This window comes from Hungatella hominis (assembly GCF_014288005.1).
Taxonomy (GTDB): Bacteria; Bacillota; Clostridia; order Lachnospirales; family Lachnospiraceae; genus Hungatella; species Hungatella effluvii.
Genome location: NZ_JACOPB010000015.1, coordinates 1 through 115,343, shown reverse-complemented (window position 1 = coordinate 115,343; position 115,343 = coordinate 1). Strand labels below are relative to the sequence as shown.

The 115,343-nt window shown below is 49.4% G+C and carries 106 protein-coding genes, 5 tRNA genes and 1 riboswitch (1 of these 112 running past the window's edge); of the genes, 5 read left to right on the top strand and 106 right to left on the bottom strand.

Features of this window, described 5'->3' with window-relative positions; translation table 11 throughout:
• The 52 genes from H8S75_RS24600 to H8S75_RS24345 form a co-directional block, all read right to left on the bottom strand.
• Nucleotides 1-974 carry the 5' portion of a flagellin N-terminal helical domain-containing protein gene (locus H8S75_RS24600; RefSeq protein ID WP_187023790.1) on the bottom strand. 535 nt of this gene lie to the left of the window's left edge, so only the first 974 of its 1,509 coding nucleotides appear in the window; it begins with the start codon at nucleotides 972-974; its stop codon lies off the left edge, out of view.
• Nucleotides 975-1,177: 203 nt separating this feature from the next.
• Nucleotides 1,178-2,095: a M15 family metallopeptidase gene (locus H8S75_RS24595; protein ID WP_187023789.1), complete on the bottom strand. Its 918-nt coding sequence runs from the start codon at nucleotides 2,093-2,095 to the stop codon at nucleotides 1,178-1,180.
• Nucleotides 2,096-2,209: 114 nt separating this feature from the next.
• Entirely contained in the window at nucleotides 2,210-2,860 is a 651-nt protein-coding gene (locus H8S75_RS24590) for a flagellar brake protein (RefSeq protein WP_110325994.1), read from the bottom strand.
• A 63-nt stretch (nucleotides 2,861-2,923) separates the two neighbouring features.
• A complete protein-coding gene (locus H8S75_RS24585) occupies nucleotides 2,924-3,310 on the bottom strand; it encodes an EscU/YscU/HrcU family type III secretion system export apparatus switch protein (protein WP_187023788.1) in 387 nt (128 codons plus the stop codon).
• Nucleotides 3,297-4,814, bottom strand: a complete 1,518-nt coding sequence (locus H8S75_RS24580) for an antitoxin (RefSeq protein ID WP_187023787.1) — start codon at nucleotides 4,812-4,814, stop codon at nucleotides 3,297-3,299. The genes H8S75_RS24585 and H8S75_RS24580 overlap by 14 nt, the downstream gene beginning before the upstream one ends.
• Complete coding sequence (locus tag H8S75_RS24575; RefSeq protein ID WP_187023786.1) at nucleotides 4,814-6,589, bottom strand: flagellar assembly protein A; 1,776 nt, start codon at nucleotides 6,587-6,589, stop codon at nucleotides 4,814-4,816. The genes H8S75_RS24580 and H8S75_RS24575 overlap by 1 nt, the downstream gene beginning before the upstream one ends.
• A 38-nt stretch (nucleotides 6,590-6,627) precedes the next feature.
• Entirely contained in the window at nucleotides 6,628-7,407 is a 780-nt protein-coding gene (locus tag H8S75_RS24570; RefSeq protein WP_187023785.1) for a flagellar hook-basal body protein, read from the bottom strand.
• Between the two features lie 13 nt (nucleotides 7,408-7,420).
• Nucleotides 7,421-8,161: a flagellar hook-basal body protein gene (locus H8S75_RS24565; protein WP_187023784.1), complete on the bottom strand. Its 741-nt coding sequence runs from the start codon at nucleotides 8,159-8,161 to the stop codon at nucleotides 7,421-7,423.
• Nucleotides 8,162-8,169: 8 nt separating this feature from the next.
• Nucleotides 8,170-8,946 carry a sigma-70 family RNA polymerase sigma factor gene (locus H8S75_RS24560; protein ID WP_187023783.1) on the bottom strand — a complete coding sequence of 259 codons (777 nt, stop codon included), beginning with the start codon at nucleotides 8,944-8,946 and terminating at the stop codon, nucleotides 8,170-8,172.
• 6 nt (nucleotides 8,947-8,952) lie between these two features.
• Nucleotides 8,953-11,007, bottom strand: a complete 2,055-nt coding sequence (flhA, locus tag H8S75_RS24555) for a flagellar biosynthesis protein FlhA (protein ID WP_055659100.1) — start codon at nucleotides 11,005-11,007, stop codon at nucleotides 8,953-8,955.
• 2 nt (nucleotides 11,008-11,009) lie between these two features.
• Complete coding sequence (fliN, locus tag H8S75_RS24550; protein ID WP_187023782.1) at nucleotides 11,010-12,074, bottom strand: flagellar motor switch protein FliN; 1,065 nt, start codon at nucleotides 12,072-12,074, stop codon at nucleotides 11,010-11,012.
• 15 nt (nucleotides 12,075-12,089) lie between these two features.
• Nucleotides 12,090-12,947 (bottom strand): motility protein A, encoded by an 858-nt coding sequence (locus tag H8S75_RS24545; protein WP_187023781.1) that lies wholly within the window; start codon nucleotides 12,945-12,947, stop codon nucleotides 12,090-12,092.
• A 48-nt stretch (nucleotides 12,948-12,995) separates the two neighbouring features.
• A complete protein-coding gene (locus H8S75_RS24540) occupies nucleotides 12,996-13,202 on the bottom strand; it encodes a flagellar FlbD family protein (protein ID WP_002605108.1) in 207 nt (68 codons plus the stop codon).
• Nucleotides 13,203-13,217: 15 nt separating this feature from the next.
• Nucleotides 13,218-15,212 carry a flagellar hook-basal body complex protein gene (locus tag H8S75_RS24535; protein ID WP_187023780.1) on the bottom strand — a complete coding sequence of 665 codons (1,995 nt, stop codon included), beginning with the start codon at nucleotides 15,210-15,212 and terminating at the stop codon, nucleotides 13,218-13,220.
• A gap of 72 nt (nucleotides 15,213-15,284) precedes the next feature.
• Nucleotides 15,285-15,683 (bottom strand): TIGR02530 family flagellar biosynthesis protein, encoded by a 399-nt coding sequence (locus H8S75_RS24530; protein WP_110326013.1) that lies wholly within the window; start codon nucleotides 15,681-15,683, stop codon nucleotides 15,285-15,287.
• Between the two features lie 27 nt (nucleotides 15,684-15,710).
• Nucleotides 15,711-16,328 (bottom strand): flagellar hook assembly protein FlgD, encoded by a 618-nt coding sequence (locus H8S75_RS24525; RefSeq protein WP_187023779.1) that lies wholly within the window; start codon nucleotides 16,326-16,328, stop codon nucleotides 15,711-15,713.
• An 84-nt stretch (nucleotides 16,329-16,412) separates the two neighbouring features.
• Nucleotides 16,413-17,855: a flagellar hook-length control protein FliK gene (locus H8S75_RS24520; RefSeq protein WP_187023778.1), complete on the bottom strand. Its 1,443-nt coding sequence runs from the start codon at nucleotides 17,853-17,855 to the stop codon at nucleotides 16,413-16,415.
• Between the two features lie 33 nt (nucleotides 17,856-17,888).
• Nucleotides 17,889-18,341 carry a flagellar FliJ family protein gene (locus H8S75_RS24515; RefSeq protein ID WP_187023777.1) on the bottom strand — a complete coding sequence of 151 codons (453 nt, stop codon included), beginning with the start codon at nucleotides 18,339-18,341 and terminating at the stop codon, nucleotides 17,889-17,891.
• 10 nt (nucleotides 18,342-18,351) lie between these two features.
• Entirely contained in the window at nucleotides 18,352-19,653 is a 1,302-nt protein-coding gene (locus H8S75_RS24510; protein ID WP_187023776.1) for a FliI/YscN family ATPase, read from the bottom strand.
• A 20-nt stretch (nucleotides 19,654-19,673) separates the two neighbouring features.
• Entirely contained in the window at nucleotides 19,674-20,462 is a 789-nt protein-coding gene (locus H8S75_RS24505) for a FliH/SctL family protein (protein WP_187023775.1), read from the bottom strand.
• Nucleotides 20,446-21,453: a flagellar motor switch protein FliG gene (gene fliG, locus H8S75_RS24500; protein WP_187023774.1), complete on the bottom strand. Its 1,008-nt coding sequence runs from the start codon at nucleotides 21,451-21,453 to the stop codon at nucleotides 20,446-20,448. Before fliG ends, H8S75_RS24505 begins: the two co-directional genes overlap by 17 nt.
• Before the next feature lies 1 nt (nucleotide 21,454).
• A complete protein-coding gene (gene fliF / locus H8S75_RS24495) occupies nucleotides 21,455-23,074 on the bottom strand; it encodes a flagellar basal-body MS-ring/collar protein FliF (RefSeq protein ID WP_187023773.1) in 1,620 nt (539 codons plus the stop codon).
• A 29-nt stretch (nucleotides 23,075-23,103) separates the two neighbouring features.
• Nucleotides 23,104-23,412, bottom strand: coding sequence for a flagellar hook-basal body complex protein FliE (fliE, locus tag H8S75_RS24490; RefSeq protein ID WP_187023772.1), 309 nt, complete (start codon nucleotides 23,410-23,412; stop codon nucleotides 23,104-23,106).
• Between the two features lie 297 nt (nucleotides 23,413-23,709).
• Nucleotides 23,710-24,912, bottom strand: a complete 1,203-nt coding sequence (locus H8S75_RS24485) for a PspC-like choline-binding domain-containing protein (protein ID WP_187023771.1) — start codon at nucleotides 24,910-24,912, stop codon at nucleotides 23,710-23,712.
• An 18-nt stretch (nucleotides 24,913-24,930) separates the two neighbouring features.
• Nucleotides 24,931-26,160, bottom strand: a complete 1,230-nt coding sequence (locus H8S75_RS24480; RefSeq protein ID WP_187023770.1) for an N-acetylmuramoyl-L-alanine amidase family protein — start codon at nucleotides 26,158-26,160, stop codon at nucleotides 24,931-24,933.
• Between the two features lie 81 nt (nucleotides 26,161-26,241).
• A complete protein-coding gene (locus tag H8S75_RS24475; RefSeq protein ID WP_187023769.1) occupies nucleotides 26,242-27,438 on the bottom strand; it encodes a C40 family peptidase in 1,197 nt (398 codons plus the stop codon).
• A 195-nt stretch (nucleotides 27,439-27,633) separates the two neighbouring features.
• Nucleotides 27,634-28,032, bottom strand: coding sequence for an ATP synthase F1 subunit epsilon (gene atpC / locus H8S75_RS24470; RefSeq protein WP_187023768.1), 399 nt, complete (start codon nucleotides 28,030-28,032; stop codon nucleotides 27,634-27,636).
• 11 nt (nucleotides 28,033-28,043) lie between these two features.
• Nucleotides 28,044-29,435, bottom strand: coding sequence for a F0F1 ATP synthase subunit beta (gene atpD, locus H8S75_RS24465; protein ID WP_055659131.1), 1,392 nt, complete (start codon nucleotides 29,433-29,435; stop codon nucleotides 28,044-28,046).
• A 64-nt stretch (nucleotides 29,436-29,499) separates the two neighbouring features.
• A complete protein-coding gene (atpG, locus tag H8S75_RS24460; protein WP_002605124.1) occupies nucleotides 29,500-30,354 on the bottom strand; it encodes an ATP synthase F1 subunit gamma in 855 nt (284 codons plus the stop codon).
• Nucleotides 30,355-30,370: 16 nt separating this feature from the next.
• Nucleotides 30,371-31,873: a F0F1 ATP synthase subunit alpha gene (gene atpA / locus H8S75_RS24455; RefSeq protein WP_117633036.1), complete on the bottom strand. Its 1,503-nt coding sequence runs from the start codon at nucleotides 31,871-31,873 to the stop codon at nucleotides 30,371-30,373.
• 34 nt (nucleotides 31,874-31,907) lie between these two features.
• On the bottom strand, nucleotides 31,908-32,456 hold the full coding sequence (gene atpH / locus H8S75_RS24450) for an ATP synthase F1 subunit delta (RefSeq protein ID WP_002605126.1): 549 nt from the start codon (nucleotides 32,454-32,456) through the stop codon (nucleotides 31,908-31,910).
• Nucleotides 32,444-32,959, bottom strand: coding sequence for a F0F1 ATP synthase subunit B (gene atpF, locus H8S75_RS24445; RefSeq protein WP_002605127.1), 516 nt, complete (start codon nucleotides 32,957-32,959; stop codon nucleotides 32,444-32,446). Before atpF ends, atpH begins: the two co-directional genes overlap by 13 nt.
• A gap of 43 nt (nucleotides 32,960-33,002) precedes the next feature.
• Complete coding sequence (gene atpE, locus H8S75_RS24440; RefSeq protein WP_002605128.1) at nucleotides 33,003-33,260, bottom strand: ATP synthase F0 subunit C; 258 nt, start codon at nucleotides 33,258-33,260, stop codon at nucleotides 33,003-33,005.
• 71 nt (nucleotides 33,261-33,331) lie between these two features.
• The gene (atpB, locus tag H8S75_RS24435) at nucleotides 33,332-34,033 is read right to left on the bottom strand and encodes a F0F1 ATP synthase subunit A (protein ID WP_055659136.1); all 702 of its coding nucleotides are present in this window, start codon (nucleotides 34,031-34,033) and stop codon (nucleotides 33,332-33,334) included.
• Nucleotides 34,034-34,084: 51 nt separating this feature from the next.
• Nucleotides 34,085-34,486, bottom strand: coding sequence for an ATP synthase subunit I (locus tag H8S75_RS24430; RefSeq protein ID WP_002605130.1), 402 nt, complete (start codon nucleotides 34,484-34,486; stop codon nucleotides 34,085-34,087).
• 20 nt (nucleotides 34,487-34,506) lie between these two features.
• Entirely contained in the window at nucleotides 34,507-34,842 is a 336-nt protein-coding gene (locus H8S75_RS24425; RefSeq protein WP_055659138.1) for an AtpZ/AtpI family protein, read from the bottom strand.
• A gap of 223 nt (nucleotides 34,843-35,065) precedes the next feature.
• Nucleotides 35,066-36,043, bottom strand: a complete 978-nt coding sequence (locus H8S75_RS24420; RefSeq protein WP_187023767.1) for a hypothetical protein — start codon at nucleotides 36,041-36,043, stop codon at nucleotides 35,066-35,068.
• The gene (locus tag H8S75_RS24415) at nucleotides 36,043-37,431 is read right to left on the bottom strand and encodes a radical SAM protein (RefSeq protein WP_187023766.1); all 1,389 of its coding nucleotides are present in this window, start codon (nucleotides 37,429-37,431) and stop codon (nucleotides 36,043-36,045) included. Before H8S75_RS24415 ends, H8S75_RS24420 begins: the two co-directional genes overlap by 1 nt.
• 200 nt (nucleotides 37,432-37,631) lie before the next feature.
• Nucleotides 37,632-37,952, bottom strand: coding sequence for a thioredoxin (trxA, locus tag H8S75_RS24410; RefSeq protein WP_002605134.1), 321 nt, complete (start codon nucleotides 37,950-37,952; stop codon nucleotides 37,632-37,634).
• Nucleotides 37,953-37,966: 14 nt separating this feature from the next.
• Entirely contained in the window at nucleotides 37,967-39,370 is a 1,404-nt protein-coding gene (locus H8S75_RS24405) for a redoxin family protein (RefSeq protein WP_187023765.1), read from the bottom strand.
• 406 nt (nucleotides 39,371-39,776) lie between these two features.
• Nucleotides 39,777-39,995 carry a helix-turn-helix domain-containing protein gene (locus H8S75_RS24400; protein ID WP_025530931.1) on the bottom strand — a complete coding sequence of 73 codons (219 nt, stop codon included), beginning with the start codon at nucleotides 39,993-39,995 and terminating at the stop codon, nucleotides 39,777-39,779.
• Between the two features lie 10 nt (nucleotides 39,996-40,005).
• Complete coding sequence (locus H8S75_RS24395; protein WP_187023764.1) at nucleotides 40,006-40,452, bottom strand: DUF2975 domain-containing protein; 447 nt, start codon at nucleotides 40,450-40,452, stop codon at nucleotides 40,006-40,008.
• A gap of 160 nt (nucleotides 40,453-40,612) precedes the next feature.
• Nucleotides 40,613-41,683, bottom strand: coding sequence for a MupG family TIM beta-alpha barrel fold protein (locus H8S75_RS24390; RefSeq protein WP_187023763.1), 1,071 nt, complete (start codon nucleotides 41,681-41,683; stop codon nucleotides 40,613-40,615).
• A gap of 4 nt (nucleotides 41,684-41,687) precedes the next feature.
• The gene (locus tag H8S75_RS24385) at nucleotides 41,688-43,127 is read right to left on the bottom strand and encodes a PTS transporter subunit EIIC (protein WP_055659146.1); all 1,440 of its coding nucleotides are present in this window, start codon (nucleotides 43,125-43,127) and stop codon (nucleotides 41,688-41,690) included.
• Between the two features lie 53 nt (nucleotides 43,128-43,180).
• Nucleotides 43,181-44,071: an N-acetylmuramic acid 6-phosphate etherase gene (murQ, locus tag H8S75_RS24380; protein ID WP_187023762.1), complete on the bottom strand. Its 891-nt coding sequence runs from the start codon at nucleotides 44,069-44,071 to the stop codon at nucleotides 43,181-43,183.
• A gap of 1 nt (nucleotide 44,072) precedes the next feature.
• Nucleotides 44,073-44,930, bottom strand: a complete 858-nt coding sequence (locus H8S75_RS24375) for a MurR/RpiR family transcriptional regulator (RefSeq protein WP_055659149.1) — start codon at nucleotides 44,928-44,930, stop codon at nucleotides 44,073-44,075.
• Between the two features lie 282 nt (nucleotides 44,931-45,212).
• Nucleotides 45,213-45,284: transfer RNA gene (locus H8S75_RS24370), tRNA-Gly, on the bottom strand.
• An 82-nt stretch (nucleotides 45,285-45,366) separates the two neighbouring features.
• A tRNA-Gly gene (locus tag H8S75_RS24365) sits at nucleotides 45,367-45,437 on the bottom strand.
• Nucleotides 45,438-45,482: 45 nt separating this feature from the next.
• Nucleotides 45,483-45,555: transfer RNA gene (locus tag H8S75_RS24360), tRNA-Phe, on the bottom strand.
• Nucleotides 45,556-45,703: 148 nt separating this feature from the next.
• Nucleotides 45,704-47,551, bottom strand: coding sequence for a putative bifunctional diguanylate cyclase/phosphodiesterase (locus H8S75_RS24355; RefSeq protein ID WP_187023761.1), 1,848 nt, complete (start codon nucleotides 47,549-47,551; stop codon nucleotides 45,704-45,706).
• Nucleotides 47,552-47,575: 24 nt separating this feature from the next.
• On the bottom strand, nucleotides 47,576-48,493 hold the full coding sequence (locus H8S75_RS24350) for a DUF1848 domain-containing protein (RefSeq protein ID WP_187023760.1): 918 nt from the start codon (nucleotides 48,491-48,493) through the stop codon (nucleotides 47,576-47,578).
• 42 nt (nucleotides 48,494-48,535) lie between these two features.
• The gene (locus H8S75_RS24345; protein WP_187023759.1) at nucleotides 48,536-48,967 is read right to left on the bottom strand and encodes a hypothetical protein; all 432 of its coding nucleotides are present in this window, start codon (nucleotides 48,965-48,967) and stop codon (nucleotides 48,536-48,538) included.
• A 196-nt stretch (nucleotides 48,968-49,163) separates the two neighbouring features.
• On the opposite strand from H8S75_RS24345, the gene H8S75_RS24340 reads away from it, so the two are divergent.
• Complete coding sequence (locus tag H8S75_RS24340) at nucleotides 49,164-49,556, top strand: desulfoferrodoxin family protein (protein ID WP_055659154.1); 393 nt, start codon at nucleotides 49,164-49,166, stop codon at nucleotides 49,554-49,556.
• A gap of 44 nt (nucleotides 49,557-49,600) precedes the next feature.
• Here H8S75_RS24340 and H8S75_RS24335 read toward each other — a convergent pair whose 3' ends face one another.
• Nucleotides 49,601-51,136, bottom strand: coding sequence for a sensor domain-containing diguanylate cyclase/phosphohydrolase (locus tag H8S75_RS24335; RefSeq protein WP_187023758.1), 1,536 nt, complete (start codon nucleotides 51,134-51,136; stop codon nucleotides 49,601-49,603).
• Nucleotides 51,137-51,382: 246 nt separating this feature from the next.
• On the opposite strand from H8S75_RS24335, the gene H8S75_RS24330 reads away from it, so the two are divergent.
• On the top strand, nucleotides 51,383-52,855 hold the full coding sequence (locus tag H8S75_RS24330; RefSeq protein WP_187023757.1) for a GntR family transcriptional regulator: 1,473 nt from the start codon (nucleotides 51,383-51,385) through the stop codon (nucleotides 52,853-52,855).
• Nucleotides 52,856-52,978: 123 nt separating this feature from the next.
• On the opposite strand, the gene H8S75_RS24325 is transcribed toward H8S75_RS24330, so the two are convergent.
• The 31 genes from H8S75_RS24325 to H8S75_RS24175 all read right to left on the bottom strand — a co-directional run bounded on the left by H8S75_RS24325 (nucleotide 52,979) and on the right by H8S75_RS24175 (nucleotide 83,121).
• Nucleotides 52,979-54,421 (bottom strand): MGH1-like glycoside hydrolase domain-containing protein, encoded by a 1,443-nt coding sequence (locus H8S75_RS24325; protein WP_187023756.1) that lies wholly within the window; start codon nucleotides 54,419-54,421, stop codon nucleotides 52,979-52,981.
• Nucleotides 54,422-54,480: 59 nt separating this feature from the next.
• Nucleotides 54,481-55,323, bottom strand: coding sequence for a carbohydrate ABC transporter permease (locus H8S75_RS24320; RefSeq protein ID WP_055659165.1), 843 nt, complete (start codon nucleotides 55,321-55,323; stop codon nucleotides 54,481-54,483).
• Nucleotides 55,324-55,340: 17 nt separating this feature from the next.
• Nucleotides 55,341-56,246, bottom strand: a complete 906-nt coding sequence (locus H8S75_RS24315) for a carbohydrate ABC transporter permease (protein WP_187023755.1) — start codon at nucleotides 56,244-56,246, stop codon at nucleotides 55,341-55,343.
• A 307-nt stretch (nucleotides 56,247-56,553) separates the two neighbouring features.
• A complete protein-coding gene (locus H8S75_RS24310; protein ID WP_187023754.1) occupies nucleotides 56,554-57,888 on the bottom strand; it encodes an ABC transporter substrate-binding protein in 1,335 nt (444 codons plus the stop codon).
• A 167-nt stretch (nucleotides 57,889-58,055) separates the two neighbouring features.
• Nucleotides 58,056-58,937, bottom strand: a complete 882-nt coding sequence (locus tag H8S75_RS24305; protein WP_187023753.1) for a helix-turn-helix domain-containing protein — start codon at nucleotides 58,935-58,937, stop codon at nucleotides 58,056-58,058.
• Complete coding sequence (locus H8S75_RS24300) at nucleotides 58,934-59,815, bottom strand: glycoside hydrolase family 43 protein (RefSeq protein WP_110326067.1); 882 nt, start codon at nucleotides 59,813-59,815, stop codon at nucleotides 58,934-58,936. The genes H8S75_RS24305 and H8S75_RS24300 overlap by 4 nt, the downstream gene beginning before the upstream one ends.
• A gap of 146 nt (nucleotides 59,816-59,961) precedes the next feature.
• Entirely contained in the window at nucleotides 59,962-60,918 is a 957-nt protein-coding gene (locus tag H8S75_RS24295; RefSeq protein WP_187023752.1) for a D-2-hydroxyacid dehydrogenase, read from the bottom strand.
• Nucleotides 60,915-61,643, bottom strand: a complete 729-nt coding sequence (locus tag H8S75_RS24290; RefSeq protein WP_187023751.1) for an enoyl-CoA hydratase/isomerase family protein — start codon at nucleotides 61,641-61,643, stop codon at nucleotides 60,915-60,917. Before H8S75_RS24290 ends, H8S75_RS24295 begins: the two co-directional genes overlap by 4 nt.
• An 11-nt stretch (nucleotides 61,644-61,654) precedes the next feature.
• Entirely contained in the window at nucleotides 61,655-62,611 is a 957-nt protein-coding gene (locus H8S75_RS24285) for a sugar phosphate isomerase/epimerase family protein (RefSeq protein WP_187023750.1), read from the bottom strand.
• A 31-nt stretch (nucleotides 62,612-62,642) separates the two neighbouring features.
• Nucleotides 62,643-63,920, bottom strand: coding sequence for a hypothetical protein (locus H8S75_RS24280; RefSeq protein ID WP_187023749.1), 1,278 nt, complete (start codon nucleotides 63,918-63,920; stop codon nucleotides 62,643-62,645).
• Between the two features lie 13 nt (nucleotides 63,921-63,933).
• Entirely contained in the window at nucleotides 63,934-64,404 is a 471-nt protein-coding gene (locus H8S75_RS24275) for a D-lyxose/D-mannose family sugar isomerase (protein ID WP_187023748.1), read from the bottom strand.
• Between the two features lie 97 nt (nucleotides 64,405-64,501).
• A complete protein-coding gene (locus tag H8S75_RS24270) occupies nucleotides 64,502-65,440 on the bottom strand; it encodes a transketolase family protein (RefSeq protein ID WP_187023747.1) in 939 nt (312 codons plus the stop codon).
• The gene (locus tag H8S75_RS24265) at nucleotides 65,433-66,269 is read right to left on the bottom strand and encodes a transketolase (RefSeq protein ID WP_187023746.1); all 837 of its coding nucleotides are present in this window, start codon (nucleotides 66,267-66,269) and stop codon (nucleotides 65,433-65,435) included. The genes H8S75_RS24270 and H8S75_RS24265 overlap by 8 nt, the downstream gene beginning before the upstream one ends.
• 110 nt (nucleotides 66,270-66,379) lie before the next feature.
• Entirely contained in the window at nucleotides 66,380-67,084 is a 705-nt protein-coding gene (locus H8S75_RS24260) for a FadR/GntR family transcriptional regulator (protein ID WP_167437758.1), read from the bottom strand.
• Between the two features lie 97 nt (nucleotides 67,085-67,181).
• Nucleotides 67,182-68,021 (bottom strand): carbohydrate ABC transporter permease, encoded by an 840-nt coding sequence (locus H8S75_RS32845; RefSeq protein ID WP_117624523.1) that lies wholly within the window; start codon nucleotides 68,019-68,021, stop codon nucleotides 67,182-67,184.
• Entirely contained in the window at nucleotides 68,018-68,974 is a 957-nt protein-coding gene (locus H8S75_RS24250; RefSeq protein ID WP_187023745.1) for a carbohydrate ABC transporter permease, read from the bottom strand. Before H8S75_RS24250 ends, H8S75_RS32845 begins: the two co-directional genes overlap by 4 nt.
• 63 nt (nucleotides 68,975-69,037) lie before the next feature.
• Nucleotides 69,038-70,486 carry an ABC transporter substrate-binding protein gene (locus tag H8S75_RS24245; protein WP_187023744.1) on the bottom strand — a complete coding sequence of 483 codons (1,449 nt, stop codon included), beginning with the start codon at nucleotides 70,484-70,486 and terminating at the stop codon, nucleotides 69,038-69,040.
• Between the two features lie 657 nt (nucleotides 70,487-71,143).
• A tRNA-Leu gene (locus H8S75_RS24240) sits at nucleotides 71,144-71,229 on the bottom strand.
• 3 nt (nucleotides 71,230-71,232) lie between these two features.
• Nucleotides 71,233-71,314 (bottom strand) — tRNA-Tyr (locus H8S75_RS24235).
• A gap of 181 nt (nucleotides 71,315-71,495) precedes the next feature.
• Nucleotides 71,496-73,559, bottom strand: a complete 2,064-nt coding sequence (locus H8S75_RS24230; protein WP_187023743.1) for a glycoside hydrolase family 13 protein — start codon at nucleotides 73,557-73,559, stop codon at nucleotides 71,496-71,498.
• Nucleotides 73,560-74,001: 442 nt separating this feature from the next.
• Nucleotides 74,002-75,822, bottom strand: coding sequence for an ATP-dependent zinc metalloprotease FtsH (gene ftsH, locus H8S75_RS24225; protein ID WP_187023742.1), 1,821 nt, complete (start codon nucleotides 75,820-75,822; stop codon nucleotides 74,002-74,004).
• A gap of 12 nt (nucleotides 75,823-75,834) precedes the next feature.
• Complete coding sequence (gene hpt / locus H8S75_RS24220; RefSeq protein ID WP_055659174.1) at nucleotides 75,835-76,362, bottom strand: hypoxanthine phosphoribosyltransferase; 528 nt, start codon at nucleotides 76,360-76,362, stop codon at nucleotides 75,835-75,837.
• A complete protein-coding gene (gene tilS / locus H8S75_RS24215; protein WP_187023741.1) occupies nucleotides 76,355-77,743 on the bottom strand; it encodes a tRNA lysidine(34) synthetase TilS in 1,389 nt (462 codons plus the stop codon). Before tilS ends, hpt begins: the two co-directional genes overlap by 8 nt.
• A 242-nt stretch (nucleotides 77,744-77,985) precedes the next feature.
• Nucleotides 77,986-79,398, bottom strand: coding sequence for a SpoIIE family protein phosphatase (locus H8S75_RS24210; protein WP_055659177.1), 1,413 nt, complete (start codon nucleotides 79,396-79,398; stop codon nucleotides 77,986-77,988).
• Between the two features lie 116 nt (nucleotides 79,399-79,514).
• Nucleotides 79,515-79,838 (bottom strand): septum formation initiator, encoded by a 324-nt coding sequence (locus H8S75_RS24205; protein ID WP_055659179.1) that lies wholly within the window; start codon nucleotides 79,836-79,838, stop codon nucleotides 79,515-79,517.
• Nucleotides 79,839-79,858: 20 nt separating this feature from the next.
• The gene (gene yabQ / locus H8S75_RS24200) at nucleotides 79,859-80,221 is read right to left on the bottom strand and encodes a spore cortex biosynthesis protein YabQ (RefSeq protein ID WP_187023740.1); all 363 of its coding nucleotides are present in this window, start codon (nucleotides 80,219-80,221) and stop codon (nucleotides 79,859-79,861) included.
• Nucleotides 80,222-80,239: 18 nt separating this feature from the next.
• Nucleotides 80,240-80,524: a sporulation protein YabP gene (yabP, locus tag H8S75_RS24195; RefSeq protein ID WP_187023739.1), complete on the bottom strand. Its 285-nt coding sequence runs from the start codon at nucleotides 80,522-80,524 to the stop codon at nucleotides 80,240-80,242.
• Nucleotides 80,525-80,584: 60 nt separating this feature from the next.
• Nucleotides 80,585-80,824 (bottom strand): RNA-binding S4 domain-containing protein, encoded by a 240-nt coding sequence (locus tag H8S75_RS24190; RefSeq protein WP_002605178.1) that lies wholly within the window; start codon nucleotides 80,822-80,824, stop codon nucleotides 80,585-80,587.
• Between the two features lie 3 nt (nucleotides 80,825-80,827).
• Nucleotides 80,828-81,103, bottom strand: a complete 276-nt coding sequence (locus H8S75_RS24185) for an HU family DNA-binding protein (protein ID WP_002605179.1) — start codon at nucleotides 81,101-81,103, stop codon at nucleotides 80,828-80,830.
• A gap of 170 nt (nucleotides 81,104-81,273) precedes the next feature.
• A complete protein-coding gene (locus H8S75_RS24180; RefSeq protein WP_187023738.1) occupies nucleotides 81,274-81,654 on the bottom strand; it encodes a MazG family protein in 381 nt (126 codons plus the stop codon).
• Nucleotides 81,655-81,828: 174 nt separating this feature from the next.
• Nucleotides 81,829-83,121: an O-acetylhomoserine aminocarboxypropyltransferase/cysteine synthase family protein gene (locus tag H8S75_RS24175; RefSeq protein WP_187023737.1), complete on the bottom strand. Its 1,293-nt coding sequence runs from the start codon at nucleotides 83,119-83,121 to the stop codon at nucleotides 81,829-81,831.
• Nucleotides 83,122-83,374: 253 nt separating this feature from the next.
• Between H8S75_RS24175 and H8S75_RS24170 the strand changes: the two genes are divergently transcribed.
• Nucleotides 83,375-84,358 (top strand): ComEC/Rec2 family competence protein, encoded by a 984-nt coding sequence (locus tag H8S75_RS24170; RefSeq protein ID WP_187023736.1) that lies wholly within the window; start codon nucleotides 83,375-83,377, stop codon nucleotides 84,356-84,358.
• Nucleotides 84,359-84,409: 51 nt separating this feature from the next.
• Here the strand turns inward: H8S75_RS24170 and H8S75_RS24165 are convergent, their stop codons facing one another.
• The 10 genes from H8S75_RS24165 to H8S75_RS24120 all read right to left on the bottom strand — a co-directional run bounded on the left by H8S75_RS24165 (nucleotide 84,410) and on the right by H8S75_RS24120 (nucleotide 95,438).
• Nucleotides 84,410-84,553 (bottom strand): hypothetical protein, encoded by a 144-nt coding sequence (locus tag H8S75_RS24165; protein WP_002605186.1) that lies wholly within the window; start codon nucleotides 84,551-84,553, stop codon nucleotides 84,410-84,412.
• A 29-nt stretch (nucleotides 84,554-84,582) separates the two neighbouring features.
• On the bottom strand, nucleotides 84,583-85,131 hold the full coding sequence (spoVT, locus tag H8S75_RS24160) for a stage V sporulation protein T (RefSeq protein WP_002605187.1): 549 nt from the start codon (nucleotides 85,129-85,131) through the stop codon (nucleotides 84,583-84,585).
• Nucleotides 85,132-85,424: 293 nt separating this feature from the next.
• Entirely contained in the window at nucleotides 85,425-86,498 is a 1,074-nt protein-coding gene (locus tag H8S75_RS24155; RefSeq protein ID WP_187023735.1) for a lactonase family protein, read from the bottom strand.
• 191 nt (nucleotides 86,499-86,689) lie between these two features.
• Nucleotides 86,690-86,875, bottom strand: coding sequence for a hypothetical protein (locus H8S75_RS24150; protein WP_002605189.1), 186 nt, complete (start codon nucleotides 86,873-86,875; stop codon nucleotides 86,690-86,692).
• 149 nt (nucleotides 86,876-87,024) lie between these two features.
• A complete protein-coding gene (gene mfd / locus H8S75_RS24145; RefSeq protein WP_187023734.1) occupies nucleotides 87,025-90,561 on the bottom strand; it encodes a transcription-repair coupling factor in 3,537 nt (1,178 codons plus the stop codon).
• A complete protein-coding gene (gene pth / locus H8S75_RS24140; protein ID WP_187023733.1) occupies nucleotides 90,558-91,136 on the bottom strand; it encodes an aminoacyl-tRNA hydrolase in 579 nt (192 codons plus the stop codon). The genes mfd and pth overlap by 4 nt, the downstream gene beginning before the upstream one ends.
• Before the next feature lie 299 nt (nucleotides 91,137-91,435).
• Nucleotides 91,436-92,122, bottom strand: a complete 687-nt coding sequence (locus H8S75_RS24135) for a DUF554 domain-containing protein (protein WP_187023732.1) — start codon at nucleotides 92,120-92,122, stop codon at nucleotides 91,436-91,438.
• 25 nt (nucleotides 92,123-92,147) lie between these two features.
• Nucleotides 92,148-93,314, bottom strand: a complete 1,167-nt coding sequence (locus H8S75_RS24130; RefSeq protein ID WP_187023731.1) for a M20 metallopeptidase family protein — start codon at nucleotides 93,312-93,314, stop codon at nucleotides 92,148-92,150.
• Nucleotides 93,307-94,524, bottom strand: a complete 1,218-nt coding sequence (locus H8S75_RS24125; RefSeq protein WP_187023730.1) for an MFS transporter — start codon at nucleotides 94,522-94,524, stop codon at nucleotides 93,307-93,309. The genes H8S75_RS24130 and H8S75_RS24125 overlap by 8 nt, the downstream gene beginning before the upstream one ends.
• A 95-nt stretch (nucleotides 94,525-94,619) precedes the next feature.
• On the bottom strand, nucleotides 94,620-95,438 hold the full coding sequence (locus H8S75_RS24120; RefSeq protein WP_187023729.1) for a MerR family transcriptional regulator: 819 nt from the start codon (nucleotides 95,436-95,438) through the stop codon (nucleotides 94,620-94,622).
• A 192-nt stretch (nucleotides 95,439-95,630) separates the two neighbouring features.
• Nucleotides 95,631-95,726: riboswitch (purine riboswitch) on the top strand.
• Between the two features lie 21 nt (nucleotides 95,727-95,747).
• Here H8S75_RS24120 and H8S75_RS24115 point away from each other — a divergent pair.
• On the top strand, nucleotides 95,748-97,160 hold the full coding sequence (locus tag H8S75_RS24115) for an NAD(P)/FAD-dependent oxidoreductase (protein WP_187023728.1): 1,413 nt from the start codon (nucleotides 95,748-95,750) through the stop codon (nucleotides 97,158-97,160).
• A gap of 127 nt (nucleotides 97,161-97,287) precedes the next feature.
• Here the strand turns inward: H8S75_RS24115 and H8S75_RS24110 are convergent, their stop codons facing one another.
• Nucleotides 97,288-98,802 carry a glycoside hydrolase family 43 protein gene (locus tag H8S75_RS24110; RefSeq protein WP_187023727.1) on the bottom strand — a complete coding sequence of 505 codons (1,515 nt, stop codon included), beginning with the start codon at nucleotides 98,800-98,802 and terminating at the stop codon, nucleotides 97,288-97,290.
• Between the two features lie 313 nt (nucleotides 98,803-99,115).
• Between H8S75_RS24110 and H8S75_RS24105 the strand changes: the two genes are divergently transcribed.
• Complete coding sequence (locus tag H8S75_RS24105; protein WP_243270440.1) at nucleotides 99,116-100,936, top strand: hypothetical protein; 1,821 nt, start codon at nucleotides 99,116-99,118, stop codon at nucleotides 100,934-100,936.
• A 66-nt stretch (nucleotides 100,937-101,002) separates the two neighbouring features.
• Here H8S75_RS24105 and H8S75_RS24100 read toward each other — a convergent pair whose 3' ends face one another.
• From H8S75_RS24100 to H8S75_RS24050, 11 genes are all read right to left on the bottom strand, one after another.
• The gene (locus H8S75_RS24100) at nucleotides 101,003-101,878 is read right to left on the bottom strand and encodes a DMT family transporter (protein WP_187023726.1); all 876 of its coding nucleotides are present in this window, start codon (nucleotides 101,876-101,878) and stop codon (nucleotides 101,003-101,005) included.
• A 196-nt stretch (nucleotides 101,879-102,074) separates the two neighbouring features.
• A complete protein-coding gene (locus tag H8S75_RS24095; protein WP_187023725.1) occupies nucleotides 102,075-102,872 on the bottom strand; it encodes an HAD hydrolase family protein in 798 nt (265 codons plus the stop codon).
• The gene (locus H8S75_RS24090) at nucleotides 102,869-103,453 is read right to left on the bottom strand and encodes a xanthine phosphoribosyltransferase (protein ID WP_187023724.1); all 585 of its coding nucleotides are present in this window, start codon (nucleotides 103,451-103,453) and stop codon (nucleotides 102,869-102,871) included. Before H8S75_RS24090 ends, H8S75_RS24095 begins: the two co-directional genes overlap by 4 nt.
• 28 nt (nucleotides 103,454-103,481) lie before the next feature.
• A complete protein-coding gene (gene tig / locus H8S75_RS24085) occupies nucleotides 103,482-104,600 on the bottom strand; it encodes a trigger factor (RefSeq protein WP_187023723.1) in 1,119 nt (372 codons plus the stop codon).
• Nucleotides 104,601-104,748: 148 nt separating this feature from the next.
• The gene (locus tag H8S75_RS24080; protein ID WP_187023722.1) at nucleotides 104,749-106,149 is read right to left on the bottom strand and encodes an aminopeptidase; all 1,401 of its coding nucleotides are present in this window, start codon (nucleotides 106,147-106,149) and stop codon (nucleotides 104,749-104,751) included.
• A gap of 86 nt (nucleotides 106,150-106,235) precedes the next feature.
• Nucleotides 106,236-106,685 (bottom strand): D-aminoacyl-tRNA deacylase, encoded by a 450-nt coding sequence (gene dtd, locus H8S75_RS24075; RefSeq protein ID WP_187023721.1) that lies wholly within the window; start codon nucleotides 106,683-106,685, stop codon nucleotides 106,236-106,238.
• A gap of 43 nt (nucleotides 106,686-106,728) precedes the next feature.
• The gene (locus tag H8S75_RS24070) at nucleotides 106,729-108,531 is read right to left on the bottom strand and encodes a glycerophosphodiester phosphodiesterase (protein WP_187023720.1); all 1,803 of its coding nucleotides are present in this window, start codon (nucleotides 108,529-108,531) and stop codon (nucleotides 106,729-106,731) included.
• Nucleotides 108,532-108,667: 136 nt separating this feature from the next.
• The gene (locus H8S75_RS24065) at nucleotides 108,668-109,360 is read right to left on the bottom strand and encodes a GTP pyrophosphokinase (protein ID WP_187023817.1); all 693 of its coding nucleotides are present in this window, start codon (nucleotides 109,358-109,360) and stop codon (nucleotides 108,668-108,670) included.
• A gap of 131 nt (nucleotides 109,361-109,491) precedes the next feature.
• Nucleotides 109,492-110,571 carry a S1 RNA-binding domain-containing protein gene (locus H8S75_RS24060; RefSeq protein WP_187023719.1) on the bottom strand — a complete coding sequence of 360 codons (1,080 nt, stop codon included), beginning with the start codon at nucleotides 110,569-110,571 and terminating at the stop codon, nucleotides 109,492-109,494.
• Between the two features lie 190 nt (nucleotides 110,572-110,761).
• A complete protein-coding gene (locus tag H8S75_RS24055; RefSeq protein ID WP_117633697.1) occupies nucleotides 110,762-112,126 on the bottom strand; it encodes an MATE family efflux transporter in 1,365 nt (454 codons plus the stop codon).
• A 222-nt stretch (nucleotides 112,127-112,348) separates the two neighbouring features.
• Nucleotides 112,349-115,343: doubled motif LPXTG anchor domain-containing protein (locus H8S75_RS24050; RefSeq protein ID WP_187023718.1), on the bottom strand; the 2,995-nt coding region annotated here is incomplete at its 5' end.

Here is a 115,343-nt window from a genome sequence, read left to right as displayed (position 1 = left end):
GATAACATTTTGTTAATTTCACTTGCAGAATATGATTTAGATGCATCAAGATTAAGTTTTACATCACCGTTTGCAGCAGCCGTAGCTCCCACTGGATCGCCGGCAGTATTCGTAACTGCCAAAACACTGTTATTAACTCCCGCTTTCGTAGCTGTAAGAACAATACCACTTCCGGCAGTTTTATCCACAGATGTTGCAAGTGATGCTTTTGCTGAAGTCTGGCTTGTAATACTTGCCTTCAATGCGGAGTCACCTGTCATAGTAATATCGTTATCAAGCGAAATTTTTAAATCTTTTCCGCTTTCTGGCGCCGCAACTTTTGCTAATGCTGCATTAATATCTTCCTGTGTAATTTTATCACCATTAGCTGCATCAATAGTTAATGTTAAGTTTCCATCTGCCCCCCAACCTGCTACCACGCTCTTAGTACCAGTACTGGCTACAGACCCAATTGTAACTTTTACACCTTCTCCGCCAGAAATAGTCCAGCCGAAGTTACTTAAACTATCAGCAGCTGTAAAGTTCTGGTGAGCACCTGTGGTCCCAACACCCATCGTACCATCCAACAACTTTATTCCATTAAAGTCAGTACCATCAGCAATACGGTTAATCTCATCTTTTAATGCGGAAATCTCATCCTGCAAAGCTTTCCTGTCAACATCATCAGTATATGTACCATTTGCCGACTTAGTAGCCAGTTCTGTCATACGATTCAACATAGAATGAACTTCCTGTAATCCACCTTCTGCTGTCTGAACTAAAGAAATAGCATCCTGAGAGTTATCACTTGCTGCTTCCAATCCCTTAATCTGTGCTCTCATCTTCTCAGAGATTGCCAGACCTGCTGCATCATCACCTGCACGGTTAATTCTGTAACCGGAAGATAACTTTTCCAATGATCTTGCTACTGCGCTGTTGTTTACACCCAACTGTCTGTTGGAATTGAGTGCCATAATGTTGTGCTGAATCCTCATAATATTACCTCCATGTAATTTTATATTGGGACTTCCCTGTCCCTCATAATAAATAAGTATCTCCAATGTCGGACGGGCCCTGTCTGACACCGGACCGAGCTTCTAAAACATACCATCTTTTCCACTCTGTAATATATATCGGACGATTTTACCTTTCCCTTCATCGTAAAAGTGCACAAAAATCAATTTGATTTTTGTGCACTCTATCCATAAAGGCTCTCTTCAATATAAAATTCTTCCAGTGAAAGATTATGCTCCTTCAAATACCGAGCCACATCAATTCCCACATATCGGAAATGCCACGGTTCATATTTAATCCCTGTTATTTCTTCTTTTCCCTCATCATATCGCAGAGTAAACCCATAATCCTGCGCGTGTTCCCGAAGCCATTTTCCTTCCGGAGTCTTCTCAAATGCCCGTTCCAACTGGTGATAGGACCGGGTATAGAAGTCAACTGCCAACCCGAGACAGTGTTCTCCTGATCCGGGTATTGACAGGGTCTGGCGTGCCAGCGTATACGATTCTTCCTTCGAACGGCCCTTTTTCACATAAGCGGAAACTTTCCTGTTAAACAGCTTCTCCTGTTTATCCAGCGTCCGGTAACCAGAACATACCACGGGTGACAGGCCTTCTGCCTTCATGGCCTCTAACATATTCATCAGCGGTTCATAAATCCTTTCATCTACCTTCTGATCCGTTCCCGGCACATCTCTCAGTGTTACCGCATAATCCTCCGGAACCGGGTATTCAGCATTAGTCAGGATCAGACACCACATATCTTCCGGTTTAATTACCAATTCTTCCTGCCGTTCCATTTCATAATCTGCCGATTTCACAGATTCCTCTATCTCGTTACCTCTGGTACCATCTTCCCTGATATCATTTCTTACAGCATTATCTCCGGTAACAACCTCTTCAGGACGCGCCGCCAGCATTTTATCACCATCAACCACCGCTGCTTCAACCACAATTTCTGTGCTCTTTTTCGCCTCCGCTGCCTTCCGCTCCTGCACAGTAAAATGCGCAGAAATATACAGAAGCATAAAAATCAGTAAAAATGTATATATCATAACCCGCCGGTTTCTAACCACCTTCCGGTCCTCCGGCTTCTTCTTTCCCATCTATTACGCTTCCTCCTGCCTGCCAGACTAACGCCCATTTATCATAGCCGCCACACCTTTTTAACAGGTCCGTAATCAGCCAGCCCTATCGTTTCCCGCACTGCGTCCTATTATCTACCGAATCCGTCTCAACTGATCACTCTGCCGTTTCAAAATATACCGGTAAAGCAAATCCTCCTGCTTCGTGGCCATCTCCATAAACTCACAGCCATACCCAAATTCCCCATCCGGACGGTCCACGCTTCTGCGCACCTCACAGGTAAAGAGCATAGAGTCACCCATGGCAGGTATCACAATATTAAAACGGTCATTCACCTTAAACGCCTCCCGGCTGCGGAACATGAGCCCGCCCAGGCTGATGTCCACCAGATGTACTTTTAAACCGTTATAGTCTGTGGATTCCTCTTCCATATCAAGGATATCATCCCCTCGCATGCAGTTATAGATGACACCCGTGTCCCTGGTACTGATACGGAAATACTCCCGGCGCTCATCATTTGTCGCCTCGTTCAAATCGATCACACGGGCCAGCTTTGGAGATGATAAATAAACACGCCCAATCAGCACTTTAAAACCGATCTGTGTGTTATAAATCTCGATCTTGACCAGTAGATTATACGGTATGGAAGGAAGTTCATTTCTCGAACTGCCGATATCAATAAAATTCTTTCCAATCCGGTGCATGACCCCCATGGTGATTAAATCATTGTTTTTGGCCTTTATCACACAGGAAGATCCAACATATCCGTCTGACAAATCAACCATGTCGCGTACCCCCGTTTTTCTGTCATCTCATTCTTATCGTTACCATTCAGTTTCTCTATTGCACTATTTTGCAGGTTCCTCTTTTTTCTTTCCAGAGGCCAGATTTCTTCGGATCCTTCCGCCCGCTGCGTTCTCTTTGCCGCGAGCCGGCGTAGCCGCTGCGGCTGCGGCCGCTTCCACTCCCCGGATTGACGCCGAGGTTTCGATCAGCTTGCAGTAAATAGCCGCCACCACCTCGTACAACTCCACCGGTATGTTACTCCCAACCTCCAGCATGCAGAGAAGTGAAGCAGCGCTGTCGTCCTTGAATACCGGAATCCCCTTTTTCTCTGCAATATCTATGATATGCTCTGCCACGGTTCCATAGCCAGAGGCGATGACAACCGGGGAAGCGTCTTCTTCCGCGTTATATTTTAAGGCAACCGCCTTGTTTTTCTTATATTTTGACATCGACGCCTGTCCTCCTGTACGGAAGATTTTTAAATACATCCATCAGTGAACGCACATGGTCCAGTCCGCTGACTTCCACTTCCGCCGCATGGTATCCATACTCCTCCATAATCTTTCTGAAATCAGGCGTAAGCCGCCCAAACACGGCTGCGTATGATTCCGGACAGTACAGATAAAACTCCATCTCCCTGCCGGCCACCTGAAATTCCGCCTCCATCTGGCCGATTCCCGGAATATCGAAAGTGATCAGCACATGGACGTGGTCTTCTCCATCGCGCTCCTGCCCGCTGCCGCCTTCATCTTTTGGATCGATCCAAAGTTCTGAAAATGCCTTCATCCCCTGGTATTCCACTGGTATGACAAAATGAAGCAGCGGCGTATAGTTGCATGGTGAAGACAGAAGGCTTGTGATAATTTTCTCGATCTTCTCACCGTTTAAGCTGTTCATGGGAGTCTCCCTGTCCTGCTTCCTGATGATCTCCGCCAACGTATCCATGATTCGGGAACGGTTCTCCCGGTATTCCGGGCTGCCAAACTGGTTTACATAATCTCTAATAAGGCTTTTCAGCTGGTCCTTGTCCTCCCGGCTGTTTACATGAATCAGGAGATTCAGTAACGCCTCCTGCAAATAGGACTCATTATCCTGATACCGAGACATATTATAGAGAAGATTCGGTATCATCCGTTCCGTCTGAGGGGAGAATAAAACGCTGTTCTCCAACTCCTTCAGAGCATCTAAAATATCCGCTTTGACTGCTTCCCATTCCGTCAGACTATTTTCTTTCTCTGAACCACGTCCATCCACGCCGCTGCTCTGCCACAATCCGCCGGCCTGCCGCGCCCCGGCCTCGCCAGTCTCACTGCCTTCCATATCCCCTTGTCCTCCGGCCCCCTCGATCATGGCGCGGACCCGGTCCGACAGCATTCCAAAAATCCCGGATAAATTCCGGCTTCCCGCCAGCTGACTGGATAAGTACTCCAGGCTGTTGGCCACGGAATCGAGAACATCATTTCTCGACACGCTTCCATTTACCGCCTTCAGGAAATCGGCCATCTCCAGCCGCAGTTCCGGCTTTTCATACAACAGGTTTCTCAGGAAATCGAACAGCGGTCCCTTAAACAGCGTGGACGCATATTCCTGATCCACCAGTTCTCCAACGATATCATCGGGGTTGATGAGCAGCGAATGAAACAGCTGTCTGATTTCCTGCGTCATGGTGTTGTTGTTCACTGGAAGGAGGCTGATAATCTCCTCCAGCATATAGATATTCTTTAAATAGTTGACAGTCACAGCCGGATCCTTCAAAAGGTTCATGAGCGTCGCCGCCCCGGCCTCCTTCTGGAACACGTTGTGCTGGCCCAGCAGTGCACTTCCCGACGGGTTCTTCGTGATATGCCGGATTTCCTGCATATCGAATGGCACGGATGGGTCTTTCTGCGCCCTGTCGGGCTGAATGATATTCTTGTTAATCACAGGGGACGTCACCCGTAAAATATCTGCCATTACCTGATTCCTTTCCTGATTTCTCCGTCAAGATAATAGAAGGAACAGCTCTCTTCCCGCTTTACAATGGTCATCTTACAGTCCCCGATATTGATCACGGTTCCCGGATGGACCTCGGCCGCTGTCAGCCGGCATTTACCCACCTCACGAAGCTGGCGTGACAGATCGGCCGCCTGCGTCTTTAACCGTTTCTCCTTTAGATTGTGGATCGGCGCCTCTAACTTGAGCTTTGCCAGGCGCTCCTTCTGCCTCGGTGTAATGCTGCCATCCTTCAGCTTTCCGTTCAGGTAGCTGATGTCCTTAGCCGTCTCCGCCTGTTTTCTGGAGACAGCCACCAGATCAACGCTGATCTTCTCCACTTCCTCCATCAGCTGCGGCGTTACGCCCAGCGTTACTATTGTGGATACATGGCTGGAAGCTCCCACAGTCTTCACATTCATGCAGTTATGAACCGCACAGCTTCCGGCTATAAATGCCCCCCGTTTTCCAATCAGAGTCAGATCATGGCCACAGGATACTTCCGAGCTGATGATATACTCAGCCTGAATATTGTGCTGCGCATAAATGGTACAATCCTCCAGGAACTTAGCAGTAATGTCCGCTCCAGCTTCCAAAACGCCGCTCTTCATTCCCCGCATCCCCTTATGGAGTAAGATACTTCCGCCCGCCTGCAGAACCGCGCCTTCCACGATTCCCATGACCGTGATGTCACCCTTAGCCTTAACGGTATATCCTTCAAAGACGTCACCGTGAATGGTGACACTCCCTGTAAAATCAATATTTCCTATGGAATTATCTACATTTCCCGGCACGACGAAGACATTTTCCACCTGAAACCTGCCGTTGCGAAAGGTTAAGTTGCCTTCGCAGGCGGTCAGGAGCTTATCGCGCTCCTGGGAGTAGACAACATTTTTTCCCTGTGGAATCGGGGGCATGGTACCATTCTTCCCCCTGACCGGCTGTCCGAAGACATCCATTCCATCCTGCGGCTCGGTGGGCATGGTCAGTTCGCAGACCAGTTCCCCCTTCTGCACATTATGGATCAGGTTCATGCTCTTAAAATCGATGCCGCCGTTTCCTTTTGAAGCATACTTTATTTTCGCTTCACGGGGAAAATAGTCCTTAATGCGGCCGTCATTTCCATCAATCGCCGGGGTTCCCCTGGCTATGAGAAACATCTGGCGGTATAATTTTTCTGCCGCTATGGTGTTTACCTTTTCTACGTCGATTCCGTGTATGATTCGGTGTGCTTCCAGCTCCTGTTCGATCTGTTCCCGGGTAATATCGCTGCCGCCGCCTGAAGGTTCTATAAGCATCAGAGACACCGCCATTCGGTCGTCTGACACCGTCAGCTCGACACCTGCGTCCCGATATTCTTCCTCGCCGGAAGCTTTCCGGCTCTCAGCCGTACTCTCATTTTCCAGATTACTACGGCTCATTCTGCCGCCCTGGCTGCCAGAGCTTCCATAGTTTGAACCGATGTAATCCGAACCACCAGAATCCTTTACGCCCAAACCATCTGCTTCCGCCTCTGTGCCTGCCGTATACTCTGTCTCCTCAGAGCCGTTTTCGCCTGTCAGTTCTCTTTCCAGCCGTTCTCTTCGCGTTCGTTCGGCATCATTCCAGTCTTCGACTGTCTCTATGCGCTGATCTCTGCTCTCCGTCATTTTACTGTCTTCGGTCTGGGGCCGAACTTCGCGCTCGTTCTGTTCATCTTCCCCGCCATTGTCGAGGAATTTAGAAAACATGCTAAAAATCAGGCTCTTATCGCTCATGGGATTCCCCCTTTTTATGTAGATACTTCAAGTTTCGATTAGCGGAGATTGTTGATCATTTCCTCCATCTGATCCGCCGCGCTGACAATCCGGCTGTTTAACTGGAATGCCCTCTGGGCCTGGAGCAGATTAATCATTTCCGTGGGGACATATGTACTGGAAAGCTCCAGTGTACCGCTTAACAGACGGCTTCCCGCCTCATTCTCGTCCATGTCATCTATCGGGACCCATTCTCCGGAAACGGCGCCTGTCCCGTATAAGTTCTTTCCCACTGGAATCAGTCCATCCGGATTCTCACACGTATATAAGCCGATCACCTCGCTGAGCCCGCTTAAATTCAGCTCATTGGTAGACTGCTTCTTTCCGTTGCTGCCCTCCACCGTCTTGTATTCCAGCTCGATGCGGTCTCCATCACGACTGAGCACGTAATGGCCGTCCCGTGTCGTTAGATAGTTTCCTTCATCTGTGGCCGATATCTGAAACGACCCGTCTCTTGTATAATATGGCTCCTCCGCGTCTTCATCCTCGGATTCCACCGCAAAATACGCTTTTCCGAGAATGGCAAAATCCAGATCCCGCTCCGTTTTTTCGAAGATTCCCTGCTCAAACACGGTCTCCGCACCGTTGGTTTTCACGCCGTGGCCCACCTTCTGGTCTGCGTTTCTCGTATCCATCTGCGTATAGAGCAGGTCGTCAAAGGAGCTTCGCAGCACCTTGTAGCCCGGGGTGCTGACATTTGCCATGTTATTGGCAGTCACATCAAGCTCCGACTGAAACGCGTTCATGGCCGAAATCGCTGTATAGTATGATATATTCATCCGTTATTTCCTCCTACAGCTTCCCGATCTCCGAAGCTGATTTCTGGTTCATCTGATCCACGATTGTCAGAGCCCTGCTGCACGACTGGAACGCACGCTGAACCTCCATGGCCCGCGTCATCTCGGAATTTAAATTCACGCCCGATTCTTCCAGCTTCCCCTGATACACCTCCGGATACACCTGTGTCAGAACCACACCGTTTTCGGCGCCGTACGTACCGTTGTCGTAAAATGCCAGGTTATCGTAATTATCCGGGACCATGATCTGGATCTGCTCCAGCTCACCGTCCTCGTTATCGTAGATGATTCCATTTTCACCCACGCGGAAACCGCCCTCTTCCACCTGAATCGGACCACCGTCTCCCATGACACGGCCGATTCCTTTGAGAACGAGATAACCGTCCTCATCCTTGGTAAAATGGCCGTTGCGTGTCAGATACTGCCGGTCTTCGCCCTGAATAACGAAGAGACCGTCGCCGCTGATCGCCATGTCAAAATTCTTACCGGTATCCACCAGCGCGCCCTGTCTGTGGGTCGTCATCTCGCGTTCTGCCACGGATATGGTGGAACCGCCGCCGATGCCTGTGGTCTGTCCGTTCATCTGACGCACCAGCTGCTCGTCAAAGGTGGTCTTTACCAGACGTTTGCTCTGGTATCCACTGGTCTTCATATTTGCAATATTGTTGGCCGAAATGTTAAGCGCCCTCTGGTTCATCAGCACGCCCGAGGCGGCTGTATAAAATCCTGAAAACATATGGTTTCCTATCCTCTCACATATTCTTCCAGACTGTTCTTTAGTTTTTTTATTGCCTTCGTGTGAATCTGGCACACCCGGGACTGGCCGATGCCCATGACCTCAGCAATCTCCGAATATTTCAGTTCCTCATAGTAGTACAGCGACACGACGAGCCGTTCTTTATCGCCCAGCGCCTCTACCGCCTCCGCCAGCGTTCTCTGAAGCTCTTTATAAAACAGGCTTTCCTCTGGCTTCGTATCGACGTCTGTCGCTTCCAGTTCCCCTTTTGCAATCACGCCTGTCATGTCCTGCAGCACCGCTTCAAAAGAAAGAATTGCTGCGTGGTTCATGTACTTTAAGTGGTTCTCCACCTTTTCCACCGGAATATCCAGAAAACCCGCGACTTCATCCGCGTCTGGTTCCCGCATTTTCTCATGGGACAGCATAGAATATGCCTCATCCACCTTTTTCTGGAAACTGCGGGCCCTGTGAGGCACCCAGTCCTGGCTCCTGATATAGTCGATCATGGCCCCCCGCACGCGGATAAATGCGTACGTTTCAAACTGGGCTCCTTTTGACGCGTCATACCGGTCGAGACACTCCATCAGCGCCAGCACTCCCTGATCGATCAAATCCTCCTCTTCCGTAAAGCTGCCCGCCATGCCGCGAAGCTGTGCCGCCGCGGAACGGACGATGGGGAGGAAGTGGACGATAAGCTTATTCCGCAGCTCCTGGCTTCCGTTCTTTAAGTATACCGAAAGCACCGCCTTCCCTTCTTCTCTGCTCATCTGTTCCATCTGCATAAACCGTTACCTCTGGCCCAGGGCGATATTCCCCAAAGCCTGTATCTGTATGTTATTATCAATCTCACTGAACGACACCACCGTCACATTGGGGTAAAACTGGTCAATCAGTTTCTTAAAATAAATCCGCACAACCGGAGACGTAAGCACGATCGGCACATTGACCAGATCCTTGATCTTATTGATCTCTCCGGTGGCCGACGCCACGATATTCTGAATAGCTGATGGCTCCAGCGCCAGATAGGATCCCGTGTCCACCTTCTTTACGGATGACATGATCATGTTCTCGATCTTGTCGTCCAGGCTTAAGACCTTCATCTGCCCAGCTTCGGAGAAACGATGGGAAATGGTCCTCTTCAGAGCCTGACGCACATATTCCGTCAGCATATCCGTATCCTTTATCTGGGTTCCATAGTCTCCCAGTGTCTCCACGATCGTCTCCATGTCGCGGATCGGTATTCCTTCGCGCAGCAGATTGGAAAGCACCTTCTGAAGCTCTCCCACCGTAATCACAGCGGGAATCGTGTCCTCGATAATGCTGGCGTTTGTTTTTTTCAGTGTTTCCAACAGATTGTTGACTTCCTGGCGGTTTAAAAGCTCATGTAAATGCTCCTTCACCACCTCGGATAAATGGGTGATAACCACCGAAGTGGGATCAATCAGCGTATAGCCTGCCAGTTCCGCCTGAATCTTCTTATCTTCGCTGATCCATTTGGCCGGAATGTGAAATGCGGGGTCAATAGTGTCGATGCCCGGAATGTCATCCGCATCCCCTCCCGGCGGCAGCGCCAGATAGTGATCCATCAGGATATCCCCTCTGGCCACCTCCTCGCCCTTCAGCAGAATGCTGTACTGGTTGGGATTGAGCTGCCCGCTGTCCTTAATCCGGACCGACGGGATTACGAAGCCCATATCCAGAGCCATCTGCTTACGGAACATGACGACACGGTCAATGAAGTTGCCGCCGTTGCTCTCATCCGCCAGCGGTATCAGGCTGTAACCGAATTCCATCTCAATCTGTTCCACAGTCAAAAGACCGTATACATTTTCAATATTCTTATAGAAGGAAGCTTCACTGGTAACCTCCGCTTCCACATATCCTTCCGCCGCTTCTGCCACGATGGTCTTCTGCCGTTTCAAAAGTACGTATCCGCCTCCGATCATCATTGCTGATATCATGAGAATCTGGGGCACCGGGAATCCAGGAATCAGACACAGGCAGGCTGCCGCGCCGCCGGCCGTCATAAGCACCTTGGGCTGCGCCAGAAACTGGCTCGTCAAGTCCTCGCTTAAGCTGTTCTCCGATGCGGATCGCGTCACCACCATACCGGTTGCCACAGAGATCAGAAGCGCCGGGATCTGGGATACCAGACCGTCTCCGATTGTTGACGTGGTGTAGATCTGCATGATCTCGGAGATACTCCCCTGGCCGTTCATCATACCGACGACAATGCCGCCCACGAAGTTGATCAGTGTGATGATGATGGATATGATCGCATCACCTTTTACGAATTTGGTAGCACCATCCATGGAACCGAAGAAATCAGCTTCCCTCTGGATTTTCGAGCGCCGCTCCCTGGCCTGCTGTTCATCAATCAGACCGCTGTTTAGATCGGCGTCGATAGCCATCTGCTTACCCGGCATGGCGTCCAGCGTGAATCTGGCCGCAACCTCGGCCACACGTTCCGAACCCTTGGTGATAACGATAAACTGTACCAGCACGATGATCAGGAATATGATAAAACCGATGACCGCATTCCCCCGGATTACGAACTGCCCGAAGGTTTTAACCACCTGCCCCGCGTAGCCGTTATCAAACAGGATCTTTCTCGTCGAAGAGATGTTGAGCCCCAGCCGGAACAGCGTTGTGATCAGCAAAAGGGACGGGAACACAGAGAACTCCAGCGTTTCCCGGATATACATCGTCATAACAAGGATCAGCAGTGACAACGTGATATTCAGTATAAATAAAAAATCCAGTATGGGCGTCGGCAGGGGGATCAGAATCAGGAAAATGATTCCGATGATTCCCGCTGTCACAAGGATATTAAACCGTTTCAAATTTATTCACCATTTCCAATAATACTTCTTGTATTTACGATTTCACTGATACGGACCCCGAAATTATCGTCGATCACGACGACCTCCCCGCGGGCGATCAGCTGTCCATTTACGATGATATCCACCGGTGCATCCGCCTGCTTGTCAAGCTCCACCACCGTGCCGTTGTTAAAGTTCAGCACGTCCTTCAGCCTTCGTCTGGTCTTTCCGATCTCAACGGAGACGTTTAAGGGGACATCCATGATGAGGCCCAGATTGCCGTTTATCGGCGGAGAAGCCTGGAATACTGTCCGCCCGCCGTTCACCGCCGCAGAATTCACCGTGCGGCTCTCAGCTGCGGACTGTAAGTGCTCTCTCCCGGCCGACGCCGGAACAGCGCCTGGCTGTATCGGCTTCACGAGAAGACTTTCCTCCAAGGCTTTCGCCTCAGCCTCAGCCATCTTATCCGCTTCCCTCCTGGCCTCTATCTCCTGATACATACAGTCTGCCGCCGTGGTGGATATGCATTCCATAAACTCAGATTCCACCATGTCCTTGATCTTCACACGGTAATGAATCACGATCGTCTTTGAATCGGGAGCTTCTCCGATGGCCGGGGACAGGTTCTGCCTGCCGTCCGATAAAATCAGCTGGCAGTCCGATGACTCTATGGTATTGCCCAGGTATTCAGCCATGACCTCCACGGACGCGTGAACCATCTGGTTCATCAGCTCCGTGGCCGCGCTCATGGCGACCTCGTCGAACTCGAAATCCGGGTCGGGCAGATCATCGATTCCCATCAGCTCATTTAGGAACGCCTGCATATCCCGCTGGCGCAGGATAATGACCATATTGCCGGCAGCTCCGGAGGTCAGACAGCTCTTCACGAAGATGGCCGGTTCCAAAATCCCGTATTCCACTTCCTTCACCGTTATCTCCGAAATCTCCGGGCCGCTGATCTCTATATCCGCCTTCAGAATCGATGACAGGGACTCCCCCGCCGCCTTCGCGTGCAGATTAATCAGTTCATCAAACACCTGCCGGTCCGTCATATTTATGATCCCCTGGTTTTCTACTTCCTTCGCCATCGCCATAAGCTCCTTTTATTCCTCATTCTTTCTGTTCTTCCGTCTGCTCTTTTTCTTCTGCTTTCCCTCTTCCTTCACAGGATCCTTTTCTTCGTCCGTCTTCTTGCGGCTGGCCGGAAGCAGTTTATAAAGTTTTTCTTCTATGAATTTCGGATTTTCCCCTTCCTGGATTGCCAGAACGCCTTCCAGAACCAGTTGTTTACATAAAAACTCTTCATCATGTCTCGCCTTCAGCTTGCTCGCCACCGGCAGACACACAATGTTGGCCAGAAGAGAGCCGTACAGGGTGGTGATCAGGGCCGTCGCCATGCCCTTTGCCAGGGCGTTGACGTCCTGCATGTTGCCCAGCATCAGGATTAAGCCGACCAGCGTACCGATCATACCAAACGCCGGCGCAAAGCTGGCCGCTTTCTCATAGAATCCCCGGTCCAGCGCATGACGCTCATCTAACTGATCCAGCTCCGTCTCCATAACCTGGCGGACCTTTTCCGAATCTACGGAGTCCACCACCAGTAAGAGGCTGTTGTGCATAAATGGCTCGTCAATCTCATTTAATTTGTCCTCCAGGGAGAGGAGTCCCTTCATTCGGGCCTCTGTCGCCAGCTCCACGATCTGTTCAATGGACTGCTCCGGATCGAACTTATACGGTTTTATAATGATCTTTAAATGTTTCCCTATCTTTTTAAATGCCCCGGAGGGGAAGGACAGCATCATAACTCCGATGGTGCCTCCTAAGGTAATGGCCATACTTGGAATATCGATAAACGCCCTTAAATTGTGTAAGACCAGTTTCATGGCCTCCTGATCAAAGGTCATACCGAACAGTACCAGCGCTACCGCCAAAATAAAACCCAGAATTGACATGATATCCATATCTGCTACATCCTTTTCTAAACTTTTCTTGTTGTATTTCCGCCGCGGCTATCCTTTTATCTGTTCAATCAGATCGCTGAACGTCTTTCTCCGGAATGCCGCTACCCGTTCGACTACCTCTTCCTTTGATTCCCGCACAATCAAGTGTTTGCCGTTGGTCAGAAGAATCGTGGTATCGGGATTTTCCATAATCATCTCGATTAAATCACAGTTGAGGATGAACTCCTCGCCATTTAACTTACTTAAGGGAATCACCGATACCACCTCCTGTTATCGTTTCAGATTTACAAGTTCCTCCAGAATCGAGTCCGACACCGTAATAATACGGGAGTTGGCCTGGAAACCTCTCTGTGTTACGATCATGTCGGAAAACTCCGTGGATATATCCACGTTGGACATCTCCAGTGAAGACGTCTTTAACGCTCCCGTTCCGTCCTCACCAGCCTGGCATGCCTTGGCCTCGCCGGAGTTGGAGGTTGCACGGAAATAGGAGTTGCCGTTCTCTTCCAGGCCGTACGGATTTTCAAAGGTAACGAGATCGATACGTCCGATCTGAATTTTTCCCTTGTCCGGATGGGTCGCTTCGATGATGCCGTTTCCAAGAATGGCGATCGATGCGCCGGAGAGGGAGATCGCGCCGCCTTCCGTACCGTTTTCCAGCGTAAAGGTACCGCTTCCGAGACCTACATCGTTGGACTGTGTCGCCGCCGTAATGGTACCCGCGTTGTCCTTGGGTATGAAAGAAGCGTATGTTTTATCCGCCTCATCCGCATTTAAAAATGCGGTATTAATACCTGAATAGCCCTTGTGGTCGATTGTCAGGGTGGCGCCGCCCTCTTCCGTAAGCACCAGATCTCCGGCAGCGTCACCTTCGCTGATATCACCGGAGTACGTCTTGCCTCCGCTTACTGCGGTCACATGCCATTTTGCCTTGTTGCCTGCGCTGGCAGGAATCTTTACCGCGCTGTATTCGATGTTATCGCCAGGGTTGATTCCCGAAGTACCATAGTCCTTGAGACTCACGCTCTTATTGAAAAATCCGGTTCCCGCTGCCGCAGGCATCGTCACATTGTGAAAGGACTGAGCCGTGTTTCCTGAACCGCCGTTAAAAGAAGATGTAATTGCGGTATAACCCGGATGGCTCATCTCAATGTACTGTCCTGTACCGGATTCCTTCAGCCACATCTTGCCTGCGGTTGTGGTGTTCTCATTTATTTCGCCGACAAACTCCCGTCCGCCTACCGTCGCCGTCACCACCCAGGCCATCTTACCGCCGGTGCCAGGCTTCAATTCTGATTTAAAGTCCACCGGTCCCGCCGCGTCAAAGGCCGGGCTCGTGCTCATGCCGGAAAACTTCAGTCCGCCGAAGATACCATCCGCCGCATCCGTGGAGGTGGCAAATTCGAAGGTTCCTTCATTGATTCCAAAATGGTCGCCCAACAGCTCCGCGCCGGTCAGCGGCTTCTGGAACACATTCTCTGCCGGTGTCGCGGTGATGGTAAAGTTTCCGCCCGGATGGGCCTTTCCGCCGCATCCACGGGTGATGGCGCTGTTCATCTTGCTGTTAAAGTCTGAAAGACTTGTAAATATGGCATTTTTATTCACATGTACGGTAATGCTGGAATCGTTGATATCGGAAGAATTTACGACGATATCGGAACCGGAAGGCAGATTATCCTCCGCCTTGAAGGTAATGGATACGTTGGCGTCCGTCGTCGCCTTCTCCGAAGTGATCGTAAACTGGGTTCCGTTGATATTCAGCGTCTTGGATGCCAGTCCGCTGGACTTGGTCGGAATGTTTAAATGGATCTTGTCGGAGGATGGCGCCTTTCCGAGCGGATCACCGGACACGCCGAGAACCGTGTAACCGTTGGAGTCCACCAGGTTGCCGCTGTTGGAATCCAGCATTAAGTTTCCCGCTCTCGTATAAAAGATATTTCCGTCCGCATCCATAACCTGGAAGAAGCCCTCGCCTGTGATCGCCACGTCCATAGGTCTGCCGGTGGACTGCAGCGCCGAACGGCTCATATCCAGATCGATACCGCCTAACTGGGAACCGTAGCCAACCTGGCTGGCATTGGTTCCGCCTTTATTGTTGTCGCCGCCTGCGGCGCTCTGTAATGTCTGATAAAATACATCCTGGAAACGCGCACGGCTGGATTTAAATCCGTACGTGTTTACGTTGGCAATATTATTGCCGATAACATCCAGCTTCGTCTGGTGTGCTTTCATACCGGACACTGCGGAATATAATGATCTTAACATAGTTTATATCTCCTTTTCTAACCGCCTTACCCGTCCGTCAATCGGGGTAAGAATAGCCTCCAAAAGGACCGGCTATACCATAACGGTTCCGTCAATGTTTGTGAAGACAGTGCCTTTTAAGCTCTCCTCGTTCACAACTGTCACTACTCTGTTATTCTTTACATTTACAACAAATGCCGTGGAATCCATCAGGATTAACGGAGCCTTAAGCCCCTTTTCTCCAGCCAGTTTCACGCCCTCATTCAATCGTTCCAGCTTATCAGAAGACACATCCACGCTCCGCTCCATCACCCGCTCTACCGCGTGCCTGGAGAACGTAACCTGGCTTTCTTCCTTTAATTTCTGTTCCAGCAGTTCCTTGAATGCACTGCTTTCCTCCGTGCCCTCCGCCGGCTTGTTTCTCGCGGCTTCCCACGGTTTTCCTGTACATATGGGGGTATGAAGCATTTTGTTGTATATCATGGAATCCATTTTCTTACCTCCTTACTTCACAGTCTCTCATACCTTTGGATCCTTGTCTCCCGGATCGCTTCCGTCCTTGTCCCCGTCGCTGCCTGCATCCGGGTCCTTGCCGTCATCCTTCTTTGCTTCCTCTGACCTGATCTCCATAATCTCATCCATGCTGTAGGATTCTCCCTCCACATAGATCACGAATTTCCCGTCCAGAAGAGAAACCTTGTTTACGATGCCCTCCGTCTTCTTTAAGTCCCCGGCCACCGTGAATTTTGCAGCCGTAACCGTCTTGCCGACAAGCGAGGTCACATAGGTACTCTTGGCGTTATACGCCATCTCCTCCATCTGCTGCATGGTCGATATCTGGGCCAGCTGCGTTACATACTGGGTATCGTCCACCGGATTCATAAAATCCTGGTTTTTTAGCTGGGCTACCATCAGCGTCAGGAAATCGTCCATACTGACGGCCTTATCGGATGCGTCTCCAAACACTGCGTCTATGACATCATTGCTCCCAGAAGTGCCATCGGTGCCTTCCGTGTCTTTATCGCTGTCGTTCGATGCCTTTGCCGGTGTGTTGTCTCCCAGTGCTCCTGGTCCGCTGCTGCCGGAAGATGCAGTCCTTAAGTACGGATTCGTATAGTCTGGTATCTGTACTGACATGTCTCTCCTTTTCTTATCGTTCCTTTTCTTATCGTTCCTGTCCTTATTATTTCTGTCCTTATCGTCCCTATCCTCATGGATTTTTTACACGTATGCATACAGTCTGCGTACCAGGCTTTCCGCCGCCATCCGCTCTGTCTCCTGTGCAAACACGCCGTCATCGGCCGTCAGTCCCTGATTCATACCGTGGTGGTAATGTCTCCGGGCCTGCTGCCCCTGATTCTGGTAAAGCTCCTGGCCAAATCCTGCAAAATCCATTCCGCCCTGGCTGTTGTGATATACCTCTTCCACCTCCGCGTGAAGCGGCTGCAGCATCTCTTTTAAGCTCATCATCTGGCTGTTCACCAGCTTCTCAGTCTCCGGGTTGGATACTCCGATGCTGACTGACGTTCTGCCGTTTGCACTGGCCATATGTACGATGATCTCTCCCAAACCCTCGGGCTTCAGCTTGATGGTAAATTCCGACAGTTCCCGTTTCATGCCCTGCTCCACGCCTGCTTTCAGCTGTTCCGCCACAGGTGTGTGGATATCGGAAGCAGTATTGTCCACCGTCGGCACACCTCGGAATCCGCCCTGCCTCGGCGCGTTTATCTTATCCAGATACGTCACGCCTTTTGCGTCTGAATTCTTCTTCAGCTCCTCCAGCATCTGGTTGTCCAGTGCCTCATCACCACAGGTCTCTTCTTCTGTCTGAACTCGTTTTCCGGCTCCCATGGTCTTCATCTGGTCCGACTGGTTCTTCAGCAGATCGGAAAATGTTCCCTCATCTCTGCCTGTGCCGTTCTTCGCCTGCACTGCCATATCATCGGCAGTAACCTGGGTTTCCGCTGCTGCAGGCTCCATAGCTTCTGCCTTTCGGCTGTTTCCTGTTTCTCCCGGTTTCTGGGCCGCTGCCCGGTAAGTCGTCCGCTGATTCTTAAGTGCTTCCGATGTGTCCGCATTTACAGCTGCTGCCTGCTGAATCTCCGCATTTCCGGTGCGCTGTCCCGCTCCGGCCTCTGTTGTGGATGCTGTTTGATCCAGTATCCCTCCAGTCTCTGTTACCGCCAGCAGTCCGCCATCTTCTGCTTCCATGCCATGCACCATTGCTTCGGCCGGGTCTTCCGCCATAACTGCCGGCTGCTCTGCCATACCTTCCAGAACGGCTGCCGCTGCCGCGGCTTCAGCCTGTACGGTTCTGTCATCGGCTTTTTCCGGCTCCTGCTTCTTTTCCGGCGTTTTCTTTACTGCCGTGTCATCCTGTCCGGAGGTTTCCGCCTTCACCGCATCATTTCCGGTGTCGGCCGCCTTCTGATCCGCCTGCGCATCTGTGATCTTCTGCGCGTCTGTGATCTTCTGCGCCTCCGCTGTCTTCTGCGAATTCTGTGTCTGTTTTCTACTTTCTGACGTCTTTTTACCCGCCTTTAACATCTGGCTGAAGGTATCGGCAAAATCGGTTTTTCCCGCATCTCTGCCTTTTCCATTATCTGTGGTTCCAGACTGTTTCCAGCCGGTTCCTACAGCCTTCATGGCTGTTCCCATATTCATTCTCTTCTCACCGCCTTTCTCTCTGTGACATATTTATTGGGAAGCACCACGCCGCACAAAATTACCCGCAACATGTTCCGCTATGGTCTCCTGCTGCTCCTTCGCTTCGCCGCGGTGGTATTCCTCTAACTGTTTTTCCTTCAGCTTTTCCAGCTTCTTTACCTCTCTGGATGCCTCTGTCACGATCTGACGCTGCCGTTCCAGCCCTGCCTGTAAAAGCTTCAGTTCCTCCTCCATCTCCTCCAGTTGGTTCCTTGCACTTTCCAGTATAGAGAAGCAGGCCTTCAATACAAATATCGTCGTTCCCTCCGCTTCCCGCCTGGCTATATCCGCCTGCACGCCGGCGGCTTTCTCGGCTATATCCCGTTTTTGGGCTTCCAGTGCATCCCGCTCTGCGGTCAGCCTGCCTAAGATTCCCATCTCCTTTTCCAGATTCTGACTCTGGAAATTCAGCATACGCTCCAGTGAAAATGCAAACTTTTTCATAAGAACCTCTCTATTCGGTCAGTTGGATCATACGGATGACGGCCTCATCAAGGGAGAAGCTCTCATCCGTCTTCTGCTGCAAAAACTCATATATTTTATCAATTCTCATCAGCGCGTCGTCCAGTTCCTTATTGGTCCCCTTCTTATACGCTCCGATGGAAACGAGATCGATGTTGCTCTCATAGACCGAGAGGAGCTTTCGGATCTTTCCGGCCGCCGCTTTGTGCTCCGGCATCACAATGTCGCTCATCAGACGGCTGACGCTGGATAAGATGTCAATGGCCGGATACCGGTTCTGCGTCGCCACCTTTCTCGACAGCATGATATGCCCGTCGATAATGCCGCGCACCGTATCGGACACCGGTTCATTGGCGTCGTCGCCTTCCACCAGAACCGTATAGATTCCGGTAATGGAGCCTGTCTCAAAATTGCCTGAGCGCTCCAGCAGCTTCGGGAGCTCCGAGTAAATGGAAGGCGTGTAGCCCCTCGCTACCGGCGGTTCTCCGATACTTAGTCCTACTTCCCGCTGTGCCATGGCGAATCGGGTGAGGGAATCCATCATCAGAAGCACATCCATGCCCTGATCTTTGAAATACTCGGCGATTGTAGTAGCCGTCATGGTGCATTTGGAACGCATCATCGCGGACTGGTTGGAGGTGGCCACTACCAGGACCGAGCGCTTTAAGCCTTCTTCTCCCAGATCCCGGTTGATGAATTCCACAACCTCGCGGCTTCTCTCACCAACCAGCGCGATGACATTGACATCCGCCTTCACATTCTTGGCGATCATGCCCATCAATGTACTCTTTCCCACGCCGCTTCCGGCGAAGATTCCCATCCTCTGCCCCTTGCCAATAGTTAAGAGGCCGTCGATGGCCTTGACTCCCATCTGGATCACGGTGTCGATTCTGGGCCGTTCCATGGGGTTGGAACGTTTTCCCGTTATGGGATAATAAGCGACTTCTCTCAAAGGCCCCTGCCCGTCGATGGGTATTCCCATGGCATCTACGGTACGGCCGACCAGCTCATTGGAGACCGGTATGAGAAGGCGCTCCCCCGTATTGCGGACCGCGCTTCCGTATCCAATGCCTTCTGTCTCCTCGTAGGGCATCAGGAGTACCCTGTTTTCACGAAATCCCACGACCTCCGCCTTCACCGGAGGATTGTCTCCCGGGACATCGATGGTACAGACATCCCCGATCCTGCACGCAGGCCCCATGGCTTCCACCGTGGTTCCTACGATCTTGTCTATTTTCCCCAGATATGTATACAAATTGGCGTTCTGAACCGCCTGTCTAACATTCTCTATCATCTTATGCGCCGCCTGTCACACTATTTCAACAATTCCGCCAGCTGCCGCTTTAAATTCTCCAATTGCACAAACACGGAAGCGTCCACGATTCCTTCCTCCGTCTCAATCTGCACATAGCCAGGCTGCTGCTGTTCCGGTCTGATGCGGACGTATCCGCTGTTTCTGTCTCTTAATGGTTCCAGACGTCTCTCCAGTTCCTCCACCAGAGCGATGGAGTCGTCCGATAAATGCACGGTGATCTCATTCTTATCCCGCTCCGACATCACGGCCTGCTCCACTAAATCTGCCAGTCCCTCTGCACCGGCACCTACTTCTCTCTGCAGAATTTTTTCCGCGATTACAAGGGCCATCTCTGTAATTCTGGCTTTTATCTCCTCCGAGTACTCTTCCAGCTGGCGTCCCGCCTGTTCCACAGACCATCCAATCTTTTTTAGCCCCTCGGATATGTCCGCTTCGGCCCGGTTTATTCCGTCTTCATAGCCGTGTTCCTCTGCCTGCTGCTTCAGCCGCTCCGCTTCCGTCAGGGCCGTATTCACAATCTTATCCCGCTGGGCATAAGCGTCCTCTAAAATCCGGGCGGCAGACTGTTCTGCCTGGTTTCTGGCATGTTCCAGAATCTTTCTCTTTTCTTCGGATATCAGTGCATAACGGGGCACCGCTCCATCCGCGGCTTCTCTGGCCCCGTTCCCCGGTTCCCCGCTTATCTCCTCCGCCTGGGCGGTCTCGGGGCCGGTCATCTGATAGGCCGGAACTCTTCCTTCCCCCAGCACCGTCTGTCCGGACTTGATTACCCTATACAATGATCTCATCCTTTCCATCCTTGGAGATTACGATCTCGCCCTCTTCCTCCAGACGGCGGATCACAGCCACGATTCTCTGCTGCGCCTCTTCCACGTCGCTCATACGAATATTATGCAGGTACTCCATGTCGCTCTGTATGGATTCTCTCATACGGTTGGACATATTGGCAAAAATTGCACTCATCACATCCTTGTTGGACACCTTTAACGCAACCGCCAGATCCTTGGAATCTGTCTCTCTTAAGAAGCGTTGGATAGACAGCGGATCCAGGTATGCAATATCTTCAAATACAAACATCAGCTTGCGCACATCCTCGGCAAGCTGGGGATTCTTTAAGTTCAGTTCGTCAAAAATATCTCTCTCCGTGCTGCGGTCCACATGGTTCATAATGTCGGCGATGTAGTTGAGTCCGCCCACCTCCATAGTCTCCTCCGAAGATGAGGAGCCGATCTTCTTCTCCAGCACCTCTTCCGCAATCTTGATTGCCATCGGCAGAGCCCGGTCCATAGCTGCAATGCGCTCCACCACATCCACCCGTGTCTCCTGAGGCAGATTGGCGATGATCTTGGACGCCTGCTCCGGCGTGGCGTATGAAAGTATAAGCGCCAGCGTCTGCGGATGCTCGTTCTGTATAGCAGTCATCAGAGTCTTATAATCCACTTTTCTGATAAAACTGAATGCCTTGGTCTTAAGCGCCTTGCTGACCCGGTCCATCAAATTTCTGGCCTGCTGCTGGCCAAACGCTTTTTCAAGCACTTCCTTGGCGTAGTCTTTTCCGCCCTCTGTAATTACCTTTTCTGTCACACAGCAATTATAAAAGTCCTTGGCTATGTCCTCCATCTCATCCGGTGCCAGGTGAGGGAGTCTCGTAATCTCCATGGACAGCTGCTCCACTTCATTCTCTGTCAGATACCGGAACACCTCGGAGGCCCGTTCCGTACCGAGCATGGATATGACGGCCGCAGCTTTTTCTGCTGGTCTTCTTTCTTCTGCCGGCATATTACTTCTTCTCCTCCTTCAGCCAGGTACTTATCATGGATGCGATAATCTCGGGATTGTCCTCTGCGAAGGAACGAACCTGATTCACCGGATCCTGGGGTTTGACCGGAACATCGGCAATCTGATTCTCCACTGTGCGCTCTTCGGCGCGTTCTGCAATGTCGCTGTCCAGATCAAAGGCATCTCCCTCAAACGGTCCGAAAAGCTCCTGGTCTTCTTTTCTCTGTTTCTTTCTTCTGTGGCGTAAAATGAGGAACAGAAGCACGAGGAATAAGAAAACACCGGCCGCGGCTCCCGCCACCAGCACACGCGGATCGATTCCCCCGACGCCCGGAGCCGTCACCGGGATCACCGGCTTTTCCGGTTCCGAAGTTTTCTCTGACGCAATCTGCTGGAAGCTGGATACCACAATGTCTTCCTGTGCGATATTGGCAGCCTTCGATGCCGCATCGATCAGCTGCTGCTTCTTCGACTCCGTCAGATTATTGTCATTCACTGTGATAGCCACGGTGGCCTTCTGCAGTTTCACATTGTCTTTCTCGATCTGTTTCTTAATATAGCCCACCAGATAATCCACATCACGGTAGTAATCGCCGTCAGCCCCATTGGCCCCACCGGTTCCTGCCGCACCGTAAGTCGGAATATCCGTATTATTTTCTTCTCCGGCTACACCACCGGCGCCTCCGCCCTGGCCATTTACCGACTGGCCAGACTTATAGTGATCCACCACACCCTGACCGTTGTCCTGTGGCTCATACTGCAGATCCTCGGTGATCATCTTATCGTAATCGATGACTACGGTAGCAGATACGCGGATCTGTCCCGGAGAATACGCAAGAGTCAGAACGTTCATAATCTTATCCTGAAGCCGCTTCTCCACCTTTGCCTCAAAATCCAGACGGCCCAGACCGTAGCTGGTCAGACCTCCCACATCGTCGGATACCATCTCCTGCATGGTCTCGGCGTTGACTACAGTCACGTTCTCCGGCAGAAGCCTGGGAACGCTGTTGGCAATCAGGTTCTTGATCGCACCCACCTTCTCCGGTGACAGCTCACAGGAGGGCATCAGCGTCAGGGAGACGGCGCCTGTACTGTCAGCCCCCTGATCGTCCCACACGTAGTTGCTGTCGTCGGATACATTTAATGTCACTATGGCGTTCTTGATGCCGTTCATGTCCTTCAGTGTCCGCTCAATTCTGTCCTGAAGGTTTAACAGAAGGTACTGGCGCTTTTCAAACTCTGTCGTTGTAAAGCCCATATTATCCGAAAAAATGTCAAAAGGAAGTGCCGTTTTCGGATATCCAAGTTCTGACATATCAAGCATAATGTCACCGACCTGGTTCTCCGGAACCGTCACTTCTCCTTCTGCATTTCTCTTCGCGCCGACTCCTCGACCGTTCAGCACTGCAAGTATCTCGTTATTCTCTTCTCTTGAAATACCGGGGAAGAGCACTACGTATTCCCCATCTTTATTTGTATTTAACAGGATTGCCGCTGCCAGTGCGATAATAACAGCTGCCAGTATCCCCGCTGCCGCGGCTTTCTTTTTTTTGCTACCCAAAAGACGGCCGATCGTATCATTGCCATCGACTGCCGTTTTCACTTTTTCTTTCATACCCATAGTTCCACCACTGCTATCTTTCTGTTATTTTATATCTGCATTCCCATAATCTGAGTGTACGCACTGACTGCCTTACTGGTCAGCTGGGTCGTAAACTCAATTGCAGCAGCGGATTGTTCTGCCTGAATCAAGGCTGTATGTAAATTATCGATCTGTCCGGCAGCAAGCTTCACGTCCATTTCTCTGGTGTCTTTTACCGCCTGATCCGCTTCCTTTACCGCGTCCGTCAATATATTCTGAAAACTTTTATTCACCTGTTTCTGCGGGGTCTTGTCAAGTTTTTTCATCTCCTCCAAAGATGAAATTCCTTCCAGCCTCGTAATTGGTACTATAAACATATTTCCCCTCCAAGCACCCCTCTTATTTTGCTTTTGGTTACAAAATTTGGTTATTTTCAGTATAACTTTTTAAAATCGTTACGTCAACTTAAAACTTAAGAAAATAGTCGGTTTTTGTAATAATTCTTACGTTTTTCCATAACTTTCCACCTGCTGCCAAAATGAAAATGCAAATTTTTATCCCCAAAAAAATATTGTCAGGCATCTATTGCACCCATATAAACAAACAAAAATACCACCATATTTTATGGCTGTTTCCTGTTTCAGCCATAAAATACAGTGGTTTGTGATCATTTCTTAATGAACCCAGACTCCGTCAGAGTTCAGGTAGTAGCCGCCGACGCTTGTCCCACGCACCATCATTCCGGTATCCGGTGCAAAATAATACCATTTTCCGTTGTCCAGGAGCCATCCGGTGTGCATGCTTCCGTCGCTGTCGAAGTAGTAAGTATTGCCGCCCAGCGTCAGCCAGCCGGTCTGCATGCTTCCGTCAGCCGCCAGGTAATACCACTTCCGGTTATCCTGAAACCATCCGGTCTGCATCGCCCCGTTGCTGTCCATGTAATAATATTTGCCGTTTTTCATCTGCCATCCGGTTAAAATGTAACCATCGTAATCGAACAGATACCATAAGCCTCCGATGTTCTGCCACGTATTTGCAGGATAGCTTCCGTCCGCGTTGCGGTACCACCATCCATCGGAATTCTTCACCCATCCGATGTTAGCCGGTGTCAGATTTGCATTCTGCCTGCCCGCTCCCAGGCTGTATGTCTGGTCGTCATCGATATCCTGTTCATCAGAATATACCCAGTCACCGCTGGTTATGTACCCCTGCTCCTCCGTATCCTTCGGGATTGCACGGACACGGAACTGGTAGCGGCCCGCCTGGGTCATAAAGGGATAAAAATCATAGGTAGTGGCGTTGACCTTTGCCACACCCTGAATCATCTGGCCATCGCGGTACAGCTTCAGTTCATACGCTCCGGCGTAGGGAACCTCTTCCCATGTGCCTTTTCCCAGCGGATAGCCTACCCATTCCGCAGAGTTCGTAATATCCAGCGTGCCGGAGGCCGGTGTCAGTTTTACAGTCAGAAGGAGTGTCTCATTATTATTCTGGCGTTTTACCGAGCCATAGGTCGCTCCCAATATCTGGAACTTCCCCGCTCCTGTGGTCTTCTCGAAATAACAGCCGCTTCTGGCATGGATCTCGATCTGTACCTTTGGCACGTCGCCCGGTTCCCAGTATTCCTTATTGCCGTTGACCCACGTGTAAGCTCCGATGGTATAGAGATTACTGTCAGTCGTCACATAGACCGTAGCCGCATCCAGATCGTAGTCGGCCTTCACATCGGAACGCACCTTGATCGACACGGAAGTGATCGGTGTTCTCGTCTCATTTTTCACCGCTGCCAGAGCTGTGCCTGAAGCGCCCGGCATCGCTGCCGTCAGCAAGCCACACGCCAGAACAGCTGCGGCAGCCTGTCTTAACCTGCGTAACATATCTTGTCCTCCTGTCTGCTACGGTATCCAGATACCCTCCGGATTAATGTAATACTTTTCAACGACCCTGTCCTTCACCATCCGTCCGCTGTCCGGATCCAGATAGTACCAGTTGTCCTTATAGCGAATCCAGCCAACTGCCATGCTGCCGTCCGGATTCATGTAATACCAGTCGTCGCCCTGCTGAAGCCATCCGCCGGACACTTTCCCCACCTGCGGGTCCAGATAATACCATACCCGGTTGTACTGGAACCATCCGGTCACCATGTCGCCGTTGGTCGTCAGGTAATATTCCCGGCCGTTCTTCGTCTGCCATCCGGTCAGCATGTAGCCGCCCATGTCAAATAAATACCATTTATCATTGATTAACTGCCAGCTGTTTACCGGGTACGTTCCGTCCGCATTCCGGTACCACCAGCCATTCCTGTCCTGTTCCCAACCAGGATTCTGTGAACCGGGACCGTCTCCCTGCCCGGGTCCCTGGCTGCCGCTGCCCGAGCTGCCGCCGGAACTGCCGTTTCCTGAGGACTTCCGTGTCTCCGCCGCCTCGGCATCCCGTTTTGTAATCTCCTGATTATCGGATTCCGTCCACTCTCCGGCTTTTAAATATTCCGCTTCCGACTCCGTCTTCGCCACGGCTCTCACTTTGAAATAGTAATCGCCCCGCGTCGTCATATGAGAGAAGAAATCATAATTGGTGGAGGACGTCTTTTCCACCCGGTACACCATGCGGTCTCCGCAGTAAAGCTTTACTTCATAGGCCGGCGCGTTTTCCACCTTACTCCATCTCGCCTTACCCAGTGGTGTCGACTCCCAGTATGCGCTCTCCACGGTTCCCAGCGTCCCTTTCACACCCTTCAGTTTTACGGACAGTATCAGGGAATGGTTATCCGTCTCCTTCTTTGCTGACGAATAGACAGCTCCCTTTACGGTGGTCTTTCCTGCGTTAATGGAGTTGAAATAGTATCCTTCCTCTGCCTCCAGCCTGATGTTTACCTTTGGAGTCTCCCCCGCCTTCCAACTTCCCCTGGAATTTGCGAAATCACACGATACCACCCGGTATTTTGAGCTGTTTGATGTGGCCGAGACTGTTCCCTCATCAGCTTCCGCTTCCACCGAAGAAGTGACTGTTACCGACACGGTCCTGATTGCCTCTTCTGCGTATGTAACCATGGAAAAACCGGCTGCCATGATCGTTATAGCGGCAAGAAGCAGCCACAGTCTGCCGGATTTGTTCTTATATCTCATCTTGTTTTCCCCCTGTTCATTTCATTTATTTAAAATCTTCTCTTTTTTATACTCTCCGTTAATCCGCTCTCCGCGGGCCGCCTACCATGGCCTCCGTATCGACACGATCGTGCGGTACGCCGGATTGTCATCCACCCGGATTCCCGCTTTTGCCGAGCGCGCGTGGACAATTCTTCCGCCTCCGATATACATAGCTACATGGCCCGGATAACAGACCAAATCTCCCGGTTCCATCTTTTCATACGCAATTTCTCTGCCAAAACCAGCCTGCTCGGCGGACGTTCTCGGGATAGAAACACCGAAGTGACGGTAGACCGACTGGACGAACCCGGAGCAGTCCGCTCCTGAAGTCAGGCTGGTGCCGCCCCACACATAAGGATTCCCTATAAACTGCAGTGCATAGTCCGCAACATTCCGTCCGAATTCCGAACCGCCCGTGCTCTTGATCATTCCGGGGCCGCTGTTTTGCGCCGCCTCGGCATTCCTCCGAAGTTCTTCCGACCTGCGTTCCTCTTCCCGCTTTCTTTCCTCTTCCTTCTGAAGAAGCCGGATCTCCTCCGTCCTCTTCCTTATAATCTCGGCCTGGCTGCCCGCTTCCGCCTTTGCCGCCCTGAGTCTGCGGTCGAAATCAGACTCTTCCGCCCTTTTTTTCGTAATCATGGTCCGAAGCGTCTTTTCCCGGACTCCATATTCCTGTTTTAAGCTCTGAAGCTCCGACTGCCGCTCCTCCAGAACTTCCTTCCGGCCCAGCGCATCGTTCTTCGTCTTCTCATACTCTGTAATCAGCTTCCTGTCATACTCATAGAGCTGCTGAAAATACTCATTCCCATTGATCACATCGCCGATAGTTTTCGCTTTCAGAAGGATGTCCAGATAGGTGACATCGCCTTCTTCATAAATATACTGGATCCGCTTCTTCAGTATCTCGTACTGACGCTTTCGCTTTTCCTCCGCCTTCTGGTATTCCACGTCCTCTTTCTCAATCTGCCGCGTCATATCGGACATATCTGTCTCCAGTAAGTCCATATCAGTCAGCAAATCTGTCAGCTCCAGATCCAGCTGGCCAGCCTGCACCGCGGCGTCCCCTTTTTTCTTCTCCAGTTCCTCCGCTTCCCCGTTTACAGCCTCGTACCTCTCCTCCGCTTCTTTTTTCTGACGCTCCGCTTCGGATATGGGAGAGGCCGCCGAAGCAAACGAAAGCATCTGCCCCAGGCAGACCGCTGCGGCTGCATAAAAAAGAAAACGGCAGTACTGAACCGGTTTCTGATGCCCCATCATTTGTAATCCCCTGACTCATATCATAATAATAAACGGTGTAACCGTTTGCTGATATCAGTGTACCATAGCTGGGGAATAATTTCAAATTAAGAATAAATTACTAAAATATTCCAAATTCTGTAACCTGCAACAGTAAAATAAAAAGACCGGCATCCGACACATCACGTATCGGACACCAGTCCATTCGCACCAATCCTATTTTCTGAGGGAAAGCCTTACAAGCGCTCTTCTGAGTGCCAGTTCCGCCCTCATGGTATCAATTTCGCCGCTCTCTTCTTTCAGGCGGCGCTCCGCACGGATTCTCGCTTCCTCCGCACGGTTACTATCGATCTCGTCCGGCCACTCGGCCACTTCGGCCATAATGGTGATTCTCTCCGGAAGAATCTCAATAAATCCGGACATCAGAGCCGCCTCCTTAACCTGGCCCTCCTCATGAATCTTTAAGACTCCGGGAGCCACGATAGCGGTCAGCGGGATATGATTTCTGTATACACCGATGTCCCCCTCCGTTGTCGTAAGTTCCACCATGGAAGCTTCTCCATCGTAAAATCTCCGCTCGGGAGTAATCACATGCAGTTTGAATAAATCAGCCATATTCCCACCCCCTATTTCACACGGGCAAGAACATCATCCATACTACCTGCATTTAAGAAATAGCTTTCAGGAATATCGTCATGTTTGCCTTCCAGAATCTCCTTGAAGCCCTGAATCGTATCAGCAAGCGGAACGTAACGGCCTTCCAGACCGGTAAACTGTCCTGCCACGAAGAACGGCTGGGATAAGAATCTCTGAATCTTTCTCGCACGGGAAACGGTAAGCTTATCCTCTTCTGAAAGCTCATCCATACCCAGCATGGCGATGATATCCTGTAACTCTTTATACTTCTGAAGTACTTCCTGCACGCCGCGGGCTACCTTGTAGTGTTCTTCACCCACGATACGCGGGTCTAAGATACGGGAGGTGGACTCCAGCGGATCTACAGCCGGATAGATACCAAGCTCTACGATCGCACGGCTTAAAACGGTGGTCGCATCCAGATGGGCAAATGTGTTTGCCGGAGCCGGGTCAGTCAAGTCATCGGCCGGCACGTAAACAGCCTGTACGGATGTGATGGAACCGTTCTTTGTCGATGTAATACGCTCCTGGAGAGCGCCCATCTCCGTCTGCAGGGTCGGCTGGTATCCAACCGCGGATGGCATACGGCCAAGCAGAGCGGAAACCTCGGAACCTGCCTGTGTGAAACGGAAGATGTTGTCGATGAACAGAAGGACGTCTTTTCCTGCCTGGTCACGGAAATACTCTGCCATGGTCAGTCCGGTCAGTCCGACTCTCATACGGGCTCCCGGCGGCTCGTTCATCTGTCCGAACACCATGGTCGTCTTATTGATAACGCCTGATTCCTGCATCTCATAGTATAAATCGTTGCCCTCACGGGTACGTTCACCAACGCCGGTGAATACGGAATATCCGCCGTGCTCTGTGGCGATGTTACGAATCAGCTCCTGAATTAATACGGTTTTACCTACACCGGCGCCGCCGAACAGACCGATCTTACCGCCCTTCTGATAGGGGCAGAGAAGATCGACTACCTTGATACCTGTCTCCAGAATCTCGGTCTCTGTGGACTGCTCTTCAAATGTAGGAGCCGGCCTGTGGATCGGTAAGTACTCTTTCACTACCGGCTTTGGTTTATTATCGATGGGATCACCCAGTACGTTAAAGATACGTCCCAGGGTTTCTTCACCGACCGGTATCGTGATCGGTGCACCCGTTGCGACGGCTTCCATACCACGCACCAGTCCATCGGTCGAACCCATGGCGATACATCTTACGGTATCATCGCCAAGGTGCTGGGATACTTCCACAACCAGGCGGTTTCCGTTTTTCATCGTGATGTCGATCGCATCATTGATGCTCGGAAGCCTGCCCTGGCTGAACTTGATATCCAGTACGGCACCGATGATCTGGGTGATCTTACCAATATTTTGTTCTGCCATCTTGTTTCTCCTTTATTTTATAATGAAGTCCGGTTCGCCTTCGCGCTCCCCGAACCCGCTATACCTATGATATCGCATTGGCACCTGCAATGATCTCAGTAAGCTCCTGCGTAATGGAGCCCTGTCTTGCACGGTTGTATGCCAAACCAAGTTCTTCAATCATCTCTTCCGCGTTATTCGTCGCAGAATCCATGGCTGTCATTCGAGCGCCGTTCTCACTTGCCACAGCCTCTAAAAGCGCGCCATAAATCAAGCTGCTCATATATTTCGGAATGATGGAATCCAGCACCTGATCTTCATTCGGTTCGTAGTTCATGAGCACCAGGTCCGTCTTTTCACTGTCTTTGCCGGCTTCCACGGGAAGCAGCTTTTTCAGCGTCGGAATATGGGTCACCGTATTTTTGAATGAAGTGTAGGCCAGATAGATTTCACCGATCTGGTTCTGACCAAACGCATCCAGAAGTTCCGCAGTCACATCCGCCGCGTCGCGGTAGATCGGCTCATTGATAACCTCGGAATAGTCCTCGGCGATCGCATAGCCTTTTCTCACAAAGGAATCCTTTCCCTTACGGCCGATTGCATAAATGACAGTATTCTCCGGAGTAAGTCCCTCCGTACCCGTTACCAGCTTGACGATGTTGTTGTTATAACCGCCCGCCAGTCCTCGGTTGGAAGTGATGGCGATTACCGCCTTCTTCTTCGAGTCTCCCGCCTTTAAATACTTGTGCTCAATACTGCCGGATTTGCGCAGCATGGAACAGATGGTATCGTACATCAGGTCGTAATACGGTTTTGATTCTTCCGCCTTCGCTCTGGACTTCTGCAGCTTCACGGTGGATACAAGCTTCATGGCTTTCGTAATCTGCTCGGTGCTTTGAATACTTTCTTTTCTATGTTTGATATCCCTCATGGATGCCATGATTCTTCACCTGCCTTTAATAAGCCTCCGCTTTACACTCGTTAATCGCCTTCGTCAGCAGTGCATCCGTCTCCTCGGTAATCTGCTTCGTCTCACGGATGGAAGCCGGGATCTGCGGATATTTGCCGTCGATAAAGCTGAATAATGCCCTTTCAAAATCAAGAATGCGGTGAGTCGGAATGTCAAGCAGCAGTTTTCTGGTTGCCGCGAAAATAATCATGACCTGATATTCTACCGGCATCGGCTGATACTGGCCCTGCTTTAACACTTCCTTGATTCTCTCGCCCTGTGCCAGCTGTTCCGTGGTCTCCTTGTCAAGCTCTGAGCCGAACTGGGCAAAGCTTGCAAGCTCGCGGTACTGAGCCAGCTCCACACGGATGGGAGCGGCAATCTTCTTCATCGCCTTGATCTGAGCCGCGCCGCCTACACGGGATACGGACAGACCTGCGTTGATAGCCGGACGGAAGCCGGAGTTGAACATCTCTGTCTCCAGATAAATCTGGCCGTCAGTAATAGAGATAACGTTTGTCGGAATATATGCGGAAACGTCACCTGCCTGAGTCTCAATAATCGGAAGAGCCGTTAAGGAGCCGCCGCCTAAAGCGTCGGATAACTTACTTGCTCTCTCTAAAAGTCTTGAATGGAGATAGAATACATCGCCCGGATATGCCTCACGTCCCGGTGGTCTCTTGAGCAGTAAGGACAGGGTACGGTAAGCCGCCGCATGTTTACTTAAGTCATCGTAAACAACCAGCACGTCCTCGCCGTTCTCCATCCACTCCTCGCCGATGGCGCATCCGGAGTATGGAGCAATATACTGAAGAGGAGCCAAGTCGGAAGCCGTGGATACCACGATGGTGGTGTAATCCATAGCGCCGTACTCCTCAAGAGTCTTAACAATGGTAGCAACCGTAGAAGCCTTCTGGCCGATGGCCACATAGATACAGTGAACGCCCTGGCCCCTCTGGTTGATGATGGTATCGATGGCAATCGCCGTCTTACCTGTCTGACGGTCGCCGATAATTAATTCACGCTGTCCTCTTCCGATGGGGATCATGGCGTCGATCGCCTTGATACCGGTCTGAAGCGGCGTGTCTACTGATTTTCTGTCAATTACGCCGTGAGCAACTCGCTCGATCTGACGGAATTTGTCTGTCTGGACCGGTCCCTTGCCATCTACCGGCTGTCCCAGCGCGTTCACCACGCGGCCGGTCATCGCATCGCCGACAGGAACTTCCACCACGCGGCCGGTCGTCTTAACGGTATCGCCCTCGCTGATGTCTCCAGCACCGAGTAAAACGGCGCCCACGTTATCCTCTTCCAGGTTGAGTACCATGCCGTAGATATCTCCCGGGAACTCTAAAAGTTCACCCTGCATGGCGTTCTCAAGACCGTGGATACGTGCAATTCCGTCCGCTACCTGAATGACTGTACCAACATCAGAGACTTCCAGCTTTGTAGAATATCTTTCAATCTGTTCCTTGATGACAGAACTGATCTCTTCTGGTCTTAAATTCATTAAGGTTTGCACCTTCCTTCTATCTTTCTATTTGTTACGATAACTGCAGTTTTGACAAGCTGCGGTGCAGCTCGTTAATCTGCGTTTTAATGCTGGAGTCCACGACGCGGTCTCCGATCCGGATAACCAGACCGCCGATTAAGGACGGGTCCACCGAATACTCCATCTCAAATTCCACGTACTCCGTGATTTCTAAAAGCCTCTGTTCGATCATGGCTTTCTGTTCACTCTTTAATTCCACGGCGCTCGCCACATGGGCCACGCCGATTTTCTTATATTCTTTGACCGTATCGATAAAATACGTGCAGATTGCAGGAATGTCCTTCTGTCTGCCCTTGTCGACAATGACTGCCAGAAAACCCATCAGATCGTCTGACACCCGGCCGGCGAAGATATTCGTTATGATACCGATCTTCTCTTCCTTCACAATCTTTGGATTATCCAGAAGTTCCGCCAGTTCCCGGTTCTCCCGCCAAATGGCAAGCAGCGCCTTCACCTCATGAAACAGGGTGTCAACACTCTGCTTTTCGATGGACTCTTCAAACAATGCATCGCCGTATACTTTTGATACTAGCTTTGCCATGTGCTCTCACCCATCTCTTTCAAAGTTTCCTCAATCAGGGCATCCGATACCGTTGTATCAATGGACGCAGCCACAACCTTGCCGGCCATGACAGAAGCGATGGATATGATCTGTTCCTTCATATCGTCAAGCGCTTTCTTTCTCTCCAGCTCTACTTCGCGGTTACCCCTCTCAATAATGCGGTTCGCTTCTTCCCTGGCTTCTGTAAGTATTTCTGCTTCGCGCTGTTTTGCTCTCTTTCTCGCATCCTCTAATATCTGTTCCGCTTCTTTATTGACGCTGGTAAGCCGTGTCTGGTACTCTTCCTTCATGGCTCTTGCAGCTTCTTTGTCATCAGCAGCGGACTTCAGTTCTCCGGCGATCTTCTGTCTTCTTCTCTCCAGGACGTCACGCACGGTGTTGAACAGCAGATAGGATAACGCGAAAAACAGGATAAAGACGTTAATGCCCGTCACAAACGCATCGAAAAGCAGCTGTGGGTCAAATCCCAATAATCGTTCCAAGGTTTCGCCTCCTCTCGCTCTCTATTCTTATCCGTTCTTCTCTTTAGCTGAATGGCTTTAAGAACATAAGGATAGCAGCGACAGCGAAACCGTAAAGACCTGTTGTCTCGGCAACGGCCTGGCCTAAAAGCATGGTAGATGTGATATCAGACTTCGCGCCCGGATTGCGGCCTACTGCTGCTGCTGCGTGTCCTGCTGCGATACCCTGTCCAATACCAGGTCCGATACCTGCGATCATCGCAAGGCCCGCACCGATTGCTGAACAACCTAAGATAAAATCCTGTCCTGAAATTCCGTTCATAGATAACTTCCTCCTGAAATCAATTTTGTATTACGCGCTCCTGCGCTTTTTGATTGTGAAAACAATCCTTGTTAATCCATCTTATCATTGACATATACCATGGTCAGCATACAGAATACATATGTCTGTATACATCCCGAGAACAGGTCACAATATACATGTAAAAATGACGGGATACCAATTTTTACAAAGATTGGCATCATGCCGTACCACAATCCCATGATTACAACGCCTGACATCATATTACCGAACAGACGAAGCGCCTGAGACAGTGGATTTGTAATCTCTCCGATCAAGTTAATCGGGAATAGGATCGGAAACGGTTTGAACATGCTCGTCAGATGACCGATTCCGTGGTTTTTAATACCCTGATACTGTGTAATGCAGAATGTGAAGATACCCAGCATAAACGTTACACCAAAGTCTCCTGTTGGTGTTCTGAGTCCAAATAAGCCGCCAATATTGCAGAACAATATGAAAATAAATATAGTTCCGATATAGTTAACGAACTTTTTCGCATTATGACCCATTGTGCCGTTTACCATGTTATCAAGCGTCTCTACTGCGAATTCCATGATATTCTGGAATGTGCCCGGTACTTCCGTCGCTTTTTTCATCTTAACATTGGTTACAATTGCGATCAGCAATATGACAATGGTCACGATACTTAAACCGATCTCAGTCGTTGTTACCCAGAGTTCCTGGCCGAATGCCTGAAACTTGAAAACGCCCTTGATCATAAAGTCCACATTATTGGCACTAGCTATGCCCATACGCTTAAGCCTCCTTTCTTACTTGATCACACCGGCTCCTGTACACGAAAATTACTCCTCTTTTTTCCCACGTGACACGATCCTGTGTATAACCGGCTGCAGATATGCACCAGCCTTGAGTCCGAGGACTCCGATTACTAGGGCAACCGCATTGACCTGATCCGGAAACCAGACCACGACGATAACCAGAACAGCAAAAAGCACGACATAACGGATGACCGAACTGATCACCGTCCTTTTCTGGACAGTCTTCGAATCTTCCGTCTTCATGGAGCGGTCCAGCACCTCCGCCATGGAAAAAAACATGGCAAGAGCCAGGACCATCCCCAGCAGGAGCCCGGCAAAAACCGACGGCTTCGGATACACAATAAGCGCAACCAGCATGGCTGCCACGGTAAAAATCACGATTCCTGATGAAACCTCAAGCACCAGATTCTTTGTTTCCTTCCCCAATTCACAAATCCTCCTGTTTTCTAAAGCTTTTCATCATCCTCATGTCTCCTTACGCGGCTCTTCTGCTTCGGCTTATGCACCGGCGGACGCGGCTCTCCCATTTGCTCCCGACGTGCCTCCTGATCCTCTTTTTTCTCTTCCTGTTCATTCATCCGAAGCGTCGTCATGGCTACCTTGTAGCCGTTCCATCCGCCTGCCAGAAATCCCAGAAACATCAGAAAGATCGTCAGGTTCGTCCCGGCATGCCGGTCAATCCAGCTGCCGGCAAGAATACAGACAAACACAGGCACCATGACGCTGAGACCCAGTTGGGTAACCATCATCATATTCCTCATTACGCTCTTTTTATGGCGCATGAATCCACCTGCTTTCTGCATTTTGCACATATACATGGTATTATACCTAAAAATTTTGATTTTGTCTATTATGTACGTAAATTTTACTGGATAATATTGGATGGTATACAAATTGCGGGTTTTTGTACATTTTTTAGTACAAAAAAGGGGAGCCGGTTTGCTATATCTTACCCCGATTCCCACTTTTTTATTCAAATTCTAAAAATTTTTTAGGCTTTTTCCGCTATTTCTCTTCTTTTTTATCTGCCGTATGATAGAAATCCTTCTTACTGCATCCGGCTCTTCCGCCTCCCGCGCAGGCGCAGGCACACGCGCAGCCCGCACAGGCACAGGCACACGCACAGCTGCCTCCCCCGCTTCGCGGCCCGTGATAGCCGTGATAGCCGCGGCCTCCGTTGTAATGGCTCTGGTCGGAATCCCCCAGGAAGCCGAATACGGCGCACAGCGCACCGAAAAACAGGACGATGGTAATGGCCCCGACGATGGGGTTGTCCCCCTCCACGCCATTGCGGTACTCCTTCCAGACAACCAGCTCCGGCCGCCGGAAACCCTCCAGGGCGCAGGTCAGCTTCATTTGTCTGCTCTCCCCTTTTTTCAGGGCCCCCTCCCACACCAGGTCTCCGTCTTCCGTCCGGTCCGCGTTATGGGTCAGGATATTCCGCCTCTGCTCCCAGGTAAACTCGTAGTGCTTCACACGCATTTCATCAAACCAGCCCGGTGTGAAATCGTAAAATGGCTCTTCCGGGTCGGCGCTGTTCTCACACAGCATGTTTCTCTGATGTACCGTAAACCAGAAGGTGGCTGTCTCCCCCTTGTAATAGGACCGGTCCAGATACAGCTCCAGCATGGGATTCTCAGAAGATTCTGACGGCTGGTAACGGATTCCACCGGCTGCTCCGCCAAACTCCTTCACCACATAGTTAGGATTCGCCATGCCCAGCTTCACCCAGCTGAGAGGTCCCTCCTTTGAATCATTTAAGACCTTCCACTCATAGCTGTATGTAATCTCCAGGCTTCCATCGTCCTGGGGCGTCACGTGAACGCGGTAGTCCGTCATCTCATCTAACGGCATACAGGCGATAATCAGATAAATGATCAGTACGGCCAGACCGATGGCCGCCAGGATCAGGGCTTTCCGGATTCTCTCTTTTTTCAGTTTTTTCTTTTCCTCTTCCTCTGCTTTTGCCCTCGATTTGGCCATTACGTTTCACCACCCTTTTCGGATTTCCCGGTTCGGAGCGGGCAGAACAGGCTTTCCTCTTCCCCCATGGCCCGGATTTTTTTGCACATCGCATGGTTCCAGATGCTTTTCCAGGAATCTTTTTTCATATCCCCCAGAACCACACCGCCCAGCCAGCTCTGACACGGAACGGCCAGCCCGTCGGGTGTCACGGCCATGTTGGACAGACAGGCGCCGCACATGGGCACCGGTATTCCCAGCCGCTTTAAGAGCTTCACCTCCGCCCGGCCGGGTGACGTAAAACCGATCTCCATCCCCGTTTCCCGGCAGATTTCCGCCGCTGCTGTCAGAATCTCTCCCATCTCCCTGACGGACAGCTGGCTGGAGACTGAGCCGCCGGAGGAGGCGTTGCCCGTCTCGATCAGCCCGGAGCAGGTGACATACCGGACCCCCAGTCCGTCTAAAAACGCCAGCGTCTTCCCATAATCCTGGTGATCCCTGCACAGCGGCGTATTCACGCTGACATTAAGTCCTGCGTTTAATGCATTCCGGATGCCTTCTGTGGTTCCGTGAAAGCCGCCTTTCCGGCCGACAAGGGAATCGTGAATCCCGCTGTCCCAGGAATAAAGCGTGATCTGTACGCTGTCCAGGCTGGCCTCGTAAAGCTCCCGGCATAAATCCGGCGTAAGCAGGATTCCATTGGTATTGAGGCGCGTCACAAACCACCGCGAGTACGCCACCAGCTCCACTAAGTCCCTGCGCAGCGTCGGTTCCCCGCCTGTAAAGGTAACCTGCGGCACACCGGCGCTTTTCAGCCTGTCGATAATTTTCTTCCATTGCTCCGTATTAAGCTCTTTTCCCTCTGCCTCCGGCTGTCCGGCGGCGTAGCAGTGGCAGCACTGTAAATTACAGTTCCAGCCTCCGTCCGCCTTCGTCATGGCGCTCACCATCAGATCCATCCGGTGGGGCGCCTTCATGTGGGGCGCATACTCCCGCAGGGACAGCGGTTCGATCTCCCCGGAGGGTTCTTCTCCGCAGGCGGCACCGTAAAGCATGGCCAGCATTTCCTCCAGATCGCCGCGCAGCTGTTCCTCAGGTACCCGGTACGACTTCCCCGTCCTCTCCACGGCCGCCGTCACGACCTTTTCCATATCTTTTTCGTCCATGGGACGGCCGTCATACCGGTTCACCTCACGGATAAAATTCCCCAGGAGAACCGCCCAGGAGTATCCCAGCGGAAGGATGTAATATCCATTTAAAATCATCGCATAAGGATTTTTTCCAAAGGGGCGATATTTCGGGGGAATGAGATGAATCCGCACCGCGCCCGGCCCTTTTGGGTTCAGAGTCGTATGTACCACGCCCTCCTTCCAGGCCCTGTATGCTGCCGCCTCCCGTTTTAACACCATGACGCCTCCTACTTTCCTGCAGCCGCCTCACTTCGGCTTTCTGTATGTATACTGAAAATTTTACCACAGCGTCTGCCGGAAATCCATATGTTTAAAAGTGCAAAAAACCGCCTGGGTAAGCACCCGGCCCGGAATCTCTTCCGAACCGGACACTCAACCGGCGGTCCATAGTCCATATTCTTAACGCAGTCCTTTTTCGGCTATCTGGCCTTTTCCACCATATCCAGAACGGCCTTCTTGCTCTGTACACCGACGCTGGTCGCTACGACCTTGCCGCCCTTGAATACAAGCAGGGTCGGGATGCTCATAACGCGGTACTGTCCGGCTAAATCCGGCTGCTCATCGACGTTCACCTTGCCAACCTTCAGTCCCGGATGATTCTCCTCCGCGATCTCATCAATAATCGGTGAAAACATCTTGCACGGTCCGCACCAGGTCGCCCAGAAATCGACGATCGCTATGTCACTGCTCTTTAATACTTCCTGATCAAAATTTTCCTGTGTAAATGTTACTACTGCCATAATATGGTTCCTCCTTATTCTGCGCTTTCTGAAAGCGCCTGCGTAATTATATTTTTCATAATGTCTTTTGTCAGCGCGCCGCTTGCATAGCCGATGACGCGTCCTTCACGGTCAATCATGAACGTGGTTGGGAATGCTGTTATATAGTATTGTAACAGAACATCACCCGTCGTGTCCATAAGTGTGGGATAAGAATATCCGTTATCCTCCATAAACTTTGTCACTTCTTCTATAGTTTTGTCATTATTGTTCGGATTATCCTTCGTTTTTGGATTTGCCACGCTTAAAATGACAAGATCCTCTGAATTCTCCCCGTATTCCTTATAAAGAGCCTCGATATCAGGCATCTCCTCGCGGCATGGCGGGCACCAGGTCGCCCAGAAATTTAAAAATACGACTTTCCCCTTATAATCCGAGAGTTTATGTTCTTCTCCGTACTGATCCACCAGAGTGAAATCGGGCGCTTCCACACGGTCCGATGTATCCGGAAGACTGCTCTCTGTCTCGCCGGCAGCCGCGCTTTCGCTATCCTGTCCGTTATCCCCGCTCTGTCCCGCGCTTTGATCCGGATTCTGTCCGTTATCAGCCGGACTCTGCGTCTCGGTCTGCGGCGCCGTCTCTCCGCTGTCAGGAGTACCGTCCCCGCCGCCGGAAGGCGCCTGTGACTCGGTTACGGTCTGGCCGCCCACGCCAAAGCTCGATAAGTATCCGGTAATTCCGTTCATCCAGCCGGTAAACATCATAACGCCCATGGCGATCATCAGCACACCGCCGGCCTTTGTCGTGTACTTCACCACATTCTGATGCTTCTTAAAGAAATCGAGCACCGATCCGGTAAACAGTCCCACTGCCAGAAACGGAATGACGAAGCCCAGCGTATAGACGCCGATCAGTAAAAATCCGGTCCCCTGGGAGGTTGCCGAGGAAGCCATCAAAAGAACGCTTGCAAGCGCAGGTCCCACACAGGGAGTCCATGCGAAGCTGAAGGTAAAGCCGAGCACTAATGCCAGGAGCGGGTTCATCGCCAGCTGATTCAGCCGGAAAGGAAGCCTGTGTTCCTGCCCCAGCACGGAGCTTCCGAACACACCCAGCTGGAATAATCCGAACAGGACGACGATAATGCCGCCGATCCGTGCGAACAGGGTTCTGTTGCTGCCAAAGAACCGGCCTGCTGCCGTAAATCCAAAGCCCAGCAGGAAAAATGCAAAGCTGACGCCGATTACGAAAAACAGCGTATTGATCATAACTTTTTTTCTCGAATACCGGACGCGTCCCTCTTCATCGACGGTCCTCGTTCCTCCTGCCAGATATCCGATGTAAAGCGGTACAAGTGGCAGCACGCAGGGTGAGAAAAAGCTTAAAAGTCCCTGAATAAATACTGTAATTGCCGGTATTCCGACTTCAACTGAAAATCCCATATCGCCTCCTGAAAGTGTTATTAACTGTAATTTTATTTGTTTCAGTTTGTACTGTTATTATAAAAGTTACAGTTAATATTGTCAAGTACTTTCGAAAAGTTTTTTAATTTATTTGTTTCCATTCACGGCCCCGTCTGCCCTGCGCTGTCCGGTCTGGCCCTGCCGGTTGACGCGGACTTTCCGGTGACTTTGCAGGGGATTAGCAATTCTTAACGCGCAGAGTTTTTCGTTCAGGGGAAACTCCACCTGTTTGAGCGGCAGCGAGTTTGGGGATTTCCCCTGGTTTTTAGAAAAATTCTGCACGTTTAGAAGTGCTTATCCCCGAAACCGGAACCGGAAAGGCCGCGTCAACCGGCAGGGCCAGACCGGACAGCGCAGGGCAGACGGAGCCGTGAGCGGCAGCGGTTTACTCGGCCGGATCATCCGGAACGTATTCCAGAATGTCTCCCGGCTGGCAGTCCAGCGCCCTGCAGATCGCCTCCAGCGTGGTAAAACGGACGGCTTTCGCCTTATTATTCTTCAGAATGGATAAGTTGGCCATGGTGATATCCACTTCGCCCGCAAGCTCCGTCAATCCCTTTTTCCTCTTTGCCATCATGACATCAAGATTTACTACAATCGCCATTCTATCCCTCCTATATTGTCAAGTCGTTTTCCAGCTTGTACTGCACCGCCTTCTCAAACACCTGGCAGAGCACAATGGAAAAGAGTCCGGCAATGGCAAACACGATGATGATGACAGCCGTCGCCGGGGTGAGTGACACCGGCAGGCGGACGATGGAGAGAAGCGCAATCATGAAACTGCATTTACCCATCTTTTTAAGCGAACCGGCATTTTCCATGACAAACGGATTATCCGTCAGGACAGTGAGAAACATCCTCCGCAGCTCCTTTATGATGAACAGTGCCATCACACCGGAAGCCATATAGATCACGCATTGAAACACATAGTATTTCCGGAAGCTCTCGATGTAATTCCCAAAAAAATAAAACAGGACCGGGATGGCCGCCGTCAGCACAATCCCGATATAAAACATGGCATCCAGCATATATTTTGTAAAACGAACCAGTTTCGTATTCATAACAGGCACTCCTTCTTTCCGTTTCCGCTGCCGTTTTTGGCGGCGGCTGTTTATGAGGAAAGTTTATCACAGGGCAGAGGGGAATTGCAACAGGTAAGAAATTATGTAATCAAAAAAATCAGGAAGAAATCCGTCAAACAAGATTTCTTCCTGATTCTCATCACTGTCCGTCAGCCGGGCAGAGATAAAATCCCATCCCTTCCCTGATATACGGAAGGTATTTTCTGTCCTTCCCGGCCACCTGTCCGATCACATTCACGCGCGGATCAGAAGGCATGTCAACCCTGCAAATTTCAAGCTCTCCCATGTACCGCAAATACGCTTCATTGGCAATACATATCTTTCCAGCCAGCCTCTGGCCGGAAAGCTCTCCCGCTGTGTCTGCCGCAATGACCCGGTCCCTGCAGTTAAAACGGGATTCCTGGGATCGGATCACATATTCACTGGAATCCGGCCGGTCATGATGGATTATGGCTCTTTCAAATTCATAACCGGGCAGTATATCCGCATGCAGGGCCACGTATCCTTTGCTCAGCGCAGCCAGCTGCGTCCATACCTCCTCCGTCACATCGTTATCGCCCACCAGAACAATATCGGAATCCGACTGGTACAGCTCCAGCATATGAAGAAGCACCTCATCCCTGGAAAACCGGTGTTCCTCCACCGTGGGAAGGCCTTCACAGAGAGGGCCGCGCAGCTCGGAATTCCCCGGAACAAATGCCATCGTGGTAAAGCCAAGGATTTTGAGCCTTTGATTCATCTCCTTTACACGGTCAAGTGACAAACCGGTATATGGTTTCGGGTAGTAATTGTGGCAGGCGGCAAAGCGGGTAAAATCTGCCCCTGCCGCCGCCCAGTTCTGAATATCTTCCTGTGAAATCGTAGAGGCATTGAAAACGATATGAAATTTTTCCGAAAGCGCGACCGTTTCCTCTGCCGTAAATCCAAAGTCGAGACGGATATAGGTAATCCCCAGTGACAGCAGTTCATCGAAGGAGGCGCAGCCCAGCTTTTCTAAAGTAACCGGGCTGACATCGACAATCAGATTGATGCCTGCATCTCTGCACTGCTCCAAAAGCTTTCTGGCATCTCTTCTATAATCGATGCCCGTCTCCTCCGGGATATGCATGGAGGTAAACGCGTATTTGATGCCGGCTTTCCGGGCTTTCCTGATTATCGCCTCGTTCTTTTCCACGCCATTGCTGAAATAGAGTGATATTCCTGTTTTCATAAATTTATTCCCCATAGACTTCGTTGATCCGCTTCTCATCCACACCAAAGAACCAGGTCAGAATGAAACCTCCGGCGTAAGCCGCAGCCATAGCGATAATATATGGAATCTGCTGTCCCGGCTTTACGATCAGCAGGCCGAACAGCCCCGATACCCCCTGGGATACGGTTCCCAAATGAAACAGTGCGGAGAGAACACCGCCGACACCGGCGCCTAAACAGGCGGTAATAAAGGACTTACCAAGCGGAAGCGTTACTGCATACATGAGCGGCTCGCCCACGCCCAGGATACCTACCGGGATCGAATCGCGGATATAGCCTTTCAGCTTTTTGTTCTTTGTCTTAAAGTAGAGAGCCAGACCTGCGCCTACCTGTCCGCCGCCCGCCATCATCAGGATGGGAAGAAGATAGTTGATGCCCTGCGTTGCGCCGGCGGGGTCATTTAACATGGCATGGATCGGCGTCAGCGCCTGATGAAGCCCGACTGCAACCAGCGGAAGGAAGCCTGCCGAGAGGATATATCCGCCCACAACACCGAGTTTTTCATATACAAATGTCAGCACAGTATAAATACCAGATGTCAGAGCTGCGCCGACCGGCTGTATGATCAGAAGGATCACAAGGCCGCCGATGATTAATACGAGCAGAGGACTGATAAACGTATCGATCAGATCAGGCATAATCTTACGGATGTGTTTCTCTAAGAATGCGAAAAATACGCCTGCGATCAGAGCGGCAAGCATACCGCCTGCTGCCGGGTTGAACACATTACCGGTGATTGGCAGAAGAATCTGCGCGTCGTTATATTTAGCTAAAAGCGGCATCGCAGTATTGGCGATACACATAGCGCCCGCAATTCCTCCCAGAGATGCGGAACCGCCGAATTCTCTTGCGGCGTTGTAGCCGACCAGAATTGGCAAATAGGCAAACAGAGCCCAGCCCATGGTGCGGATGCATTCATACCACCAGATTCCGCTGAGCGCGCCGCCTGTGGAAACATTAACAACATTGCTGATTCCGTTGATTAAACCCGCTGCGATGATGCCCGGAAGAAGCGCTACGAAAATATTGGCAATCTTCTTCAAAAAGTTCTGGAGCGGTTTATCGTATTTGGCCTTCTGCGCGGCTTTGTTTTCCTTAGCCAGGTCCTCCACGTTTCCGCCGGCGGAAGCCGGGGCGTCTGAGACTGCACCCTTGGGCAGCCCTGTCAGCTTGGAGAACTCCTCCAGCGCCTTATTAACCTTTCCCGGCCCCAGGATAATCTGAAGCGTTTCCGATTCCACGACGCCGAGCACGCCTTCCACTTTTTTAATTGCTTCAATATCTACAATGCTTAAATCTCTCACGCTGATACGCAGACGGGTCATGCACGCGGCATTGCCCAGAATATTGTCTTTTCCGCCAAGCAGCGAGAGGAGCTTTTCACTCAATTCCCTGTAGTTCATATAGTCCCTCCTGTTTCAAAGATCAGACGTTCTGTCCGATTGTCAATTATGTGTTATAAAGCATTCCTTACATGACCGCCGGCCGCATCCAGATGCGTCTTCGCTTCCTTCGCATCGCAGCCCAGCAGGATCATGACTATGGCCGTTTTAACATGACCGTCAGCCTCTGAAAGAGCGGCTTTCGCCTCTTCTCTCGTACAGTCCGTGGCAGCCATGGTGATATTTTGAGCCCTTACGACCAGCTTCTCGTTGGTCTGCTGAACGTCCACCATGAGATTCTGATATACCTTTCCGAATCCCACCATACTGCCGGTTGATATCATATTCAGAATCATTTTCTGGGCAGTACCGGCCTTCAGTCTTGTAGAACCGGTCAGAACTTCCGGGCCTGTTACCGGCTCGATAGCAAGCTTCGCGGCCCTTCCTACTTCTGACTGCCGGTTGCATGCGATTGCGACCGTTTTGCATCCGATGGAATCAGCGTATGCGAGACCATGGATCACATAGGGAGTCCTTCCGCTTGCGGCGAGACCGATCACGATGTCATTTTTGTTGAGAGCCAAATCCCTTAACTCCTGTACACCCAGGGTCTCACTGTCCTCCGCGCCTTCCACCGCCTTTAGGAACGCCCCTTCACCGCCGGCAATCAGACCAACTACCAGATCGGGAGACACTCCAAAGGTGGGCGGGCACTCAACGGCATCCAGAACTCCCAGCCTGCCGCTGGTTCCTGCTCCCATGTAAATGATTCTTCCGCCGCGATTTAAGCTTTCGGTCGCCCATTCGATCGCTGTTGCGATCTCCGGGATAACCTCTTTTACGGCTATGACGACATTGCCGTCTTCCTCATTCATCACGGCCGCCAGTTCAGCAGGAGTCATCTGATCTAAATTCATGGTTTTATCATTTCTTGTCTCTGTTGTCAGCTTTGTCAAATCAAGCATTCTAATATTCCTCCAATGGTTTTTGAATATGTGTTTTCGGAAAACTCCTCATGCAGCTCTCATAATGTTTATTTACATAGGCTACATAGAGGATATCTACCATGTTTAATTGTGAAATTCTGGACGACATGGCTCCGCTGCGCAGAATCAGTTCCGTAGCGGCCACGGCCAGCACGCAGTCCGCCTCGGCCGCCAGCTTGGAATCAGCGGCCCTCGTGAGCACGATAACTCTGGCGCCGTTGGCTTTTGCAGCCTTGGCACAGGTGATCATCTCCTCCGTCAGTCCGGAATAGCTGATTACGATACCGAGATCGCCCCTTTTCATGGTTCTTGCGGCCAGCAGCTGAGCGTGCCAGTCGTCGCAGATATTACACAGTTTCTCCACACGTATCAATTTTAAATACAGGTCTCGTGCAACAAGTAAGGAGGAACCGAGTCCAAACAGCTGGATAATCCTGCTCTCTTCGATCATTTTGACGCAGGTGTCAATAATCTCCGGTTCTACCAGCTTTCTTGACGTCTCAAGAGACTCGATGTTTTTTCGTGTAACCTTTTGAATAATGTCCTCTGTCGACGGCGTAGGGATGATCTCCTGAACAGATATCTCCCTGCTGTCCTTAAACAGAGCATTTTCGTATACAAGCGCATGCTGGAAATCGCGGTATCCCGCGCAGCCCAGTTTTCTGCAGAGTCTGATAATGGTCGCCGGCGACGCATAGGCCAAATCTGCAAACTCGTGTATACTCTTTCCAATCACCATATCCGGATGATTCAAGATGATTGTTACTGCATTCTTTTCCGCTGCGCTTGCCTTGACCTGATAGTCTTTCAGACGCAGCAGCAATCCTTTTGCTGCCATATTTCCTACCTCTCCTTCATCATAGCATATGAAATAATTGTGTCAATTATACGGGATTGTTATGAAATTTTATTGCATATTATGATTGGTTTTATGTGAAATTTCAATGGAAAGTTTCGGATTTTTAAGAAATGGAAAAGAAAATACCGCCGGCAGACCACTCCTGCCGGAAGGACTTTTCGATATCACAGGAGGACTCTTTGATAACACAGACGACTTACTTGTAAAACAAAAAGACCGGATTCCTGCAAAACTGCAGGCCTCCGGCCATCAAATAAAAAGAGCGCGAGACGGGGATCGAACCCGCGACCCCAACCTTGGCAAGGTTGTACTCCACCACTGAGCCACTCGCGCATAAACGATAAAACAAAGTATGAACTTTTTCGTAAAAGCATTATAACATACATCTCATGAAAATGCAACAGAAATTTTCTAAAGCGGGTGATGGGAATCGAACCCACGTATCTAGCTTGGAAGGCTAGTGTTCTACCATTGAACTACACCCGCAAAGGAAATTCCAAAAGCATTTCAAATGTACTCTCGCGAGCACAATGCCCAAAGTCGGAATCGAACCAACGACACGAGGATTTTCAGTCCTCTGCTCTACCAACTGAGCTATCTGGGCAGACATGCGATGTCCTGTGCGTAATCGGAATCAGTTTGAAGCAGCTGCTCCTCTCACTCACAACACGAATAAGTTTACAAGATTTCCCTGCATTTGTCAATATAAATTTCATTTATTTTCTCGAAACCCATTTTCGTGAAACCGCATATCACTGTTCTCCGTCGAGCACCTTTTCAAACTGATCCATCGGCATCGGCCTATAGAATGCGAAGCCCTGAATCAGATCGCAGCCTACGGATTTTAAGAATTCTATCTGATCCTGACGCTCCACGCCCTCGGCTACCGTGCTGATATTCAGCTCTTTCACCATATCGATTATATATTTCAGGATCGTATGTTCCCGGTTCACATCCACGCTCACACGGAAAAAAACTCCATCCAGCTTCAGCACATCGATAGGAAGATCTTTTAGAAGCCCCAGAGACGAGTAGCCGGTGCCAAAATCGTCAAGGGAACACAGAAATCCGTTGTCGTGCAGCTCTCTCACCACCTGCAGCAGATACTCCTCGTGCTCAAACGCGGCCGATTCCGTCAGTTCAATCTCCAGCAGCCCGTCAGGAATCCCGTACTGCTTCTTGATGCTGGCGTAGACCGGGATGAAATCCGGGTTATAAAACTGTATTTTAGACACGTTGACGGAGACCGGCACCACGGCCAGCCCTTTCTCCATGCGTTCATGCAGCCATATACACACCTTTTCGAAGACGAAACGGTCCACTTTGCCGATAAAGTGGTTCTTTTCAAGCACCGGAATAAAGAGTCCCGGGGAGAGCAGGCCATTGCCCGGTACCGCCCATCTCACCAGCGCCTCCGCGCCTCTCACGACACCGTCCTCCACGCCCACCTTGGGCTGCATATAGACGACGAACTCCTCATTATCCAGGCCTTCCTGCATGCGGTCCTTCACCTTCATCTCCGCGATCAGCTTCTGCCGGATCTCATCGCCGTAGAACGCATAGTGCTTTCCCGGTTTGTTCTTGACTTCCTTCTGGGCGAAATTGGCCCGGTTGACCATCATCACCGCCTCCGGCTCCTCGACCAGATCCTCCGCGCAGCAGATTCCGCATGCGATGGTCATCATGTGGCGGTTCGACATAACAAGGGTGGAATTTAAGAACTCTTCATCCACCTGTTTCTGTGTCTCGAGCAGCTCGTCCCGGCTCTTATAGCGGCGCAGGAGTACAAACCGGTCCGCCACGTCGCGGCCCAGCAGTTCCTCTTCCTTCAGTCGGCTCATGATCAGCCGTGCGTAGTCTTTCAGCAGCTCGTCCCCGTACGAGTAGCCGAATACGTCGTTTACATATTTGAAATTTTCGAAATCAATATAGAGAACCGCGAATCTGGCATCGTTTTTCCGTTCCAGTATACGGTTTACCTCGGAGTAAAACTTCTCCGTATGGTAAGCCCCGGTTAGCTCATCTCTGGATGCCAAATCCTCCAGCTTTTCGTTGGTATCCTTTAATTGAAAAAATTTTTTTATGTAAAAATACATGGTAAACGCGAACGCGATGGCACTGACCAGCGCTGTTGCCGAAATCATGCGCACCGTCCTTCCCGCCACGTCGCTGGAATACTGCTCTATGGTAAAAACCGTGTTGTTGGCTATCTCAAACAGCCTCTCGCTGGAATCAATCAGAAGATCTGCACTCACCCCCTGCCTCACAGCGTCGATCTCTTCCCTCACGGCGCCCCACTGCCCCTTCAGCAGCTTTAAATTCATCTGGTACAGCTTGCAGTCCGTGGAGACCAGGCCATATATGCCGTGGCCGGTCACCAGCTCGTCCAGAATATCATCCACATACCCGATCAGTTCATCGTCAGGGCGGCCGTTCGTCTCCAGCTTCACCACCCGCTGGGAAGCTCCTCTCACGATTCCCACATAATTAATCAGCTTCCCGTAGTCCCGAATATCTGAAATCCGCTTGATCGAGACTGCGCTGATCGCCACAAGCAGGCCTAAAAGGAGCGGAAACAGTATTCTTAAATGTTTTTTCATTGGTATCCCCCTGATCAGGTTTTATTATCCGGTCAGAATCCGGCTCGTCCTGCGCACCGTGATCCGGTCCCCTTCTTCCACCCTGCCGCAGAGCAGCGGTGAACCCACATCATACTCTTCCCTCCGCCTCATGACAGCGCCCTCGCTGTCATTGGCGTAGCAGTATTTGCAGCCGCAAAGGCAGGTGTCATAGGCCCCCGTTTCCACGCTCTCCACACACCCGCATTCCGGCCTCTGGTTTTTGTCTTTCTTCACACGAACCGGAACGCCCAGAATGTGTTCAATCATCACCGGATCGACACAGCTTCCATGGCGGACTCCCACTTCGCTTAAATCCACGGTCTCCGCACAGCTTTCCACCGTCATGTCATACTTCTCCGCCGTCTTTACGAACCTCTCACCCATTCGTTTCATGGTCTCTTCATCCGGCAGCTCCAAAGGGATGCCCCTCATGTTGCGTTTCGTCTTCCCATAGCAGTCCAGAAAGCTGATGACCACCTTATCCGTACAACCGCAGATTCCTTCTGCAATCGCTTCAAACGCACGGAAATGGTACTCCGCCGGGTATCTTTCATTGAAAAGCACCGGATCGTATCGCCACACCATGCGGTCCCGTCCGGCCGTTTCCGCAGTTTCGCGGAAGATACGGATCAGTTCGTGTTTGTCCGGAAGCCCCGGTTCTATGTCACGGCCGTATCCGGTCAGTGTAAACTGTATGTAATACGGGATTTCTCCCAATTCTCCGATTCGTCTCATCATGGGGGCAGGATTCTTCGTCCAGAACACCACTAAATCCACCAGGTCGGGAGAAAGCATGATCTTACTGACCTGGTGGCTGTTCATCGGATTCTTCACATAGAGAAATCCCTCTTTCATTCTATTGAAAAACCAGTCGGAATAATACTGTGGAATATCCGTCCTTCTGCTCACACTCAGTATCATGGCTGTACTCCGTTTCTCACAGGATAAAGCCATTATACCCCATCAGAGAGCCTCCTTCAACCGTTCCACATTATTCTCCTCAAATTTAAGAAGCCGCTTCATCAGAGCCGTCACTTCCTTTTCCGCCTCTTTCTCATACTGATTGATCCGCTTGACCGCATCAATAATCCCCATATTGCTGCCCTGAATCAGCATTTCCGCAATGTGAGAGGAAGACTTATCCATCAGGGTCTTCATATCGATCATCAGGTAGGCCATGATTTTTTCCAGGGCGCCGATTCCCTTCTCATCGTAGCCATGGCGGTTCAAAAGCTTTTTCGCTTCCCCATGAATCTGCTCGTACTCCTTAAGCTGTGCCTCGATCCGTTTCTTAAATGCCTCATTGTCAATCATAGGAATCAGCTGATTTAAGGTCTCAACACCCATCTGGGAATTTTGATAAATAAAATTAAGCATTTCCGCGTCTGCGCTCATATCCAATACCTCTTTTCATATTATTATAGATTTCCATCATAGTATTGGGTAAAATGCGGCAATTCATTCTCCGGACAGCGCCGTAGAACAGAAAAAGCTTTCAGCTTCATGTATAAAAGGAAGGCAATTCAGGGAAAATAATGGAGTATCCGCAGCAGACAACCTTATGTAATCATCATTATGACAGGAGGATTCTATGAATAAACAGCCTGTATTTTTAACGGACAGAGACCGCCTCGTGGTACTGGAGGCCATTGCGGGAATGCCTAATGCGGCAGTCCCGGACAGCTTAAAACCATTTGAGGTACTGGAGCCCAACACCTCGGAAGGCGCTTCCGAAAAGCATCTCCCCATTATTGAAACCGACGGAAACCACGTGACCGTAAAGGTCGGAAGCATCTTCCATCCCATGAGCGAGGAACACAACATCGGATGGGTCTGCTTACAGACGAAGGCCGGGGTCACCATGCGGGTGCCCTTAGATTCCGCCTGCGAGCCGGTCGCCCACTTTACACTGGAGGACGGCGATACGCCGAAGGCGGCCTACGCCTGGTGTAACCTTCACGGTTTCTGGAAAACTGAGGCATAAACCCCAAGGTTCTCACCTGTACAGAGAAGCATCCCAAACCGTTTTCAGGACGCGGGATGCTTCTTTTCTGTCTTCCATTCAAGTAATTTCTCTGTAAGCTTCGGATCGAACTGGCGGCCCTTGCACCGCTCAAATTCTTCCAGTATCATCATCTCATCTTTGTACCTCGTCCCTCTTCCATTCAAACCGTACTTCATACGGTCATAGGCGTCTGCGATTGCCAGGACACGCGCTTCAAACGGAATCCGTTCACCGGCCAGGCCGCGGGGATAGCCCGTACCGTCCCAGTTTTCATGGTGGTAGAGCACTGCCTCCGCGTACACGGCGGTGTCTCCGTTGGCATGGAGTATCCGGCCGCCCACCTCCGGATGGCGCAGAACTTCTCTCTGTTCTGTCTCCGGCAGCATGCTGTTTTTATTGAGTATTTCGTCGGAAATGGAGGCCATCCCAATATCATGCAGAAGTCCGGCGCTGCATAAGCAGGCCACCTCTTCTTCACCGAGTCCCATCCAAGTCCCAAAGTCATTGATAAACTGCCTGATTCTCAGGCTGTGGTCTCTCACCTGACGGTTGCGTTCAAACAGCGATTCCAGAATCAAATGTACGGCCCCGTTAAACCGGCTGCCGCCTCTGACCTGTTTTCGGCTGTACATCATATCCTCGGCCGCGGCCACAATGAAGGACAGCTGCTCCTCCGGCGTATTTTTTGTGGCGGCGCCCCAGGAGAAGCTGAGGGGAATTCCTGAGATGGACTTCTCTTCCATGGCCTTTTTCGCTTCCTGCATATAGCGGCGCACCGTTTCCAGGTTCGTCCTCGGAAACAGGATTACAATCTCGTCGCCGCCGACCCGCATCAGCGTATACTCCGGTCTGGCGTTTCGTTTCAGCTCATTCACGATGACCTTGATCGCCTGGTCGCCAAACTCGTGGCCCAGCGTATCATTGATAATTTTCAGGCCGTCGATATCCACCATGGACACGGACAGCGGAAAATTTTCCATCACATCCATGTCATGCATCTCTTCTTTATAATATTGGCGGTTGTAGATTCCTGTCAGCGGATCATGCACGCTTCGGTTCCAGAAGTCTCTCTGTCTCTTCTTCAGTCCCGTAATATCCGTGATCACACTCCGGAGCAGATCGCTGCTCACAGGTTCCTCTATGCCTGGGATCTCTATTTCTTCGCAGTAACAGTTGGTGGTTACCATAACATCCCGAATCTCATCCGCACCCCGGATCTGGACCTCGATGGATTCCGGTGTTTTCTTCTTCAGCACCCTCTGGATCATTAAATACAGTTCATCCTGAAATTCAGGCAGAACATACCGGGGAAAGCGGTGCAGCTGGCATTCCTGCACCGGGAAGCCCAGAAGACAGCAGAGTGTGTTGTTAGCCGTTATGATCTGGCCGTTGTGGTTGTATACCACGTATCCTGCAGGCGCGTCCTCATAGAGCCGCTGGTATCTCTGCTTCAGCAGCTCATTTTCCTGCATAATCCGTTTCATCTCTTCATTCTGGAACAGGAGTTCCTGGTAATAGATACTTAAGTCGCTGATGTCGGCTTTTTTCTTTTCTTCCATTTCTACACCTCTTAATACTCATTTCCCTCTCCTTACGGAGCAGAGTTTTTACAGCCCCCCAGCCTTACTCTGCCTGTTCCTCACGCGGCTTATCTGCCTTAACGGTTAAAATGTACCATTTGATAAAGTATAGTATAGCATATCATATTTCCAAAAAAAAGATATTTTGAAAATTTTCATTTATTGTCAATCCACATGGTCTGTGATAAAATATTTTCAGTATTTTACCAGCAGAAAGGATGCCCTATGGACAGAGATTCCCGGCTGTACCGTTACATCTACGAATTCTATGTTACCCGGATTCAATCGGGCTACTATATAAAAGGAGACGCCCTCCCTTCGATTCATGAAATATCCGACACATTTGGCGTGTCCGACAAAACCACACGGCGGATGCTCCGCCAGCTTAAGGAGGATGGATTTATCTCTTCCGGAAGCGGACGCTCCTCTGTCGTGATCAAGGACTTCAGCAACGAGGATTACGCCGATTTCTGCCGGACCTATTATCTGGCCCACAAGGATGCGGCCCTGGAGCTGCAGTGTCTGAGGCGCTCTTTTCTCTCTTCCATACTGTTCCCCGCGTTCTGCCGCCTGCCGGCCGACCGCAGAGAGCATCTGTCACAGTACCTTTCCAGAGTGCGGAGCCGGGATTTCCGGGCTTTTATCGACTTTTTCTGCACCGTGCTGGACAGCCTGGGGAATCCTCTTCTTCCCAGCCTCTTTACAGAAAGCACCATGTTCGGCCATCTCTCAGACTTATACATGATGACTGACGCCAGCTATTCTGATTTCTATTTTGACCGTCTGGCGAATTATATGGAAGATCTCCTGACAAGCCATGCCGCGGAAGATTTCGGCGGGATCAAACGGCAGCTGGATCAGATCAGCCAGCTCCGGGCGGAGAAGCTGCGAAAAAACCTGGAAGCTTCCTACGCCGGTTCCGGCCAGCCGGATCCGGTTCCAGTTCCGTTCCGATGGTACATCACCAAGGGCAGAATCGAGCACCGATCCTTTACCGCACAGATTCTCCTTCACCGAATCCTATGCCGTCAGTACCAGCCTGGGGAGTTCCTGCCGTCTGTCCCGCAGCTGGCGGAGGAATTTTCCGTGGCGGAGATCACCATACGCCGGAGTCTTTCGCTGCTGGTCAGTTTTAACGCGGTCAAAACGTTGAACGGCAAGGGCACGATGGTTCTGGATATCGTGAACCAGCAGGCCATGCAGTTTCCTCAGTCCGAGGAGTGCCAGAAAGAGCTGCTTCTCTCCCTGGAGGCCTTTCAGGTGCTGGCACTGACAGCCGGGAGCATCTCCAGCGTATTTTTTCCTGATATTCCCGCTGACACTCTGACATTTTACGCGGAGCAGATGAAGGAATGTGTGCACCAGGAGGACTGCTGCAGGTACTATAAGATGTGTTTCGACCTGTTCTATGCCATGGGCAACAGCGCTCTCTCGGAAGTATGCAGCCAGCTCATGTGGCAGACACTCTGGCCCATCTCCTGCCGCAGTCTATGGCTCAATCCCGGGGAAACGGCATCCATCATGAAGGTCCTGTTACGCTCTCTGGAAGAGCGGGACGTGAAGCTGTTTTCCCGGGCATCCAGCCGGTTGTTTCTCCGAACCTTTCAGACTGTTCGCAAAGGATTGATCGAAGGCGGCGTAAAGGAAGCCGCTCATGTAGCCTGGATCGAGGAGACGGAGGAATGGCCGCCGGAATGACGCGGTTCGTGTGATATGGAGGAAGGCCCTGAAAGTTTGCATTTGCAGCTTTCAGAGCCTTCTTTTATGTTCTTATTCGTTTTATATTCTTATTCCTTCTATTTTCTTATTCCTTCTATATTCTTATAACCACTGGCGGATGCTTTTCACATCTCCGTTCTTTGACATTTTCTTTACTTCCAGCACATTTCCGTCCAGCCCGGTAATCACCTTAATACCCGGTCCGGCTTCAAATACCTTTCTTCCATTCATAAAGCCTTCCGCCCCATTTCCATTCTGAACCAGTTTAAAGGAACGGTCTCCCCAGATCTGTTCATAAACACTCTCATGGCCGCCCACAGTTCCCCAGAAGACCGTATCATGCTCGATATGGACGCCGTACATGCGCGCCGCATACTCCAGAACCGACAGAAGGGCCGGCCCGTAACAATCCTGTTCTCCCTCCAGGCAGACAAGGGACGGCTCCGCCGTAAACGGGTCATACTGCTGGACAAAGACACAGTCCCTGCCGATGGCCTGAAACAGCTTTTCGCCCAGTTCCGGGATCAGACTGTCGTACCCGTAATTTTCCAGCGCCCGGATGGCCCGCTGGTACGTCAGCGCCTCCGCCTGGCCGCTCCAGTCGTTGGTCGTCACATTCCGAAACAGCGGATCGTTTACCGCGACCGATGGAAGCGGCATATGCGTCCAGAATTCCTCCGGGTTCAGCAGATGTTCCTTTACGAAACGGTCGGCCATCGGCTGGGTAAAGCTGTTCCAGTACATGGCCCGCAGATTGTTATGGGTCATCGTGCGCAGCACCCGGTGATTATTGTCCCGGTCGAAGCAGGCGCCTGCGGCGTCATCCCACAGATAGGACCGGATTTTATCCTGCACGCAGGCTGCCTTCTCCTTCCAGAACGCTTCCCGCCTGATGTCTTTCCGTATTCTGCTGATCTTCGCCAGAGTTTCCCTCGATGCATAGGAAAAGCTCATAATATCCATGGAAGCCATGGGTACCACGCTGCATCCTTCCGGGGGCACTTCCTCGCTCCAGTCGTTGGGGGCGTCCCCGTACCGGAGGGCGTGATCTTCTCCCGTGTCGTATTTGCACCAGGTCTCCAGACAGCCGTCACCGTCGGAATCCCGCACGCGCCATAAGTAGCTGTCAAAGCGTTCCAGCGTGGTGTAGAGCAGATCTAGATATCCCGGATCCTTTCCCATTAAGTAGTATACATTCAGCGCAGCGGAGGGGAAACAGAAACCCTGAAACTTGTTGAACTGCGGAGTAATTCTGCCGTTTTCACAGGCTACGCTTCCGGGAATTCTGCCGTCCTCCCTCTGATTTTCCATAAAGAGCAGCTGATTGTTGATTCCCGCCTCCAGATTGCGTTTGGCGTACATCTCACCGCCCATGGGCTGCGTTTCCAGCCATATTTTCTCGTAACCGCCGCCTTCGATCAGCACCAGTCTGTTTTCAAACCGTTTCAGATTCTCTCTGGACTTTTCTTCAGCCGTGTCCACCAGCTTTTGAAGCAGGTCGTCGGAGGTCTGAAAGGATACACTCGTTTGATTTTTCACACTCATTTCCTCTCTGTGTCATAGTATCGCTGTGGCAGTGTTTTTGTTTGGCAGTATTGCTGTGATCAGCCCTTGATACCGCTCGTACTGATTCCCTCTACCAGATACCGGTTGAAGAACAGGAAAATCAGGAATACCGGAATCAGGGACAGGGTGGACATGGCGAACATGGCGCCGTAGTCGGTCGTGGAAGTGGAATCCGCAAAATTCTTGATCGCCACGGAGGCGGTATACATCTTCGGCTTGCTCAAGTAGATCATCGGTGACATGAAATCGTCCCATTTCCAGTAGAACTGAATGATAATCGTGGTTACGATGGATGGCTTTAAAAGCGGCAGAAATATCTTTGTGAATATCGTATATTTACTGCATCCGTCTATGATGGCTGCTTCGTCTAAATCTCTCGGAATACCGGATCCGAACTGCATCATCTGGTAGATGAAGAAGGCCTGGCCGAAAAAATGCGGCAGGATTAACGGAAGATACGTTCCGACGAAGCCCAGTTTGTTGTAGATGATGTACTGCGGCACCAGAATGATCTGTGTCGGAATCATCATGGTACAGATCATGGCCGTGAACCAGATATTTCTTCCTTTATATTTCACCCTTGAAAATGCATAAGCCACGCAGGCCGATGACAGTACCGTTGCAATGGTCGAAACAGAGGCTACGAAAAATGAGTTGGAGAAGAAGGTAGCAAAACTGATACCGCCGAATCCCTTCCATCCGTTGGCAAAGTTCTCCACTCTCCAGGCCGGGGGAATCAAATTCATTCCTCCGTTTAATATCTCTGTGTTATTTTTGAGTGAGCCGCTGATCATCCAGAGCACCGGATATATCATGAGGAGTCCGAACAGGCACACAAACAAATGGTAAAGGACTGCTTCGATTTTGTGTTTTTTCGTCATAATCTTTTTCCCCCTCCTTATTGATCCGCCTCAGAAAATACCCAGAACTTCGAGGATTTAAACAGAATCAGTGTAATTACGCTGATTAAAACCAGCATTAGCCAGCTCATCGCACTCGCATATCCCATGTTGGACCACTTGAATGCGTGGTTGTAGACATAGAGAGCATAGAAGTTGGTCGCGTCGTTGGGACCTCCCTGTGTGATGACAAACGCCTGCGTAAATGCCATAAATGCCGTGATGGTCTGCATCACCAGGTTATAGAGAATGATGGGGGAAAGGCATGGAAGCGTGATGCGCAGGAAACGCTGCCACTTATTTGCTCCGTCAATCTCAGCCGCCTCATAATAACTGCCCGGGATTTCTTTTAGTCCCGCTGCGAAGATGATCATCGAGGAGCCGAACTGCCAGGCCGACATTAGGACCAGAATACCCATGGATAGCTTCGGATCACCGAGCCAGGACAGCTTTTGAAGTCCTAAAGAAGCCAGGATCGTGTTAGCAAGGCCTTTTCTGGAAAAGATGGTCTTCCACACAAGGGCTACCGCGATACTTCCGCCGATCAAGGACGGTACGTAATACAGGGAACGGTAAAATGTCACGCCGCGCCTTCCCTGGGTCAGCAAATACGCCACAAATAAAGCAAAAATCAGCTTCGTCGGCACGGATGTAACGACGTAAATAAGGGTTACTTTTACGGAATTGATAAATCGCTCGTCTTTTAAGAGTTCCAGATAGTTTTTGATTCCGATAAATGCTGGTGTTTGGCCCAGTTTATAGTCGGTTACCGAATAGTACATGGAAACCGCGATCGGTATCAGGGTGAATGCCAGAAAACCGATTATGAACGGGAGCGAGAATATATAGCCCACCGTATTGTCGTTATACCAGAACTTTTTTCTGCTGGCTTTCCTTTCTTCCATTGGTCATTTCCTCCATTTTTTTGCGCAGAAAAGGCAGGTGAGGCGATTTTTTATAGGGGCTGGTCCCACCTGCCTTTGATATTGGATTTGTGTTATGGGGCGTTGGTGTTGGAAGCCATGTGTATTCATTACCTCCCGTTAGTCCGCCATGCACCTCGATTGTGGGGGCCTCCCGTTAGTCCGCCATGCACCTCGATTCCGCTTCGCTCCATCTCGGTCACGGGCTTCGCCCTATGAAAAAGGACAAACCCAGATATGCTTATGTGCGAGCACAACGCATATCTGCATTTGCCCTTTTTCGCATGGCTCATTGCTGGCGCGTAAATTTACTCTCCGCAAATTCGACTAACTGCTCAGCCGCTTCTTCTGGTGTTACATCTCCGTACTGTACTTTCTCAATCAGCAGCTTATACTGATCTTCTATCTCCGTCTTTGGGTCCGGGCTGATGACATTGCAGTCTTCTTTGGGGAAGTTGCCGATTTTGTCTACGAAATCGTAGATCATCTTGCTGCTGTCGTCTGCCTGCTCCATGACTACATCTCTTACTTTCGACATGATCGGTACACCGCGTTCACCGTTTAATACTTTGTTGGCTTCTATGTCGTTGACAAAGTAATTGATGAACTTAGCTGCTTCTTCTTTGTTTTTGGAACTCTTGGCCATGCATAACTGCTGGGAGGACTGTACGCCCATTCCATAGGAGCCGTCCTTCGTGATACGCGGTACAGGCGCGATCTTGATTTCTCTGCCGGCTGCGTTGACGATGGAGGCGATCTGGTTGGAGGATACCCAGGTCATGGCTACATCTTCTGTTACCAGATAGTCACCTTCGATGTCCTTGATCTCCTTGACCGCTCCTGCATCAGGATACGCTCCAGCGTCCGTTAAATCCTTGATCATCTGCATATACGATGCAAAAGTAGCAGTATCCGTAAATTCCAGGCCGTCGTTGGTCTTTTTGAAGAAGTTGCCGTCTTTCTCTGCCTGTGAGGCTCTCTGCGTTACACCGGCGATGAAGTTGTCCATCTTTGAGCTTCCGTAGATTCCCAGTTTCCCGGTGATCGCCAGGCAGTCAGCCTTCCACTCATCCCATGTCCAGTTGTCGGACGGCTCTTCCAGTCCTGCTTCCGCAAACATGGCCGGATCATAGGCGATTCCGTAGGTGTTGGTTCCGATGGAGATTCCCACCTGGGTACCGTCGTTGTCTCTTGTGGTCGCCAGGAAGTTTTCTGTGGTGTCGCTTACATCAATGGTTCCCGCTTCGATGTAGGCGTCCATCGGTTCAATGCTGTTTATATATTTCGGGAAATTTCCGCCCATCTGGAAGATATCCCATACATCATCTGCTGCCACCAGGGTGTCCAGCTTTGTGAAGTAGCTGTCAAAATCATAAAACTCCGCCTCAATATGTACGTTTGGATTCTGTTCCTCATACATTTCAATTACTTTGTTGGTGGCGTCATGTCTCGTCTGTGATCCCCACCACGCCATGCGAAGTGTGACCTGCTCTCCGGCCGCCGCCGATTCTTTTCCGCTCTCCGCTGCCTGTGTATTTGTCTCAGCTTTCTGCCCGCCGCATGCGGTCAGTGACGCTGCCATAATAGCTGCTGTTGTCAGTGCCATAAGTCTTCTTAATTTCATAATTGATCCCCTTTTACACCTTTCGCTGTCTTTGTTCTCACGGGTTACCTGCTTAAGCTTTTCCGGATCCGATACGTTTCTGTAAACACATCTTACTATTTAAGACTTATTTTTTCAACCAATTTGGGCACTTTCACCAATCCATCAAAAAATCTCCGGTTTTTGCACTATATTGACTGGTTTTCTTCATCCTCATTCTTTTTTCGTTTGGATTTACGGTACTGCAGCGGAGACATCCCCACATATTTCTTAAAAACACGGTCAAAATAGGATAATCTTTCATAGCCCAGCTTTTGAGAAATTTCCTCCATGGACAGCGACTCATCCAGCAGCATATCCCTGGCATGGCCGATTCTCTGGCAGTTAATAAATTCGTTTACGGTAAAATTCGTCACCTCTTTGAAGATCCGGCTTAAATAGCTTTTGTCCATGTAGAAGATTCCAGCCAGATCCTCCAGTCCGTAGACCTCCGAGTAATGCTCCATGATATACTGAATTATCTCCCTTGCCTTGGCGTAACGGAGCATCTTTCCGTTTGGCATGTTGTACTCCTCACACCTGGTGCCCGCGCCATACAGCATGGATATTATAACGGAAATCAGAAGATTCTTCACCTCCGCGGGCGCGCAGGATCTCTTCTGCGCCATCACCTCTTCCATCTTTTTGAGCTTTTTCTCAACTGCCGCCAGATGCTTTCCCTCCAGCCGGTAAACGCCGTGATAATTTGTGAAAAAACCGATCAGGTCCAGCTCCATGGCCTTCCCCATACTGACCAGCCATTTCTCATCCACCTCAATCAATATTCTCTCGTGGTATTTTCCCCCGATCACATTGGTGAAGGGGATCTGCCGTTTGTCGATGAAGGTAAGCGTTCCCCTGTCCATCCGGTAGCTTTTGCTCCCCTGATAGAAAAAACGTTCCCCATCCAGAATATAATAAATCTGGTATTCATTTTTATAAAATCCGATCGTCTCCGTTAGATCACAGTCCCTGGCGACGTGGCTGATTCCGATTCCGTCGCATTTTCCCGTGAAAAATACTTCTTTCATGATAGTTCCGCTACGCGCAGCGTGTCCTCCTCCTCAATCAGACGGTAAAATACCGGATGCTCCTTCAGATGCTCGTTCGGCGTATGCAGGGTCAGATACAGTTCTCCGGAAATGCTCTCAAATATCATGCCGTGACCACCGTCCTTTAAAAACAGCAGGCGGTCATCCTGTGTCCATTTACCCGTAATGTCCCCGTTATCCGAGTAAGCCAGCGCCTCTGTATAGCCCTCTTTTCCAAAGCTGGACCAGAGCATAATCAGGCGTCCGCCGCCTGTCCGGTAAAGATACGGGCCGTCTGTCACGTAATGAAGTCCCGGCCGGTTTTTATTGGTAATCGTCTGCACCCATCCCACTGCCTCCGAAGCATGGAACAGGGTCACCGGTTCGGACACGGCTTCCTTTAAGTCGCGGCTCAGCTCCACGGCGCAGATACTGCCATCCGATATCTGCACCCACTCATGGACAAACACCATATACGGCGTCCCGTCAGGTGATACATAGAATGTGCCGTCGATACACTCCCAGTCCTTCGGCGTGATCTGGCAGTCACTGTACATGACGAACGGCCCCAGCGGACTCTCCGACTTCAAGATCGCAGTTCCCCCATGAACGCTGCTGTCCTTAAAGGTTGCAAACATATAATAAAATTCCTGGTACTTGTGCACTTCCGGAGCCCAGCAGTTCCGATCTGCCCAGAAGTCCTCCGGTTTATGGAACACTTCGAACGGTCCGTCCCAATCCTCCATGTCTTTACTGACATAACAGTCGAAACCGTCTGCCTCCCCCCAGCAGGTAGCGGCCCTCGTTCCGTACATATAATACGTTCCGTCCTCCACAAGTACAAATGGATCTCTGATGTTAATTTCTGTGTTTTTCATGATGTTCTTCTCCTTCCGGCAGAGCCGTTATCCTTATTTTTTTCATCATATCACAAAACTTCAGGAAAGAACATACCCGGTATTTTAAGAAAAGATATTGGATGATTAACAACAAAAAGGTGCGGCTATAACAGCCGCACCCAGTATTACACCTGGTTACATACATTCCCATCCAGATATGCTTTTAAGTTATTGACCGCAATATCCATAAGCCTCTGCCTGGACTGTTTAGAGGCCCATGCAATATGCGGTGTAATAATTATATTAGGTGCTGTCAGCAGCGGATTATCTGCCTTAATCGGTTCTGTGGAAACCACATCCACGGCAGCGGCTGATACCTTGCCGGCTATTAATGCATCACGCAGATCTTCTTCAACAATGAGCGGCCCTCTGGAGTCATTTAATATCATAACTCCATCCTTCATTTTTGCTATATTTTCCCGGTTAATAATGCCTTTTGTGGACTCAAAAAGCGGACAGTGAAGCGAAATAATATCTGCCTGGCTGAATAAATCATCTAAAGCGACCTGCCGGCACCCATTTTGCAGGCTTTCCCGACCAAAGGGAAAAGCGTCATAGAAAACCACATGCATTCCAAATGCCAGCGCCAGACCAGCCACAGCCTGACCTATTTTTCCAAATCCGATAATTCCCATAGTCTTACCTGCAAGCTCCATCAGCGGATAGTTCCAAAAACACCAGTCCTCACAGGAAGTCCACCCGCCCTTTTTTACACAATCTGAGTGATCTCCCACATGATGGCACAGTTCAAGCAAAAGAGCCATTGTATACTGTGCTACAGCATTTGTCCCATAAGACGGAACATTTGTAACCGTTATTCCTCTTTTAGCGGCCTCAGAAACGTCAATTACATTATAGCCGGTAGCCAACACTCCAATGTATTTAAGAGATGGACACTGCTCCATAATTTCTTTCGAAATGACTGTTTTATTACTAAATACAGCTTCCGCATCTCCAATTCTTTCAGCGCACAGTTCTTTTGGAGTCCTGTCGTAAACCTCCAAGTCTCCCAGATCCTCCAGCCCTTTCCAACTCAAATCACCGGGATTTTCCGTATATCCATCTAAGACAACAATTTTCACGTATGCATCCTCTCCTTACTCTTTAACATCGTTACCAGATACTGTTTCCCTATTTCCAGCTGTTGTTCATACGACAGCCCCGAGGCTGTCACATAAAATTGTTTGCACACACCAAACGCCCTGATATTGCAGTCAGAAAGACGCATGGCATATTCTGCTGCTTCCTCCATGACATCATTTTCTGCAATCCGGTTAATAATTCCCGCTCCCATTGCCTGATCTGCATGAAGTCTCGTTCCCAATCCGGCCAGCTCCATGCATATTTTTCTGCTAAATGAATTTTGCATACCCATCAGAGAGATCATAGGGGCAAGACCGTTCTGCCGTTCAGGAAGCGAAAACTCAGCCCAAGGAACAGATACCGCCATATCAAAGGTTTCCAGAAAACTTAACCCCCCTCCTCCAGTATGCCCATTTACTGCAGCTACCGTAGGCTTTGGGAAACGGCTCATCTGCTTATGAAGCTCTGTCAGCATATCAGCAAATTGAATAATCTTCTCCGCCCCCTGATTTTTATAATCCCCAAGGTATCCGCCCATGCAAAAGCAATCCCCCCAGCCGGTAAAAAGAAGAGCTCTGCAGTTCTCATCATATCTGCATTCTTCAATTGCCCACAATATTTCCTGCATTCCCTGAATGGTCAGAAGATTCTGCTCTTTATCAGAATGATAGGTTATACTTCTTATGGCGCCCTTTTTTTCAAGTTTCACATATTGACAATCCATTGGAACTCTCCCTACAGAAGCGACCGGATATAATCCATTATTTCAAAAGTATCCAGTTCTTTCTGCATCTGTTTTAATTTGTCCTCGTCAATTTTTTCTGCCACATCGAAAATATAATCCATCCACTCAAATGTTTTCTCCATTATCCTAATGGGGTCGTGACGCTGTGGGAAGACATCGGCTGTAATCCAGCCTTTATAACCCACCTGTTTTAAGGCCAGAGCGAATTCAATATAGTCCCAAAGATTAACAGTACCAGGAACCATATCCCAGTCCCAGTTGCGGAAGTTATCATTTACATGGACATAGAATAATTTCCCAGTCTGCCCCAGGAAACTGGCGGAGTCAGCCGGAACCTCCAGTGCCTGAAGTGCATGGCCAAAATCAAGTGTCACACCTACATTATCCTGTTCCGTCATTTGAGCAAAATATGCCATCTTCCCGGCATTATTAAGCAGGCAGTGTACTCTTGGTTCAGACTGTTTATATTCCAGACTGATTTTTACATCCTTTCTGTATTCTGCCGCTTCTCTGATTCCCTCAAGCGCATGGGAAAATGCATCCATATAGTTAATTTCAAAAGGATAATCAACACCGTCGTTTAAAAGGGCACAGGTTACGATTGGGCATTCCAGCTGTGCCGCTCTGTCCATGGCTTCTTTCATAGCATCCACCGCTTTTCTCCGCACAGAGGCATCCGGATGGGTAAAGGAACCATAGCGCCAGATTTCGTCCCCCTTAACGTTTAAGTTTACAGTGGAAACTCCCAGTCCATAAGCATCAAGCATTTTTTTGAGTTCTGCAGCATTGGTAAAGTTTTGTGGATAGACAACCTCTAATCCTGAACAGCCCTTCACTTTTGATGCCATCTTTACCATTTCCTCCATGGATCGGGCAGGCTGATAATCGATAAATCTGTCTTTTACCGTCCCCATGAACCCTGTAATAATTGAATACTTTCTCTCCATTTTTTCTCCTCACTCAGTTTAACCGACAGATTTATTTATGTAGATCCGTAAGTTTTACTGTCTCCTGTCTCACATTTCCGTCGTGCAAATAAATTCGTGCTGTAAACTCACAGGCCTCTTCCGGTATCACATATGGATCCTGGTTCCATGTTGTTAAAGAATAAAGCATAAATGGCTCAGCAAATGAAGTGTACAACAGCTTATCATCTTGGTAAAACTCCACATAATCAATCTGTTCAGGGTAAAGGCTGGAAAGTCTCACATACCTCTTTCCCTCAATATGGTAATCTTTTCCAAATCCTTGCAGATAAAATTCATTTTCACCCATCTTTACACCTGAAATCATATTTTTCAGCCTTCTGGCGAAAAATGCATCCTCTCCTGAAGTAATTCCCCAGTCAGAAGGCGGCTCCTGCTTTGTAAAATCATTGTAGTATCCCCAGGAAGTATGTGTTGCATAGGAAACCTTAAGCTGACCAAACATCTGTGAATCTTCATTACATACGATTGGCTTATCCGGTGCCTTTTCATGAACACTTATGATAAAATCATACATCTCCTGCCTTCGCAGTCCATTACCATGAATCAGTATCACATCACTGTTCTCAATCACTTCCTGTTTGCAGATTCCGCCTCCGCCACTGGATCCTACTGCAAATTTATTGCCGGACCATTCCCTTGCCAGATTAATCAGGCTGGCGATTCCCTCTCCGCTGCTAATCATCGGATGCTTATTAAAATTTCCCACATCATGTTCGTTTGCAACCTCTATGATGACATTCTCATATCCGGAATCCCTTAAAAATACGCTGGCAGTGCGCACTGCTTCCATCATCGCCGTACCATCATGAAACAGATGCTCCTGAGCCTGATACAAAAAGCTGACAATCACCAGCATTCCCAGTTCATCACAAGCCTGCAGCACTTTTAACAGCCTGTTTTTATATGCTTCATTCAGTTGTTTTCCATCACTGGAAAAACTGCCTGTATCTATGACGCTCCAGTCATCGTAGGTATAAATAGGACCTCCGCCCTGCAGGCCGATTGTGATTGCTCTGACTCCGGCCTCATACCAGTCCTTCAGAGCCGCTATCATTCTTTCTGTATTCTCTTCAGCATTAAATTTAATGCCAAACCGGTCATATTTTCCTGAATTTTCAGGGTTTACATCATCAAAAATTCCCTGGATAAATCTTGTATTAAACAGAAGCCCATGAATCTTCTCATCGCTGCCCTCAATATCTGTATATGTTTTAATTCCATTAATGTAGAAATCGCCGCCCAGGATTTTATAATTTGTCTTTCTCATATGTCCTCCAAACTCATTTTTCACGTATTATCTGCGTCTTTCTCACTACTGACGGATCGGTAAATGGGTCACTGCCGTCTTTAGCAGTTGTGGATATGGTATAAAAGACACAGCCTTCCTCTCCTGCTTGAAACCAGTGTTTCATCCCCGGATAAAGAGTCAGATTTTCGCATGGCTCCAGCACAATCTGATGTCTGCATGTATAATATGCCTCTTTTCCCTTCGGGATTACGGATTCGCTGGTGTTTGGCTCGCCTTCAATGAAAACCCGAAGTGTTCCCGTTATGACCCGAAGCGTTTCTTCTTTCCCCGGTATCACACCAGACTTCCCAATTTCTTTACTTTCCTCATGCCAGTGTTCCGGTTCTGTCTGCCCAGGAAACAGTGCGATAATTCTGCACGCCACCTTTTCCGTTTCTGCCAGCGGCAAAATTTCTGCCCCTTCTGCAAACAGGTTGGACAGGCCAAAATCAGCAACCTCCATACTATCCAGCTCCTGATCTGAGCACCTGATTCCGGCTTTTCTGATCATATCTCCTGCTCTTCTTTTTGCCTGCTGCATACTGGATTCTGTAATCATTTTACACACCCCGTCCCATCATACAACGCGCCTCACTGCAAATCATCTCCCACGTTATTCCGTTCTTTCTAAGCAGCTCCTCATAGGGTGCAGATTCTCCAAAATGATCCCTGACCCCAATTCGTTTTACCATGCCTCTTCCCATCTCAGCTGCGACCTCGCAGACTGCAGATCCAAGGCCATTGATAATATTATGATCCTCTACAGTTATAATTCGCCCTGTTTCCCGGACTGCCCGCCTTACAGTCTCTGTATCCAATGGTTTTATTGTGTGCATATCGTACAGGCCCGCGCTGATTCCTTCTTCTTCCAGAGCCTTTACAGCCTTCATGGCAATAGAGACAGTGTCTCCATTTGCAAACACAGTAATATCTTTTCCAGTTTTCAGGCATTTGGCTTTGCCTATCTCAAATGTCTCTTCTTCCCCATATATATTGTCTACCGCATCTCGGGTAAATCTTAAATATACTGCACCTTTATAATCTGCAGCCGCGCGAATCAGACGTCTCGCGGAATGGTAATCGGCAGGCATAATAACAGTCATCCCTGGTATGGTACGGAGAATCCCCATATCCTCTACACACTGATGAGAGGCGCCATCGTTAGCAGGTGTCAGACCGCCGTGGGAACAGAGTATTTTTACATTGAGTTCAGGATAACAGATTTCCTGTCGAATTTGCTCCAAAGCTCTCATGCTTCCGAACACGGCATAGGTAACCACCATAGGAATTTTCCCCGTAGTTGCCAATCCAGCCGCCATACCGACCGCATTCTGTTCTGATATCCCTGCATTGACATGGCGATCTGGAAATGCCGCTGCAAATGACTGGGTCTTACAGGATTTTGATACATCACAGTCAATCACATAGATCTTATCGCACTCTCCTCCAAGGCTTAAAACCTCATCCCCTAACGCCTCTCTGGTAGCCCTTTTACTCACAAAAACCACCTCCCAGCTCTTTCATTGCCTGTTTATACTGATTCGTATCCGGCGCCGTACCATGCCAGGATGCAACATTTTCCATAAATGACACACCTTTTCCCTTCACGGTATCACATACGATGCATTTGGGTTTTCCATTTTTGCTGTCAAGCATTGACCTGGTGCCTGTCAGAATTTCAGACATGTCATGGCCATTTATCCGGATAGCTTCGAATCCAAATGCCTCAAATTTTACTCTTAGATCCATGGAAGGCATAATATCAGCCACAAATCCATCATTTTGAAGCCTGTTATTGTCTACAAATACTACAAGATTATCCAAGTGATATTTATTGGCCGCCTGCGCCGCCTCCCAGACCTGCCCCTCGTCACATTCTCCATCGCCAAGCAGTACATAGGTCATATAACTTTTACTGTCTCGTTTAGCAGCGAGAGCCATACCAACAGCGCAGGATATTCCCTGTCCCAGAGAACCGGTGGATATATCAATTCCCGGACATTTTTTCATATCCGGATGTCCCTGCAGTCTTGAACCCTGCTTCCTTAACTGATAGATTTCTTCCTGTCCAATATAGCCCTTTAAAATTAATGCCGAGTATAGAACCGGGCAGACGTGCCCCTTCGAAAGGACAAACCGATCCCGATTCTCCCAGCCGGGGTTTTCAGGGTCTACATTCATCACATCAAAATAGAGCGCTGTAACAATATCTGCCGCGGACATGGAACCTCCCGGATGGCCGGATTGCGCATGATAAATCATGGTAAGTGCCGTCTTTCTTATTTCATTTGCTTTTTTTTGTAAATAATCCGTTTTCTCTTCTCTCATCTCTTTTACCTGTCTGTATATTATCAATAGTCAAAACAAATTAGTAGAACGTCCTACCTATTTTTTTAAGAACAGGGATGCCTGTTCTCAGTATGTTACTTAATTATACACTAGACCCTGTTTCTCCATGTTTTAAGAGAATCTTCTACTGCCGCATGAATATCATCGTAATTCTTATCTTTAATACAGTTTAAAATTCTTTGGTGATAGACTGCCGCCAGAGAGTCGATTTTCTCAGTACGGACATTTTCACCAATGGAATTTTCAAATATACTATAGACCCCTTTCATAATTCTGATAAAAAAAACATTTTTACAGCTTTCTATCAGCGTCATATGAAATTCCATATCATATTTTTGCATGCGTTCAATATCCTGAGCCTGAATCGCAGCCTTCATCTGATCAATATTCTCCTGAAGTTTTTCCATCTCAGAATAGGTTATCTTCTGTACTGCCAGCTGAACTGTTGCTTCATCCAGAATCTGTCTCAATTCCAAAAGCTCAGTACTTGTGCTGACATCATAAATCATACTGTAGACCACTCTATCAAATACGGAAGGATTGACCTGAGAGCACACATAGGTTCCATCTCCCCGCTTAATTTCCACAATTCCCATGGTAGACAGTATTTTCATAGCCTCTCTGAGTGAATTCCGGCTCACCTGCATTTCTTCTATCAGCTCGTATTCACTGGGCAGTTTTGTACCAGCCTTGTAGTTCCCCTTAATAATAGAGTCGATGATTGTGTTGATAATCTGATCCACAATTGTTTTCTGCCCGATTGGTTTTAACTTTCTTTTATCGTATTCCGCCATAAATGGTACCATCCTCTTCATCAACTTATTTTTAATATAACACAATTTTGTACAAATAGGGGCAACAAACTGGACTAATTAAATTTTTTTACCACATTTACTGTTTCAGTCCGGAAAAAGCAATGCTTTGTACAATATACTTTTGTACGAATATAAAAACTATTGCCAGAGGAATTACACTTAAAATTGACAGCGCCAGGGCAATTCCGGCATGAACCTGGCCATTGGCACTTGCATTATACAATACCAGCCCAATCTGGATGGTATAGTTCTGACTCTTATTTAGCACGATCATTGGCCACAATAAGTCGTTCCATACATTGACCACATCAAGAATAACGATAGTTGCTATAATGGGCTGCATCAACGGCAGAAACAGCTGCGCATATATTCTGAACTTGCTGGCTCCGTCAATTACTCCCGCCTCATATAAATCATCCGGAAGATCATCGCAGAATTTCTTAACAAAGAACATAAACATGGCATTTGTCATAACTCCCGGAAGAATGACCCCCATAAACTGATTAGAAAGCCCTAATCTTTTGATGATCTGATACATAGGCATCAGCTTAGTCTCAAATGGCACCATCATATTAGACAGTATAAATATCATAATTAAGTTTTTACCTGGAAATTTTCCTTTTGAAATACAAAATCCCGTAAGAGTGGCAATAAACACATTAAATATGACATCCAAAACAGCAATTATGACGGTATTAAATAAATATCTTACAATTGGCACATTGGTCAGAGCCATCTCGTAATTAAATGTACTTAGTTTTTTCGGCAGCATTCTGGGTGGATATGGCAAAGTATATGATTTGAAATAATCAAAACTTGTAGAGACCAGCCATATGAATGGCAGTAAAATGACCAGCGCCATAATGGAAAGTACGCTATAATAAATAATATCTGCAATTCCTAATTTCTTTTTCACCTGCCTGCCCTCCTTCTGCTTCTTCTCTTTTTCCCAGTCCCGTCGTCACATTTCGCCGAGCGCCTGCGAGGGGGCCTTTCCTCTTTATCATTGGTAACCAGATAGTTGATCAGGGTTACACCAAGAATAATAACGAACAGCATGATGGAGGCGGCAGCGGCCTGCCCTTCATCTTTATAATTCAGTGTTGAAAAAGAATTTTTATAGATAAAAAGCATAATAGTTCCAAGTGCTCCCGCTGGATTTCCTGTTTCACCACTCACCGCATATACTTCTGTAAAGCGTTTGAGTGCGGAAATAGATGAAGTAATCAGCACAAAAACAAATGTATTTTTTATACATGGAATTGTAATATAAATCCATTTATTCCACTCATTGGCCCCATCAATCTCTGATGCTTCGTAAAGTTCTCTTGATACACTTTGCAGACCGGCAAAAAACAGTATAATATTATAACCGATTCCTTTCCATATCGCCATAGCGACAAGCGATTCCCTTGCCGTAGCCGCACCATTGAGCCAAAGTTTTGGACTGATTCCTAAAAATCCTAATAAGTAATTGACAATACCTGATTCATTCGGCATAAGAAGATATTTAAATAATGTGGCTACTGTCACCATTGACATGATCATTGGCAGCAAGAAAATAACCTTAAAAACATTCTTTCCCCTTCGCACATGGTTAAGCATATTAGCAATAATAAATGCGACAGGCACATTGAAACCGACGCCGAGCACTGCCATATACAGTGTGTTTACTACATCTTTCTTGAATTCGTCATTTCCAAACAGTATTTTATAATTTGTAAATCCGATAAAAGTACCTTTTATGTTTTCAAGGCTTGTTCCAAGCGTACGAAGCAATGGGTACACGTTAAAAACTACCGTTCCTGTCAGCGGAATTAACAATAATAGGTACCAGCTCAGTATTTTTTTAGTCTTTGACCATCTCACACCGTTTCCTCCTAACGACATTTCACGGGATACCGCACCCGCAGTATCCCGTGGATACAGGTGCTATTGCCCTAACTGTGCTTTTGTATTATTAACCCAGTCAGATACTCCTTTATAGAACTCCTCACGGGCGGCTTCTGCCGTCAGCTGCTTTGACAAAATCTGATTATTCACTGCCTGAAGCGGAGTTCTCCAGAACCAGTAATCATCTGTCTTAAACATAGCATTAATCTGATAGTCGTGACGCTTCTTGTTAATTTCATAATCCATCATGGTGACTTTGCTGGTGTCTGCAAGTGCTGTAACCTTATCCTGAGCGTAATTTGTTAAATAGAAGTCTACGATCTCAGGTGTCGTGGTCAGCTTCTTGATAACTTCCCATGCAGCGTCCGGATTCTTAGCTGATTTGGTTATAGAAAAGCGGAAAAATTCAGGGAAACCTTCCATTCCATTTTTGCCCGTCGGTATAAGCAAAGGAATATATCTGTCACAAATCGCGCTGTCGCCCGCATACACATACTTCATATAATTGGTTCCAACATTATTGGTATCGAAATTGATTGCAATGTCATTTTCATCAGTAAAGAATTTTTCGCTGCCGTTTCCGGTTGCCACACCTTCCGGACAACAGTTAACCAGCCTTATCATATCGGAAAAATAATTAAGAACCTCCGGAGAATTCTTTACATACTCCACATACTCATCTGTATCCATGTCTGACAGCATCATAGTATCACTTTTATAAGTCTTTACCGCATCATAGCTGATCGCATACCACTCCATCCAGGTTGAGAATAAATATCCACCGTAGTTGGTGGACCCTGTTGCAGGATTTTTACCGGTCATCTTTTCTGCCATGTCTACCAGTTCCGTAAAAGTTGTGCTTTCGGTAGGTGCCTCTACTCCCCAATCCTCAAAAAGCTGCTTGTCATATACAATAATATTGCTTGCCATAGTCATTGGAAGACCGAATACCTGTCCTGTGTTTTCGGGATAGTTAAAGGAATTATACTTCGTATAAAAAACGGCCGGTTCGATAAACAAGTGATTCAGATTGTCGAAATTAACTTCTGTATCCTTCTTTAAATAATCCGTCAGATCAATATACCACCCGGGAACTGCTTCCTGATTTGTATAAAATCCAACATCGACCTCACCAGAGGTTACAAGAGTCTCCATTTTCTGAATCCATCCGTCCCACGGAATAGAAACTAAATCAATGTCATAATCCGGAATCTGCGCTTCTAAAAATGCTTCAAATTCTCCCAGTCCCTTCTTTTTAATCCCTGATATAGGATCTACGGTTGTCTCCTCACTGATACCGGGAACCACAACTCTAACCACTTCTTTCCCGGAGGCCGCTGCATCTTTAGCACCTTCAGCTTTTCCTTCTGAAGCCTTATCCCCTCCGTCCCTCTCTGCTGTCTGTGTTCCTGATCCACCACATCCTGTCATTAGCGCGGACACACCTAATGCGATTGATAACATAATGCTTAAAGTTTTCTTCTTCATTTCTTCTCCCTTTCCCCGGATGCGGCTCCACCGCCTCCTCAATACCGGTTAATAGTTTCAATCATCTTTTAAATCTCCTCGCGTTTTTTACCTCCTGTTCTTATATGTAGAACGTACTACCTTTGTTTGTCTATATATTATATTTTATCTGTGTATATGTCAATAGTTTTTAGTTATTTAAGTCATCATTGGTAGGATGTTCTATGTTTATAGTTATATATTTGTTAATTTTGACCATATTTTTACTGTTTTCCACTCGTTAATTATCAAAAATTCATTTACTTCATGTCGTTTATTTGCTAAAATACAAACTAATGATGCTAATGAGACGAAGAGTAAGGCATGTGTTTACACGACAGCCTTGCTCTTTTTTTATATTTTTTAAGCGGAGTGGACTGACCGTACAGTTTTCCAATCTGGAAATATAATCCGGGCTTCCGAGTCCGGATATCTGCCCACCAGAAAATCGATGCAGGGGACCGAGGAAGGCAAAGCCTTCCTGGAGAAGAGGCCGGACGGCGCTATCTGTTCTTCATCAACAATTCCTCTAAGTCCTCCGAGTCCTTTGGAGACCACAGAAACAAGGAGTCCCTGGCACGAATTTTATAGATAATAAAAAGCTGCAAAAGTGAATGTTCACTTTTGCAGCTTTTTTAATGCCGGCGACCGGAATCGAACCGGTACGGGCGATTAGGCCCGCAGGATTTTAAGTCCTGTGCGTCTGCCAGTTCCGCCACGCCGGCATATGGATGGTGGTGGATTCGAACCACCGAAGCAATTTGCAGCAGATTTACAGTCTGTCCCCTTTGGCCACTCGGGAAACCATCCAAAATGCTTTGACAAGCAGTGATTATTTTATCACAGAGAGCATAAAAAATCAAGCAGTTTTCATCGGCTGCGCGATTATTTTTTCATCCTCTTTCTTCCATTCGGACATCCCGCTCTGACTGGCCCGGCCTTTTTCGTCTCTGCCGGACCAGTTTAGAGCGTGTTTTAAAATTGCCCTGGTCTATACCCGGTCTGTCGCAAGCAGTATCGCGCTGTTAGCAGGCATAAAGACCGATACCTGACCGTCTGCGACCTCATAGCTGATTCTGCCCACATTGTATCCTGTCTCGTACGTCAGCATGTGGCGTACCAGCGTATCTCCGTCCGAAAGGCCCAGCTGCCATACCGGAAGCTGAACATCCCGCTCCGTCGCCCGGTTGTTGACGATCACGGCACAGACGCTGTCGCCGCAGAACCGGCCGTATGCGATCAGCTGCCTTCCTGCCAGCAGCTGCTTTAAGGAGCCGCGTCTCAAAGCGGCGATCCGGTGATGAAGCCCCGTCATATATTTATGAAATTCAATCAGTTCCAGATTCTCATTGCCCCACGGATACGTTCTCCGGTTATCGGGATCTGTCCAGCCGCAGACTCCGGCCTCATCGCCGTAGTAGATGGTCGGCGCTCCCGGCCAGGTCATCTGGATCAATACGGCCTCACGGAACACGCCGTAGTTCACACCCTCGGAAGCAGCCTTGGCCCCTTTCGTGCTGATCCGTCCCACCATTCGGTTCGTCCTCGTTAAGAAACGGGAGTGATCGTGGTTGGACAGTTCGTTCATGGCCACCATCATGGAATTCGTCATCATCCGGCTCATATGGTAATTCATGGAGCGGAAAAAGCTCTCCCCATCCCCGTAGAGATTGGGATTACTCTCATCACTGTGCTTCTCCATGCCTGTCAGAAACCAGGTTACAGGCTCCATAAACGCGTCATAGTTCATCACGGTGTCCCACTGGTCTCCTGCCAGCCAGCTGGAGGGGTCGCCGTAGTGCTCTGCCAGCACGATCGCCTTTGGGTTGGCCTCCTTCACCGCGTTCCGGAAATCCCGCCAGAACTGGTGGTTGTACTCGCTGCTGTGGCCTAAATCGGCGGCGACATCAAGTCTCCAGCCGTCCACGTTGTAAGGCGGAGAAACCCATTTACGGGCAATCTTCATGATGTATTCATACAGCTTCGGTGATTCCTCATAATTTAGCTTCGGCAGCGTGGAATGGCCCCACCAGCCGTCGTAGGAATCGTTGCAGGGCCATGCGTCATCCTTATAGAACTTAAAAAATGTATGGTACGGGCTGTCCTCCGAGACATACGCCCCAGCTTCATAGTCGCCGGACATCTGGTAAAGCAGTTCTCCGTCCAGCCATTTATTAAAGGATCCGCAGTGATTAAACACTCCGTCCAGGATGACCTTCATCCCCCGGCGGTGAACCTCAGCCACAAACCGTGCAAAAAACGCGTCACTGGCCTCCAAATTCTCCTTTGCCGTGCTTCTTATCATATACTTGGTCGCCTGGCGGTTATCGGCGGACCCGCTCTTCAGCGGCTCTCCGCCGTCCTTTACAATTACGCCGTAATGCGGATCAATATGGTCATAATCCTGGCAGTCATACTTGTGGTTGGATGGTGACACGAAAATCGGGTTGAAATAGATGACATCCACACCCAGATTCTGAATATAATCCAGCTTATCCCATACACCCTGCAGGTCACCGCCGTAGAAGCAGCCCACGTCCATCTGACTGGGATATTTGCTCCAATCCGACACATGCATGACATTCTGGTCTATATAAAAATACTCGTTATCTACGACATCGTTGGACGGATCGCCATTGCAGAACCGGTCCACGTAGATCTGATACATGATGGCGCCCTTGGCCCAGTCCGGGGTGCTAAATCCCGGAGCAATCCGGAAATGAAAACACTCCTGATTATCCATCGTCGCCCCCAGCCGGTTGTAGTAACAGGTCTCGCTGCCTTTTACCACCTTAAAGCTGTAGCTGAGTCTTTCCCTGCCGACTGTAATCTTATGTTCATAGTAATCAAATAAACCGTCGGAGTCTGACCTCTCCATAATGGCTTCGTTCCTGCTGCCATCTTCTATATAATATACATAATCCACATTATCCCTTGCGGTTCGGAAACGTAAGTATACGTCGTCTCCTTCTAAAGGCTCTGTGGGAAACCGGAAATTTTCTGTCTCGTCGGTAAATAACGCCTCTCTGTTTAACGCCTCTGCCTGGAAGCACATACGGTTATCCTTCCCTTTCTCATTTACTCCTGTATCTATTTTATCTGATCAGGCCTAAATATACAACCCCGTGGGCTCTTAGTTTCTTCATTTTTTCATGCCCAATCCCTCGTTTTCTTCCAACCTTTTCCGTATTCCCCGGGATCACTTTCCTGCTGAAATAAAAAACGGTCAGCGGGGGAGCTGACCGTTTTTTGGAGAAGGTATTTCGTTTCTTATGGGGTGTAGCAAAAACTATATAATGTATTGGGGGGGTTTACGATTAATAATATATCATGCTTTCAGAAATAAGTGTGCACAAACATCATTTTTTTCATTCCTATTTTTCCGTCATTTTTGATTCCCCCCCATTTTACAGACAAAAAAATGCAGGCACCCGGCGCCAATCTTAGGCATTTTACCGGGCATCTGCATATTGAATGACATAGCAGCTATGCTGCCATTAAATCTCTGCCGGGAACAGGCTTTCAAACTCCTGCTGGCCAATCTTCTCTTTCTCAATCAAAAGCTGGGAACAGGAATGAAGTACATCCTCATGCTTCATGATGATATCCTTCGCCTTGGTGTAGCAGTCATCGATGATGCGCTTCACTTCGCTGTCGATCGCATTGGCAACCTCGTTGCCGTAGCTCTTAGTGTGAGCCAGATCGCGGCCAATGAAGACCTCGTCGCCGTCATTGTCGTAATTAATCATACCGACCCGGTCAGACATACCGTACTGAGTCACCATGGAACGGGCCGTCGCTGTCGCCTGCTTAATATCCTGGGATGCGCCGGTGGTAATATCACCGAAGACCAGTTCTTCTGCGATTCTGCCGCCTAAATCCACCATGATATCCTGCAGCATCTTTCCCTTTGTGTTGAACATCCGGTCGCTCTCCGGCAAAGGCATGGTATAACCCGCCGCACTGATGCCTGTAGGGATGATGGAAATAGTATGGACTGGTCCTTCATCCGGAAGCAGATGGAACAGAATCGCATGGCCGGCCTCGTGGTAAGCGGTGATCTTCTTCTCCTTTTCGGAGATGACCTTGCTCTTCTTCTCCGCGCCAATTCCAACCTTTACAAATGCCTTGTTAATATCCGCCTGGTTGATAAACTTCTTGTCATCACGGGCTGCGTTGATGGCTGCCTCATTCATCAGATTCTCTAAATCAGCGCCTGTAAACCCTGATGTGGTCTGTGCCACACGCTTTAAGTCCACATCCTCTCCCAGAGGTTTTTCCTTGGAATGAACGATTAAGATTTCTTCTCTGCCCTTGACATCAGGCGTCCCCACTCCGACCTTCCGGTCAAACCGGCCCGGGCGCAGAATGGCCGGGTCTAAAATATCCACACGGTTGGTGGCCGCCATGACGATGATGCCTTCATTGACACCGAATCCATCCATCTCGACCAGCAGCTGGTTTAAGGTCTGCTCCCTCTCATCGTGGCCGCCTCCCATACCGGTACCTCTCCGGCGGGCAACGGCGTCGATCTCGTCGATAAAGATGATACAGGGGGCGTGTTTCTTGCCTTCTTCAAATAAATCGCGGACTCTCGATGCGCCGACACCGACGAACATCTCCACGAAATCGGAACCCGAAATGGAGAAGAACGGAACTCCCGCCTCCCCTGCCACCGCCTTTGCGAGCAGCGTCTTACCGGTTCCCGGAGGGCCCACAAGCAGAATGCCCTTGGGGATACGCGCTCCGACACTGGTGTATTTCTGTGGATTCTTTAAGAAGTCCACCACCTCGGCCAGTTCTTCCTTCTCTTCTTCTAGACCGGCGACCTTTCCAAAGTTGACCTTATTGGCGTCCTTGGCCAGATGCGCCCGGCTGCGGCCGAAATTCATCATCTTGGCGTTGGCGCCTCCCGATCCCGCTCTGGCGTTCATCAGCATGAACATGCCAACGAGAACCACGGCAGTCAGGATAATCGGAAGAACGATGGTCAGGAAATAATTCTCCTGGGGTACGTTCTCCGTGGTATAGACGATTCCGTTCCTGTCCAGCAGCTCCTGTGCTGCAATGACGTCCGGAACATTCACGACTTTGGCCTGTTCCGCCGATCCGTCGCTTATAATCAGCACGACCTGGCCGGTGGGCGTCTGCTGGTTCTGCTTGATAGTCGCTGCGACTACGCTGCCATCCTCGATGGCCTTCATATATTCCTGGTTACTGATCTTCTCATTCTGTCTCGGAAACATGCTTGCTACGATCAGCATGATCACGAGGATCAGAACGAGACCTAACCCTCTAAATGGTTGCTGTTGTTTCAACGGGCTGCCTCCTTATTGCTGTTCTATTACTCCGATATACGGCAAATTCCTGTATTTCTGGTCATAATCAAGACCGTATCCCACGATGAACTGATCCGGTACGGTAAAGCAGGTGTATTTAACCGTAACCTGTTTCTTCACACGGCGTTCCGGCTTATCAAGCAGGGTGCACAGCTCGATGCTTCTCGGGTTTCTCTGCTTCAGGACTTCAATCAGATAAGAAAGCGTATTGCCTGAATCGATGATATCTTCCACAATCAATACATCCTTTCCCTCGATCGGTTCATCCAAATCCTTTACGATCTTTACGATTCCGCTGGATACGGTGCCTGCGCCATAGCTGGATACAGACATGAAATCCAGGGTCAGCGGCAGGCTGATTCTCTTTGCCAGCTCGCAGGTAAAGAACACTCCGCCCTTTAAGATGCAGATCAGATGAAGGGGTCTGCCTTCGTAATCACTGCTGATTACCTCCCCCATCTCCTTGATTCTCTTTGCTACTTCTTCTTCCGATAACAATACACGTATCTTATCATTCATCAATTTTTCCTCCGTCTATTTGTATTTGCAGTACTGTATGAGTATCGTCTGTAATTTTATAATATTCACTGATCCGGTATCCGATGATCCAGAGAATGTGTGATCCGTCCGCCGCCAGCAGAATCTTACCGCGTTCTTCCTTCGGAATCTTTTCATCGATCATAAACGATTTGACTGTCTTTCTGCCGCCGCCGGCGAGCGTAATATAGTCTCCGGTTTCCCGATACCTCACAGAGAGCGCACTATTGATTTTATCATAATCAAACCATTTCGTATACCTGTTTTTGGGAATTTCCTGCCCTTTTTTGTAAGGAAATGTCGTCATAACGGGCGTTATTCCGGTTTCTTCGCCGCCGCTCTGGGAAAAAAGCTTTTTTTCCTCTTTTTTTATCCACAATTCCTCGTAGGTCCGTAGGGCATATCCCCCATCCGGCAGCTGGATCTGCCGTCCCACCGGCTTAAAAAGAAGCTTTTCGGCCTCCTCCACGTGGACGGAGGCAATATCCTTTAAAGACAGATACGTCTCTCCGATCATCTGCCGGATCACGTACTGACGGACAATGGACTCTTCCTGTTTTAATATCTCCGCAGAAATTCCAATGGAAATAACGCCGCCGTCCTCCCGTCTCTCCCGGATGCCGCCGCTCTCCAGAATCCGCCTTGCGGTCCTCTCAAAACAGGCATCCGCGGCCGCGGCCGTCTTTGCCGCCTGCAGGATATTGGATGGCGCCCCCTCGTTGATCCGTTCCCTGACAGCGGGAATGATCTCATGGCGCAGGCGGTTCCTGATATAATCCGTCCCGCTGTTTGTAGAGTCCTCACAATATGATATCTCTTTTTCTTCCAGATATGCAAGAATCTCTTTTCTCGTTACCGAAAGCAGAGGCCGTATGACGGCGTCCCGCACCGGCCTCATCCCGCCGAGCCCTTTTAAGCCGCTTCCGCGGAACAGGTTATAGAGCACAGTCTCCACCTGATCATCCGCGTGATGAGCCACGGCGATCTTCGCCGCATGGCAAAAAAGGCGCTGTTCCTCCAGAATCTGGTAGCGCAGATGCCTTCCCGCTTCCTCCTCTGAGACTCCGTTCACACGGGCGTACTCTGCCACGTTCGCGTGCACACAAACAAAAGGCACTCCCAGATTCTCTGACAGTTCCTGTGCGTATGCGCTGTCACGGTCCGCCTCCTTCCCCCTTAACCCATGGTGGACATGGACCGCGAAAAGCTCTATGTTCAGTTCTTTCTTCAGTTCGCTTAAGATCATCAGAAGGCTCACCGAATCCGCGCCGCCGGACAATCCTATGATTACGCGGTCGCCTGGGGCGAGCATACCGTGCTCCCGGATGAATTCCCTGATGGTTTCCAGTATTTTTCTGTGCATGGTAACACCGCCTTTGTAGATTTTTCCCGGTATAATTATAAATATACCATAAAGAGGAAAATCGTGAAAGTCCGACTCGAAATGTTGACTGGAAATTTTAAACGGGAGGATTGTATGGAGGCGTATGGGAGGATCGGATGACGGTTGTAACAAATTCAGAAGGCGCAGGGTACATGCCTTCTGAATTCGTATGGGCCGGCAGACAACGACTGCCGCATGGCACAGACAGATCCCCTAAACCGTCAGCGGTCCCAGATACCGGCAGTTAAGACGGTCATGTCGTCACCCACGTACTCGTTGAATGAGCGGGCGAAGAGAAGGATGCGGTCGGCCATGTCCTGTGGATTTTTTATGGGCATTCCGGCTATGAATTCCAGGAGTGACAGTTCCTTGTCCTCACCGGGCAGGGCGTCTAAGACGCCGTCGCTGACCATGATGATACGGTTGTCGTCCCACAGTTTTTTTGAGAGAAGAATCGGTTCTACCGGATTTAAGATGCCCATGGGGACCTCGCCGGCCTCCAGAAGCTCCACTCCGCTGGGAGTCAGTATATAGGTAGCCGCAGCCCCCAGCTTCATAGCCTCCAGGATTCCGGTATGCAGGTCGATGCATCCTAAGTCAAGAGTCGCGGGATGCTGCACGTTGCCGGTCAGAAGAAGCACCGTGTTGACAAGCTTTAAGGCGGCTCGGGCGGAAAAACCGGTTTCCAGGAGCCTCTCTGTCAGCTCAATAACCTGACGGCTCTCTTCCTCCGCTATTTCACCGCTTCCCATGCCGTCGGAGAGGCTCATGATCACCTGGCCGGGCATGATCTGGCTGAAGCTGTAGTTATCCCCCGAGACGGCCTCCCCTGTCTTTATGGCGCGGGCGGCGCCGTAGACCATGCGGTAACGCCCCTTTTCCACGAAACGGATCGTGGCCGGCTGCTTCGTGATTAAGTTTCTGCCGTCGTGGGCGACACACCACTCGTTTTCGTCCATGGCTTCCTCCAGCAGCTCCGCCGCCTCCTTCGCAGTCACGCAGCGCCCATTTCCGGTCCGCATGGTGAGGAATGCCTCTTTCTGGTGGTTTTCATACTCCAGAATCAGCATTTTTTCAATGATAATGTGGCGGCGCTTGAATTCCTTCTCCACCGCATCCGCCTTGTCCTGGGTAATGTCCACCGCCTTTTCCATCTGGTGGGAAAATTCCTCCAGGATAACGGCAAGCTCCTTAAACTGGATGATGACCGCATCCCTGCTCTCCAGGAACCGGTTCTTCCAGGCTAAATTCATCGTTGCTTTTCCGAGACTGCGGTTTAACTGGTCCACGTACTCGTCCCGATGTTTGCAGGTCTCGAGAAACATGCGGGGCATGTCCCCGTAATCCAGATTTCCTTTTTGCTCAAACGAGCGAATCAGATAATACAGATAGTAGTTATTTTCCTGTTCCTGGCTGGAATAGATATTGCACTTGTTGCAGCCCGCGCATACCATGGCTGCGGCTGTCTGCATCGCCGCAATCCCATCTTCCTTCGTAAGTCCCTGTCCGGCGGACAATTCATCTGTACATGCTCTGGCCAGCTCTCCGAGGGAGCCTGCCATGTCGTTTAATCTCTTCGCTGTATATACATTCACATCAGCCATATCGTGATGCTCCGCCTTACGTCTGAACACAAAAATTCCCTCCTGCCTGTTTTTATGCATACTGTTCCTAACGCACATTATATACAGGTTGGAGGGAAATATTTGTCAAATCTTAACACCCTGTCCCAAAAATATTACGACAGGATTCATTCTTTTTTTTTCGGTTTCAACAGAATCTCGTCAGGATTCACCAGTCCCAGCTTCTGTTTCGCCACCTCTTCTATGTACTGCTTCGTCTGGACATAGATCCGGTACTCTTCCAGTTCCTTTGAGCGTTCCAGCTCCTTGTCCCTCTGAGCGGTTAAATTCTCCTCACGAATCTGGTATTCCAGTTCCTTGTCCTTTAAGGAGGCGCCCTTGACCGTAACGATGACTGCCAGGCTGAATACCACAAAGGTGATTCCGATCAGGGCCATACGGTTGCCCCATTTATCTTTCCGTTTTCTCCTCGATTTTCCCAAATTACTCATTCTCTTTATCACCAGCTATTCTATCGTTGCCGTTTCTTTCTGCGGCGGAAACACTTGTCTAGCTTCATTCTAAGATATTTCCATGTATTTTTCAAGAACTTTAGAAAAAACCTGCTGATCAGCCGGTCGTATAAAAACATTCCGATAAAGACACCTGCGATGACGTATCCTCTTAAGCCTCCGTCATTCTGTTCATACAGCAGGGAGAATGTCACCAGGCTCGCGTAGACCCAGTATACCATGTCCTCCACGCCCACGATGACGGGAAGGTGAGGAATGAAGATGCGAAGGATCCTTAAAAAATCATACGTCATCATAAGCCCTGCGCCCGTGGCAAAGCTGTAGAGCAGAAGTCTCACCTCATATACAATATGGACGCTCATAGGACTCCTTTAGGCTCTTTATTTGAATAATCTGGTAAACAGGGATTCTCCGGACTTTCTTAAGGCCTCGTTGGAGGAATAGTTTAAACTGTCGATGGTGCCGTCTAAGTCCACCTCTCCCTTTTCCAGGGTAAGCCTGCTGACATGCAAGTCCTTCCCCTTGACAGTAAGAAGCCCCAAATCGGTATCGAGCACCACCTGATTCTCATCGAACGACACGACCTCCCGGACCCCCGTAACGGTTCCGGCCCCTCTGTTTTCCAGTGTAAGCTTATGCGGGCGGATATTCATCTTCTCTTCCATTAAAAAACCTCCTAATATACCTGTCTAAAGTATATTAGGAGGCGCGCCTCTTTATTCCTGTTAAATATAGCGATAAAGCTCTTTCGCTTCATCCTTTTTTACAGTCTCCGCTACATCGAGGACTTCCACCTTTACAGAGCTTGTCCCGAAATGAATCTCGATGATGTCGCCTTCCTTAACGTTTAAGGAAGCCTTCGCCGGTTTATCATTCACGACCACGCGGCCTGCGTCGCAGGCTTCATTAGCCACAGTTCTTCTCTTGATGAGCCGGGAAACCTTTAGGAACTTATCAAGTCTCATGAATTATGCGTTCACCATATCCTTTAATGCCTTGCCAGCTTTGAATTTTGGTGTCTTGGAAGCCGGGATATTCATAACTTCGCCGCTCTTCGGGTTTCTTCCTTCTCTTGCTGCTCTTTCAGAAACTTCAAATGTACCAAAACCAACTAACTGGATTTTTCCGCCGTTTACTAATTCTTCAGATACTACATCTGTGAAAGCCTTTACTGCCTTCTCTGCATCCTTCTTGGACAGTTCTGCCTTCTCTGCTACTGCTGCGATTAATTCTGTTTTGTTCATTGATATCTTCCTCCTAGAATGTAGTATTTAACTACGATTTTTCTCGTTAATACGATACTATATCATTTATAGCTGTTTCTCCTGTTTTTGTCAAGGTTTTTTACCTTTTTATTGGCTTTGCCCTTAAAAATAGTTTGTGCATAAAAACGGCTTTTTATGAAACAATTATTCTATTTCTTCCCCAGCTTCTCCTGGCGTTTTATCTCATTCCATAATTCCAGACTTTCCTCTGGAGTGGCCGCTTTCGCGTCGCCAAATACATGAGGATGGCGCCTTACCATCTTCTCACAGATGCCGTTTACCACATCGTCCATCGTAAACGCACCATTTTCCTCTGCAATCCGGCTGTGCATCAGCACCTGGAACAGCACGTCCCCCAGTTCTTCACAGAGATTCTCCATATCGTGATTGTCGATGGCCGCAAATACCTCTTCGCTCTCCTCTTTCAAACATGGCTTCAGGCTCTCATGAGTCTGCTTCCTGTCCCAGGGACAGCCGTGCTCCGAGCGGAGTTGTGCCGTAATTCTTACCAGATCCTCAAATGAATACATCTGTATTCCCCCTTCTATTAACAGTACCCGATAAAGCGGGGCATGCCGCCGCCGGAGGCCATGCGGACACGTCCGTCTGGCTCGCCGCCGGCGTAAATAATCCGGGCCGGATGGGCAGCTGCTCCATCCGGCCCGAAAATGATTTCCTATACCAGAAAATTATACGCTTTTTTGTCAGAAAACACAAGCAAATGCCTGGTCCAGATCCTGAATAATGTCTTCTATATGCTCGGTTCCGATGGAGAGCCGGATGGTCTCCGGCCTGATGCCGCTGGCCGCAAGTTCCTGCTCTGTCATCTGGGCGTGTGTGGTGCTGGCCGGGTGGATCACCAGGGATTTTACGTCGGCCACATTGGCGAGAAGGGAAAATATCTTCAGATGGTCGATAAATTCCATTGCCTTCTCCGCCCCGCCCTCTATCTCAAAGGTAAAGATGGAACCGGCTCCCTCCGGAAAATACCGGTTGTAGAGTTCATGGTACGGGCTGTCGGAGAGTGATGGATGGTTTACCTTCTTTACGTGGGGATTCGCATTTAAGTATTCCACAACCCGGACAGCGTTAAAGACGTGGCGCTCCACACGCAGCGACAGCGTCTCCAGTCCCTGAAGCAGTAAAAACGCGTGCAGAGGCGCCAGGGTAGCACCCGTGTCCCGCAGAAGTACTGCGCGGATTTTCGTCACGAGGGCCGCCGGTCCGGCCGCTTTCGTAAAGCTGACGCCGTGGTAGCTGGGATTCGGCTCCACAAGACTGGGAAATTTGCCTGATGCCTCCCAGTCGAAGCTTCCGCCTTCCACGATAACGCCTCCCAGCGCAGTACCGTGACCACCCATAAATTTGGTTGCGGAATGTACCACAATATCAGCCCCGTGCTCCAGCGGGCGGAACAGATACGGGGTAGCAAAGGTATTATCCACAATCAGGGGGATTTTATGGGCATGGGCCACAGCGGCCGCAGCTTCCATATCGATGATGCTGGAATTGGGGTTTCCCAGCGTTTCGATAAAGACGGCCTTTGTATTGGGGCGAATGGCACGCTCAAACGCCCCGGGCTCGTCGGGATCTACAAAGGTGGCCGTCACGCCGAATTCCGGCAGCGTATGCGCAAGCAGATTGTAGGTGCCTCCATAGATGGTGGAAGCCGCCACAATATGATCGCCTTCCCTGGCAAGCGCCTGAAAGGTATAAGCAATAGCCGCCGCTCCGCTGGCCACGGCAAGCGCCGCGCTGCCGCCCTCTAAAGCCGCGATCCGCTGTTCAAGCACATCCTCTGTGGGATTGGTCAGGCGTCCGTAGATATTGCCTGCAGCCGAAAGGCTGAAACGGTCCGCCGCCTCTTTGCAGTTCTTAAATACATACGACGTGGTCTGGTAGATCGGAACCGCCCTGGCCCCTGTGGCCGGATCAGGCTCCTCCTGGCCTGCATGGATCTGTAATGTTTCAAACCTCAATTTCTTTTTCTCTGACATATGCATCCATCCTTTCCCCGTTCCTCATGCGGAACACGTTCGATTCATAGTATTCATATCTCTTTGCTATGTATTGCGTGTTATTGTACAGGAGGCTGCGCCGTCTGTCAATCTTTTTTTGAAATAATTTCCAAAAAACAGCGGCAGCTTTCGCCATTTCTGAAGATTTCCTGACAATTTACGCCTCCACCTGTTAAAAACGGGGACGATCTTATATAATAAGGGATAGTCAAAAAAGAAACCGGAGGGAAACATGAAATCATTTAATATCTGGAAAAAAATAGCCGCGGGAATTCTGTTTTTAAATATTGCACTGACCGGCTTTATCGGACAGCCCGTGGCCGCAGAAGGAACGGAAGCACAGCCGGCCATACAGCGTATGGGGTTTTCTTCCAAACTGTCCATCGGGCCGGGAAGCCAGCTCTTTGACGGCGGAAGCCTGTCTCTGCTGGCTGACCACGGCAACCGTCAGATGCTGTCCATGGTCATGCAGTCAAAGGATGGCACTCTCGTCGTCATTGACGGCGGCTGGGACAGTGATTCCGCCCATTTACTCGATGTGATCCGCTCCAAGGGAGGCCATGTCTCCGGATGGTTCATCACCCATCCCCATTCCGACCATGCAGGCGCCCTGATTGAGATTTTAAATAATCCGGACAGCCAGATCACCATTGACAACGTCTACTATAAATTCACAGACCAGGAATGGTACGATACCCACGGTTCCGGACGCGGCGACTTCGTGGTGAGCCTTCGGGACGCCCTGGCAAAGCTTCCGCCGGAGAAGCTTCACGGCGACATCACCAAGGGCCAGGAAATACAGCTGGGGGATATCCGGGCCGTCGTAATGAATGATCCGTACCTCCTGGATGCCACCTCTGTTAACAACAGTTCCGTCGTCTTTAAGTTTTACTTAAACGGCGTCAGCATCCTGGTTCTGGGCGACTTGGGACCGGAAGGCGGACAGCTCTTAATGAACGAGCACACGCCCGCCGAGCTTAAGAGCGATATCGTACAGATGTCCCATCACGGACAGTACGGCGTAAACCGCGATGTCTACGCGGCCATCAATCCTCAGATCGCCTTATGGCCCTGCCCGCAGTGGCTCTGGGACAATGACAACGGCGGCGGTATCGGAAGCGGGGACTGGAAGACGTTGGAGACCCGTCAGTGGATGGAGGAATTGGGCGTGCGTGTCAATTACTGCATCAAGGACGGCGATCAGATAATCAATTAAACAAAACGGCCTGTCGCCATGAAGCTGACAGGCCGTTTTTATTTTTCATCATCAGTCCCCGCCGGGGCCGTCCCTTCTGGGACGTGTGGACTCGGGAAGCGGCTCCACATAGAAGCCGTCTTTGTAGGGTTCTGTATCCACTTCGGGTATATCTCCATCACCGTAATCATCTTCCTTCGGATCATACGCTGCCATCTCTGTCACCTCCTTTTTTACGGCTGTTATCAGCCTTCCATCTGTCTTCCAAGGAATCCTGCTGCCGTCGTAGCCAGCTTCGTTTCCATATCTCCAAATCTTGCTCTGGGCTCTCGGCTTAACAAAGCAACCGCCCCGATCGCATCGCCTTCACAGATAATCGGCGCGATCACCTGGGCTGTGATCCCTTCCAGGGCTTCTCCAGTCAGGGGAGTAAAATTCTTATCATCTTTTCCAGCCAGCAATACGGTTCTTTCATTAATTACATTTTCCAGCTGTTTGCTGATCGTCTTCTGGAGCAGTTCCTTTTTCGAACCACCGGCAACCGCGATCACCTGGTCCCTGTCACTGATGCAGACGGTAAGTCCCGTCGTCTGTGCCATGGCTTCCGCATACTGGGATGCAAACGCCGTCAGTTCAACCATCGGTGAATATTTCTTTAAAATGATTTCGCCTTCCCTGTCTGTGAATATCTCTAACGGCGTACCCTCTCTCAAACGAAGGGTTCTCCTGATTTCTTTCGGGATTACCACACGGCCAAGGTCATCAATTCTCCTTACAATACCTGTTGCTTTCATATAAAACTCCTCCATGGTGTACAATTTTATATCACTGATACTATTTTGCTACGAACGCTGAGATTTATACTCATGTCTGCCATTTTTCGTAATATATCCCTGTCATTTTCCATCGAATGAGGTTTTTAAAATTGATTTACAGCCGTGAAGACCGCTCTGAATGCGGCTTCCGCAGTATCATGACTGCAGAGTATGGCGTAAGAAAATGCGCCAGTTCTTTTGAACTGGCGCAAATACGATCAGATTTTGTGGTTGATGGCTGTTCTGTTATATTCTTCCTGCCTGTCTTCTCCTCACCGTTCCGCTGCGCCGATCAGACATACCGGCGATCCGCAGCGGATCTCCTCATCCATGTCATCGATTTTTCCATTTTCTTCATCAAATCGAAACATGGTAATCGTATCGCTGTCCTGATTCGCGGAAAGGATTACGTCCCCGCAGAGGCAGAAATCCCTGGGCGTCTTCCCCCTCGTCCCGGTCCGCCCGGTGAACGCGAGAAGTCCGGTACCGGCGTCCACCGCAAACACCGCGATGCTGTCGTGCCCGCGGTTGGAAGCGCAGAGAAAACGTCTGTCGCCGGATAAATGAATGGCCGCACACGTGTTGTTCTCCGCCTGCTCCGGCAGTGTGGAGACTCTCTGCAGGATACGGTTTTCCCCGCCGCTGCATTGAATCACAAATACCTCCGAGCTCAGTTCACTCACCACATACATCAGCTCTCTCTTCTCACCGTTTAAGACAAAATGTCTCGGCCCCGTACCTCCCGGAAATACAATATCGCGCTTCTCGTCTGGCTCCAGCTTCCCATTCTTTTCATCGATCCTGTAATATTTGATCCGGTCGATCCCTAAATCCACGCACCAGAGACCTTCTTCATCCGCAGAGTACCCTGTATAATGAACATGAGGCCCCTCCTGTCTCTCTTCATTGGGTCCGTGGCCAGAATGTTGTTTCAAATCACACAGTTCCCCGATGGAGCCATCCGCATTTAACCGGAACATGGATACGCTGCCGCTCATATAGTTGGCTGCGTACAGAAAGCCCCGCTTCTCATCGGGAAGCAGATGACACGGCAGCGTTCCCTCCGTTCCCCGTGTGTTAAGAAGCGTCAGCGAATCGCTGTGAATCCGGAACGCAGCCACACCGCCTCCGCTCCTTCCTTCATAAGTCATGTCCTCCATAACGGAGTATAAAAACCGGCCATCGGAGGAAACCGCCAGGTACGACGGATTCGACACTCCTGCGGCCGCAAAAACTTCCGTAAGCCGCGGCTCCCCGCCTTCTCCCCGGATCAGCCTGTACCCGTGAATTCCGGCCTCCTCTGCCGCTGCATAGCTTCCTGCATATACGATGTAATTCTGCTTCATAAATGTTATCCTTTCCCCAAATCGTATTTTCTATCATTTTACCCGATAAAAAGAAGCTGCGCACCGCTGGTCTTACACAGCCGGTGCAGCAGCTCCCTTTCAAAATCTTTTAAGCATGCTCCTTACAGAATCCGGAACAGCCGCCTGCTTACGAAACTCCTACTGCTCTTTCGCAATCTTCATTGTCTGAATCAGAACGCTCCTTTCGTGACCCTTGGTGATACGTCCTTTGAGGAGCATACATACGCCTCATGCGTCACCCTTGCCGCCGTGCTGTCAGGAACCGGAGCTACAAATCTGTTCTCAAATGATTCATTCCTTTGAATGGTCAGCTCATTCGAAACTCTCTGCAGAAGATACATACCTAAAACGTCCATGGTTACCACCTTTCTTATATTTTATGATTATGGAAATATAGCATGCATTGGGGATTTTTATCCCTTCTTCTACTATTATTATATCATAAAATAGGCTAATAGCAACCATCGTAAGCTTAAATTTTTATAAACACTTTTCAGAATACTCTTTATTTTTCTGTCAATTCACGCAACTGTTTCAGCAGCTCTTCCGCCTGTTCCATCATACCGGCCGTGGTCTGGTTTTTCCGCCTGTCGATGAACGTAAAGTACGGTTCATCCGCCATATGGAACTTCAAATCGCCGCGGTACCGCTCCACCATAGCCGGTATGCCCGCCACGTTAAGCTTCGCTTTCTGATACATGGTGAGCCGGATCTCCTGGCTGTTGATGTTCACCTCGGTCACGTAAGCACCATGAGCCAGCGCCTTGATGGCCGCCACGTGCAGGAGATTTTCAACCGGCTTCGGAATATCTCCGAAACGGTCCATCAGCTCATCCTGCATATCCATGTGCTCATCCTCATTCTCAATACTGGAAATCCTCTTGTAAATATCCAGCTTCTGATATTCATTCTTAATATAAGAGGTAGGGATATAAGCGTCGATGTCGCAGTCCACCACAGTCTCGTAGGTGTCCTCCTCCCTCCGCTGGCCCTTCAATTCCAATACCGCCTGATTTAACAGTTTACAGTAAAGGTCATACCCGACCGCTTCCATATGGCCGTGCTGTTCCGCGCCCAGAACATTGCCCGCCCCGCGGATCTCTAAGTCACGCATGGCAATCTTGATGCCGGAGCCCAGCTCCGTAAACTCCCGGATGGCCTGGAGACGCTTCTCTGCCTCCTCCCGAAGCATCTTGTCACGTTTGTACATGAGAAACGCATAGGAAGTCCTGCTCGACCGGCCCACGCGCCCCCTCAGCTGGTACAGCTGGGAAAGTCCCATGCGGTCCGCATCCTGTATAATCATCGTATTGGCATTGGGAATATCGAGTCCCGTCTCGATGATGGTGGTGCAGACAAGCACATCGATCTCCCCATTGACGAAATCAAACATGATGCGCTCCAACTCATGCTCATGCATCTGGCCATGGGCGAAGGTCACTGAGGCCTCCGGCACGAGACTGGCGATATGGTTCGCCACCTCGTCGATGTTGCTGACGCGGTTGTATACGTAATACACCTGGCCGCCCCGGGAAAGCTCCCGGTTAATGGCCTCCCGGACCATCTCGTCATTATACTCCATCACGTACGTCTGGATGGGCATACGGTCTACAGGAGGTTCCTCCAGCACACTCATGTCGCGGATTCCCACCAGGCTCATGTGCAGCGTTCTGGGAATCGGAGTCGCAGTCAGGGTGAGAACGTCAATATTTTCCTTCAGCTTCTTGATCTTCTCCTTGTGAGCCACGCCGAATCGCTGCTCCTCATCGATAATCAGAAGCCCCAAATCCTTAAACTGGACATCCTTTGACAGCACGCGATGGGTGCCGATCACGATATCCACCAGTCCGCGTTTTAAATCCTCCAGCGTCTTCTTCACCTGGCCCGGTGTGCGGAACCGGGACATCAGATCCACACGCACCGGGAAATCCTTCATTCTCTGGACAAAGGTGTTGTAATGCTGCTGGGCCAGAATCGTGGTCGGCACCAGATACACCACCTGCTTTTCGTCCTGCACCGCCTTGAACGCGGCGCGCAGGGCGATCTCCGTCTTTCCGTAGCCCACGTCGCCGCAGATCAGGCGGTCCATTATCTTCCGGCTCTCCATGTCGCCCTTGGTGGCATCGATGGCATCCAGCTGGTCCTCCGTCTCCTCGTAAGGGAACATCTCCTCGAATTCCTTCTGCCATACCGTATCAGGCCCGTACGGAAAGCCCTGGGTGTCCTGTCTGGCTGCATATAGCTGCACCAGGTCCTTGGCAATCTCCTTAACCGCGCCTTTCACCCTGGTCTTCGTCTTGTTCCACTGGTCTCCGCCGAGACGGTTTAATTTCGGCTTCTTCGCCTCGGAACCGGCGTACTTCTGGATCCCGTCCAGGCGTGTAGCGGGCAGATAGAGGTTGCCTCCGTCTCCATACTCTACCTTTAAGTAATCCTTGATGACTCCGTCCTGTTCGATCTTCTCAATTCCGCGGTAGATACCCAGGCCGTGGTCCTCATGAACCACATAGTCCCCCACGGACAGATCAGAAAAACTCTGAATCTTCGTTCCCTCGTAGGTGGTCTTCTTCCTCTTCCGCTTCTTTTTCTCGACGCCGAACATGTCGCCTTCCGTGATCACGATAAACTTGATCATCGGATACTCGAAGCCGCGGTGTAAGTTTCCATAGGTTACCAGGATTTCACCTGGCTTCACCTCCACCTCTTCCCGGCTCTCATCCGGGCACCACGCCCGCAGATTGTACTCCCTCAAGTCGCTGGCAAGACGGCTGGATCTGGTCCTGGAGGCGGAAAGAAGGATTACACGGTATCCCTCCCGTTTCCATCTGGTCAGATCCTTGATCAGCAGTTCAAATCCATTTTGATAGGAGTTCACATTTTTCACGGAAAGGCTGTATCTTCCATTTACTGTAAATCCGGAGAGCTTCTGCTCCAGGCCGGTCAGATACGCGGTACGGCTCTTCTGCGTCCTGGCCAGCATCTCCTTAGCCGGGTAAAGCAGTCCCGTCTGTCCCGGAAGCAGATATCCGTGTTCGAGACGGGATATCATGCTCTCCCGGAACTCTTCCTCCACCGTCACACCCTTTTCCTTTAACCGCTCCGGCTCGTCTAAGTAGATGACCGTGTCCTCTTCCGGGAAATAATCGAGAAATGACACACTGTCCCGGCAGAAATAATGAATATAACCGTCCAGGCCGTGCTGTTTCCAGCCTTCTTTAAGGCCATCCGAGAGTTCCGAGATAATGGAATGAATCCGGGCTGCCTCCTCCGTCTTAAGCTGCGCTCTCAAATCTTTCTCGTATTTCTTTGCCTCTTTTTCGATCGCTTCCCGTCCGTCTGCGATCTGCTGCTTCGTCAGCACCATCTCCGTGGCCGGATAGACCAGGACACGTTCCAGTTCTTCGATGGACCGCTGGCTCTCGATATCGAAGGTACGGATAGAATCCACCTCATCATCCCACAGTTCGATACGCACCGGCAGTTCCTCGGTCAGCGGGAATACATCAATGATGCCGCCCCGGATCGAAAACTGGCCCATGCCATCCACCTGGGCTACGCGCTCGTAACCCAGCTCCACCAGTTTTTCCTTCCACTCTGCGATATCTAAAGTCTGTCCGCTTCCCACCTCGAGAACCTGCTTCTGTAAGAAGGCCAGCGGAAGCAGATGGTCCATCAGCCCGTCAAAGGTAGTGACGACCACGCCGGACTTCTCCTCCATCAGCCTGCGGAATACGGCCATACGCTGTTTAGTTAAAAGATTTCCGTGAATGTCCGCGTTAAAGAACAGTAAGTCCCTGGCAGGATACAGAGAGACTCCAGGCTCAAAATTGCGGTAGTCCTCGTAAATCTCCCTGGCTCTGGTGTCGTCATAAGTGACCACCAGCTTCCAGGGCACCTCCTTCGCCGCCTCGTACATTAAATGGACCTTCTGGGAATCCATACAGCCGCTGACCAGAACCGGCCCTTTTTTCCGGTTTAAATCGCGGTCTAAGTCTTCAAATTCCTTCAGCTCTCTTAATGGACTTTCAAACACATCGCTCATGAATTCTCCTTATTTTTTCTGTTATAATGGTTCATCGCCGCATCTGCTCCGTCCTCGATCATCATGCAGGCCGCCTCCGCCGCGTCGCGGTATGCCTCCTCCATAACTGCCTGCTGCTCCTTCGGGAATCTCCCCAGCACGTAGTCCGCCAGATCCATGCCGCGCGTTTTCTCGCCTACCCCGATGCGTATTCTCGGAAATTCCTGGGTTCCCAGATGGCTGATGATATTTTTTAAGCCATTGTGGCCGCCTGCGCTTCCCTTTAAGCGTATGCGCAGCTGACCTTCTGACAGATTAATGTCATCGCAGAGAATGATGATGTTCTCCGGTTCTATTTTATAAAAGTCCGCGATTTCCCGGATGCTTTCCCCACTTAAGTTCATATACGTCTGGGGCTTCGCCAGGACCACCTTCTGACCGCCGATATATCCCTTTCCATACAGCGCCTTATGCTTCTTCTCCGTCACCGTCGTTCCGGCCTTGTCCGCCAGAATATCGATGGCTTCAAAGCCTACATTATGTCTCGTTTTTTCATATTCCCTTGTTGGATTTCCAAGTCCTGCGATCAAATACATATTTTCCGCTCCTTACTATGTTCTATATTAATTTATTTCTGAGTTCATGCCAATTATTTACGCGGGCAGCGAACCAGGCGAACATACCCGCATGTCCGGCCGGCGACTGCCGCGAGAACCAATTCCCTGCTGCCAGCGGCGGGGTATTGGACTTCAGAACGCCCGAAAAGCGCTAGATTTCCTTGTAGGGGGTATCTAACGCTGGCTGGTTTACTCATTTTAACAGTTTGAAACCTTGATGTAAAGGGGGAAGAGAGGAATTTATCCAGTAAGATTTAAGAGAATGCTGCGGTTCAATATCAACGAATTACCATTAGAATCAGATAATACGCCACCGGCCCCAGCAGTGCGGGCAGGTAATTAGCAACCTTTAAATGCAGGATATCCAATAAATCCAGCGACATGGCAAAAATAAGAAGAGAACCTATAGCCGAGATTTCATTGATAACCGCATCTGTTAAAAACGGATGGAGCGCGCCCGCTAAGAGAAAAATCACCGTCTCATATAAGAACACAAACGGGCCGGACAGCATAACACTGGGGCCATAAATCGCACCGTAAATTAAGGAGCTGCAGGTATCCAGGACTATTTTAAATATCAATATGGACGCATCGCCCTTTAAACCAATGTCAAGCGGCCCCACAATTGCCATGGAACCAACACACTGAATCATGAAGACTGTTATAAAACCTTTCACAAAATTTTTATTCGCTTTTTTAAACTTTGATTTAAGGAAACCACCAAACCGGTTGAATTTCCCATCCAGATCGCAGCCGGCGCCGGCCAATGCGCCTAAAACACAGCTGATAATCATCAGAGCTGAATTCTTTGTCGTTATTGCGCCCTGGATTCCGACTGCCGCAATACACAGGTTTGCAATAATCAGCCCGGCATCAATCTGTTTTTTAGATATGATTTTTTTAACTAAACCACTTAGAAATCCTCCGGCTTCGATTCCTATCATATTGAGAAATATATATAACATAAGTAATGCTGCCCCCTTGGATCAATTACTTTAAAAAGTTTAACACGCTCTGTACCTCTGTCTTTACACCAGAGATAAGCGAATCTTCCTTAATCATAAACTTTGGATGATGATTGGCAAAGCCACACCCGTCCGCCGCAGTACCACCGCCCAGCTGGACAAATGAAATCGGGGCTATCTGACGATAATATGCGAAATCCTCGCTTGCGCTGATGATCGGCACTTCCCTCACCATCTCCGCGCCAAGCACTTCTTTCGCACTTTTCATGACCAATTCAGAGAGATTCTTATCATTGATAACCGACGGATAAGAAAATTGATAATCCAGATCATAGGATGCGCCATATATTTGACAGGTTTTATCCACGATATCCTTTATGCGCTGCGCGATTCTCTGTCTTGTCTCTTCGTTTACCGTACGGACAGATGCACTCATATAGGCTTTATCCGAGATGATGTTCGGCGCTTCCCCTGCTTTAAATTCCCCAACAGTAAGAACTGCCATCTCTCCCGGCGTCGCATAGCGGGAAATGACGGTCTGAAATTCATTGATCATCTGTACTCCCACAATGATGGGATCAATTCCCTTCTGAGGCATGGAGCCATGGCTTCCTTTTCCCTGTATGTTTAGGAAAAAACCATCTGCGGCCGTTGTCGCAGGACCTTCTGTGTGAACATTTATGGAGCCTGCATCTAGATTGGAGATAATATGCAGACCAATTACGGCATCTACATCATCAATGAGTCCGCTATCGACGATTGACTTTGCCCCGCCGGGATTGACCTCCTCTGCATGCTGGAATATGAATTTCACAGTTCCGTGAAGCTGGTGTTTCATTCCTGATAAAACCTTTGCCGCTGCCAAAAGCATGGCTGTATGGGTGTCGTGACCGCAGGTATGTGCAGCATTTGCTACTACAGACTGGTAAGGCAGCCCACTTTCTTCCTGCATCGGCAGTGCATCCATGTCGGCGCGAAGCAAAATAGTCTTTCCCCCAAAATCTCCTTTTAAAATACCCAATACACTGGTTTCTGTCGGCTCTGCAATTTCAATTTGCCCAAAGGAACGCAGTTTTTCTTTTACGTATGCCGCTGTGTTATACTCTTTAAAAGACAATTCCGGATTTTGGTGGATATGTCTTCTCCATTCTATCATTTCCTCTACCGGGATTTTATCAAACCATTCATTCATTTTCAGTACCTCCTACAATTTCTACAGGTTTTTTCACAAACAAGGCGCAAGCGCCTGAGATAATCATGCATACGCTCAGACAGATAAAGGAATATAAATAGCTGGTCGGCTGTGCGAATAAGCTAACTAACTGCGGTGAAATAATTCCGCCTACGAAAGCGCCGATATTTAATACGGCAAATGCGGCTCCGATAATCTGCTTTGGCACAAGCTGATAAGGTACCGATAAGAGCGCCGAAAATGCCAGCATCATAGTGAATACGGATACATACAAAGCTCCAATCGCAAGCATATAAATGGGAGCTGTTATAAATACCACTAAACATACAGCTGTCAAAATCGAGGATACGAAAATAAATTTTAATTCTTTTCCTTTAAAAAATTTGGTGATAATGGAACCACTTGATGCCATCGCAATTGTCATGATGATATAAAAAGCAACCATTATTTTTGATAAAGTTCCCTGATTCTCCACGTTAAAATTAATCCGGAGCACATTGGGCAGCCAGAACAGCATGGCAACTCCCACAAGGTTGCTGAACAATACCGCGAGTGCCAGCAGTAATGTATTTTTATTCTTCCATGCGTCAAAGAAGCCAGCCTTCTGCTGCGGAGCCTTAACCACCGCATTTCCGGCTCCCTTATCTTTAAAATTGTCCTTCATCAAAAAGATGACGGCCAACAGCGCTACCAGGTAGCCTGCTGAAAGGAAATAATAAGCATAATGCCAGTTGCTGTTAATCATACTTTCACCAACGGTACTCGCCAAGATACCCCCAATTCCTGCTGTTGCAACAACGAAGGACTGTACCTTTGCACACTGATCACTCTGATAATGCTCGCTGATGATCTTCGGCGCGCCATTGGTATATCCCGCCTGCCCGAATCCAACCATGAAACGCAGCAACACGATTGCCCCCAAACCGGTAACACTACCAAACAGGAATGAAAATACGGTCAGCAGCGCTAATGAAATAACCACAAACTGCTTATAACCGAAGCGGTCCACCAGCCATCCGCCGGGAATCGTCACCAGGATAAAGCTGACATAAAACACGGAAGAAAGATTCCCCATTTGTGTTTTTGTGAACCCATATGTACTAATTAATTTATCTGCTGTAAATCCGATCATACTTTTATCGAGGTTTGCAAAGATACCGATAAAACAAATTACACCAAATACAATCCATTGATTTTTTGTTAATTTCATGACCTTTTCTCCATTCTACTTGAACTGTTCTTCTGAACACAAACATCATAAACCTTCAATCAGCTTGAGAGTCAATAGTAAAATGAAAAAATATTTTATTTTTCGTCACGTGTTTCATAAGGGACCCATACCAAATGAGAAATATAATAATTCTCAGGTTCCCAACTGGCAAATATCACCCGTGAAATGCTTTCTCCCTTTATTTGCAGATGATTTTCTGCGGCAAAATCCAGCAGCATTTTTGACTTTTCTGGCATCGTGCTTTCCGGTGTTGCTTCATAATAAAATATGATTGCCGGGCAGACTTCATAGTATTTCACAATCTCGCTCTCATGAACACCCAAAAACTCCGCCGTCGCCTTATCCAGACAAAAACCAAAATCAAACTCATGCTTTCCGGATTTAATGACCTCCGGCGAGGCAGAACCTGACATAAATGGAAGATCTGCATGCTTTAACCATTTGACCAGTTCTGCCTGTACCTGATTATCCAAGATTAAATCAAACTGCTTCTGGTAATTCATCCGGTACAGAGCCGGCCGTATCCCTAAAAAGCATCCCCGTTTTGCATTCTGCGCCTGTGTCATACTGGAAATAGCAGAATGAATGCTGTTTAACTTCAGATTCATATAAAAAGCCTCATTTATCAGCTCCGCTTCTTTATTTTCCAAGGACATCTCCAGATTCGCCATGGAAGTCTGCTGCATGATATCGCCCACCTCCTGCAGCGAATATCCATATTTGTGAAACCTCTGGATATTCAGCAGATGATTGATCTGGATAATATCAAAATATCGGTAATTCGAATACTCATCCTTGAAGGGCCGGATTAATCCCTTTTTTTCATAATTTCGTATGGTTTCCGAGCTAATCCCCAACATCTTTGAGATTTCTCCGATTTTATATGTCTTCAATGTAAGACCCCACCTTCTATATTATTTATATAGAAGTATTATATCAGATCCTTTGCTGAATCACAGTTTAAATTGTATAAGTTGAGCCTCTGTCCCGCTCCCGGAAGATGGCGGAGGCTCAACCTATACTCTTAATTACCAAATTTACCCGAACGCACATCTTGCGGTGCCCCTCCCAATATGGTAAAATGCTAATGTCACTGAATCACACCTTATATAGGTTCAAAATAGGTTGAACGTTTCTACCAACTACCGGAATAGTTGACTATAAGGCTGGTTGGTATTTTTATGGGAAAAGGAGTGTTGTTCATGAGTTCAAATTCAAGTAACTATGATGTCATCATCATCGGGGCGGGGCCTTCCGGTATTTTCTGTGCCTATGAGCTGATTCAGCAGAAACCGGATTTAAAGATCCTGATGGTCGAGAAGGGGCGCAGAATCGAAAACAGGACGTGTCCGAAGAGGACGACCAAGACTTGCGTGGGATGCAAGCCATGTTCCATTACCACCGGTTTTGCCGGAGCGGGTGCATTTTCCGACGGCAAGCTGTCACTCTCTCCAGACGTGGGCGGGAATCTCCCGGAGATTCTGGGATATGATAAGACAGTGGAGCTCTTAAAGGAATCCGATAACATCTATCTGAAGTTCGGCGCCGACACGAATGTATACGGCATCGACAAGCAGAAAGAGATTCAGGAGATCCGCAGAAAGGCGATTAACGCCAACTTAAAACTGATCGAATGTCCGATCCGCCATCTCGGCACAGAGGAAGGCTACAAGATCTATACCCGCCTTCAGGAGCATTTACTGGCTCAGGGCGTTGAGATGGAATTCAACACCATGGTAAAGGATATTATTATAGAAGATAACGAGGCGAAGGCTATCGTTACCGATAAGGGCGAGACGTATTACGCGCCGGAGATCGTATCTGCCATCGGCCGCGAAGGCTCTGACTGGTTCAGCCATATCTGCGACGCGCACGGCATCGAGACCCGCGTCGGAACTGTGGACATCGGAGTCCGCGTAGAGGTCCGCGACGAGATCATGGAGTTCTTAAACAAGAATCTCTATGAAGCGAAGCTGGTCTACTATACCCCGACCTTTGATGACAAGGTGCGTACCTTCTGTACGAATCCTTCCGGTGAGGTCGCCACAGAATACTACGAAAACGGACTGGCCGTTGTCAACGGGCACGCCTATAAATCCAAGGAATACAAGACAAACAACACGAACTTCGCGCTTCTTGTCTCCAAGAACTTTACGAAGCCATTCAAGACGCCGATTGAATACGGCAAGCACATCGCCCAGCTCAGCAATATGCTCTGCGACGGCAAGATTCTGGTTCAGACCTTCGGCGATTTCCAGCGCGGCAGACGTACCACGGAAGAACGTCTCTGCCGCAACAACTTAATCCCGACCTTAAAGGACGCGGTTCCCGGCGATTTATCTCTGGTATTCCCGCACCGCATCATGGTCGATATTAAGGAAATGCTGCTGGCCTTAGACAAGGTCACTCCAGGTATCGCCAGCGACGAGACACTGCTTTACGGTGTGGAAGTAAAATTCTACTCCAACAAGGTTGTTGTCAATTCTGACTTCGAGACCAGTGTCACGGGACTTCGCGCCATCGGAGACGGCGCCTCCGTTACGCGCGGGCTTCAGCAGGCATCTGCCAACGGAATCAGCGTGGCGAGGAGCATCCTGAAAAAAATGGAGAGTTAGGAATCATCATATAATCTATCATGGATAACAAATAAAGCGTGGAAACGCCGAGCAGATTCTTCTCGGTGTTCTCACGCTTTTTATTTGTTGCAGAGATAAATGGTCTCCCCCACGCACTGGCACCTATTTATTCAAACATGACGTACTCATAATCGCAGTATCCGGCCGATTCCTCATTTTCACGCGAGCAGGACCACAGGCAGAGCTTCGCTCCTGTCCAGGTGGCCCGGCACAGCCTAAATACCGGCTCCAGCTTCTGGAACACGGTGCCATCGGCGGACCATGAAAACTGGTATGTCTTGTCCCCGGAGACAGAAAGCTTCAGCCACAGGCTGCTGCCGGCCGCGGGTGCCTTAAGGACACAGCGCTCCTCCGCTTCACCGAGGAACATTTTCTCCGAAACGGTCCCCTCATAGCAGCGAAGCTCCGGTCCGTCCGGCCCCTGGTATAAGCCGGCGTAGGCGTAGGAATGGCCCACCATGCCGATGCCGCCGAAATCTCCGTTCTTATCTCCGTGGAGTTCCAGCCTGGCTATCATGGAAAACTCCTTTTGCTGGGGGATCTGGGTCAGCACATTGGGGGCGTACCAAAGGAGATTGTCCCTGTCCGGATTTCTGCGGCAGTACAGCCTTAGATGGCCCGGTGCGGCGGTCAGGGAATAGTTTTCCGGATTGGGATTTGCCTGCCACTGCCACTGGAGACCCAGGGTCTCCGAAGAGAAATCATCCGCACGCGCTATCTCATACTCCGGCATGCCTTCCGCCGGCATTTTCCATTCCGCCACAGGCTCGCCGATTCCGTCTCCGTCCGTATCCTGTCCCATAAACGGCCATCCGTCCACAAAACACATGGGCTGTAGATGGATGATTCTCCCCAGTTCCAGGACATCCTGAAAATGGATGAACCAGTCCCTTCCGTCCGGGGCCGTTATCCAGCCGCCCTGGTGAGGGCCATTGATGGGGGAATTGCCCTGACGCATGACGATCTTATACTCATAAGGGCCGTACACAGACGTGGATCTAAGGCAGGACTGCCATCCGTTCTCCACTCCGCCGGACGGCATTAAAACGTAATAGTATCCATCTTTTTTATACATCTTCGGCCCCTCTGTGGTCGGGGCGATCTGCTCGCCGTCGAAGATCAGGACCGGTTCGCCGATGAGTTCCCGGCAGTCGGGGTCGATCTCCACCACCATCAGGCGGTGCTTAACCCCAGCCCTGCTGCCCGCGTAGGCAAAGATCATGTATGCCTTCCCGTCATCATCCCAGAAAGGACACGAATCGATCCAGCCCTTTCGTTCGCACAGCATGTTCAGCTGGAATTCTCCATAGGGATCGCGGCTTCTGGCCACCAGAATCCCTTCGTCCACCAGAGGGATAAACACGATGAAGGTTCCGTTGTGGTAACGGATCGCCGGTGCCCAGGTTCCGGATCCATGGGAAGGCACCGCGTATTTTTCATACGGCAGCTCCTTCACACAGTAGTTGATCAGTTCCCAGTGCACCAGATCCTTCGAATGCAGGAGAGGTACCCCGGGAAAATAAGTAAAGGAAGACGCCACCATATAGTAGTCTTCTCCGACCCGAATCACATCGGGATCCGAATAGTCCGCGTACAATACCGGATTTTTGTAAGTCTGCATAAAATCCTCCATTTCAGCCACGCCCTGTCTTACAGGCCATGTGCTCTCATAAAGTTTGATAAATTCTGTGCGATCATGGTGTGACCCGCGTCTGAAGGGTGCAGTCCATCCGAGGACAGCCCCCGAAACGTTCCCATGATCTGCGTTCCATTCCTATAATACAACCAATCATACTTTTTTTCCAGTACAGCTGTGCACTCTTTTATCTTTATAAAATCTTTATACTCAGAATGCGAAACCTTCCTTGTGTTTTTTCTATTTTGCAATATAATAGTACTATTACTATTCAATATTTCTCAAAAGGGAGTTTCGCATGAAAAAAAAGACTAAGTTACTCTTAAACCTTGCTCTGACTCTGTTTTTCCTGATTATGATCATTGTCAAGGGCCCCAACTTAAATCCGCTGTATTCGGATGGCGCATTCGCCTGGTGTTTTATATTCAGCTCCTACGTCGTCTTAAATTTCCTGATTGGTTTGGGCGGAATCCGTGTTACTACGGATCAATCCTCCCACATGTCCGTCAGCTTGGACAAGAACGTCAAGGGAATTAAAACAGGAATTACGCTGCTGATCATTTTCTGGCTGCTGTATTTTGCAGTCACGGTACTCTCCATGCCTCTGTTTAATTACAAGGCGTACCGCGACCAGCTAGGGCAGCCCGAAATCTCGGAGTTCACCGAGACGGTACAGCCGCTGGCCCTTAACCAGCTTCCGGTCATGGACAAGGCACTGGCCAGGGAACTGGCCGATAAGAAGGTGGGCGAGAATCCGGGACTTGGCAGCCAGGTCGTGCTGGGAACTCCCGTGATCCAGAAGGTCAATGGAAAACTGGTGTGGGTTGTTCCGCTGGAGCACTCCGGCTTCTTCAAATGGTTAAAGAATCTGGACGGCTCCGCCGGATACATCGTCGTATCCGCGACCGATGTAAGCGATGTGGATCTGGTAACGGATCACAAGATCAAGTATCAGGAGAATGCCTACCTGCTGGACGATTTAAACCGCCATGTACGCCTGTTTGAAGGCGGCCTCTTCCGGGGTATGACGGATTACTCCTTCGAGCTGGATGACGACGGCGTTCCCTACTGGGTAATCACTACCTATAAGAACCGCTGGCTGTTCAGTCTTCCGGAGGCAAGCGGCGTGGCGATTGTAAACGCCTCCACTGGTGAAACTAATTATTATGGTGTGGATGATCTGCCGGAATGGGTAGACCGCGTTCAGCCGGAAGAATTTATCATGCAGCAGATTCAGAATCAGGGCGCCTATGTTCACGGTATCTTCAACTTCTCCAACCAGGATAAGTTCCGAACCAGCCAGGGCAACATCATCGTCTACAACGGCTCCGACTGCTACCTCTTCACAGGACTCACCAGCGTGGGCTCCGATGAATCCGCCATCGGATTTATCATGGTGGACATGGTAACGAAGGAACCGAAGATGTACCAGATGAGCGGCGCCACCGAGATGGCGGCCCAGCAGTCCGCCCAGGGTAAGGTTCAGCAGTATGGCTATTCCGCATCCTTCCCGATGATCATCAATCTGGACGGAAAGGCCACGTACTTCATGACACTGAAGGACAGAGCCGGTCTGATCAAGCAGTACGCTTTCGTCTCCGTATCCAACTATACGAATGTCGGAACCGGGGAGACCATCGACAGCGCGCTCCGTAATTTCCGGCAGGTTATGGGAAGCAGCAATGACGGCATCATCACAGGGCAGAATGCAAAGGAAGCCGAAGGAAAGGTCTACCGGATCGCCAGTGAGGCATTAGGTGAGAGCATCACCTACAAGCTGATCCTGAAGGAGAAACCGGATCAGATCTTTACCATTTCCTACGATCTGAGCAATGAACTGGCCCTCACAGAGCCGGGTGACCGCGTAAAGATCAACTATATGGCGAGTGGTACCGGAATCTGTATTGCCACCGCGTTCGACAATCTGGAGTTTAAGCAGATATCCGATGATGAAGCAACGGCTCCGGCTGAACCGGATGTCCCTCTTAAATCGCCTTCACCTGGCAGTGAGGTTCCGGATGGGGGCATGGCTGGAGGCGCCAGCGGCGTTCCAGACAGCAACGGTCCAGCGGAGGCCGAGAGCAGCAAACCCGCAGAATCGGTAAGCAGCGCAGAATAATTATAAGGATAAGAAAAAGCTATGGAAATATTGCCGGGCAATAATTCCATAGCTTTTTCTTACGATTTATCTGTCCTGCGGCCCCCTGCCGCCCATCCACGTCATCCCAAGAATCAGCGCGGCTCCGACCATTTGCGCTACGCTCATTGTCTCCCTGAGTATTACCGCAGATAAGAGAATCGCGGTCACCGGATCGATATAGCTTAGGACCGCCACAGTCTGCGCCGGCAGCTTCTTCATAGCCGAAAAATACAGAAGGTATCCCACTCCGGTATGGACAATCCCCACAAATGCCAGCAGGACCCACGATACCGCCGGAACGGACGCCCAGACCGCAGAGAACGGTTCTGCAGCGGTCAGCACCGTATAGGGAAGCAGGATAACAGCCGCCACGCCCAGCTGTGCAGCAGTTGTCTCCAGCCCGGTCAGGCCCCTCATAAATTTGTTGAGTATCATGACACTGGCATAGAGGACCGCGGCCATCAGGCCGAAGAATATGCCGAGAAGGCCATTTTCACCATTCTCCAGAAAGAGTACATTGGATACCAGGAGCATTCCAATGACCGCTCCTACCGCGCAGCACAACTTCTTCTTTGTCAGCTTCTCCCCCAGCACAATGGGCGACACAAGGATCACGAACACCGGGGCAAAATAGTAGCTGAGCGTTGCACACGACACCGTCGTATATCGGTAGGCCTCAAACAGAAAAATCCAGTTAAAACCGATTGCTGCTCCCGAAAGCACCAGCACCAGCCAGTTGCCCTTAATCGCGCTCCAGTTGACCAGCTGTTTCATCAGACCTCCGGCCGTGACCAGAAAGAGGCAGCCAATCACGCCCCGCACCAGGGCAATCACACTGGAGGGGAGCGCGATCCCCCGTACAAACAGACCAATGCTTCCAAACATCAGCATGGCCACGATCACATTCACTTTTGCTTTCATACTTTAACCCATTCCTTTGTTAAACTACGATTAACTTTAGTTGTTTTTCCCTGGAATGTCAACCTCTTTTCAAACAAAGACAGGCGCCACTCCGAATTAACGGCCGTGGCGCCTGTTACTCTCATATCACTTCAGTCTCCTGCATTGCATGAATATCGCAGTGAAAGTGCAATGCTGCACTGGCTCTGTATGCCGCTTAGATCAGCTTCAGCTTCTTCATGGCATACTCAATTCCATCATCCTCCACATTCTTTGTAAAGAACGTGGCATATGGCTCCAGCTCCACATCATGGTGTCCCATGAGAATACAGTTCTTCGCATGTTCAAACATCGGAAGGTCGTTGGTGCTGTCACCGAACACGTAAGCGTCCTCAAGCGCCATTCCGTACTTCTCCAGAACCACATCGATGGCAGTCGCCTTGGAATAATCCGCCGGAACACATTCATAGAACCCGTCTCCCCGGTCTATGATGTTATATTCCAGCCCCAGCGCCCTTGAAAATCCGGCCAGATCGCTCTGCTCGTCTGCGAATACGCAGAACTTATCGAAATCATAGCAGTCATCTTCCCAGGTATAAGGCGCTCCATGGCCGTCTTTCTCGACATTTTCCCGGATCTGTTCCAGCTGGGTAAATCTGGTTTTGGCTTTTCTGAAATAGCAGTGCTCCGTGCCTTCCAGAATTCCTTCCATATTATACTTTAAAATGTCCTTCTTAATTTGCAGGCCGCGCTCATGAGGAATGGTAAAGGAAAACAGCACCTCGTCATCCACAATCACCCTTGTGCCGCATCCGCAGCAGTAGCCGTCCACTTCAACCAGGCCCTTGATCGGACCGATCAGGCTGTATGTACGGCCGGAATTGATAAATACCAGATGCCCATTGGCCCGCGCTTTCGCAACCGCACGCTTGGCACTCTCCGGTACATTCCGGTTCACTTCAGAAAGAAGTGTCCCATCTATATCAAAAAATAATGCTTTTCTGTTACTCGTCATTCATCACCCCGAAAACGGATACTGCCCGTTTTTTCATCCATGCTTTCTACGATTGCAAGGGATTCGACACGGATTCCATCCGCACGCAGACGGTCTCCTCCAGGCTGAAAGCCCTTCTCAATCACGATTCCTGCACCGACTAACTCCGCTCCCGAATCCTTCACAACAGCTGCCAGGCCCTCTAAAGCCTTGCCGTTAGCAAGGAAATCGTCGATCAGCAGAACCTTGTCTCCAGCGCCTAAAAATTCTTTGGCAACCATGATATCATAGACTTTACCATGTGTAAAAGATTCCACCTTGGTGGTGTAGACATCCCCGGCGATATTCTTCGTCTTGGACTTCTTCGCAAAAACTACCGGAACATCGAAATACTGGGCAACAATACACGCGATGCCAATTCCGGAAGCCTCAATTGTAAGGATCTTATTGATACTGTCATCGGAAAAACGTCTCTTAAACTCCTTTCCGATCTCTTCAAACAGCTTAATATCCATCTGATGGTTTAAAAAGCTGTCTACCTTCAATACATCGCCGGATTTAATCTTTCCGTCTTTCCGTATCCTGTCCTTTAAAAGCTGCATAAAGGTTCCCCCTACTCGTAAAATTTTTTTATTTGATTACTGCATTATCAACTAAAAATTTCATGGTCTTGGTAGAAATCAGATAGTCGTCCACATTATATGCTCCGGCTGACTCAATCATCTGATCTTTACTCTCGTATCCCATCTCTGTCGCAAGATTATCACGATCTTCGTCAGATACGGTTATACCTTCCTGATCCGCGATCGCGTGGAATACCAGTCTCTGCTCAACCGCAGACTTTGCAATATTCTTTACGTAGTTCTCTTTAAAGGTCTCCTCATCCACACCGTAGAACGCGGATGTAAATGTATTTAAATCAATGCCGTACATCGCTGCCTGATTGGTATAGTTGAGCAGATAATTATTGAAGTTCGCATCAACGGCTTCCTGCGTCGTCTCGATCTGACAGTTTTCAACGACTGCTTTCAGGATGTCATTCTCAACTGCCGCCTGCGCCTGGCCTTCCTTCTGCTCCAGAAGGCTCTGCTTTTTGCTTTCCTTATACTCGTCAACCGTCTTGAAATCAGATACTTCCTGAACGAACGCCTCGTCTAATTCCGGCATGTTCTTTTCCTGTACGTTGTTGACAGTTACCTTGAATACAACTGCCTGGCCGGCTAAATCCGCGTTGCCGTAGGATTCCGGGAAGGTTAAGTCGAGCGTCACCTCATCGCCCTTTTTTGCGCCGATCAGTCCGCTCTCAAACCCGTCAATAAACTGGTGAGAACCGATCACAAGATCCTGTCCCTGAGCGGTACCGCCGTCAAACGCCACGCCATCCTTTGTTCCTACATAGTCAATATTTACCTTATCTGTATCCTGAACAGCACGGTCCACATCATCATAGGTGGTTTTGCTCTCGCGCTCTGATAAGATCGCAGCGTCCACTTCTTCGTCAGATACTTCCACCGGTGTCTTGGTCACTTCGATTCCCTTATAATCACCGAGTGTCACAGTACCGTTATCGATTCCGGATAAATCCATCATCTGCAGCTGTTCAGACGCGCCCGCCTCTGAACCGGCCTCCGTAGTAGTCTCGGCAGTGGTTTCCGCAGGTGTCGTCTCTTCTGCCGCCTTCTTGGAGCAGCCTGTCACAACTGCCGCCATAATAAGACCACAGGCAGCAACTTTTAAAAATTTTCTCATAATACGTTCCTTTTCCTTTAATCAAAATAATAAATATATAAAATGCTTCCTGACAGTTATACCATATCGGAGCATGTAAAAAAAGCTTTTTACCGAAATTAACAAAAATTTCAGAATACGCAGCTGCCGTTTACGGCTCCGCAGCCCCTTAGGATGCCCTGTAAAAAGCCAGAAACGCTTTGTATGTATTATATACATCCAGCTTGGAGGCCAGCTCAAACGGAGAATGCATGGAAAGAATCGGCACTCCCAGATCGACTACGTCCACGTTCATATGCGCTACATACTGAGCGATTGTTCCGCCGCCGCCCACATCGACAGCACCGAGCTCACCGATCTGCCAGTACACGCCCTCCTGATCCATCATAGCGATGACCTTTGCCATCACTTCGGCGCTGGCATCGTTGGATGAGGACTTCCCACGGCTTCCTGTATATTTAGTCAATACGCATCCCTTATTTAAATAACAGGAATTCCGCTCCTCATAGACATTCGGAAATGTAGGATCGTAAGCCGCATTCACATCGGATGATAAGCAGATGGAATTCCTCAGTGCGCGTTTCACATCTGCGCCCTGTGTCTCCGCCAGTTCTTCTACATAATGGAGTACATAATCGGAGTTTAGTCCGGTATTTCCCACAGAGCCGATCTCTTCCTTATCGGTAAGAATGGTTACAGTGGTGTAGACCGGATTCTCTGTCTCAATCTCCGCCATCAGCGCTGTGTATGCACACACTCGGTCATCCTGTCCGTAAGCGCCGATCATACTGCGGTCCAAACCTACGTCGCTGGCCTTATGAGCCGGAACCAGTTCTATCTCGGCACGGAAAAAATCAGCCTCAGTAATTCCATAACGTTCGTTTAACAGCTGAAGCGCCAGCAGCTTAACCGGCTCCTTGATCTTTGCTTCGTCCACATATGGAATCGAGCCAATAATTACATTCAGCTCTTCCCCCTTCAGTCCATCCTTTAAGGGGCGCATATTCTGCTCAGCCGCCAGATGCGGAAGCAGATCCGTCACACAGAAGACCGGATCGCCTTCCTGTTCCCCGATATTCACCTCTACAATCTCGCCGCTCTTCTTCACGATGACGCCGTGCATGGATAACGGGGTGGCCCCCCACTGATATTTGCGGATTCCACCATAATAATGAGTCTTAAAATACGCCAGATCACTTTTCTCATAGACAGGATTCGGTTTCAGATCAAGGCGTGGGGAGTCGATATGCGCTCCGTTTAAGCGAAGTCCTTCTTCTACAGATTTACTTCCGAACGTTGTCGCTATCACCGACTTTTTCCGGTTTACCAGATATACCTTGTCGCCTGCAGAATACTTCTTACCGGCTTCAAACGACGTATAGCCTGCGGCTTCCAGGATCTTTACAGCTTCCTTTACGCACTCCCGCTCTGTCTTACCCTTATCCAGAAATGCCTTGTATCCTGCCGAGAAGGCTTCCGCAGCTTCACGCTGTTCCGGCGCCTCCTTTGCAATATTCGGGAATTCCCATATTAATTCTTCTGCTAAAATTTCTCCCTTTGTCTTTTCCATTGTGTAAATAACCTCCATGTTTGTCTGTTTATTTTATTGTTTCAATTTGCGCCCGGTAATCACTCAAAGGGCAGCTGTATCCTATTTCAGAAAAGTTCGCCGCTGTCAAGCACCAGGGTGAACGGTCCGTCATTTTCCAGATCTATCTTCATATGTGCGCCAAAGCTTCCATGCGCTACCGTCTGAATGTGTTCACGGCACCGGGCAATCACATATTCGTACAGTTCTTCCGCCAGTTTCGGCCCCCCGGCCTTTACAAAGCTGGGCCGGTTGCCCTTTTTACAGTCCGCGTAAAGCGTAAACTGGCTTACCACCAGAAGCGCTCCTCCGACATCAGCCAGCGAAAGATTCGTCTTTCCATTCTCATCTTCAAAGATACGCAGTTTGCATATCTTATCCACCATCCGGTCCGCTGTCTGCTCCGTGTCCGTGTCTGAGACACCCAGAAGAAGCAGAAAACCTTTGCCGATGGCTCCAATTACTTTCCCGTCCACGGACACTGCCGCGCGGGAAACTCTCTGCAGTACAACCTTCATGCCAATAACTCCTGTCTATTAGTAACAGTTCAGACTGTTACGTCTACTTTAATACAAGCCGGAGATATTCAAACAGCGTCTCCGTCGCCCGCTCCCGATAGACGATCTCTCTCGCCAGAACCGGGTAATCTGTGATGATGTTGTCAACTCCCAGCATTTTCATACGCTCCATCTCGCTCTTGTTGTTCACCGTCCACGCATGGATCGCTTTTCCTTTTTCATGGGCGGCTTCCACCAGCTTACCGCTGACAAAGCTGGACCGTATGCTGATAAAATCCACATCATCATCAGAGTAATAATCGCCGTACGCGGCAGAAATAATATATCCGGTTCGTATATCCGGATCTAATTCCTTCACCCTGGACAGATAGGAGAGGCGTGTGGACGTTACCACACACTGTTCCTTCATCTGAAAATCCGAGATCAGCTCCACCACCTTATCCGGCAGGGGACTGTCCTTTCCCAGGTTCTTAATTTCAATATTCATCTTGACCCGGCCCTTGCAGAACTCCATAATTTCTGCGAGCGTCGGAATCCGCTCTCCTTCGAACTCCTTGGAAAACCATTTCCCCACATCCAGATCCTGGAGATCTTCCAGGGTGTAGGAGCCGATAGTCCGGTTCACTCCCGCCACCCGTTTCAGTGTGGAATCATGCCCCAGAACCACCACGCCGTCGGCCGTCTCCTGCACATCGATCTCCACAAAATCGGCCAGATTCTCCACTGCCAGTTCCATCGCGGCCATGGTGTTCTCCGGTGCTGATTTAGAGCTTCCGCGGTGAGCCGTGATCTGGATCTCCGTCAGGATATCATCGGTTATGGCCGAACCATTTCTCACAAGATTGAAGAGAAAAAAGAGGCTGAGCGCCGCCGCCACAGCCACGCCCGCTCCCAGTATCCGTCCGCGGAACGATTTTCTGGAGGGATAGGAGAAATCCCATCGGGGCTCCCGGCTCAGACGGTTGCTGTACTGATAATACTGGACGCTGAGCGCCGCAAAATTCCCCAGAGCCAGGGCCATGCTGGCCAGGAAGATAAGAACCAGCTCGATCCGGTCCCCGACCGCCGGCAGAATCGCCAGCGCCAGGCGGTTATCCGTAAACAGGCTCATACCGATCGCCGCCACCAGGATACAGAAAATATAGATCACATGAAGCAAAACGATCAGTCCCGCATAATATCCGCCCAGCAAAAACACGGTATTCGCCAGATGGCCCTTTAACAGCCTCCGGCTTCGCCTGTAACCGTCCCGGAAGTTCTTCTGTTCGATCATACAGGTGTAAAACGTGTACAGCCCCGGTACAACCGCCAGGATGACCAGCACCACCGCCGCGCAGACCGCCAGGCGGCCGGCATTCTGCTTCATCAGCTCCGACATAACAAAATTCAGCGGCTTGACATGGGTCAACACCCGGTAGATTAAATAGAGGTTGGAAATCCCATAATCGGCCAGAATCAGAAGCCCTAACCGCCAGTTTTTCTTCTTAATCTCATCAGACAGCTTCGATAATCCGCCTAAAAAGATCTCTCCCACACTGAGCTTCCGGAAATACGCCGCCCCCTGAAACAGGGTCAGGAGACATCCGGTCTCAAGCGCAAGAAAGAGGATGCCAATGATACCGATCACAAGAATCATGACGATCGTCCCCGGCTTCAGAAAAAAATAACCAATATTGCCCGCAGTTAAATAGCTGTATCCGGCCATCTTTAAAGACCACTTTAATCCCTTATTAAGCAGGAAGAGATAAAGCGGCCCGGTAAGCAGGCGGTACAGGACTTCAAAAAGCAATGCATTCTTCTGATTAAATTTAAGAATCTGGCATGTTTCCTTCGTCAATGTCCTCATATACAACCTTCTTCTACAGGGTTATTATTTTCAATCCATAGCCTGTCATTCCAATCCATATCCCGTTGTTTCCGTCCCCGCCTGATCTGCTAAAAAGCAGCCCGAACGGATGGAATCCGCTCTGGCTGCCCACATTCTACGGTAATTCTTCCTCTGCCACTTCCTCGTCATCGGGCATCTCCTGATCCTGCGACCGCTGTGCCTCCGCAAGTTCCAAAATAGCCTGATTTAAGGAAAACATCTTTACATCCAGCATATTCACCACATCCGCGCAGGCCTTCAATTCCTGCTGTAAATACGCCGGGGCATTTCCTTCAAATTTGTAATAGATCTTATGTTCCAAACTTGCCCAGAAGTCCATGGCAATGGTTCTGATCTGAATCTCCACCTTCGTATCGACAGGTCCGTCAGTCAGATAAATCGGAATCGTCACAACCATATGATAACTCTTATAGCCATTGGGCTTTGGATTCTTAATGTAATCTTTTACGTAGAGCACCGTAACATCGCTCTGTTTCGTTATCATCTCAGCGATCTGATAGATATCTGATGTAAAGGAACAGATAATCCTTATTCCCGCGATATCGCTTAACTTTTCCACCATGTTGTCGATCGTCACTTCAAATCCGTAGCGCTTCAGCTTCTTAACGATACTGTCCGGTGTCTTAAGACGGGACTTGATGTGCTCAATCGGATTGTAATTGTAGATGTGCACGAACTCATTATTGAGTATCTCAATCTTTGTATTGATTTCCTTTAATGCCGAGTCATACAAAAACATCACAGATTTCCACTGGTCAACCTGGTTAAATGAATTGGGAATATTCATCTTCATTCCTCCCTTCCTCACCACGTGTCCGCATTCTAGTCAGTCCGGGCAGAACCGCGACAAAACGCCTCTGCCCGTTAGAATTAGTATACCATAGAAACCCGGCATTTTATATTCTTTTTCCTGACTTTCTAAAATTTTAATCCTTTTAACAGTGCGCCCAGGCCCGTAGTCACTTCTCCGTCGCCCTTGAAATCGAATCCTTCTAAATCGATTTCCTCTTCCGGTTCGAGGGCCTTCATGCTTAAGCTGATCTTGTTGTCTTTAATGGAGATAATTTTTACTTTTACCGTCTGGCCTTCCTTTAAGACAGCGCCCGGATGTTTGATTCTCTGGTTGCTGATCTGTGAAATATGAAGAAGTCCGGATAAGCCGTTCTCCAGGTTTACAAAGGCGCCATACTCTTTTAGTGTATCCACGGTTCCTTCCATGACGGCTCCCACTTCACACTTGGCGATCTTCTTATTCTTTTCTTCCTGAAGCTTCGCACGCGCAGGCTCCTTACCGGAAAGCACCAGTTTCTTTGCTTCCGGATCAGCGGTAATAACGGTGGCTTCTATTGTCTTTCCATTATATTCCTCTAAGTCCTCAACATATTCCGCCGCCAGCTTGGAAGCCGGAATAAATGCTCTGACGCCCTCCAGATACGCAACGGCTCCGCCCTTTACGATCTCTGCAATCTTAACGTTTACGATGGTGCGGTCGGCCAGCATCGCTGCAAACTTATCCCATAACATGTTTTCGTTGGCTTCCTTCATGGAAAGCTCGATATTGCCTTCCCCGTCGTCGGTGCTGATGACCGTGGCTGTAATCTCATCGCCAGGATGAATCTCCGCCTGAAGCTGGAAATCAGGATCACCGTTGATGTTCTCCTTGTTGATCACACCGCCTGCGTAATATTTCAAGTCAACCAAAACCTGGTCTTCCGTCACGCCTGCTACAGTTCCGGTCAGGACATCGCCTTCTTTTACGCGCTTAAAGGAAGCTTCCAGTTCTTTGGCATAGTCTTCCATGGTTTCTACGCGGGCTTCCGGTTGTGGTTGTGCTGCTTCTGTTGGCGTTGATTCTGTTGGCGCTGATTCTGCTGGCGCTGATTCTGTTGGCGCTGATTCTGCTGACTCCGCTTCTGTTACTGGTTCAGCCGGTGCGTTTACCACCTCTTTCTCTACGAGCACGTCCTGCTCCAGAGCTACATTTTTTTCTTCACTCATGTTTCTCTCCTCCATTTATGTTATTATTTTATGTAAAATTTAATAATTTTCCTTTACAGTATACCATAAACAAAGGGTTCGTGGAAGCCCCGCTATTCCTTCAATTTTCTTAAATATTACTAAATTATTCTGTCCGATGCTTCAGCATACGCATTTTATCCTATTAAAATTAAAACAAAAACCCGGGAAGTCAATTCTTCCCGGGATAGACACGTTTTCTCAAAAACCATCTCTGTGGATCACGAATCTGAATCTGATAGCACAGCCATAACGGAATACACGCTGCGATCCATGCCAGCGGGCTCGCCATGCAGATCGCCATATATCCCCATTGGCCGGTAAGCGTAAAGGCGATAATGGTTCTTACAACCATCTCCGCCACACCACACAGCATGGGAAGAATTCCATTTCCCAGGCCCTGAAGGACGTTGCGGTACAGAAACAAAAATGCCAGAAATACAAAATACCACGATATGGTGTGCAGATAAGTAGTCGCATATCCTAACACCTCTTCCGATGGATTGGATATGAACCACCGAACAATGCTTTCACCGCACACAGCCGATATGAATACCGCGACCGCCACAGCCCCCAGTACAATCATGTAAGACTGGCGCACGCCTTCCTTTACCCGGTCGAACCGGCCAGCGCCCATATTCTGTCCGCAATACGTCGCCATGGCTGCCCCCAGTGTAATCATAATCTGCGTAGATAAATTCTCGACTTTGGACGCGGCCGTATAGGAAGCCACCACAGTGGACCCAAAGTCATTGATGGCGCTCTGAAGGATCATAACGCCAACCGCAGTAATCGAAAATTGCAGCGCCATCGGAAGTCCCACACTGAACATCTGAACCACCGTATACCACCGGCACCGGAAATCCGACTTTTCCAGCCGCAGCATCGGAAACTTTTTAAACATATAGACAAGACACAGCACCGCGGAAACTCCCTGAGCGATTACCGTAGCCAGTCCGGCGCCGGCCACTCCCATATGGAATGTGATGACAAATAAAAGATCCAGTACCACATTTAAAAGAGATGACACAATCAGGAAATAGAGCGGCGTACGGCTATCCCCGACACCTCTGAGAATGCAGGAAAGCACATTATAATAGAGCGTTGCCCCCAGACCACCATAAATCATCATCAGATATGAGGAGGCGCCTTCCATAATATTGTCAGGCGTTCTCATAAGCCTTAAAAGCGGTTCAGTCGTTACCATGGTTACCGCAGTTAAAACCACCATAACCGCTGCGCTGAGCATCAGCGCCACAGCGACGTAATTTCGCAGCCGTTTCTTGTCACCCGCTCCAAAGGCCTGAGATATCATAACCCCAAATCCGCTGGCGATTCCATTACAGAAACCGATTACGAGGAACACCATGGAACCGGTGGAACCCACGGCCGCCAGTGCCTCCTCTCCAATAAACTGTCCCACAATAATGGAATCCACCATATTGTAAAACTGCTGAAAAATATTTCCGATCAGCAGCGGAATGGAAAACGCCAGAATCAGCTTCAGCGGCTTTCCCTGTGTCATATCCTTTGTCATCTTTACATGCTCCCTGTTTTGTCGCAGATCACGAGTCAATTTTATCAAGTATATAATCTATCACAACTTTTCCACGATTACCAGTGGTTTCTTCAGAAACGGGGGAATGAACAAAAATAGAGGAAGACCAGCCGGCAGAGTGTACATTCTGCCGGCTGGTCTTCCTCTGTTGCTTGTTTCTTGGTTGCTTGTTTCTTTGTTACTTGTTAAATCATCCCTGAATTACTTGTTTTCTTCTTTCTTCTTGTTATTCAGCATTGTAAACGCTGCTAACAGGAATCCGGAAAGTATTGCTGCTAATCCTGCCTGAGCTCCTGCGCGATCGCCAGTCTTTGGAAGACCCGCTAACGGCACATTGCCATCATCAATCAGGATTAAGTTGTCTGTCGGGTTACCGTCAACCGGTGCATTTGCTAATGGTACTGCATCCGGATCGATTGTTACGGTAGGACCATCATCAGTTCCAGGACCTCCTGGCTGGTACGGTGTGTTTTCATTCGGAGTGCTTCCACCGCCGTTTCCACCCTGGTTGCCGCCGCTATTGCCGCCCGCTGATGTTACGGTTAAGAGGCCATCAGTATAGGTTATTACATAGTTTGCAGTAACATCAGTATTACCAGATTTAATAATTGCATTGCTTGCAACATTTGCACTGGTTCCAGTCATTCTCTGAGTTCCTGTTACCGTTACGCTGTCAAGGGTCTGGCCTTCTGCCAGTGTTCCGCCCGTAATCGTTGCTGTCGGGGCTGTTAAATCGGTACCATCATAACGTTTCTCGGCACTGTCGGCAGTGATTGTAATTTCACGTTTGCTGATTACTACGGTTCCTTCTGCTACCTGAGTCTCGTTATAATTCGGATTTGTGGCTTTTACATATACGGTATAGGTACCGGCTTCGGTGAAGGTTGGGGCTGTTTCACTCCAATCCGTCTGGTTCGTAGAATAAAGAATCGTGGAACCATTCTGCACTGCGCTGGCATCTACGCCATATGCTTTGCCATCGTAAGTTGCTGTAGTACCTGTTATAAACACTTTGTTTGTATCAGCTGATGTTATTTCAAATACTGCGTTATCGTAAGTTATTAAATAGTTTGGATTACTTCCAAGAATAACTTCAATTGGATAAGTTCCAACATCTTCTCCAGCTATACGATTCAGATTATAATTTAATTTCTCACCAGTTACAATACCTGTTATAGAAGCCATCAATTCAGGATCTTCTGTGCCAAATACCTTGCCATTATTTGATGCCTGGATATGGGCAGGACGCTGAGTTATCATAAATATTACATCTACCATAGCGGTGTTACTGTAGTTCGGGTTCGACGCCCTTACATAAACCGGATAACCGCCTTCCTGGTATTCCGTAAACTGCGGGATTGTTCCGCTCCAGCTCTCACCATTTGTTGAATACTCAATGGTCGTTCCCTTTGTATCACTTGCTTCCGCAGCCTTGATTCCGTGGCCTGCTCCGTCGTACACATGGCTTAAGCTTTCTGCATCTACTGTGACTTTAAGGCCGTCTTTCCTGTTAACTGTCAGCTTTCCATTTCCGAGACTTACTGCATAGTTCTTTGTTACATCAGCTTCTCCTGACAATATCCTGACGCTGTTCTCTTCCACACTTACCGTCTGCTCTCCGGCTTCCGTCCTCTTATTATTTTTCAAGACTGCACTTACCTTATGGTCTTTTAAAGCTCCGGCTGTGTTTTCTGCGTTTGATACCGTATAAGTGATTTCTGTTACTTCCTTCTCACTTCCGTCATACTCTGTATCCAGGGTTCCTGCCGCTACGTTAATCGGGCGCTTGGTGATTCTAAAGATCACGTCTGCTTCTGCCACGTTGCTGTAGTTATCATTTTTCGCCCTTACATGGACCGGGTACCCTTCTTCGCGGTATTCGGTAAACTGCGGGATTGTTCCGCTCCAGCTCTCACCATCTGTTGAGTACTCAATGGTCGTTCCCTTTGTATCACTTGCTTCCGCAGCCTTGATTCCGTGACCTGCTCCATCATATACATGGCTTAAGCTTTCTGCATCTACTGTGACTTTAAGGCCGCCCTTCTGGTTAATTGTCAGCTTTCCATCTCCGAGGCTTACTGCATAGTTCTTTGTTACATCAGCTTCTCCCGACAGTATCCTGACGCTCTTCTCTTCCACACTTACCGTCTGCTCTCCGGCTTCCGTCCTCTTATTATCTTTCAGGACTGCACTTACCGTATGATCCTTTAACGCTCCGGCTGTGTTTTCTGCGTTTGATACCGTATAAGTGATTTCTGTTACTTCCTTCTCACTTCCGTCATACTCTGTTTCCAGGGTTCCCGCCGCTACGTTAATCGGGCGCTTGGTGATTCTAAAGACCACGTCTGCTTCTGCCACGTTGCTGTAGTTATCATTTTTCGCCCTTACATGGACCGGGTACCCTTCTTCACGGTATTCGGTAAACTGCGGGATTGTTCCGCTCCAGTTCTCACCATCTGTTGAATACTCAATAGTTGTTCCCTTTGCATCACTTGCTTCCGCCGCTTTGATTCCGTGGCTTTCTCCATCGTACACATGGCTTAAACTTTCTGCATCTACTGTGACTCTAAGATCACCCTTCTGATTAATTATCAGCTTTCCGTCTCCGAGGCTTACCGCATAGTTCTTTGTTACATCGATTCCGCCCGACAATATCCTGACGCTTCCGTCTTCTATTCTTACTGTCTGCTCCCCTGCGTCTGTCCTCTTACTGTTCAACAGCTTTGCGGTTACGGTATGGTCTGCCAGTACACCTTCTGTATTTTCACTGTCTGCTTCCGTATAGCGGATTTCTGTTACTTCCTTCTCGCTTCCGTCATACTCGGCCGTCATGATTCCAGCTGATACAGTTACCGGACGTTTTGTTATGTTAAACTCAACCTCGGCTGTTGCTGCGTTGCTGTAATTATCATTCGTCGCCCTTACATAAACCGGATATCCACCTTCCTGGTATTCCGTAAACTGCGGGATCGTTCCGCTCCAGCTCTCACCATCTGTTGAATACTCGATGGTCGTTCCCTTTGCGTCACTTGCTTCCGCCGCTTTGATTCCGTGGCCTGCTCCGTCGTATACATGGGTTAAGCTTTCTGCATCTACTGTGACTTTAAGATCACCCTTCTGATTAATTGTCAGCTTTCCGTCTCCGAGGCTTACTGCATAGTTCTTTGTTACATCGGTTCCGCCCGACAATATCCTG

Excerpts from the sequence above, each read along its gene's own strand:
- H8S75_RS24595 (WP_187023789.1), bottom strand. The coding sequence starts at position 2,095 with ATGGGAAAGAAGAAGCCGGAGGACCGGAAGGTGGTTAGAAACCGGCGG.
- H8S75_RS24590 (WP_110325994.1), bottom strand. The coding sequence starts at position 2,860 with ATGGTTGATTTGTCAGACGGATATGTTGGATCTTCCTGTGTGATAAAG.
- H8S75_RS24585 (WP_187023788.1), bottom strand. The coding sequence starts at position 3,310 with ATGTCAAAATATAAGAAAAACAAGGCGGTTGCCTTAAAATATAACGCG.
- H8S75_RS24580 (WP_187023787.1), bottom strand. The coding sequence starts at position 4,814 with ATGGCAGATATTTTACGGGTGACGTCCCCTGTGATTAACAAGAATATC.
- H8S75_RS24575 (WP_187023786.1), bottom strand. The coding sequence starts at position 6,589 with ATGAGCGATAAGAGCCTGATTTTTAGCATGTTTTCTAAATTCCTCGAC.
- H8S75_RS24570 (WP_187023785.1), bottom strand. The coding sequence starts at position 7,407 with ATGAATATATCATACTATACAGCGATTTCGGCCATGAACGCGTTTCAG.
- H8S75_RS24565 (WP_187023784.1), bottom strand. The coding sequence starts at position 8,161 with ATGTTTTCAGGATTTTATACAGCCGCCTCGGGCGTGCTGATGAACCAG.
- H8S75_RS24560 (WP_187023783.1), bottom strand. The coding sequence starts at position 8,946 with ATGCAGATGGAACAGATGAGCAGAGAAGAAGGGAAGGCGGTGCTTTCG.
- fliN (WP_187023782.1), bottom strand. The coding sequence starts at position 12,074 with ATGGCGAAGGAAGTAGAAAACCAGGGGATCATAAATATGACGGACCGG.
- H8S75_RS24545 (WP_187023781.1), bottom strand. The coding sequence starts at position 12,947 with ATGGATATCATGTCAATTCTGGGTTTTATTTTGGCGGTAGCGCTGGTA.
- H8S75_RS24535 (WP_187023780.1), bottom strand. The coding sequence starts at position 15,212 with ATGTTAAGATCATTATATTCCGCAGTGTCCGGTATGAAAGCACACCAG.
- H8S75_RS24530 (WP_110326013.1), bottom strand. The coding sequence starts at position 15,683 with ATGGATTCCATGATATACAACAAAATGCTTCATACCCCCATATGTACA.
- H8S75_RS24525 (WP_187023779.1), bottom strand. The coding sequence starts at position 16,328 with ATGTCAGTACAGATACCAGACTATACGAATCCGTACTTAAGGACTGCA.
- H8S75_RS24520 (WP_187023778.1), bottom strand. The coding sequence starts at position 17,855 with ATGAATATGGGAACAGCCATGAAGGCTGTAGGAACCGGCTGGAAACAG.
- H8S75_RS24515 (WP_187023777.1), bottom strand. The coding sequence starts at position 18,341 with ATGAAAAAGTTTGCATTTTCACTGGAGCGTATGCTGAATTTCCAGAGT.
- H8S75_RS24510 (WP_187023776.1), bottom strand. The coding sequence starts at position 19,653 with ATGATAGAGAATGTTAGACAGGCGGTTCAGAACGCCAATTTGTATACA.
- H8S75_RS24505 (WP_187023775.1), bottom strand. The coding sequence starts at position 20,462 with ATGAGATCATTGTATAGGGTAATCAAGTCCGGACAGACGGTGCTGGGG.
- fliG (WP_187023774.1), bottom strand. The coding sequence starts at position 21,453 with ATGCCGGCAGAAGAAAGAAGACCAGCAGAAAAAGCTGCGGCCGTCATA.
- fliF (WP_187023773.1), bottom strand. The coding sequence starts at position 23,074 with ATGGGTATGAAAGAAAAAGTGAAAACGGCAGTCGATGGCAATGATACG.
- fliE (WP_187023772.1), bottom strand. The coding sequence starts at position 23,412 with ATGTTTATAGTACCAATTACGAGGCTGGAAGGAATTTCATCTTTGGAG.
- H8S75_RS24485 (WP_187023771.1), bottom strand. The coding sequence starts at position 24,912 with ATGTTACGCAGGTTAAGACAGGCTGCCGCAGCTGTTCTGGCGTGTGGC.
- H8S75_RS24480 (WP_187023770.1), bottom strand. The coding sequence starts at position 26,160 with ATGAGATATAAGAACAAATCCGGCAGACTGTGGCTGCTTCTTGCCGCT.
- H8S75_RS24475 (WP_187023769.1), bottom strand. The coding sequence starts at position 27,438 with ATGATGGGGCATCAGAAACCGGTTCAGTACTGCCGTTTTCTTTTTTAT.
- atpC (WP_187023768.1), bottom strand. The coding sequence starts at position 28,032 with ATGGCTGATTTATTCAAACTGCATGTGATTACTCCCGAGCGGAGATTT.
- atpD (WP_055659131.1), bottom strand. The coding sequence starts at position 29,435 with ATGGCAGAACAAAATATTGGTAAGATCACCCAGATCATCGGTGCCGTA.
- atpG (WP_002605124.1), bottom strand. The coding sequence starts at position 30,354 with ATGGCATCCATGAGGGATATCAAACATAGAAAAGAAAGTATTCAAAGC.
- atpA (WP_117633036.1), bottom strand. The coding sequence starts at position 31,873 with ATGAATTTAAGACCAGAAGAGATCAGTTCTGTCATCAAGGAACAGATT.
- atpH (WP_002605126.1), bottom strand. The coding sequence starts at position 32,456 with ATGGCAAAGCTAGTATCAAAAGTATACGGCGATGCATTGTTTGAAGAG.
- atpE (WP_002605128.1), bottom strand. The coding sequence starts at position 33,260 with ATGAACGGAATTTCAGGACAGGATTTTATCTTAGGTTGTTCAGCAATC.
- atpB (WP_055659136.1), bottom strand. The coding sequence starts at position 34,033 with ATGGGCATAGCTAGTGCCAATAATGTGGACTTTATGATCAAGGGCGTT.
- H8S75_RS24425 (WP_055659138.1), bottom strand. The coding sequence starts at position 34,842 with ATGCGCCATAAAAAGAGCGTAATGAGGAATATGATGATGGTTACCCAA.
- H8S75_RS24420 (WP_187023767.1), bottom strand. The coding sequence starts at position 36,043 with ATGGCCAAATCGAGGGCAAAAGCAGAGGAAGAGGAAAAGAAAAAACTG.
- H8S75_RS24415 (WP_187023766.1), bottom strand. The coding sequence starts at position 37,431 with ATGGTGTTAAAACGGGAGGCGGCAGCATACAGGGCCTGGAAGGAGGGC.
- trxA (WP_002605134.1), bottom strand. The coding sequence starts at position 37,952 with ATGGCAGTAGTAACATTTACACAGGAAAATTTTGATCAGGAAGTATTA.
- H8S75_RS24405 (WP_187023765.1), bottom strand. The coding sequence starts at position 39,370 with ATGGGATTTTCAGTTGAAGTCGGAATACCGGCAATTACAGTATTTATT.
- H8S75_RS24400 (WP_025530931.1), bottom strand. The coding sequence starts at position 39,995 with ATGGCGATTGTAGTAAATCTTGATGTCATGATGGCAAAGAGGAAAAAG.
- H8S75_RS24395 (WP_187023764.1), bottom strand. The coding sequence starts at position 40,452 with ATGAATACGAAACTGGTTCGTTTTACAAAATATATGCTGGATGCCATG.
- H8S75_RS24390 (WP_187023763.1), bottom strand. The coding sequence starts at position 41,683 with ATGAAAACAGGAATATCACTCTATTTCAGCAATGGCGTGGAAAAGAAC.
- H8S75_RS24385 (WP_055659146.1), bottom strand. The coding sequence starts at position 43,127 with ATGAACTACAGGGAATTGAGTGAAAAGCTCCTCTCGCTGCTTGGCGGA.
- murQ (WP_187023762.1), bottom strand. The coding sequence starts at position 44,071 with ATGCTTGATTTGACAAAGCTGACAACAGAGACAAGAAATGATAAAACC.
- H8S75_RS24375 (WP_055659149.1), bottom strand. The coding sequence starts at position 44,930 with ATGGCAGCAAAAGGATTGCTGCTGCGTCTGAAAGACTATCAGGTCAAG.
- H8S75_RS24355 (WP_187023761.1), bottom strand. The coding sequence starts at position 47,551 with ATGAAAAAACATTTAAGAATACTGTTTCCGCTCCTTTTAGGCCTGCTT.
- H8S75_RS24350 (WP_187023760.1), bottom strand. The coding sequence starts at position 48,493 with ATGATACTGAGTGTGAGCAGAAGGACGGATATTCCACAGTATTATTCC.
- H8S75_RS24345 (WP_187023759.1), bottom strand. The coding sequence starts at position 48,967 with ATGAGCGCAGACGCGGAAATGCTTAATTTTATTTATCAAAATTCCCAG.
- H8S75_RS24340 (WP_055659154.1), top strand. The coding sequence starts at position 49,164 with ATGAATAAACAGCCTGTATTTTTAACGGACAGAGACCGCCTCGTGGTA.
- H8S75_RS24335 (WP_187023758.1), bottom strand. The coding sequence starts at position 51,136 with ATGGAAGAAAAGAAAAAAGCCGACATCAGCGACTTAAGTATCTATTAC.
- H8S75_RS24330 (WP_187023757.1), top strand. The coding sequence starts at position 51,383 with ATGGACAGAGATTCCCGGCTGTACCGTTACATCTACGAATTCTATGTT.
- H8S75_RS24325 (WP_187023756.1), bottom strand. The coding sequence starts at position 54,421 with ATGAGTGTGAAAAATCAAACGAGTGTATCCTTTCAGACCTCCGACGAC.
- H8S75_RS24320 (WP_055659165.1), bottom strand. The coding sequence starts at position 55,323 with ATGACGAAAAAACACAAAATCGAAGCAGTCCTTTACCATTTGTTTGTG.
- H8S75_RS24315 (WP_187023755.1), bottom strand. The coding sequence starts at position 56,246 with ATGGAAGAAAGGAAAGCCAGCAGAAAAAAGTTCTGGTATAACGACAAT.
- H8S75_RS24310 (WP_187023754.1), bottom strand. The coding sequence starts at position 57,888 with ATGAAATTAAGAAGACTTATGGCACTGACAACAGCAGCTATTATGGCA.
- H8S75_RS24305 (WP_187023753.1), bottom strand. The coding sequence starts at position 58,937 with ATGAAAGAAGTATTTTTCACGGGAAAATGCGACGGAATCGGAATCAGC.
- H8S75_RS24300 (WP_110326067.1), bottom strand. The coding sequence starts at position 59,815 with ATGAAAAACACAGAAATTAACATCAGAGATCCATTTGTACTTGTGGAG.
- H8S75_RS24290 (WP_187023751.1), bottom strand. The coding sequence starts at position 61,643 with ATGGATTGTCAATATGTGAAACTTGAAAAAAAGGGCGCCATAAGAAGT.
- H8S75_RS24285 (WP_187023750.1), bottom strand. The coding sequence starts at position 62,611 with ATGGAGAGAAAGTATTCAATTATTACAGGGTTCATGGGGACGGTAAAA.
- H8S75_RS24280 (WP_187023749.1), bottom strand. The coding sequence starts at position 63,920 with ATGAGAAAGACAAATTATAAAATCCTGGGCGGCGATTTCTACATTAAT.
- H8S75_RS24275 (WP_187023748.1), bottom strand. The coding sequence starts at position 64,404 with ATGGAGGTTGCTGATTTTGGCCTGTCCAACCTGTTTGCAGAAGGGGCA.
- H8S75_RS24265 (WP_187023746.1), bottom strand. The coding sequence starts at position 66,269 with ATGAGAGAAGAGAAAACGGATTATTTACAAAAAAAAGCAAATGAAATA.
- H8S75_RS24260 (WP_167437758.1), bottom strand. The coding sequence starts at position 67,084 with ATGGCGGAATACGATAAAAGAAAGTTAAAACCAATCGGGCAGAAAACA.
- H8S75_RS24245 (WP_187023744.1), bottom strand. The coding sequence starts at position 70,486 with ATGAAGAAGAAAACTTTAAGCATTATGTTATCAATCGCATTAGGTGTG.
- H8S75_RS24230 (WP_187023743.1), bottom strand. The coding sequence starts at position 73,559 with ATGTGCTTCCAGGCAGAGGCGTTAAACAGAGAGGCGTTATTTACCGAC.
- hpt (WP_055659174.1), bottom strand. The coding sequence starts at position 76,362 with ATGAATGATAAGATACGTGTATTGTTATCGGAAGAAGAAGTAGCAAAG.
- tilS (WP_187023741.1), bottom strand. The coding sequence starts at position 77,743 with ATGCACAGAAAAATACTGGAAACCATCAGGGAATTCATCCGGGAGCAC.
- H8S75_RS24205 (WP_055659179.1), bottom strand. The coding sequence starts at position 79,838 with ATGAGTAATTTGGGAAAATCGAGGAGAAAACGGAAAGATAAATGGGGC.
- yabQ (WP_187023740.1), bottom strand. The coding sequence starts at position 80,221 with ATGAGCGTCCATATTGTATATGAGGTGAGACTTCTGCTCTACAGCTTT.
- yabP (WP_187023739.1), bottom strand. The coding sequence starts at position 80,524 with ATGGAAGAGAAGATGAATATCCGCCCGCATAAGCTTACACTGGAAAAC.
- H8S75_RS24190 (WP_002605178.1), bottom strand. The coding sequence starts at position 80,824 with ATGAGACTTGATAAGTTCCTAAAGGTTTCCCGGCTCATCAAGAGAAGA.
- H8S75_RS24185 (WP_002605179.1), bottom strand. The coding sequence starts at position 81,103 with ATGAACAAAACAGAATTAATCGCAGCAGTAGCAGAGAAGGCAGAACTG.
- H8S75_RS24180 (WP_187023738.1), bottom strand. The coding sequence starts at position 81,654 with ATGTATTCATTTGAGGATCTGGTAAGAATTACGGCACAACTCCGCTCG.
- H8S75_RS24175 (WP_187023737.1), bottom strand. The coding sequence starts at position 83,121 with ATGTCAGAGAAAAAGAAATTGAGGTTTGAAACATTACAGATCCATGCA.
- H8S75_RS24170 (WP_187023736.1), top strand. The coding sequence starts at position 83,375 with ATGAAATCATTTAATATCTGGAAAAAAATAGCCGCGGGAATTCTGTTT.
- H8S75_RS24165 (WP_002605186.1), bottom strand. The coding sequence starts at position 84,553 with ATGGCAGCGTATGATCCGAAGGAAGATGATTACGGTGATGGAGATATA.
- spoVT (WP_002605187.1), bottom strand. The coding sequence starts at position 85,131 with ATGAAAGCAACAGGTATTGTAAGGAGAATTGATGACCTTGGCCGTGTG.
- H8S75_RS24155 (WP_187023735.1), bottom strand. The coding sequence starts at position 86,498 with ATGAAGCAGAATTACATCGTATATGCAGGAAGCTATGCAGCGGCAGAG.
- H8S75_RS24150 (WP_002605189.1), bottom strand. The coding sequence starts at position 86,875 with ATGGACGTTTTAGGTATGTATCTTCTGCAGAGAGTTTCGAATGAGCTG.
- mfd (WP_187023734.1), bottom strand. The coding sequence starts at position 90,561 with ATGAGCGATGTGTTTGAAAGTCCATTAAGAGAGCTGAAGGAATTTGAA.
- pth (WP_187023733.1), bottom strand. The coding sequence starts at position 91,136 with ATGTATTTGATCGCAGGACTTGGAAATCCAACAAGGGAATATGAAAAA.
- H8S75_RS24135 (WP_187023732.1), bottom strand. The coding sequence starts at position 92,122 with ATGTTATATATATTTCTCAATATGATAGGAATCGAAGCCGGAGGATTT.
- H8S75_RS24130 (WP_187023731.1), bottom strand. The coding sequence starts at position 93,314 with ATGAATGAATGGTTTGATAAAATCCCGGTAGAGGAAATGATAGAATGG.
- H8S75_RS24125 (WP_187023730.1), bottom strand. The coding sequence starts at position 94,524 with ATGAAATTAACAAAAAATCAATGGATTGTATTTGGTGTAATTTGTTTT.
- H8S75_RS24115 (WP_187023728.1), top strand. The coding sequence starts at position 95,748 with ATGAGTTCAAATTCAAGTAACTATGATGTCATCATCATCGGGGCGGGG.
- H8S75_RS24110 (WP_187023727.1), bottom strand. The coding sequence starts at position 98,802 with ATGCAGACTTACAAAAATCCGGTATTGTACGCGGACTATTCGGATCCC.
- H8S75_RS24105 (WP_243270440.1), top strand. The coding sequence starts at position 99,116 with ATGAAAAAAAAGACTAAGTTACTCTTAAACCTTGCTCTGACTCTGTTT.
- H8S75_RS24100 (WP_187023726.1), bottom strand. The coding sequence starts at position 101,878 with ATGAAAGCAAAAGTGAATGTGATCGTGGCCATGCTGATGTTTGGAAGC.
- H8S75_RS24095 (WP_187023725.1), bottom strand. The coding sequence starts at position 102,872 with ATGACGAGTAACAGAAAAGCATTATTTTTTGATATAGATGGGACACTT.
- H8S75_RS24090 (WP_187023724.1), bottom strand. The coding sequence starts at position 103,453 with ATGCAGCTTTTAAAGGACAGGATACGGAAAGACGGAAAGATTAAATCC.
- tig (WP_187023723.1), bottom strand. The coding sequence starts at position 104,600 with ATGAGAAAATTTTTAAAAGTTGCTGCCTGTGGTCTTATTATGGCGGCA.
- H8S75_RS24080 (WP_187023722.1), bottom strand. The coding sequence starts at position 106,149 with ATGGAAAAGACAAAGGGAGAAATTTTAGCAGAAGAATTAATATGGGAA.
- dtd (WP_187023721.1), bottom strand. The coding sequence starts at position 106,685 with ATGAAGGTTGTACTGCAGAGAGTTTCCCGCGCGGCAGTGTCCGTGGAC.
- H8S75_RS24070 (WP_187023720.1), bottom strand. The coding sequence starts at position 108,531 with ATGAGGACATTGACGAAGGAAACATGCCAGATTCTTAAATTTAATCAG.
- H8S75_RS24065 (WP_187023817.1), bottom strand. The coding sequence starts at position 109,360 with ATGAATATTCCCAATTCATTTAACCAGGTTGACCAGTGGAAATCTGTG.
- H8S75_RS24060 (WP_187023719.1), bottom strand. The coding sequence starts at position 110,571 with ATGAGTGAAGAAAAAAATGTAGCTCTGGAGCAGGACGTGCTCGTAGAG.
- H8S75_RS24055 (WP_117633697.1), bottom strand. The coding sequence starts at position 112,126 with ATGACAAAGGATATGACACAGGGAAAGCCGCTGAAGCTGATTCTGGCG.